The organism is Prosthecobacter sp. GW821-HT29F12 (genome assembly GCF_058803405.1).
The window spans coordinates 230,154-344,980 of sequence record NZ_CM179517.1 but is presented as its reverse complement, the minus strand read 5'-3'; the positions used below and the strand labels follow the sequence as shown (position 1 = coordinate 344,980).

Here is a 114,827-nt window from a genome sequence, read left to right as displayed (position 1 = left end):
TTCTGGCCTTCTGGGATGGTCTGCTCGCCGAGGGCACTGACGCCGTTGGGCTTCCAGATCATGAGCACGCGAATAGGGGCCTTGAAGCCTTCCTTGCGCTTGGAGACGACCTTGAGTTCGAGAATGCCATTGTTAACCAGCGGCACGACGGGCTTGACGATTTCGAGGGAGTAAGGAGCCTCCTCCACGACGGCGACGGGCAGACGGTCTTCGATCTGGGTGTAGTAGACGACGTTGCCATTGCGCACGATGTCGAACTCCTGGCGCAGCTTGCCACGTGTCTTGGTGTTCGGATCGACGGCGTTGAGGGTGATGGGGACGACCTGATGACCGAGGGGTGCATCCGCAGTGGCTTCAAAGAGCAACGGCACGCTGCTGAGGTCTTTTGGGGCCATTTCGGTGAGAAGTTTCACGCCTTGTGGCATGTTCTGGACGTCAAACTTGAAGTCGCCACTGACGTTGTTGCGGCTGACGTTGACAAGCGTGGCATAGCGCCCGCCTTTGGGAACCGCGATGAACTGGCGGTAGTTGTTGTCGTTCACCGAGTACTGAGGAGAGGCAAAGAAGACCTCAGGCTCTGCGGCGATGAGTTCAAGGCGATAGACGTAGTTGGCACCGCCGCGTTCGAGATGATCGGCCACGCGCACGAAGTAGTCACCGTCAGCAGGAATGGCGACCTTGAACTTGCTGTCGAGACGGCGGCGGCCACCACCGTCGTCGTTACCGCTGATGGAGCCGCCTTTGGCGTTGTAGATGTTCACCACGCTGTCGAGCGGGGAGCCGAGGCTCTGGGCAAAGGCCTGCACTTCCAGCGTCATGCCTTTCTTGAGCGGCACTTTGAAGAAATCGATGTCACCGGGTTTTTCGATGATGCCATTGAGAGCAATCGGGGAACCGGGGGCGACCGTGGCTTTTGCCTGCTCGTCGTTGGGCTCGGCTTCGAGCACGTTGTCATAATTGACCAGACGGAACGGATTGCCGGAAGGAGCTGGCTCCTGGGACTTCGAGAAGAGCATGTAGTCAGGGTCGATATCAGCTGGCAGCTGGACCTCTTCTTCAAAGGAACTGTCACGCTCGATGAAGCGCACCTTCTCCTTGGAGCCGATCTTGCCACCGGCGGGATACACGACATCCGGACGGCGGAAACTGCCGACGCTCAGACGGTAGTAGGAGTTGCCACCACCGCGGTAGGAGGATTCGCGGATCATGACGGTGTAGTCGCCATCTTCTTCAGCCACATAGGAGCAGTAGCCGTCCTGACGGTGGAGGATGGTATCGTCAGAGATCACCTTTTCGAAGCGGTCCTTGTCAATGATGGCCAGGAAGGGGTCAAACACGGTGTAGCCGAGGCGGAGGCCGTCCACTTCCACGGAGAGGCGCTGGCCTTTCTTGAGGCTGACGCGGTAGTAGTCAACGTCCTCGTTTTGCACGACGCCCTCGATCGTTTGATTCAGCTGGATGACCTGCGGAGATTCGAAATCGCTGTTGGGCTCCTTCTCATCCACGTTCGGGAAGATGCCCACGAAGAACTGGCGGGCATGCGACATGCCGGACTTCGTGCGGATGCGCATGAGGTGATTACCCGGCGGCACATCCGGAGCGATGCCGATGGTGAGCTGCACCTTGTTGGGCTCCACCTTGTCCACGCTTTTTTGGGTGAAGCCGGGGGAGAAGAAGATCATGCTCTCAAAGTCTGCCAGCTGGGTCCCCGTGACGGTAAGCTTGACCTCCGTGCCACGCTGTCCGCCGTTTGGCGCCGTCGTGTTGAAGGTAGGGTACGCCGCAAAGGCACTGGTGGCGCAGGCTGCGGTGATGAGGATCAAATGACGGATGGTGGACATGACAATGAGGTAGGGGTCGATAGGCATACGCCCCAGAAAAGGCGAAAATTACGAATTGCGTGAAGTTCCTGCGGACATTTGGCGCACCAGATGCAGGCAATAAAGGAGCGGCAGAGCCCCAAAAAGGCCAAAAGAACAGTCCACCAGCCGCCAGTAGAGAGGGATGCAGCGCACCGCGCCACAGATCAGTGCCAGGGGAGCAACTGCGGCACAGGCAAAGAGGCCCACCTTCAGCACCCAGGCATTGGGCAGCGGATCGCGCCAGGGCCCGGCGATAAAAAAGACCGCGATCATGATGTGGCCGAACGCCAGCCAGTCCGTGCCGTAGGCGACGAAAGGAAACTGCGCCTGAGTGACCTCCAGCCCATGCCAGACATAACCGATCCAGAAAGACAGCCCGCCATGACTGGCGTACTCGGCGTGATGCTGGATGCCGAGCCAGGAGGCCATCAGCCGCAGTTCATGCAGCAGGGGGAAGGCCGTGAGTCCGCTCAGGATCAGACCGATGATGAAGAGGCCCAGAACTAGATGGTAGCGTCGCAGCAACGCAGCCTTGCTCATGTCTCAGTCCTCCACCGGCAGCCAGCGTGCGCCATCCACGACCACGTAGCCGTCCGCGCCTTCGTTGGAAATCGTGATGGAGGTGTCGTTGCCACACTCGTATTCACCGAGGTCGATCCAGAACAGGCCTTCGCCTGCTTTGGGAGACTTGAGGTCGATCTTCATTTTCTTCACGCCACCTGCGTACTGGACTTCCACAGGAGCATTGCTGGCGCGGTTGCTGTTGGGCGGGGAGGCCAGCATGAGGCGATATTTGCCGGGCTTGGTGAGCTTGGGTTCAAAGCGCAGGCTGCATTTGCCGTCCTTGGTGTTGCCATCGTGGCTGTAGCCGTCGCCGATGAAAGCCTTGGCGGCGCCGCTTTCTTTCCACTCGCCCGTCACCTTGGCATCGGTGTCATCCATGACGATGCCTTTGAGGGATTTCGGATCGATGCCGCGCAGGGTGGTGGGGCCGTCGAAATGCAGGATCTGGCCGTCTTTGAGAATCTGCGTCTTGAGCTTTTCATATGGCACATTCTGCACCGGGATGCCGTCGTCGATGGCGAGTACGGCGGCGGTGGCCGCGCTCTGGCCGAGGATCATGAACACCGGCTCCATGCGGATGCTGCCGTAGGCGATGTGGCTGGCGGACATGGCAACGGGGACGAGGAGGTTACTCCCCTGCCCTTTCTTTGGGACCAAGGAACCGTAGGCGATCTCATAGGGGCCTTTGGTGCTCACGCCGATGTCGCCTTCGTTTTGCACATTGCCTTCAGGCGTGATGTAGCGCTGGATGTTGTGGGAATCGATGCCGTAGCTGCCCATGCCAACGCTGTCCGGAGTTGGGCGCTTTTTGAGCAGTTCGTTTTCCGTCATCACATAGCTGCCGATCATGCGGCGAGCTTCGCGGATGTAGAGCTGGTGGCTCCAGTTGCCGTTGTCGGTGAATTCATCCTTCGGCAGGCCCCAGGTCTGCAGCTCTTCCTGAACCTTCTTGGGCACGCGGGGGTCGTTGGCCACGAACCACAGCAAGCCCTGCTGATACTGGCGGTGCTCGGCGATGATCTCGCGGCGCTTTTCATAGCTGCCTTCAGGGTAGTCGTAATTGTAGCCGATGTTGTCGAAGCTGAAGGGCCCGTGGTTGTTCGTGTCGGTCTTGTGGTTTGGAATGGGATCGAACTTTTCGAAGAACTCGCCCCAGCCTGCATTCAGCACGCGCAGCAGGATTTCGTACTGACTAGCATCATAGCCTTCCGGCTTGGGAAAAGGGATGCGGTTGCTCGGATCATTCGTGTAGCAGGAGCGAAAGCAGTAGGCCTGCACGCGCTTGTCGCCTGCACCATATTCACCTGGAGGCGCTGTGCTCACGCGTGGTAGAACGCCGCTTTTGGGATCTCCCGGCACCTTGTAGGCGCTGATCGGTTCCTTCACCGCGCCGAAGTGGTGGCGGTGATGAAGTACGCCAACCTGAATGCCATTCCACTTCTCGTCATAAACGGAAGTCGCCTCACGGCCCACGTGGTAGTCCACGCCGGCGGCGGCCATCAGATCGCCTTCGTAGGTCGCGTCGATGAACATTTTGCCAGCGTAGGTCTTGCCGCTCAGGGTGGTGATGGAGGTGATTTTATCGCCGTCCTTTTTCACGCCCTTGGCACGGTCCAGCCACTCGTCGCGCACCACTTCGAGACCGAACTCCTTGACGTAATCTTCAAAGATCTGCTCCGCCACATGGGGCTCGAAGATCCACATGGTGCGATTTTCGCCATCCACGGCAGGCGTGCCCTGGCCTTTGCCGCCGTATTCGGATTTTTTCTGCTGCACCCAGGCGGAGTCCTTGTCGTAGTGCTGCCAGACGCGATGATAAAAGTCGCGGGAGAGACCGCCGATGACAGCCTTGTTGCCGGTGTCGGTGAAACCGAGGCCGCCGCTGCTCAAGCCGCCGAGGTGCTTGTCAGGCGAGACGACGATCACGCTCTTGCCCATCTTCTTGGCCTGCACAGCGGCGATGATGGCGGAGCAGGTGCCGCCGTAGATGACGATGTCATGATCGGCTGCATGAAGAGCCTGACTGGAAAGCAGGAGGGAGGCTAGAAGGGTGCGCAATTGCATGGCTTGAAGTTGGGGTTGGCTGAGCCGGTGCAATTCCATCGCCGCATGAAAGGAATCGGCAAACAGAATGTTTAAACGCCATGTTCCGGCCCACCTGTCTCGCCCTTCTTTTTGCAGCTTCAGCTTCAGCGCAAAACCTTATGCCTCAAACGCATGTGCTGCGACAGGAAGGCCGCCAGTCTGATTTTCCCTCCATGTGCGTGGATGCGGGCGGGACACCTCATGTGGCGTTCATTCAATGGGACGGCACGCAAGATACGCTGCATGTGGCAAAGCTTAGTGATGGAGCATTGAGCGATGTTTTGACCGTGGGACAGCCGGGCATCATTCACCAGCCAGCGCTCGCGACGGATGGCAGCGGTGCGCTGCATGTGGTGTGGTCGCAGGTGAACGACAAGGATGTCATGGAGCTCCGCTCGGCGATCCTTCGTGATGGCAAAGTCCAGGGGGAGATAACGACGCTGGCGAGTTCGCCAAACGGCGGCAATGCCTTCGCGAAATCGGCGACGGATGCCTCGGGCCATGTGTGGGTGGTGTGGCAGAGCATGCGCGGTACGCTGGGGGATATCTTCTGCCGCGTGTATGACACGAAGAAAAACGCGTGGTCGCAGGAGGTTCAGGTGACGATGGATCCGGGCGGCGACTGGGAGCCTTGCGTAGCGTTTGATGGCAAGGGCGGTGCGTGGATCTGCCATGACTCCTCACGCGGCAATGAATTCAACATCTACGCCACGCATGTGGATGCCGAACTCAAGGTAGGTGAAACGAAGCAACTCATCGCCACGAGCCGCTACGAGGGCCGGGTGAATGCGATCGCTTCCAAGGACGGCAAAGGCGTCTGGCTGGCCTGCGAACGTGGCAACGAGCAGTGGGGCCTGGACATGCGTGCGCATGGTGGTCAGGTGGGGCTGAACGGGCGGCGCGACCTGGTCGTCGCCTACTGGGATCTTGCCAGCGGCAAGGTGGAGGAACTGCCCGGACCCGACGGTCTGCTGGCCGCACTGCCCGGCCCCAAAACTCCTGCCGGAGCCAATGCGCCGCGCGCGAACAATCCGAAGGCCAAGGCCAAAGCGGAGCAACGGGCCAAAGCCCAGGCGGCCCAGGCGAAGGCCAAGGGCAAGCCTGCACCGAATGAGATCGGTGCGGTGAATTTGCCGCACCTCATGCTGGATGCGGCTGGTCGGCCATGGCTCACGGTGCGCTACTTCAAGAACTACTGCTGGCAGATCGCGCTGACACGCCATGACGTGGCGAAGAAGCAGTGGGCGCAGCCATATTTGATCCCGGAGAGTGTTTACACCCAGGACCGCCAGACCACGCATGCGCTGGGCAAGGACGGCAGCCTGTGGATGGCGTGGTCCACTGATCTGCGAACTTCCAAACTGCAACTGACCACAGGTGTGCATCTGGCCAAGATCGCCACGGAGGTGGAGGTGCCGCTGGTTACGGCACCACCGGTCAAACCGCGTGAGCCTTTTGCCGCCTACATCCATCCCACCACGCCTGAGCGTGACCTCAGCGAGCGCCACACCTGGACGCACAAGGGCGTGACGTACAAGCTCTACTGGGGCGACTACCACCGGCACACGGACATCTCGAACTGCGTCACCGCGAATGACGGCTGTGTGCTGGAGCAGTACCGCTATGCGTGGGACATGGGCAAACTGGACACCCTGGGCCTCAGCGACCACACGGACATCGCGAAAATCTACCACCCCTATGAGTGGTGGCTGAACCAGAAGATGACAGAAATCTTTTACGCGCCCGGCTTTTTCATGAGCATGTATGCCTACGAGCGCGAGCAGAAGTGGCCGCTGGGGCACCGCAATGTGATCTTCGCCCAACGCGGCGGGCCCATTGTGTACATCCAGCGCAAAAACTATCTGGAATCCCCCTGGCAGAAGGAGTTTCCGGTAAAAGCTGAGGGCACGCCCGAACTGCACCCCACCGAATTGTGGGATGTTCTGGCGCGCTATGGCAAACCGGTCACTGCCATCAGCCATACGGGTGCCACGAGCATGGGCACGGACTGGGATCAGATACCGCCGGTGGATCACCGCATTGAAAACGTGATCGAGATTTATCAGGGGGCCCGGGTCAGCTATGAGGGCCTGAATGTGCCGCAGCCCACGGTCGGCATGCTTGTGGGACAGCCCTACAATCATGCTTCCACCGTGGTCGGCACACCTGTGGTCGGCGAGCCGATCCGCAGCTTCACGGAGAAGAACAACGGCGTGTATCAACACGCGCTCGAACTCGGCCACAAGCTCGGCGTTTGGGCGGACAGCGACCACATCTCCACCCACACCAGCTACGGCGGCGTGTATGTGAAGGACTTCACACGTGAAGGCATCCTGGAGGGCATCAACGCCCGGCGAACCATCGCCGCCACGGACAAGATTTTCGTGGAGTTCTCCTGCAACGATCACCTGCTGGGCACTGAGATCGCGCTCAGTGGCAAGCCGGTGTTGAAATTCAGCATCGACGGCACCGCCGAGATCTCGCGCGTCACGATTGTGCGCAATGAGCAGAATTATCAGCAGTGGGAGCCCAAGGCAAAAAGCTTTGAGCAGACCTTCACCGATGAAGCACCTATCGCCGGCGAGAACCGATACTACCTGCGAGTTGAACAGAAAGATGGCAACATGGCCTGGTCTTCACCTGTGTGGGTGCAGGTGAAGTAGGCTGCCAGCTTCACTGCCAGCCGCCGCCGAGAGCCTTCAGCATGGCCACGCTGGCCATGAGACGCTGGCCTTCCACCTGGGCGGCGAGCAGCTTGGCATTGAGCACCGTGCGGTTGGCATCCACGACTTCAAAGTAGCTGGCGAGACCTTTCTGGTAGCGCAGTTCGGCCAGACGCTGTGTCTCCTGCGCGGCGGCGATGGCGGCATCCAGCGCCTGCCCCTGCTTGGAGTAGGCTCTCGCATCGATCAGGCTGTCCTCGACTTCCTGCAGGGCCACCAGAATGCTCTGGCGGTAGTTGGCCAGAGTCTCGTCGTAAGACGCCTTGCTGGCTTTCAAATTCGCCCGCAGTTTTCCGCCTTGGAAAATCGGCAGTGTCATGCTGGGACCAATGGTCAGGATGCGGCTGCGCTGATCGTAGAAATGCGCGGCACCTATACTTTCCAGACCACCGCTGCCGACGATGCTGAAGGCCGGGTAGAACGAGGCCGTGGAAACTCCCACCTGGGCATTTGCTTCGCGCATTTTCTGCTCTGCCGCGCGGATGTCAGGACGACGCTGCAGGAGTGAGGAAGGCAGCCCGCCGGGCACTTTCGGCGGCCTTGGCAGGCTGGTGGCCTTGGCGATGTGGAAGTTCGAGGGAATCTCCCCGCAGATGACCGCGAGAGCGTTTTCGGCATTGCCACGCTGGCGCTCCAGTGCGGCCAGATCATTGCGGGCGAGCTCCAGCTCCGTCCGGGCGCGGGCCACGTCCATTTCGTTGGCCAGGCCACCTTTGAAGCGTGATTCCTGAAGCTTCAGCGCTTCTTCGCGCCAAGTCTGCGTGCCAATCACGACCTGCATCTGACGATCCAGCGAATGAGTCAGGAAGTATAACCGCGCCACTTCTGCGGCGAGGGTCAGGCGCCTGGCGGAGAGGGTCTCCATGGCGGCAAACTGGGAGGCTTTGGAGCCTTCCACCCCGCGACGCACACGGCCCCAGAGGTCAAATTCCCAGCCCAGTTCGAGCAGGTTTTGAAACCGACGGCGTTGCGTCTTGGGCAGCGAGACCCCGGGGGGGAGGTTGGCACCGAAGGAGCTTTGCGAAAGGCGCTCATAATTCATCCCATTTTTCATGTCGAGCTGGGGGAACCAGTCCGCCTGCTGGACGCCGACGAGCGCGCGAGCGGTTTCGACACGTGCCAGGGCGCTGCGCAGCTCCTGATTATTCTCCATTGCGCGTTCTTCCAGCCGGTTCAGCTCAGAGGAGCCAAACAGCTTCCACCATTCACCGGGGACAGGAATGTCCGCCGTGCTGGCCGTGCCGCCATTCTTCCACTTGGAGGGCATCAGCACATCCGGCAGTTTGAAGTTTGGCCCGACGCTGCAGGAAGCACACGTCAATGTGGTCGTGAGGCAGAGAATTCGAAAGTGGTTCATGCGCGCCTATTCATGGGGTGAAACGTTCTTAGTGCAACCATCAAGACAGAGGTTCGTCCCCCTGCTATTGAGGCAGACAGCCTGCCACTTTCTGCCGCCAGCTGGCGAGGACATCGTTTGCCACCTCGTGCGCCTCCTCAGCGCTGACGTGCTCGGTGACGGAATGTGCGACAGGCAGCCAGGATGGCGTGGAGACTTCGCCGATGTGATCGTGCTTTTCGGCACGCAGAAAGGCGCGCAGCTGCACTGTGAGCAGGTTTGTGCTGCGATCATGGCTGGCGACCGCCTCAACACAGACTTCAAACGGAACTCCTTCCATTTCAAGGATGCGGATGACTTGAGTGGTATCGAGCAGTGAGTGAATCATGGATTGAGGTTCCTGAGCAATGCCGGGGTGTCGCTGCGTTGTTTGCGCTTATTTTTGCGAAGGTTTACGCGCCAAGCCCCCGTTATGACGCAGCCATGCGTTTTCTTCTTTGCTGCCTAGCCCTGACCACCCTCGCCACAGCTGCTGACAAGCCGCTGAACATCCTCTTTCTCTTTGCCGATGACTGGGGCCGCTATGCGAGCATCTACGCAGAGCATGAGAAGTTTCCTTCGCCCAACCAGGTGGTGAAGACGCCGAACATTGACCGCATTGCCCGCGAGGGCGCACTGTTTCGCCGGGCGTATGTGAACGCCCCGAGCTGCACGCCCTGCCGGAGCTCCCTGCTGTCAGGCCGTTATTTCTTCAACTGCGGACGTGCCGCCATCCTGAACGGTGCAGTATGGGACCCGGCGATCCCGAGCTACCCGCTGCAGCTCAAAGATCAAGGCTACCACCTCGGAAAGTCCTTCAAGGTCTGGAGTCCCGGTGAACCTGCAGACGCGCCTTATGGCGGCCAGCAGTTTGCATATCAGAAGTCCGGTGGGCGCTGCAACCAGTTCTCCCAGAACGTGGAGAAGCTCATGAAAGAGGGTGTCGCTGTGGAAGCGGCGAAGCAGCAGATCTACGACGAGGTGCGGGGTAATTTCGACAGCTTCCTGGCCGCCCGCCCCAAAGGCGCCCCCTTCGCCTTCTGGCATGGCCCAACCAACGTGCATCGCAAGTGGGTCAAGGGCAGCGGGCAGGCGCAGTGGGGCATCAATCCGGATGACCTGAAGGGCAAGCTGCCCAAGCACCTGCCCGATGTGCCGGAATTCCGCGAAGACTTCGGCAGCTACCTTGGGGAAATCCAGGCCTTCGATGCCCAGGTGGGCGTGATCATCAAGAGGCTGGAAGAGGCGGGCGAGTATGACAACACCGTGATCGTCATCAGCGGCGACCATGGCGCCCCGGGTTTCCCCGGTGGCAAATGCAACCTCTATGACTTTGGCGTGAATGTGACGCTGGCGATCCGCTGGCCGGGGCAGCCGGGCGGACGCTACATCGAGGACTTCGTGAACCTTATGGACCTGGCACCCACGTTCATGGAGATCGGTGGGGCCAAGATTCCTGAAGGGGTGAATGGCAAGAGCCTCGTGAGCTTGATGAAGTCCGGCAAATCCGGCCAGATCGAAAAGGAGCGCGACTACGTCATCACCGGTCGTGAGCGCCACGTGAGCATCGCCCGTGAAGGCAACCTCCCCTACCCACAGCGTGCGCTGCGCAAGGACGGCTTCCTTTACATCCACAACTTCAAGCCTGAGCGCATGCCCATGGGGGACTACAAATCGCTGACCGACAGCTTTACCCCCTCACAGGATGCGCTGGAGAATGACACTTATGCCGCTTTTCCTGACATGGATTCCTCTCCCGCCAAGGCCTGGTTGATCGAGCATCGCAACGACTCGCAATACAAGTGGTATTTTGACTATGCCTTTGCCAAACGCCCCGAAGAGGAACTGTATGACCTCAGCAAAGATCCTGACTCCACGATCAATGTGGCCAAAGAATCTGCGTATGCGGACGTGAGAGCCAAGATGGCGGCAGAGTTGCAGGAGAAACTGAAGGCCGTAGGTGATCCGCGAGTGACGATGGATCCCGTGCCGTTCGAGAACCCGCCGTTCACCTTGGATACGAAATCGGACAAACCCGGCAAGGGGAAGAAGGGTAAAGGGAAGGCGAAGGCGGAGTGAGCACTGCGCCACGCCCGCTTTCCTTGTTTCCCGCGCTCCCTAGAGACTTTTTATGGAAACGAAGCGTGCGGACGTCCTCGCAGTCGGGCGTTTTTGATGGAGGATGCGCCATGAATCTCTACGAGGTCATTTTCTATGGTTCGTATGGCAAGCCAGACGACTCTGACACGATTTACCTCGTGTCAGCACCCGATTATAAGTCAGCTGTTGAGGCGGTCTGGTGCAACGCATCATCGAGCAATCATGGCGGCGAGGGATTCCCGTTGGCTGACGTTGTTCACGAGATTGGTGTCGATTCATCACGTCACGCAGAAGCCGTTGGCACTCGGATCATACGTGGCCCATATATCCAGTGCGCTTACAACTATGGCTGGAAGTCGTGGAGCCGAAAGATTGATGGTTCTGAAAAAACAAACGAGTGGGAGGAGTCATCAGATGTTGGTGACTAACAAGGCGCCGAGCCAACTCGGATGGGAGCCACCAAAAAATTGCCAGACTTTTTGTAGAACCTCGCGATTCAAACGATTGACTTCCAATCGTTAGCAGTCACTCGCTGAGACTAACACGGGAGCGGCGGCACCTTTCCAGAGTGAGCTGTAGCTCGGGACAACATTCTTCACTCCCCCTGCTCCTCCCAGAACTTCCGCAGTTCGCGCAGTTGCTTCTTGTCGGGCTTGGCGACGACTTCGTGCGCACGAGGCTGGATGAGTTCGCGTTCGCGGCGGAGTTCGCTTGCGCGTTGAATCCACTCGATGGGGGTGAGGTTTTCGCAAAACTCGGGGACTTTGGGCGGACCGAGGCGCTGGGGGGAGAAGGCGATGACACGCAGGCGCAGGCGGAGATCGCCGCGCACCACTTCGAGGATGTCGGTCGGTTTGAGATCGCGGGAGGCTTTCACGGGCTGGCCATCGATGGTGACGTTGCCGCGGGCGCAGGCCTGGGTGGCGAGGGTGCGTGTTTTGAAAACGCGCACGTGGTGCAGCCATTTGTCGGCACGCTGGCTCATGCCGCAGTCTGATAGGTTCGTTCACCAAAGATGGCGCTGCCGACGCGGACGATGGTGGCGCCTTCTTCGATGGCGATTTCGAAGTCATGGCTCATGCCCATGCTGAGGCGCGGGAGGGGTGCGCCGCCGCGTTGTTCGAGTTCGTCGCGGAGTTCGCGCAGGTGCGTGAAGTAGGGGCGGCTTTTGGCAGGGTCGGCATCGAATGGCGGGATGCACATGAGGCCCTGGATTTCGAGGCGCTTGAGGGAATACAATGCTTCGAGGCTGGTGCGGAGCTGCTCGGCGCTAAAGCCGTGCTTGCTGCTTTCGGCGGCCAGATTGACCTCGATGTAAACCTGGGGGAAGAGGCCGAGTTCTCCAGCGATGCGGTCCACATCCCGTGCGAGATCGAGCGAGCCGATGCTGTGGATGGCCTTCACATGCGGGAGGACTTTGCGGACCTTGTTGGACTGGAGATGGCCGATGAGATGCCAGTGCAGGTTTGCGGGAAGCTGCGGGGCTTTGGCGAGGATTTCCTGCACTTTGTTTTCACCGAAGAGAAGCTGACCGGCATCCACGGCTTCGCGGATGGCTTCGACGGGGAAAGTTTTGGAAACGGCGAGCAGATCGATCGAAGCGGGATCACGGCCGCAACGCTGGGCGGCGGCGGTGATGCGGTAGCGGATGGCTTGCAGGCGGTCGGAGAGGGCGTTCATAACTTGGCAAAGAGAAACGGAAGATGGGCAGGCCGCGCAACGTATTTTCGCGCTCCACCTATTCATTCCACATGCAATCACGCCGCCATTTCATCCGTCAGTCCGCCGCCACGCTGTTCGCCGCCCCCTGGGTCACCACCGGAATGCGTGCCGCTTCTCCGAACGGCAAGCTGCGCCATGCGGCCTTCGGCGCCTCGGGCATGAGCATGGCGGACATGAGCGCGATGTCCAACCACCCGATGTGGGAACTGACGGCGGTGTGTGATGTGGACACCCGCAACTTTGCCAAAGCGCAGGAAAAATGGCCGAACATCAAGGTGTACCAGGACTGGCGTGAACTGCTGGAAAAGGAATCTGCCAACATCGACAGCGTGAACGTTTCCACGCCTGACCACATGCACGGCAGCATCGGCCTGGCCGCCATCGCAAAAGGAAAGCATGTGTATGGCCAGAAGCCGCTGGCGCACAACCTGTGGGAGTGCCGCCAGATGGTGGAGCGTGCACGTGACAAGGGCGTGATGACGCAGATGGGCATTCAGATATCCTCGGCGTTCACGGAACGCCATGCGGTGGCGCTGATTCAGATGGGGGCCATCGGCAAGGTGAAGGAAGCCCACACGTTTTCGAACAAGAAGTGGGGCGACCTCGAAGTGCGTCCGACGAAGAGCGACCCGATCCCTGCGGGCTTCGACTGGGACAAGTGGCTCGGTGTTGCCGCTGAGCGCAGCTACATTGAAAAATACGACCACCCAAGCAACTGGCGCAAACGCCGCGACTTCGGCACTGGCACGCTCGGAGACATGGGCTGCCACATGTTCAGCGGCTGGTTCCGCTCGCTGGATCTCGCCGCTCCGATCTCGGTGAAGTCCAGCGGCCCCGTCCCCAACAAGGACAACTGGGCCATCAATGCTGTCGTGGAATACACCTTCAAAGGCACGAAGTACACCGCTGGCGACACCGTGAAGGTGACCTGGACTGATGGTGATGCGCGTCCGCCGGCAGAAGTCATGGCCTTGGTGGGTGATGTGGCCAAATTCCCCGGCCAGGGCACCATTTACCTGGGCACCGAGGGCGTGCTGCTTTCCCCGCACGGCTCCACACCGCTGCTGTACCCACGCGAGAAATTTGCCAAATTCGGTGCCTATCCCAAGCTCGAACCCCGTGACCACTGGGCTGATTTCATCGACTGCTGTCTGAAGGGAGACAAGAAGCCCTCCGCCAATTTTGATTACGCAGGACCGCTGACGGAGGCGGTGCTTCTTGGCTGCCTTGCGAGCGCCTTCCCGAATGAAAACCTCATCTGGGATGCGCCTGCGCTCAAGATTCCAAACAGCGCCGCTGCCGACAAGATGGTGCGCCGCGACTACCGCAAGGGCTGGGAGATCGTGTGAGGAGGCGCGACCTTTTTACCTTCAGATCTCAAAGTAGCGAACCGCTTCGTATGATGGGTGTGGAGTAAGCCCGCCCGTCTACGAGCGTACCGCAAGCGTCATGGCGTACGAAAGCCCTCGAAGTCGGGCGGTTTGGTGGAGGTGTCTGCTGGGTGTCGGAATATTCTCGACACCAAACACGCCCAACCTACGGCCGGAGTGCCGCGCCTGCGGTTTAATCCTCGTCGTCGTCATCACGGGGGCCGTTCACGGAGCGCTTCTTCTTCACGGCGGAGATGTTGCGGTGAACCCAGACGCTCTGGACCATGCCCATGAGGAAGAGCGTCACCACGACAAAGGTACCACCGTAGCTGATGAAGGGCATGGGCAGACCGATGACGGGCAGCATGACGAGATTCATCCCCGCATTCTGGAAGGTGTGCACAAAGAACATGGCCACCACGCCCACGACGATGAGCCGCCCGAGCTGATCGCGGGCACAAAAGGCCACGAAGACACTTTGCAGCAGCAGCAGCGCCATGCCTGAAAGCAGCAGCACCGAACCGCGGAAGCCAAACTCCTCCGCGATGACGCCAAAGATGAAGTCATTGATGGATTCGTGCGGGAAGAAAGTGCGGTGAATGGAGGCCTGATCGGGAACCTTCTTGGATTCAGGCCCCTTGCCTTCAAGGCCACCCGTCGAAACCGCGATCTGCAGGTGCTTAGCCACCCATCCTTCGTTTTGCAGGTCCACCTTGTCGAGCTGGTTGGTGGCCATATACCAGGTGGAGTTGATACGAGCCTGCTGGTAGGGCTTGAGTGCAAAGACATACACCAGCGGCACCACGCTGGCGACACCGAGCAGCATGGTGATCATGTAACGAAAGGGGATGCTGCCAACGAGCATCATTGACAGAAACACCGGGCCCCAGACGAGACCGGAGCCCAAGTCCTCCTTGATCACCATCATGGCGGGAATGCCGGCCACCATCCCTGCCGCCATGATGCGCAGCCATGGACGGCGAAAGACCGGTATCATGCGCGGCAGTTCACCAAAAATGACGCCCAGAATCAGGATGCCGGACATGATGGCAAACTGGGAGGGCTGCACCATCATGCCGCCTACTTTAATCCAAGCTTTGTTTCCACCGATCTCCACCCCGAAGGCCAGCACCGCCACCAGACCACCGATACCAGCGAGATACATCGGCACACAAGCCCAGCGCACCCACTTGTAGTCCAGCAGCGAGGCGGCAAAGAAAAACGGCAGACCGATCATCACCCAGCGGATCTGATCCCGCCACTTGAGCGCCAGATCCGCCTCGTCCTTGTAGGCCGAGGCATTGAAGATGGCGTACACGCCGAAGACGATGAGAGCGGCGATGTTGAGCACCAGCAGCCAGTTCATGCCGAGGAACTTTTTGAAAAGAGGAGTCATGGGATCAGAACAAGAAAAGATTGGGACGAGTGGACACCACTCGCGCTAAATGAGCACGGGCACGGCTTCGAGCAGCTTCTGGGTGTAGTCGTGACGCGGGTTCTCGCAGATCTCGTCCGCGTTCCCCTGCTCGACGATCTTGCCGTGATGCATGACGACGATGTGATCGCTCATGTGACGGACGACCGCGAGATCGTGCGCGATGAAGAGCAGCGTGAGGTCAAGCTCCGCCTGGATGTCCTTGAGCAGATTGAGAATCTGGGCCTGCACGCTGACATCCAGGGCGCTGACGGGCTCGTCACAAATAAGGAAGCGGGGCTTCACGGCTAATGCGCGCGCGATGCCGATGCGCTGGCGCTGACCGCCGCTGAATTCATGCGGGTAACGCTGCAATGCATCCTCGGGCAGTCCGACTTTTTTGAGCAGCCCGGCTGAGACCTCACGGCGCTGATCACGAGAGAGTTCCTTGAAGTGAATCTGCAGCGGCTCACCGAGAATGGACTCGACGGTCATGCGCGGATTGAGCGAGCCGATGGGGTCCTGAAACACCATCTGCATTTCTTTGCGCAAGGGGCGGAACTCGTTCTCCGTCATCGGCAGCACTTCCATGCCTCGATAGTTCACGCTGCCCGAGGTGACGGGGGTGAGCTTGAGCAGGGCACGGGCCACAGTGGACTTGCCGCTGCCGCTTTCACCCACCAGACCAACGGTGCTGCCTTCCTCCACTTCAAAGCTAACCTTGTCCACGGCCTTGATGACATCCGTGGTACGGCCAAACCAGCCCCCGCGCACGGGGAAGTGAATTTTGAGGTCTTGAACGCGGAGCAGTTGCATGGTGGAAACCGAGATTTTAGCACAGCTGGTAAAACGCGCTAAAGTTTCATTGCGTGAAAGCTTGAAAGTGTCAGCATTCCTTCCCTGATGAACGAACGCTATGAATTGCTAGCTCCCATCGCCGAAGGAGGCCTGGGGGCTGTTTTCAGAGCACGGGACCCCCAGCGCGGCTGCGAGGTGGCGATCAAACGTATTCTGGCCGACAAGGTGGGTGGCTGCGGTACGGCGGTGGACGCCCTGATCCGCGAGGCCCGGAAGCAGTCGAAGGTGCAACACCCGAACGTCGTGGCCGTTTACGATTTCGGCGTGGATTCCGAAGGTGGGTTCATCGTGATGGAGCTGGCCCAAGGCGAGACTTTGGAGGACGTGATCCTGCGTGGCGCTTTGAAGGCAAAGGATTTTGACCCCCTGGTGCGCCAGACACTGGACGGGATGAGTGCCGTGCATGCGATGGGCATACTGCATCTGGACCTGAAGCCCGGAAACCTGATGATCCACCGGCTGCCGGACGGTGGCCTGCAGGTGAAAATCCTCGATTTCGGGCTGGCGAAAAGCACCCCGCGGGTGGGTGAGCCGGCCCTGAAAGCCTGCGAAGGGCTGCTCGGATCCATTCATTTCATGGCTCCGGAGCAATTTGAGCGCGCCCCCGTGGACGTCCGCACAGACATCTACGCGCTGGGCTGCATTTACTACTATGCGCTGACGCAGAGGCATCCCTTCGACGGCGAGACCAAGCCGCAGGTGATGGCGGCACATTTGCACCCCCGAACACCGCCACTGGGCACACTGCGGCCCGACCTGCCCTCCCGTACCGTGAAGTGGGTCGAATGGCTCATCAACCGCGTCCCCGCCAACCGGCCGGCCTCCGTCACCGCAGCGCTGCGGGTGTATGAGGAAGTCACCAAGTCGGGTGCATAATTCCCTGCCCCTCCTGACAAGCCGGTGGGCCATCCCGGAAGGAATCACGCCAAAGACGAAAGCCTCTTGCCATCGCACGACGTGCCGCCATCATGACGAAACCTGTTTCTTGTTCCCCATGTCGCGTGTCCTCACTGCCCTTCTTTTTGCCGCCGCCAGCTTCCTGCTCTGCTCCTGTGGCATGATCAAGAAGATCATTCCCCCGATGCCCAAGCTGCCAAAGATTGGCATGCCCAGCCTGCCGAGCCGAAACACGGTGGCCAAGCTCGTCCCGGGCATGTCTGAGACGGACAAGGTAAATTCTGAAGATCCGGATGTTCCGTTCAATTCGCGCGGCACCCTGGGCTTCGGCCACACCGTGCGGCTCGAAATTTATGAAGGCACCCGTAGCCCGGACCGCATCTACCGTGGCATTGAGATGATCAACACCGAAGGGCTGCTCCCACTCGGCAAGGTGGGCAGTGCGCGGGTCGGAGGCCTGACTCTGCCGAAGGCGGCGGAGGCCATCGCCACGGTGTTCCGGCTGGCCGGACGGAACACCCGGGAGATCACGGTGCAAATCATCTCCGTGGAAAACACCCCCGTCCTCTTCCTCAACGGCGATGTGATGGAGCCCGAGTTTATTCCGGTCTTCAAAGACATGAGCGTGAGACAGGCCGTCACCGTCACCGGTGGTCGCAAGCCCGGCTCCACCTCCCGCGGCTTCTACATTTCACGTCACGGCCAGCGTCACTTCTTCACCTCCCAGGAAGCAGCGGATAAAAACTGGCAGCCGCAGGCTGGTGACATCATCACACTTTCTCCCGACATCTGATTTTCGCATCATGCTCGAATACACCGGCAGTGGTCCTGCCACTGCACAAAGCCCCCTGAGTTCTCTTTTTCAAACCGCCGCCATCCTCCGTATCGGGACCGGATTGCTGCTCATGACACGCTACGGCCTCAATGCCGTGCAAAACGCCTACCATTTCTTCTTTCAGGAGAAGCCCTGGGCCTGGGTTCCTGCGTTTCACGAGGCGGGCATGCCCTACGCCCATCTGCTGGCCCCGGTCGTCGCCCTCCTCATCGTCGCCGTGGCCTTGAGCTGGATCATCGGCTTTTTAACCCGGCTGTTTGCCTTCATCTTTCTGCCGGTGGTCATCACGACGCTGGTGGTGCTGCACAACACCGACTCCCCACGAGTGGAGGCTGCGTGGCTCTACCTGATCATCACCGTGACGCTGCTCCTGTTCGGATCAGGCACCGTTTCCGTGGACCAACTCTTCCGCCTCGGACAGAGCGGGCCAAAAAAACGCCGCTGATGGCCCGCATCGTCCGCAGTTCCGACGCTGCCACCGTGACTCCCGCTGTGGAGCGCGTCCTGGCCATCGACCCGGCACTGCGGAAAACCGGCTGGGCGGTGGTGGAATGCGCCGCCGGGCAATTGCGCGCGATTGAATGGGGCGTCATTCACAACAAACCAGCCCTGCTTCCCTCCGGCTGCCTCGTCGCCATCCGTGCCGGATTACTCGAAGTCATCGCCCGGCATTCACCGACGGTGTGCGCCATTGAGTCCACCATCTTTGTGCAGAGCTACAAGACGGCCATCGTGCTGGGCACCGCACGCGGAGCCTGCCTCATAGCCGCAGCCGAGCATGGCCTGCCGATCTACGAATATGCCCCGCGAGAAATCAAACAGGCCGCCGTGGGGCGCGGCGCCGCGCAGAAAGACCAGGTGGCCTTCATGATCCGCGCCCAGCTGCGCCTGCGTGAAACGCCGGAGGCCGATGCCGCCGACGCACTCGCTGCGGCCATCACCCATTTTCAAAACAGTGCCGCCGCCCGCGCGACGGAACGTGAAGCGCGGCGGGTGTGAGGGGAACGGGACGCGCGCTACTTTTTCTTCTTGGTCAGCGGCTTTTTGGCCGAAGTCTTCTTCGCTGCGGTCTTTTTGGCTGACGTTTTCTTTGCAGGCGCTGTGGCGTTCTTCGCTTCGGCGAGCTTCAGCCTCTTCTTTTTGATATCTTGCTCAGCCTTCTCCATCCTCTTCAGCAGCTTCGGCCACTGCTTTTCCTCCACGATGAAGCCGACACAGCGGTCAGTGCCGCAGCGGCAGGGATGCTCGTCCCAGGTGTCCACGTCAAAGCCGTAGTTGTAGGTCAGCTCCTCGCCGGCCTTGATCTCGCGCAGGGAGTAGATCCAGATGCGGCCGCGGATGATGTAGGCCTCGCAGTTGGGGGCGCAGGAGTGATTGATGTAGCGGGCGGGATTTTTCCCTTTGGCCCCATCAATGTCGTAGCGCTGGTTCAGCGTGAACACATAGACGGCGGCACCGCCGGTCTTCTTGGATTTCTCGACCAGCGCCTCACCACGGCGGGAGGACTCCGCCTTGGTGATTTTTTCACCGATGTATTCGATGATCGGCACATCGTTGGGAATGTCACAACGGGCAAAAATGCCGCGGTTATGGATGGAGGAGGAGCGAACGGTCCAGTAGCGTTTCGTGGGAGCTTGGGGCATGAGGGCAGGCGATCAACGGAAAATAGGAGCGCATGAAGTGTGCCGGGTGCCTGCAATGTCAAGGGACGAGGCCGAATGTTTCCCAGAGGCGCCAGATGAGTGAGCTCCACTTTCCGGTTGCTGCCGGGGTGCGGTGGGGCTTATTGCGCGCCCTTCAACCGACCTGACTTCCCATGCTCGAATTTTTCCGCCGCCACCGTGGTGCCTTCCTCATCACCCTGACGATCTCCATCATCATCTCCATGTTTTACTATGGAGTTTCCCAAACGACCGCGAACCATGAGAAGAAGATGCTCGTCACCGACGTGGCTCTCACGGTGTTTGGCAAGGACTACACCGTGGCTGACGTCCAGCGTGCGCAGCGCTCCGTGCAGTTCACCCAGTATTACCTGCAGGCCGATGAGCTGTCCTCGATCCTGAGCATCATCCCCTCCTCGGGCGGTCTGGACGCTTTTGCCAATTTCTTTGTGGCACGTCACATGATGGAAGAACTCGGCATCCGCCCCAGCAATGCAGAGGCTCGTGCCGCACTGGACAAACTCCCCGCCCTGCAAAACAACGGCAAGCTCGACGTCTCCCGTGGCCAGATGCTGGAACAACTCGCCTCCTCCATGGGTTTCGACAGCGAGGCCCTGCTGGACATCATGAAGGACATCGTCGGCCTGCGGAAGCTGCAGGAACTGGTGACCAAGAGCTACACCGCCTCCCCTCTGGCCGCTGAAAAGCAGTATGCCAGCAGCTATCAGACCTTCAAAGGCTCCAAGATCACCTTTGAAACCGAGACCTTCAAAAAGGCCGCCACCGTGACCGATGACGAGATCAAGAAGTATTACGACGAGAAGAAAGAGGAATACAAGACCGTGGAAAAACGCGCGGTGAGCTACGTCTTCTTCGAAAACGCCAAGGACCTCGAAAAGAAGCCGCTGGAAGAGCGCCAGAAAGCGCAGAACGCCATCGTGCAGCGCGTGAATGCCTTCAATGATCTCACCGTGAAGGGACACAAGAGCTTTGCCGATGCGGCCAAGGAGACGAAGGAAAAAGTCGAAACCGTCCCCGCTTTTGCCCAAGGCAACCCTCCCGACGCACTCAAGTCCGAAAGCGATGTGGTCGAACAGATCTTCGCCCGCCCCAAGGATTCGAAAGCTCCTGCGGAAGCCGTCGAAGGCATCAAGGGCTGGTATGTGTTTGACGTGACCCAGATAGAAGAGCCCAAGCAGCAGACGCTGGCCGAGGTGACTGGCAAAATCAAAGAAGTGCTGCTGGGACAGAAGGCGGATGAAGCCCGCACCAAGGCTGTGAATGAAGCGCGTCTGGCTTTGAGCGAAGGCTTGAAGGCGGGCAAGAAGATCGATGAACTGGTGAAGGCGCAGAAACTCACCCTTGAGCCCCTGCCGGACATCGACATTGCCAACCCACCGCAGGAAGTCCCCAACAGCTTCTACATCGCCCAGGAGGCCGCGAGTACCGCTGTCGGCAGCATTTCTCACGCCGTGGATGTGGACAACGGCAAAGCCACCGTGCTCGTCTACGTCAGCGCCAAGGAACTGCGCAAGCGCCCTGACGCCGCCGAACTGCGCAAGAGCCAGGTGGAATCACTTTCTGATCAGGAGCGCCGGAGCCTCTTCCAGGCCTGGTTCAAGAAACAGCACGAAGCCGCCCACATCTCCTACGCCAAGCTGGGCTGAGGCACCTCCTACCGACGCGCATGAGCCACACGCCATCCAGCGTCGAAGAACTTTACGATGAAGCCAGCGGGCACGTCGCCCTTGGCGAGCTGCCGGAGGCGATCGCCCTGTACCGGCGCTGCGTCGCACTGGAGCCGGACCATTTTGAGAGCTGGCACGCCCTAGGCATGGCGCTGCTGCGCAACGGTGAGGTGAAGGAAGCCATCGGTGCCGGACTCATGGCCACGACCCTCCAGCCCAACGACCTGCTGGCCTGGACTGCTCTCTCGCAGATGTATGTGACCAACAAGCAGATCGCGGAAGCGGAGGACGCGAAGGGCAAGGCGCGCATCCTTTCTCTGGGCGGCAAGGTGGTGAAGTAGTTTTCTGCAGGCCGATGGGAGCCGCGCTTTCCACTCGCGCAGGGCAGGCACGCATGCTAAACCGCGCGCATGTCCTCCCCACTTTTCAATCTCTCTGGCAAAGCAGCACTCGTCACCGGCGGCAGCAAAGGTCTTGGCAAAGCCATGGCCCGTGGCTTCGCCGAAGCCGGTGCGGATGTCTTCATCTCCAGCCGCAATGCCGAGGAACTCACCGCCGCTGCCGCTGAAATCGGCGCGGGATTGAACGTCAAAGTCGAATGGATGGTGGCCGACATGGCTGACCGCGCAGCCGTGAAGGCACTGGCCGTGGAAGCGGAAAAACGCCTCGGCAAGATCGACATCCTCGTCAACAACGCCGGCATCAACAACCCGCAGGCCATCGACGAAATCACCGACGAAGTGTGGGACCGCAATGTCGAAGTGGATCTCACCGCCGTGATGTCCCTCACCCGCGCTGTGGTACCCGGCATGAAAGCGCGCAAGTGGGGCCGCATCATCCACATTTCCAGCGTGCTCGGCGTTGGCGGTCGTTTGAAGCGCAATGTCTACTGCGCCTGCAAGGCGGCGCTCATCGGCCTCGCCCGCGCCAGCGCGCTCGATCTCGGTCCCTATGGCATCACCGTGAACTGCCTCTGCCCCGGCCCCTTCCTCACCGACATGCCCGGAAAGCTGCTCAATGACGAGGAGAAGCAATACTTCGCCGACCGCACCGCCGTGAAGCGCTGGGCGGCTCCACGTGAACTCGCCGGCCCGGCCTTGATGCTGGCCAGCGAAGCCGGAAGCTACATCACCGGCCAGGGCATCGTGGTAGACGGTGGGGCTGCGGTGAACGTGCTTTAAGACGGCAGCCTTTTTACTTCGATGGCGTGGGCGCTGCTTTGGCAGCGTCCTTCTCCGCCTTGCCAAAGAACATCAGGTGCTGCCAGGGCAGGCCGTCATACTCGCGCACGAGTTTGAAGCCATTGGCGTTCATCTCCTTGTTGATCTGCGCCTTGGTCATTTTGTGCTCGGGTTTGATCGGCACGCTGTCATCTTCGGCGCGGAATTCCACCAGCACGAGCTGCCCGTCGGGCTTTAGGGCGGCACGCATGCCGGCGAGCATTTGGACGGGGTGGGAGAATTCGTGGTACACATCCACCAGCAGGATCATGTCGCAGGTGTTCGGCGGCAGCTTGGGATCGTGGTAGAGGCTGTTGATGGGGGCGATGTTTTTCAGGCCCTTGCTCTCGATGTTCTGCTTGAGCATCTCGATCATCTCGGGCTGCACGTCCACGGCATAGACCTTCCCCTTCTCGCCGACCATTTCGGCCAGCGGCAGGGTGTGGTAGCCATTGCCACAGCCCATGTCACACACCACCATGCCGGGCTTCACGTGCAGTTGCTCGCGCATCTGGGAGGGGCCTTCCTCCGCCTCCCGGACGCGGCGCATCAGCCACTCGGCGCCCTTCCAGTGCATGGTTCGCGCAATCACGCGGCCCTGGTATTCCGTCAGCGGTGGCGGCACCTCCTGGGCGGACAGGTTGAATGCTGAAAGAAGGATCAGGGTGAAGAACAGGCGCATGGTGAAAGCAATGAACGGTGGAAATCGTGCAAATGTAGCGAAATGCACTCCTAAAGCTTTTCCAGACTCGCACTGGAAATACCGGGGCGACTACGTATCCTCTCCGCACCATGACTCGTCGTTTCATCGCCCGCCTGCTGCTGCCCGTGCTCGGAGCCGCTGGCATTGCTGTGCTCAACGCCCAAGATGCAGCTCCGGCGTCACCGGAACGCACGCCGGAGAAGAACCCCATCCCGGAGGATGTGGTGGGTGATGAGCATGTGCGTGAGGAATACGGGGTGAACCAGTTCACCACGCCCTCCATCCGCAAGCTCTTCGACATGCTCAACAACGTCGGCAAGCTGCGCTTTGACGACCTGAAGCGCCCCTTCACCGACAAAACACCCGCCGACCGTGTCATCGTGGCCATGGGCCTGGGCACCCTGATCGCCGACGGCTTCCTCATCGTTCAATGCGAGCGCGTGGAAGAAATGGAGGCCGTGGGCCGCGCCATGATCAAATACGGCAAGGCTTTGGGCGCGGGCAACCGCATGAACAAGCACACCGGCAGCCTGTTTGAATACAGCCTCAAGGGCAACTGGAAGGACCTGCGTGTGGAACTGGCCAAAACCCAGGCCGACGTGGAGGCGGAGATGGTCATGCTGCGGGATGTGGACATCGCGCATCTCATCAGCCTCGGCGGCTGGCTGCGTGCGCTGGAGATCGCCACCAAGAGCATCAGCGACAACTACGCGGAGGAAAAGACCCGCCAGCTCACGCGCCGGGACATCGCCGAGTATTACATGATGAGCCTCGACAGCCTGCACCCGAGCATCATGAAAAACCCTGCGCTGCAGGAGCTCCGCAAAGGCCTGGAGTCCATGCTTCCGCTGCTGGATGTGCCGGAAGGCAAGGCCCTGCCTCTGGAAGAAGTGAAGACGCTGCACAAAAAAGCCTCCACACTCTGCCACATCATCACCGACAAGATGAACGGCTGAAGCCGTTCCCGTTACGTATCCCTTTCTCATGGCCAATCTCACTCCACAGCAGCGTCAACTCGTCGAACAATGGGCCGCTGAAGGTGCCAATCTCAATCAGATCCAGGACCGCCTCCGCAGCGAATGCGACACCACCCTGACGTACATGGAGACGCGCCTGCTCATCATGGAGCTGGGTGTCAAAATCCAGGACAAGCCACGTGAAGTCCCACCCGAGGAAAAGCCTGCCCCACCGCCGCCTGAACCCGCAGCGGATGGCGCGGCAGCCGTGGCTGACGAAGCTCCTGCGGGGGGGGCCTTGAAGGTAAGCGTGGATGAAGTCCCGCCTCCCGGCGCGGTCATCAGCGGCAGGGCCACCTTCAGCGATGGCGTCACCGTGCAGTGGTTCATGGATGAGCAGGGCCGCTTTGGCATGCGAGGCCCCGCCCCCGGCTACCAGCCACCCGCCGCTGACATCCCCGCCTTCCAGGCCGAACTCGACAACATCCTCCAACTCCGCGGCTTCTGACCCGCCCTGACTGCCTGACGCTCCCATGCTTCTCATCATCGACAACTACGACTCCTTCACCTACAACCTCGTCCAATACTTCGGCGAGATGGGAGCCGTCATGGAAATCCGCCGCAACGACCAGGTGACACTGGACGAGATCGAGAAGCTCAAGCCCGACCACATCTGCATCTCTCCCGGCCCCTGCACGCCGAAGGAAGCCGGCATCAGCTGCGCGGTGATCGAGCGTTTTGGCAAATCCACCCCACTCCTCGGCGTCTGCCTGGGGCATCAGGCCATCGGCCACGTCTTCGGCGGCGATGTCGTCCGCGCCGGACGCCTCATGCACGGCAAGACCTCCTTGATCAATCACAAGGGTGAATCCGTCTTCAAAGGCCTGCCGCAGCCCTTTGAAGCCACGCGCTATCATTCCCTCCTCGTCAAACGCGACACCCTGCCCGACTGCCTCGCCATCACCGCCACCTGCAGCGATGACGAGTCCGAGATCATGGGCCTGCGCCACAAGGAGCTTCCCATCCACGGCGTGCAGTTTCATCCTGAGTCCATCCTCACGCAGGAAGGCAAGAAGCTGCTGAAGAACTTTTTGGAGATGTGATCGCGCCAGATCGGCGCCCTGCGATTTAACGCTCTGAATTTGAGCCCCCTGGAAGAGGGGGTCAACGCTGATACCTGTTGTCTCGTGTCATTGGGACAAACCCACATCATTGCTCAACCAATAAAAGTCTTGCCTGCATCCCAAGTTTTTGATTCCCTGCTCCCCATATGGCGACAAACCATCTCCTAAAAGCCTTGGGAAAACACCCAGTGACCTCGTAGGTGATGCTACATCATGAAGATCAAGTTCGTTTCTGATAGTTCCATCATTGCACCCCCATGAAAAAACTCATCGCTCTGGCACTCATTTTCATCACCAACGCCCACTTTTTGAGCGCCACAGACGCCGACGGCTTCACCGAGCACATAGGGATGCTCATGGAGCGAGGAGGATCACCCAGAAAACTCAAAGGCAAAGATACCGCCACCACCAAGGCGACCTTCAAACCTCCGGTTGAGATCATCATCGAAGCCAAAACCGACTCGACCAATCTCCGCATGAGCTATGCGGCGAGCGAAGTGATCTTTAATTGGGAGGGAGGTCGCACCATGCTTCGTGTCGGTGGAGGCCCGGCAGACGGCCAGCATAAAGCAGGCGCGGGACTCATCCCTACCAACAAGTACGTGACCATCCGCTGGGTCGTCACGGCCCAAAAACAATCCATCTATGTGGATGACAAACTCCGGTATGAGCACACGGGGGATTACTCCAAGATCGACAACTCAGTTTGCGTCTTCCCCTCCCATGGTTCCGAAGTCACCGTCAAAACGATCAAGGTGAAGCAGCTCTCCAAGTAGCTGCTTGAGTTTTTTGGGGAGATGTGATCCTGGGTAGAGGCGTGAAACCATGAACGACGCAGAGCATCTCCGCCGCTTCGAGGATTACTCCCTGCCGCTGGAGCAATGGAACCACCGCGCCCACCTGAAGGTGGCGTACCTCTATCTGAGCCAGTTCTCCTTCGCCGAGGCTCTGGAGCGTCTGCGCACCGGCATCCAAGCCTACAATGCGGCTCACGGCATCCAGGACACGCCCACTGGCGGCTATCATGAGACGATGACGCAGGTCTGGCTGCAGCTCGTTTACACCGCGCTGCGCCAGTTTGGCCGTGCAGACACTGCGGATGAGTTCTTCGACGCTCAGACACAGCTCTGCGACAAACGCACCCCGCTGCTGTTCTACTCGCGCGACCTCCTCATGTCCGCTGAGGCCAAGCGCTCCTTCGTTGAGCCGGATCTCGCGCCGCTGCCCAGGCCACCAGCCCCCGCTTCACCTGCCCCGGCAAACGTCCCTGCCAGCAGTTCCGTCCCCGCATCACCACCCAGACCACCAGTGGTCTCCACCGCCATCCGCCTGCTTTGGTGGTCCCTGGCCTTAACGATTCCACACCTCTGGATCGCCTGGCCGGAAATACGTTCAAAGGCACACCTCGAATTCGGCTTTCTCATCCTCTTTGTGGCGGTCATTTTGAATGTCTGGTTGATCACGATGATCGATGAAGGTTACCACTGGGTGCGAGTCACCTTCCTGGTTCTTATTGTCATCTGTCTTCCTGGCGGACTGATGAATGTGATCGAATGCTTCGGCGATTCCTTCATATCAGGGATGCTTAACCTGGTACAGACAGCCCTGCATGTGACAGGAGTGGCCCTGCTGTTTACTGCCGGTTCACGTCCATGGTTCCGTCCACCAACGTCCCGCGAAATCACGTTATAGCGGTTCGCAAAACTCATTTCCGTTTAGCAGGCTGCTTCTTGCTCGAGGATCATGGGCTTCGACGGCGGCTGGCTGAGGACGGCCAGCCCTACCAGCGGCGGACATGCGAGAGCCCAGCGCGATGCAGGGCGGAATGTCCTCAAGCCGCCGCCGAGCGTCCCCACGCCCGCTTTCCGGAAATCATTTTTGGAAACGCTCCAGCTACATGAATGCCACGCAGCGCGGCACACCGCCATCCGCTGGCTCCCCGTCCGCACAAAGCACCTGACAAACCCGCAGACGGCTGGATGCTCCCGCATGAACATCGCAACCACCACCCAGTTCCTCTTGTGGTGTGCCGTCATCAACTACGGCATCCTCATGGTGTGGTTCATTGCATTCATCCTGGGACACGATGCAATGCATCGCCTTCACTCCCGCTGGTTTCGCATTTCGGTGGAGCAGTTTGACGGTGCCCACTACATCGCCATGGCGATCTACAAGATCGGCATCCTTCTGCTCAACCTGGTGCCTTATCTCGCGCTGCGAATGATGATCTGAGGGGAAAAGAAACTGTTTGTTCGAAGTAATCGAGGAGTCGCGTGCAAATCGAACAGGGACCGTTATCTCCTTTCACGATGAATCGAGCCCACCTCACCGCCATTCTCATTGCAGTCGCCCTTTTCAATTTACCGAGAGATAGCAGGGCAGCGGATCCTGTCCGGGTTGCATGTGTGGGCGACAGCATCACCGAAGGCGTCGGCACTCAGAATCCAAAGCAAGACAGCTATCCAGCCAAGTTGCAGGAGGTTCTCGGCTCGGGCTGGAACGTCCAAAACTTCGGCGTGGGTGGCCGCACGATGCTGAGAAAAGCGGACCCGTTCGATCATCACCCGGCACTCGATTCTAATCCAAACATCGTCATCATTGCTCTAGGCACCAACGACGCCAAGGCAGCCATCTGGTCCGGCTATAAAAACGAGTTTGTCGGCGACTACGTGGCCATGATCAAAGAGTTCCAGGCACTGCCCAGCCACCCCAAGGTCTACGCCTGCCTGCCACCGCCCGCTTTTCCTGGCAACTGGGGTATCACCGAGGACGTCATCCGCGACGAAGTCATTCCGGCCATCAAACAAGCCGCGCAAATGGCCGGCATCGGGTTGATTGATCTGCACACGCCACTGCTGGAAAACAAGCCTTGGTTTCCTGACACCGTGCACCCGAACGGAGAAGGAGCCAAACGCATCGCTGAGCTCGTGGGCGCGGCTATCAAGACGCGGTAATGGGTGCCTGCGTCGTTGGTGGCCAAGAAAGGGGAGAGAGATCATGCGTTCCCTTCTCAAGGCACTGAGCAGGAAACCAATGATTTAACACCGCAAACATTGACCCCTGAAAAATTCTGTGTCGTTTGAATTTATATCTGTCAGCAAAAAGCGATGAACGCCCTCGAGCTTGAAGCACTTATCAATGAACGTCGTGATAGTGGAGGAGTCATCCTGCGCATTTTCAACGATCACACCCCGTCGGATTTAGACATCTCGCAGCAATGCAAGCTCCTTGCGCAGAAGTGCGGATTTGAGACATCGGGGAGACATCTCGAAATCGATCACTCAAAGGCGGAGAGAATTCTCGTGTCGTTCATGCATCGAGAAATGGCGTATGACTGCCGTTGCATTCCGCTCCAAGAAGCGCAGCAATTAGCCCAGCAGTTCCTTGAAATTTTTCCTCCTGCAGAAACACATTTTTTCACCAATGCCAGCTTTAAGGAAAGGATCGATCCAGATAGCGGCTACCCGTTGTTGAAAATAAGTTCATGGAATTCCATCACGGACGCCACGTTTGAAACCGGCGTGATTGCAATCTCCCCCGCAATACAGGGGATCTTTTGGTTCGAAGATGAAGATTGAAATCAATCCGCGCGTCAATGGCTGGATGACCAAACCATTGACGCGCTGTTTCCTTATTTAGGACACCAGCGGCAGCAGCTTGCCGAGAAGATCGCTGATCTTCACGCGCTCCTGCTCGCCGCTGTCGCGGTGGCGCAGGGTCACGGTGTCGAGGAGTTCGGGGCCTTTTTCGCCGAGGGAGTCGAAGTCGATCGTCACGCCGAAGGGGGTACCGACTTCGTCCTGACGGGCGTAGCGGCGGCCGATGGCAGCGGTTTCGTCGTAGAAGCAGTTCATGTGCTTCTTGAGCAGTGCATAGACCTCCCGCGCCTTGGCGACGAGTTCGGGCTTGTTCTTGAGCAGCGGGAAGACGCCGACCTTGATCGGCGCTACACGTGGATGCAGGCGTAGGATGGTGCGAGTCTCTACTTTGCCATTCACATCGGCCTTTTCTTCCTCAACGAATGCCTTGGCGAGAACGGCAAGTGCCATGCGGTCAAGACCGGCAGAAGGTTCGATGACATGCGGGACGTAGTTCCCTTTGAAAAGGCGGTCGAACCATGCACGCACATCGGCTTCTGGCATTGGCTCGCCCTTGGTCTTGGAAGCTTCGGCGGCTAGGCGTTTCTGAATAAGGGCCTCCTTCTGCTCGTTGGTGAGTTTCGCGGCTGCAGCCTTAAGTTCATCGTCGAAAATTTCCAATGACTTGGTGCTGTGCTTCTGGTGCTGCGACAAATCGAAGTCGCCACGGGCGGCGATGCCTTCGAGTTCTTCGGTGCCGAAGGGGAACTCGCAGAGGATGTCCACGCAGGCGCGTGCATAGTGGGCCAGGTCTGCTGGCGTCTGCCAGTAGTATTCCAGAACGTCGCCGAGGCCGATGCCTTCGTAGAACTTGGTGCGCTGATCGACCCAGTAACGGTGCCACATCTGCCAGCCCCAGTTGGGCTTTGGCTCGCTGAGGTCCGCGCCTTCGCTCCAGGCGGCAACTTCGCCGCAGATGATCTCGACGGCTTCATCGGGCTTGATGAAGAACTCGAGCTCCATCTGCTCAAACTCGCGGCTGCGGAAGGTGAAATTCTTCGGTGTGACTTCGTTGCGGAAGGCCTTGCCGATCTGGCCGATGCCGAAGGGCACCTTCACGCGGCTGGAGTCGAAGACGTTCTTGAACTGCGCGAAGATGGCCTGCGCGGTTTCGGGGCGCAGGTAGGTCACGTCAGCCTCGGTCGCTGTTGGGCCGAGGTAGGTCTTGAGCATGAGGTTGAAAGGACGCGCCTCGCCGAGAGCACCGCCGGTTTCCGGGTGGAAATCAACGCTGCCGTTCACGGCGTCGATCTTCTCCTCATTGAGCAGTTCGATCTCCTCGGGCTTGCCTGCGGATTCACCGGCGTTCTGCGCGATCAGGGCGCGGATGCGTTTGCGGAAGCTTTCGATGTGCTCGCCATTCTTCAGCAGAGCGGACACCGTGCGGTCCCAGCGCCAGCCCGTGGGGGAAGTGGCGCCGCTGTATTTCATGACCACGCCGTCCTGCGGCTCCACATGGTCCGCACGCACGCGCTTGTTCGTCAGCGAACACTCGCGCATGAGGTCGGCAAAGGTGTCCACGTGACCGCTGGCCTTCCAGATGGCCGGATTCATGAGGATGCTGGCGTCGAGGCCGAGCACGTCTTCGCGCTCGCGGGTCATGGTGTTCCACCAGGCGCTGCGCAGATTGCGCTTCAGTTCGGCACCCAGCGGGCCGTAGTCCCACACGCCGCCGCAGCCGCCGTAGATTTCGCTGCTTTGATAGATGAAGCCGCGGCGCTTGCAGAGGGAAACGATCTTCTCCATTTGCGCGATAGAGTTCTTGGCGTCGGTAGACATGGTAGGTGGGACGATTGAGGGGTATGAGGTGTGCCGAATGACTGGATTGCCACCGGCGAGGGGGGCGCGAAAGGAGCACCAGCGGGGCTGTGGTGCAACGCATTTCAGCCCCACAGCTCCCCTGCTTTCAGCCATTCTTTCACCAAGTCCCGGAACGCCAGCACCGCCGGATCATCACCTTCCTTGGCCCACACCATCACCAGCGGGATGGTCTGCTGCGGCTTGAGGGGGATCAGGGCGAGGCTCTTGTTCGCCGTGCTTTCCGGCACGATGCCGATGCCAGCCCCCGCTTCGACGTATTGCAAGACCGTGCCGATCAGACTCGGCGTGTGCTTCACGCGAGGGGCGAAACCCGCTTCCTCAAAGGAGGCATGGATGGCATCATGGGAGCCCGCCCCCTCTCTCCGCGCCAAGAGAATGAGCGGCTCGCCAGCGAGTTTCTTCCAATTCAGCGAAGTCAGCTTCGCCCAGGGATGATCGAGCGGCACGGCGGCGCAGAATTTCTCCTCCCGCAGCAGCAGCGTCTGCAAACCGAGAGCATCATGCGCAAACACGGGTCGGGTCAAACCAACTGACAAGCGGCCCTTTGAAACCATTTCCCACACACGCTCCGGGGTGCGCTCCTCCAGAATCACCGTCACACGCGGGAAGCGCTTTCCATATTCTTTGAGCAGCCGCGCCAGAAACGGACGCGTGGGCGGACCGATGTAGCCGAGCCGCAGCTCGCCCTCCTCCCCCTTGGCAGTGCGGCGCACGCGGCGCAGGGCATCGTCCAAGCGTTCAAGAATCAAACCCGTCTCATGCAGCAGCACGGTACCGGCAGGAGTCAGCCGCGGCGAACGCCGCTCACGCTCGATCAACTGCGCGCCCAATTCCCGTTCCATCTCCTGAACCGCGCGGCTTAATGCAGGCTGGGCGATGCGGAGCCGACGTGCGGCGCGTGAGAAGCTCAGCTCCTCGGCCACGGCTTGAAAATATCGCAGATGACGCAGTTCCATAATCGGTGCTAGTTATACCGTATCGGCATCAAACACATAGCGAAAGTCTATTTTCGTTACCGGCTCACCTGCGACATATATCGTGGATATTCATGAATAACGTCTCCCTTGCCGTCCAGTTTTTCCTTCAAATTGCCGTCATCCTGCTCGCCTGCCGTGTCGTGGGGGCCATCGCCGCGCGCTTCGGCCAGCCGCAGGTCGTGGCGGAGATGATCACCGGCGTGCTGCTCGGTCCTTCCCTGTTTGGCATGCTGGCTCCTGAATGGCAGCAGTGGCTCTTCCCCTGGGACAAGACGCAAAAGCTCCGTGACACCTCCTGCTATCTTTTTCCAGCGTCGCAGCTCGGGCTGGCGCTCTACATGTTCATCGTCGGCATGGAGTTCCGCGTGGACATCGTCGCCAAGCGCTTGAAAAGCAGTGTCGCTGTCTCGGTTGCCGGAATGGTCACGCCGTTTCTTCTTGGTGCCGGGCTTGCCTGGATTCTCTTCCATCATACCGAGCTGTTCCCAAAAAAGACCTCGATCATGGAGGCCATGCTCTTTTTGGGTGCCTCCATGTGCATCACGGCATTCCCGATGCTGGCCCGCATCATTCACTTCAAAGGACTCGCCGGCACCACCATGGGAACCGTCGCCATCGGGGCGGGTGCCATCGATGATGCCACGGCCTGGATTCTTCTCGCCGTCGTGCTCGCGAGTTTTGACAACAACATCGGTCACGCCCTCTACAACATCGGCGGTGCCATCGGATTCGTGAGCGTCGCGCTGCTCATCATCCGGCCATTGCTCGCGAAATTCTCCACACTGCTGATCAAAGACGAAAAGCTCACGGATGCCGGACTGGTCATTGGCATCGCCATGATGTCCCTGGGTGCGTGGTTCACCGATATGATCGGTCTTCACGCGGTGTTCGGCGCTTTCATCATGGGCGCAGCCATGCCGCGCGGCCTCATGGTGCGCGATCTGTGCGCCCGCATTCAACCGCTGGCCGTGGCGCTGCTGCTGCCGCTGTTCTTCACCTATTCCGGCCTGAACACAAAGATCGGCCTGCTCAACACCTGGTACCTCTGGGGCATGTGCGCCGCAGTGCTCGTGGCAGCGGTGATGGGCAAATGGCTCGCCTGCACCTTGGCAGCCCGCGCCACCGGCATCTCCGCACGCGAATCGATGGGCATCGGCATCCTCATGAACGCGCGTGGATTGATGGAGCTGATCATCATCAACATCGGCCTGCAACGCGGCATCATTTCGGAAGGCTTGTTCGCCACGCTCGTCATCATGGCCGTGGTCACGACGCTCATGGCGTCACCGATTTTTGAACGCCTCGTGGGTTCCGGCACTTACAAGCCGGAACCGGATGGAGATGCGCAACTCAGCATGTAGGAAAATTCGGCCGCACAGCGAAGTTGTCCAGTTGCGGCGCAACTGCGCTGCTTTAGCGGATAGCAACGTTGCGATGGATTTTTAAATCGACGATGAGATCAAGCCGCCAGCGGCTCGCCATAGGGCAGGTCTTCCGGCAGAGGGACAAACTCGCGGATCTGGCTCCAGAGCACGCTGAAGTCCTTGTTCACGTCTCCAGACAAACAGTCGGTGATGGCACCGCCCGCATCTGGGAAACGCTTGATGACTTCGCGGAAGGAGAAGTCAGGATTGTAGAAAGCATAGACGAGCTTGCGCATGTTCTCCACGCCCTGACGGATCGTCGCGCCATAGGCGGTGAAGCGTTCGGGAGAGAGATCCCCTTCGAGAATACCCTGATGAATGGTCTCACCAGAGAGCACGCCACATTTCAGCGCCAGCATCACGCCGCTGCTGAAGACGGGATCAAGAAACGCAAAGGCATCACCCACCAGCAGCAGCCCGGGTCCGGCGCAGTGCCTGGCATGGTGCGAGTACTCGCTGGTGAGTCGATACTCGCCATTCGAGGTGCCGGTGCCGAGATGCTCTTTGATCCACAGGTTCTCTTCAACCTCACGATTGAAAATTTCCTTCGGATCCTTTACACCCCCGCGTGTGAGATATTTGCCTTCGGCCACCACACCCACGCTGACCATGTCATCGTGCTGCGGGATGTGCCAGAACCAGCCCTTGTCGGGAATGTAGGCGACCATCGTCTGACCTTCGTCGATACCGGGCTCACGCCGCGATCCCTTGTAGTAGGTCCACACCGCCACCTTGTTGAGATAGGGGTCGCGCATACGCCAGTTGTTGCGTGTCGCGCTGAAGGCTTCCTTGCCTGTGCAGTCGAGCGTGATCTTGGCGCGGTATTCGGTGATGTTGCCATCCTTGTCCTTCGCACGTGCGCCCACGACGCGGCCATCCTCTTTGATCAGTTCCTGCACCGTCGTCTCCTCCTTCACCTCTGCACCCTTCTCACGCGCATGGTCCAGCAGCATCTGGTCAAATTCGGAGCGCAGCACCTGCCAGGTCTGCGCCACGCTCTCGCGATCGTAGCGATTGAAGAAATAGAACGGCTGCGATGCCTTGCCGTTCGGCTGCACAAAGGCCACGCTGTATTTCTTCACGAAGTGCGACTTCTTCATCTTCGGGATCAGCCCGAGACGCTCCAGCGGCCCGTAGGTGAAGGGGATCAACGATTCGCCAATGTGATAGCGCGGAAACTTCTCGCGCTCCAAGATGAGCACCTTGTGTCCGTATTCAGCCAGGATGGCCGCTGCACTGGAACCTGCAGGTCCGGCACCGATGATGAGCGCGTCGTAGTTCATGAGAGTGGGTAGGCAGGAGGTCAGCCACCGATGGATACCCGGATACACGGCATAACGAAAATCCCATTTCGCTATCGTTTTGATGCCGCATCGGCATGGCACTTCAGAAGCCCGCCAACCATAACGCACCAGCATGAAAGCCATACCGAAAGTCTATTTTCGTTGCCGGAGTGTCTGCGGCAGAAATAAAGCTCATGCGCCTCCCTCTACTCTTCCTCAGTCTTTGCGCCTTCCCTGCTTTGGGCGAAGGCATCGCCGAACAACTCAAGTGGAACTTCCAAGCGCGCACCCGGGGCGAGACACGCAACAACACGTACGACTTCGACTCCAGCCACAACGCGGTGACTGATGACACCTACCTGCTGGCCCGCGTGCGACTGGGCGTCGAGTGGCAGCCGGATGAGTTTGTCAAAATCGCCGTGCAGGGGCAGGACGTGCGCGAGGCTTTTTCCAAGCGCGCCAATGTGCCGCTGCAAAACGGCGCGGAGGGCGATGACAGCTTTGACCTGCGACTGGCCAGCATCGAACTGGGCGATCCCGCTCACCTCAGCTTCAAAGCCGGCCGTCAGGTGCTCAGCTATGGCGATGAACGTCTCGTGGGCCCGCTGGAGTGGCAGAACTTCAGCCGCACTTTTGATGCGGTGAAGCTGCACTACCAGACGCCCACCTGGTGGCTCGATGCCTTCACCTCCAGCGTCGTTCGCATCCGCCGCTCGCAGTTCAATCAATCCGACTGGCTCAATGATGCAGCCACGCGCAATCAGTTCTTCAGCGGCCTCTACTTCAGCAGTCAGTTCCTGCCGTTTCAGACCACGGATCTCTACGCCTTTCATTTGCACGAGGAAAACCCCACCGGCATCTCCAACTTCGTCACCTTCGGCACGCGGCACAAAGGAGACCCCACCAAGTTGAGAGGCTGGGATTACACCATTGAGCTCGTGGGCCAAACAGGTCAGTTGAATGGCCAGCCTCTCAGTGCCTACGCCTACCATCTGGAGGGCGGCTACAACTGGCTCAAGCATTCATGGAAGCCACGCCTCGCCCTCGAATACAGCGCGGGCAGCGGCGACAGCGATCCCAGCGACGGCCGCGTGCACACCTTCCAGAATCTCTTTCCCACGAATCATCCGCCCTATGGCTTCATGGACACCTTCTCATGGCAGAACATGCAGAACGTCGTCCTGCGCCTCGCCGCGCAGCCGCACTCGAAGGTGAAGACCACGCTCGATTTCCACTCGTTCTGGCTCACCTCCACGGGGGATGCCTGGTACCGCGCCAACGGCACCACCCGCGTCCGCGCCATCAATCCGAACGCCAGCAGTCACGCAGGCTGCGAGCTCGACTTCACCATCAACACCAAGCTCACGCCGCATCTCGACATGCTGATCGGCTACTCGCACTTCTTCGCGGGCGCTTACCTCGCGGCCACCGGGCCGAGTGATGATGCTGACTTCGCCTACTGGATGATGACGCTGAACTATTGAGGCCTCACGGAAGGCGCTGATGAGGCAATTTTTTCGTGTATTTCGTGGGTTTCGTGGGCCACACCATGAGTGTCCATGTCCAACCCAGCCACGCTTCCCATCTTTGAACTCCGCCAGACCTTCACCGCCGCCCTGCTGGATCCGGCGCTGCCGAATCTGCTGATCAAAGCGCCCACGGGCTCCGGCAAATCCACGCAGATCCCGCAGTTCGTTCTCGACTCCGGCCTGCTGGCCGAGGGCAAACGCTGCATCGTGCTGCAGCCACGCCGCATCGCTGCACGCATGCTGGCCCAGCGCGTCGCGCGTGAGCGCAATGCACGCCTCGGTGGCGAGGTGGGCTATCAGGTGCGGTTTGAAAACATCACCAGCAAGGAGACGCGACTGAGCTATGTGACGGAGGGCGTGATGCTGCGGCAGATGCTGGAAGATCCGCAGCTCGAGCGCGTGGGCTGCATCTGCATCGATGAATTCCATGAGCGACATCTGGATGGCGATCTCGTGCTCGCCTTTGCGCGGCAGTTGCAGCGCACGCGGCGGCCTGATTTGAAGATCATCGTCATGTCCGCAACGCTGGTGCCGGGACCTCTGGTGGATTTCATGCAGCCATCCAAGCTGCTCGAATCCGAAGGCCGCACCTTCCCTGTGGAAGTGCGCTATCAGGCCCCCTTGCAGCTCAAGACCGGCTACCCGGAACCAATCTGGGACCAAGCCGCACGCGCCTGCGAAGACCTCGCGCTTTCGCCGGGATTCTCCGGCGACATGCTTGTCTTCATGCCGGGAGGTCATGAAATCCGCAAGACCATCGCCGCGATCCAGGGCCGCAGCTTTGCGCGTGGCCGCCGGGTGGTGCCACTGCATGGCGAGCTGACACCGCAGGATCAGGACGCCGCCGTCACGCCCGGCGAGCAGCCGAAGATCATCGTCAGCACAAACGTGGCGGAAACATCCCTCACCATCGAAGGTGTACGCGCCGTGGTGGATGGCGGTCTGGCACGCACGGCCTCATATGATCCGCGCCGTGGCATCAACACCCTCACCGTGCAGAAAATCAGCCGCGCCTCGGCGGAGCAGCGTGCCGGACGCGCAGGCCGCCTCGGTCCCGGCATCGCCGTGCGTTTGTGGACGCAGCGTGATCACCTGCTGCGTCCTGAAAGCGAGCTGCCCGAAGTCCAGCGTCTTGATTTGAGCGAAGCCTTGCTGGCACTGCGGGTCCTTTCGCGCGAGCCGTTTGATTGGTTTGAAGCGCCGTCACCCGCCTCGATTTCGCGTGCAGAGAATCTGCTGCACGATCTCGGCGCGCTCGATCACGAAGGCCGCATCACTGCGCTGGGCCGTCAGATGAGCCGCTTCCCTTTGCACCCACGCTTTGCGCGCATGCTGCTCGCCGCTGCCCAGTTTGGCTGTTTGCGCGAGGCCACGCTTTGCGCCGCCGCGGCGCAGGGGCGTGACATTTTGCTCGTCGGCAAAAATAACGCCTCGCACAAAAACGAGGACCTGTGGGAGCACGACGACGTGACGGAATTCCAGGCCATCCTCCGCGCCTTTGCCCGCGCTGAGGCGATGAACTTCAACCCCGATGAATGCGCCCGCTACGGCATCCACGCCAATGCCTCCCGCGAGGCCGCTCGCAGCGCCGATCAATTCCTCCAGCTCGCCAAACGCTCCGGTCTGCCGATCAACGACGAAGTCGCAGATCCCACCGCATTAGCAAAGATGCTGCTCGCAGCCTTCAGCGATCACCTTGGCGTGGAGACCAGCACCGGCAGCCGCATCTACCGGCTGGCGGGTGGTTATAGCGGACACCTCGGCAAAGACGCGCACATCCGCCCGCCGCGCCTCATCGTCGCCGCCGAGATCGTGGAGGTCCAGGGCAAGGCGCTCACCGTGCAGCTCAACAACTGCACCCGCATTGAAGAGGAGTGGCTGCGCGAGCTCTTCCCCGAAGACTTCACCACCGCTTCCCGCGCCGCTTACGACGCCGTAAACCGCCGCGTGATGAATCTCGAAGAAGTCCGCTTCCGCAGCCTCGTGCTTAGCAGCCGCGAGCGCGGCGAGCCCGATGAATCCACCGCCGCCAGCCTGCTCGCCGCCGAAGTCATCGCCGGACGCCTCCAACTCACCAACTGGAACGACAAGGTCGAGCAATGGATCACCCGGGTGAACTGCCTCTCCAAATGGATGCCCGATCTCGAAATCCCCGCCATCGGCGAGGAGGACCGCCACCTCATTATTGAGCAAGTCTGCACCGGCTGCATCGCCTACCGTCAGCTCAAGGACAAAGACATCTTCCCTGCCCTGCACCAATGGCTCAGCCACGCGCAGCGCGAGATGCTCGACAAATACGCCCCCGAACGCTACCCCCTCAAAAACGGCAAGACCGCCCGCATCGTCTACGACGAAAAACAGCCGCCCAGCGTCAGCGCCGTGCTCCAGCACATGTACGACGTGAACGAAAACCCCAAAGTGGCCGCAGGCCGCATCAGCGTTACCGTGCATCTTCTTTCACCCGCACAGCGCCCCATCCAGACCACCGGAGATATTGGAAGGTTTTGGCGCGAGGGATACCCGGCAGTGAAGGCGCAGTTGCGCGGAAGGTATCCGAAGCATGAGTGGCGGTGAGGGGCGTTGGGTGGCAATCAACGTCTTGACATTAAATTGATGGAGCTGGACAATTGCATGCATGACCAAGACACAGATCCAAGTACCTGAGGAGTTGTTTCGTGAACTCCGCAGTTTCGCCAAGCAACGCGAGTGGTCCCTGGCGGAAACCTTCCGTCGCGCTGCCGAGTTGTTGCTGCAAGTCTATCCCGAGCCACCCGAGCAGCAGACCACAGCCTGGGCCCCTCCGACTTCCGGCAAAGTCGGTTGGAAAGGCCTGAGCGCAGCCCAGCTTCGCGACGCCACCTTTGCTGACGCCGATCCACGACTGGCCAGATCACCTAAAACGCGCCATGCTCTCGATTGATACCAACCTCCTGCTTTACGCCTACAGCGAGGCGGCCCCCGAGCACGACCGGGCTCTTGCATTCATCACCTCCATGTCGGCAAGTGAAAGCGTAGCCCTGAGTGAGTTTGTTCTTACCGAGTTCTACCTTCTACTGCGCAATCCGACTGTGTTAAAGAAGCCTCTCAACGCGCCTGATGCTGTGCGTGTCATCCAGAGTTACCGTCAGCATCCTCGCTGGAAGATCCTCGGCTTTCCGCCCACCAGCCGCGAGGTGCACGCCGATCTCTGGCATCAAGTTGCAACACCTGGCACCGCCCGTCGCCGCATCTACGACACACGTACCGCCCTCTGCTTACGTGCGTTCGGCGTCACTGAATTCGCCACGGCCAATGTAAAGGACTTCGAGTGCTTTGGATTTCAGAAAGTGTGGAATCCACTGACATAAACCTGGCCCATCGCCGCAGCGCATCACTGCTATCACGGCAGGATCAAAACCCGTGCCCCTTTGCTCACCCAATCGTGAACCTGGAGCAGGTCGGCCTTTCGCAAACTCAGGCAGCCCCAAGTGAGGTGGTGATTACCGTCGGGCCAGTCACTGATCCAGCCATGAATGCCTATGCCACCGCCCAGTGTTGTATCGGTCGGAGCTAATGAGCCATGCTGCGCCGCCGCAGTAATACGATCGTGCTCTTTCCTGGTGATGCGGTTTTCAATCAATGCGGTTCGAGCGTCGAAGGAGTTCGGATAGTTCAACCTCAACCATGCAGCGCCGAGGTAAGCACCGTATTCACCATCGAATGGTCCCCTTGCCTTCTGCGTGATCCGGTATTCGCCCACCGGCGTGCGGTTGTCGCCGTCAGTTGTTTTTCGCTGCCTGCCGTCCTGTCCTAGAGCGATGGGCAGCGTGTGTTTGATTTGTCCTTTCTCGCAAAGAGAAATTTGGTAGGCGTGCTTCGCCGCGATGAGAATGCGCTCCTCCTTAGCCGGAACCAGCAGACGTCTGTGGCTGCGGATGAAAGTGGAGACGCTCATGGGCCAGGTGGCCGCTTCGGCGTAAAGGAGATGTCGCAGTGTACGGAGAGCTGTGCGTGGCCGCCATCTGCACCGGCAGCTATCTGAGCGATGCGCTGACGGCGCTTCACCACGTCGCCGGGTTTGAGAGTGCAGCCATGGATGCCTGCATAGCCGACCAGCGCGTGCTGGGGCTGTCCGTTGTCGAGAAAGCGATGCTCCAGCCAGACCTCACCGTCTTTCACGTCACTGACAGTACCGGCTGCCAATGCGTAAACGGGTTGATTTGCAGCCGTGTCACCACCGCCACTGCCATTCCATGTTTCGTGCGCCTCAAGTCCCAGCGCATCGATTACGGACTCGCTCACGCTCCATTTCTTGTGCCACCGTTTGGTGGCCAGATCTTTGTAGCCCGCCGATGCACCCGCTCCGCCAACGGGAAAATCGAAGCCGTCTGCAAGGTCTGGAGCGAGGATTGAACTGAGATCTTGAGCCGACAGTGTGCAGGCCAAGAAGAGACACGGCAGAATGCGCAGGCTCATGCGTAACGCGGGTCGCAGTGGGAATTCAATGTCGGCAGAAGCATGCGCCGTTTTAATGAAAACGACAGTCTTCAGCAAGAGCGAACACTCGACAGCCAATCGCAAAAATTCATCTCCCTCCGGCTGATCAGCTGCACCACTTCACTCCCCGATGCAATACAGCGTCTTCGCCGACCGCAGAAACAACTGCCCATTGCTTATCGCGGGCGTGGCGCTGTGGTCGGAGGTGTCGCTTTCGATTTTGTTGCGGGAGATGACTTCGAACTTGGGACCGAGTTTGATGACAAGGACTTCGCCGCGACGGCTGACGTGGTAGAGGTGGCCGTTGGCGGCGACGGGGGAGGCGTAGTCGCCACTACCCATGCCACCACCACCGCGACGTCCGCCGCCTCCTCCACCAAAGCCCTGATTGCCGCCTTGAGGTGGAGCGGCTGCGGTGGCAGCGCCGCTGGGCTCAATGCGTTCGCTGTAGACCTCAGCACCCGTTTTGGCATCGCGACAGGTGGCGATGGAGCCGCTGATCCAGTAGAGACGATTTTCCCAGAGGATGGGTGTGGCGATGCGGGAACCGTTGGAGCCGGTCCAGAGGGTGTGTGTGGCGCTGACGTCGCCTTTGCCGCCGGCTTTGATGGCGACGGAGCCGCCGCCGCGCTCGCTCATGGCGAAGACGGCGCTGCCATCGGTCACGACGCTGTTGCAGACGGAGTCGCTTTGCAGGCCGGTGGCATACCAGCGCAGTTTGCCAGTGTCAGGATTGAAGCCCCAGACCTCGCTGGGCACAGCGATGGCGAGATCGGCGCGGCCTTCGACTTCAACAACGATGGGAGTACCCCAGGTGCCGGCAAAGCCTTCGGAGGGAGCTTTCCACAGTTGTTTGCCGGTGGTTTTATCGAAGCCAAACAGCGCCTGGCTTTCGACAAGCGCGGGAACGACCAAGACATCGCCATGCAGAATCGGGCTGGAAGCAGAGCCCCAGCCACGGCGGTCATCCCAATCACCCACATCAGCCTGCCAGAGTGCCTTTCCTTCGAGATCAAAGGCGTGCACACCGGACTTGCCGAAGAAGGCGAAGACGCTTTTCCCATCCGAGACAGGCGTGTGGCTGGCGTAGCCATTCTGGGCAAACATGCCGCCGTAGCGCTCCTCCGGCTGCTTGGCGGGCACGGAGCGATCCCAGAGGATTTTGCCGGTGGTGCGATCCACGCAGATGAGGTGGCGCTTCAGCGCGGTGATGTCTCCCGTGCCCTGCTGCCCATCCGTGGCGTAGCCGCTCCAGCAGGTGACGAAGATACGGTCTCCCACGACGATGGGGCTGGAAGAACCCGGACCAGGCAAAGCGGTCTGCCACTTGAGATTTTTCGTGGCGCTCCATTCCACCGGCACCGGTTTGTCATCCGGCGCGATGCCGCTGCCGTTGGGACCGCGAAAACGCAGCCAGTCGGAGGCGCTGGCGGCGAGAGACGAAGACAGCAGTACCAGCAAAAAAAGGCGCGTGATCATGAGCGCATCCAACCCAGCGATACGGCGGCGGTTGCGCAATGAATGCGCTTCATCGGCGGAAACCGATCCAGCTCAGACAGTGACCGGCGCAGTCACCAGCTTCCTGGCCTGCTCCACCCAGCGCTCACGGTAAATGCGGTCTTTGAAAGCGAGGCGGGCGGAGAACTCTTTGACTTGATCTTCATCCCAAGCGGCGATCTGCGCGTGGGTGTAGATGCCGATATCGTGAAGACGCTGCGCGAGCACCAGTGAGATGCCTTCAATCTCGGTGAGGTTGTCCACGTTTTCAGGCTGGGTCTTGTAAATGAGGCCGAGCTTGGGATCGAGTTCGGAATCGGACTGGGGTTCGAGCTTCAGTTCGAGCTGAGGTGCCACTTCCAGTTCAGGCAGGGCAGGCAGCAGGAGTTCGGTCAATGAGGGGAGGGTGTCAGCAAGCACCAGACCTCCAGGTGCGGCAGACGCATCCACACCGTTTTCAGCCCCTTCGCTGGCATGCGGGGCCGAAATGATGGCGGCGAGGGGCGATGCGTGTGGCGCAGGCTGCGGCAGCTCGGAAGCGGAAGATGTGATGCTCGTTGGGGCGGATTCGGCGGGCGGCGGCTCCGTCGGCACTGCGGGTGCCGGTTCTGGCGTCAGGACACTCTCCGGAGCGGTGACTTCCACGGGCGACGGGTCTGGCTGAGTGGCAGCGGGAGGCGGAGGAACGTCGCGGGTGATGACCGTTTCTTGCGTGACGGCCGGCGCACTTTCGGCGGCAGGCGTGCCCTCTTTTTTGGGCATTTGAATGGTCTCGGTGGCCATGGCGACAGCAGGACCGGAAAGGATGGAATGATCGCCCACTTTGCGTTTCAAACTGGCAATTTCATCCTTCAGGGAAGATGCCTCGCCGAGCAGCAGACGCGTCTGGCGCTTGTAGCGGCCCCAGGTCGCATAGCCAAACAGCATGCCGATGACGAAGAAGATGAACCCCAGCACACAGACAAAGGCACCGCTGTGCATGAGCATGTAAAACAGCGGCTCGGAAGAAAGGGATTCAAAGTCGAATTTCATAGGCGGCTATTTGATAAGGAGTTCGACACAACGCGGGCTGGCAGGGGCCGCAGGCGAACCGGCGGGCACGGGATCAAACACCACGGCATGAATGTCCGTGGTGGGTGCGCCCTGCTCAACGAGGAAGGACAGCACAGCTTCAGCGCGGGCTTTGCTGATGTCTTTTTCGGCCTTCTCGGGTCCGGCGGGATCTGGATGTGCGCCGATGACCAGCCCCAGACTCGGACCTGCGGCGAGCAAGGTGGACGCGAGGGTGGCGAGCTTGGTCTGCTCCTGTGGCGGAATTTGCGCCGAGCCGGGATCAAACATGATCACACAGTCCCGCAAGACCTCGCGCAGTGAGTCTAGGGTATCGGGGGGGAGTTTGGACTGAATCTGATACCCGGGAAAATGATACAAGGAGGGCACCAGCGTGAACTGCGCATCCACTTTGGCAGCGCCGGTGACGGGCCGTAACAACGCCAGCCAGACACTCTCAAGCTGCCGAGTCGCCATCCCGGTGAGGTGCGGGATGCCATCGCTCTTGATGTCGAAGGTGCGCGGTGGAGGCAGGGAGAAAAAACTGTTCACAAAGGCCGTGAGCAGTTGCGGTTTGGCAAAGGCGGCGGGCAGCACATGCGGGCTGGCCTGGAGTGCTGTGGGGTCCACCACCCGCGCACCAGCCACCTCCGCGAGCGCGGCCACCAGCTCCTCCTTCAATTCGGTGTCTGGCAGCAGTCCGCTGAGCACGATGGCATCGCCTTTGGCCCTGATGTGCAGTTCTGCAGGCACGCGCAGGGTGTCGATGATCGGCTTGAGCAGCGGGCTGCTGGCCGTGAACGGCGGCCGCAGGCCCTCCGGCCAGTTCACTTCGGGGGAGGTGTGCAGATCATCGGCATTGATGACAAGATCGGGTCGCAGATCGGCGAGGAGGCGGCGCACATTGCCCGTTTCGCCCCCTTCAGGAAACCAGCCACTGAGGCGGAGGGTGCCCTGGTCCAATCTGGCGCTGAGACTGGCCTTCACGTGAATATTCTCCGCACCGGGCTTCAAACGCAGCGGCACGAGTCTGCGGATGGCCACCAGCGCCCGCTCACGGGCGGACGGGTCCGGTGCCTCGCCGCTGACAGCAATGTCGAAAAAGCGCACGTCCACGACGGGATCCCGCACCCCGGCGGCCTTCAGGCGCGCCACGGCCTCCTGGGTAAGCGGGGGGAGATTGTCACTGCAAAACAGCCATGCATGCACCCCCGTCGCCACGGGAAGGAGGATGAGCATGAAAAAGCAAAGACTGAGGCGCATGAAAGAGTGTGCGGAGTGGCAATTGACACAACGGAGGTGGAACCGATAATCCGCGTCCCCGCTGGCTGCTGTACCGTTAAAGTCCACCGCCTGCGAGGCAAGGACTAACTATTACACCTTATCTAACCAAATACACGCTCATGTCAGTCGTCATCGCCGGAACCGTCGCCCTCGACAATGTCAAAACCCCGCAGGATTCGCAGGAAAACCTGCTCGGAGGTTCCGCCAGCTACGCGGCCCTGGCCGCCAGCATCTTCTGCCAGCCGATCCATTTGGTGGGCGTGATTGGTCATGATTTCCCCAAACCGCATCTCGACATGCTGGCATCCCACGGCATCACGCTGGAAGGCCTGGAGCGCAGCGATGGTGAATCCTTCACCTGGACCGGCGAATACCACGAGGACATGAACAGCCGCACCACGCACAAGGTGGGCCTCAACGTGCTGGAGCAGTGGCAGCCCAATCTGCCCGCCGCCGCCAAAGCCGCCAAGGTGGCCGTGGCCGCGAACATGAGCCCTGACAACCAGATGCAGATGCTGGACCAGATTCAGGCCGACTTCGTCACCGCCGACACGATGGACCTGTGGATCAGCATCGCCAATGAGCGCCTGCATGAAGTGCTCAAGCGCATCGACCTCCTCGTCATCAATGACGGCGAGGCCAAGGAATTCGCCGGCACCACCAACCTCGTGGAAGCCGGGCGCAAGCTGCAGGCTAAGGGCCCGCGCTTTGTCATCGTCAAGCGCGGCGAGCACGGCAGCTTCCTCTTTGGAGAGAAGCCCGAGGAATTCTTCGCCTGCTCCGCCTACCCCCTGCACAGCGTGTTTGACCCGACCGGCGCCGGTGACTCCTTCCTCGGTGGTTTGTCCGGCTGGCTCGCCGCCAACGGCAAGACCAAGCCGACCTTCGAAGACCTGAAGACCGCCGTCGTCCACGGCAGCGTCACCGCCAGCTACACCTGCGAAGCTTTCAGCACGCACAAGCTGCAGACGGTCACGAAGGCGGACATCGCAGCACGCATTGCCGAACTGCGCACCTTCACGAGCTTCGCCTGAGGCTGAGTTGACGATTGTTTGCCCAACCATCGTCAACAACCGTAAACCACCGTCAACCTCCCCTCCCTTCCCCATGTGGACTTCGATCAAAACTTTCAAAGACATCAAGCTGGAGAAAACCAGCGATGGCATCGCCAAGATCACCATCAACCGTCCGAAGGTGCGCAATGCCTTCCGGCCGCTGACGGTGAAGGAAATGCTGGAAGCGTTTGAAATCGTGCATGAGGACCGGAGCGTGGGCGTGATCATCCTCTGCGGCGAAGGCCCCCTGGCCTTCTGCTCCGGTGGCGACCAGAAGGTGCGCGGAGATGCCGGCTACATCGGCGACGACGGCGTGCCTCGGCTGAACATCCTCGATGTGCAGCGGAAGATCCGCACCCTGCCCAAGCCCGTGGTGGCCATGGTGGCCGGTTACGCCATCGGCGGCGGCCACGTTCTCCACATCGTGTGTGACCTGACCATCGCCGCAGACAATGCGCGTTTTGGCCAGACCGGCCCGAAAGTGGGCAGCTTTGACGGCGGCCTCGGCTCCAGCTACCTCGCCCGCATTGTCGGCCAGAAGAAGGCGCGTGAAATCTGGTATCTCTGCCGCCAGTACGACGCCAAACAGGCCCTGGAAATGGGCCTGGTGAACACGGTCGTCCCGCTGGACCAACTGGAAGAAGAGACGCTCAAATGGTGCCGTGAGATGCTCCAGCACTCCCCGCTGGCCCTGCGCTGCCTCAAATCCGCCCTCAATGCGGACTGCGACGGCCAGATGGGCCTGCTGGATCTCGCAGGAAACGCCACGCTTCTCTATTACATGAGCGAAGAGGCGAAAGAGGGCAAAAACGCCTATGTGGAGAAGCGGAAGCCTGATTTTTCCAAATTTCCGCGTGTTCCTTGAAAGTTAGGGAAAGATTCGAACTTAAAAGTCAAGGATGCCTTTGTGGTTGCCACATCTGGTGGAGTTTGTATGATCGCCTTCCGTTCGTTGACACACTCTCCCCGACATGGCCAAACGTACCACTACCAAACCAGCAGCCCCCGCCGCCCCTTCGTCCTCAGCCTACGACCTCAAACAGATCCGCGAAATCGTCGGACTCATGGCTGAGAACAACCTGACCTATTTCCACAGCGAGCAAAAAGGCGCCAAACTTGAACTCCGCCGTGGTTCTGATCTGGAGGCCGTCAAAGAACTGCTCCAGAGCATGCCTGTCTCCTCCGGTTCACACGTCTCCTATGCCTCCGCCCCGGCTCCAGCCGCTGCAGCCCCCGCGCCAGCCGCTGCCGCCTCCAGCTCACCGGCTCCGGCCGCCGCTTCCGAAGCCATGGGACCGACCATCAACTCCCCGATGGTGGGCACCTTCTACCGCAGCGCCGCTCCGGGAGAAAAGCCCATCGCCAACGTCGGCGACAGCGTGGGTGAAAACAGCAATGTCTGCATCATTGAGGCCATGAAGGTCATGAATGAAATCAAGGCTGACACCCGTGGCACCATTGTCCGCGTCCTCGTGGAAGACGGCAAGCCCGTCCAGTATGGCCAGCCCCTGTTCGAGTTGAAAGCCTGATTGTCCACCCTGCCCCTGTCTTGACGTCCAGGCCCGCAAATTCGGGCCTGCAGACGGTCCAGCCAAGCAGACTTCCACTACCTTCTGATCACTCATGTTCAAAAAAGTCCTCGTTGCCAATCGTGGTGAAATCGCTCTCCGCGTCATTCGTGCCTGTAAAGAACTCGACGTCAAAACCGTCGCTGTTTATTCCGAAGCCGATGTCGATTCGATGCACGTTCACCTGGCCGATGAAGCCATCTGCATTGGCCCTGGTCCTAGCTCCGAGAGCTACCTGAAAATGAGCCGCATCATCAGCGCGGCGGAGATTGCCAACGTGGACGCCATCCACCCCGGCTACGGCTTCCTCTCTGAGAAGGCTGAATTCGCCGAAGTCTGCGCTCAGTGCAAAATCAAGTTCATCGGCCCCTCCGCCCGCGTCATCAGCATGATGGGTGACAAGAACGTGGCGCGTGAAACGGCCCTGAAGGCAGGCATGCCGATCACGCCCGGCTCTGACGGCATCATTCACACAGAAGAGGAGGCCCTCGAATGGGCCCGCAAGATCGGCTACCCCGTCATGGTCAAGGCCAGCGCCGGTGGCGGCGGCCGCGGCATGCGCCCGGTGCTCAATGAAGCCACTCTGCGGTCCAGCTTCCAGGCCGCTTCCTTGGAAGCCATGAAGTGCTTCGGTGACGGCTCCATGTACATGGAAAAGCTCGTCGAAAAGCCCCACCACATCGAGTTCCAGGTCGTGGCCGATTCCCATGGCAACGTCGTTCACCTCGGTGAGCGCGACTGCTCCATGCAGCGCCGCAATCAGAAGATCATCGAAGAGTGCCCTTCCCCAAAAATTTCCCCCGAAATGCGCAAGCGCATGGGTGAAGCTACGGTGAAGCTCTGCAAGGAGATCGGTTACGAGAACTGCGGCACCATCGAGTTCCTCGTCGATAACAAGTGCGAGAACTTCTACTTCATGGAGATGAACACCCGCATCCAGGTGGAGCATCCCATCACGGAAGAAGTGTATGGCTGTGACCTCATCAAGGAGCAGATCCGCATCGCCGCCGGCCTGCCGCTGAGCGAGCACGTGGTGGACGCCCAGCCTCGTGGCCATGCCATTGAGTGCCGCATCAATGCCGAGGATCCTGCCCGCAACTTCGCCCCCAGCCCCGGCAAGATCAATCTCTGGTACACCTCCGGTGGCCGCGGCGTCCGTGTGGACACCCACGTCTATTCCGGCTATTCCGTGCCGCCGTATTATGATTCGATGATCGCCAAGCTCATCGTTACCGGTGCCACGCGTGAGATCGCCATCCGCCGCATGCGCCGTGCACTTGGAGAATTCACGGTCGAAGGCATCAAGACCACGATCCCGCTGCAAAGCCAGATCATGACCACCTCCGACTTCCAGAACGGCCAGTACGACATCACCTGGGTGGAGAACTTCCTCCGCCAGGAAGGTCTGTAAGACTAGACTGGTCTTCGACGCGGGGGCAAGTCCCCCGCGTAAATCAACGCAACTACCGGATCAGGCCCCAGTTCCTTCCCAGCGGGAAGTAGCAGAACAAACCGGGGCCGACGAGATTGCGCTCTGGCACGGAGCCCCAGTATCGGCTGTCGGAACTGTTGTAGCTGTTGTCTCCCATGGCCCAGTATTCGCGGGAATTGTCACGGTTGCTCAATTCGCGCACGGTGCCGTCTGAAAGGAAGCCGAAGTTGCCATAGCCTTTGTACAGGCCCTCCATGGCGCCCACGCGCTTCATGCCAAACTCCTCAGCGGGTTTGCCGTTCACCCACAGTACGGGTGATTTGACTTCAAGCCGGTCTCCCGGCACCCCCACGAGACGCTTGATGTAATGCTGCGAGCCCTCTTCAACGCTCACCCGCATGTAAGGGCTGCGAATGTTCTTCGTGGTGAAGACGAACACCTCGCCACGAGTGGGGCGGCGGAAGTTGTAGGCGAATTTGTTCACCAGCACGTGGTCCCCGGTGTCCAGAGTGCCGCGCGCCAGCAACTGTCCTTCGGTGACATAGGTCCCGCCTGATTCCCCGAGCTTTTGTTCCACCCGCGCATCCGGGGTGATGTTCTGACCGTCTGCGCGGACAGGAAGATTCAGGTAACGCTGCATGCCCAGATTAAAGCCATCCGGGTCGGTGGCGAGCTGGCGCATGGGCGCCCAGATCCACTGCGTGCCGCCATCTTCAAAATGCAGACGGCAATGCGCGAAAAAGCCGAGGTAGCTGTGCTCCGTGAGAGGAGGCCCGTCTTTACGCAGGAAACCCGAACGAGTGGCCAGGACATTGTAGTAGCTGCGACCAGCCACCCAGTCCTTGCACCGCACAAAAAGATTCGGCGTCACATCCTGGTCGGTATGATTCGCGACCAGACCATAAAGAGTCGGCTGCATGGAGCCAGTGGGAATCTTGAACGGCTGCGCGATGTAGCTGCGGATACCCAGCGCGATGACGATGGCGACAAAGAACACCTCCACATTTTCGCCGATGTCCGAATGCTCCACGTGTGGCAGCGCTTTTTCACAGGCCTTGTTGATCTCATCGTTCAAGGCGCTGATGCGCGCCTTGTCCTTGGCGCGCATGGCGTCCTCCAAATTGCTGCGCAAAACCGTGATCTCCTCCAGCTTGGCCGGCGGCAGGATGTCGCGCTTGTAATTGATGAAGCGCGTCACGCCCTTGTGCAGGAGCTTGGCATGCTTGAGGTAGCGGGGGGTGAGGAAAAACATGGGGGCGGGTACGGATACTAAGAAGCGGCGGGCAATGCTCAAGTGCTGTGATCGACCCAAACCGGAATTGATTCATCTCCGGGGCTCCACCACCAGCACGTCTCGCAGCACCTCGGCAGCCAAGGCATTGTCTGAACAAACGAGGCTGGCGGTGGTGCTGGATGCCTCGCGACGCAGGATGTGCATGGAACGCAGGTCCAGGCCGGCATCCCTCAACCGCAGGGCGACGGCGGCCAGGGCCCCCGGCTTGTCCTCCAGCCTCACCAGCAAGGTGTCCTGAGTGATGACGCGGAAACCATGATCGCTGAGCGCGCGCAGGGCCTCGTCATAGCGGTCCACGCTGAGCACTACAATGCCGTGGTCCGCCACGCTCTCGACATCGATCTCCTCGATGTTGATGCCTCGTTCGGCCAGGCAGGTGGTGAGTCTGGCAGCGATGCCGAGCTCATTGGGTACAAGGACGGTGAGCTGTTTCATGGCGACGGGTTCTGTTTCTCGGGTTGCAGTGCAGCGGCGAAATCTGCGACAAAATCGTCAATGATGGCACGGGTCACATGCGGCATGACGATCAGGTGGCCGATATTTTTGCGTGGTGCGATGATCCACTTCTCCATCATGGAAGGCGGCGGTTTGGGAAACACGACGGTGACGGAATTCGGGTGCCGCCAGGAGTCGATGCCTTGGGCGCACAATTGCTGCACGGCATATTCGGCATTCCCCAGACAGGCTTGTACCATATTCCGCAATCCGGCGTCTCCCAGCGTGCGCAGACGGTGCCAGAGCAGCAGTGGAGAAAACGCGCTGCGGGAGCCAGCGATGGTCGTGTCCAGCGCACCGATGTATTCGATCGAGCGGGCGATGCGATCCACGTGGGCCTTGCGGGCGATCACCACGCCACAGGGCACTGGAGAGCCGAGCATCTTGTGGCCGCTGATGGAAATGCTGTCCGCGCCATCGGCGAAGTTCCATGGCTGCGGGTTGTCCACAAAGGGCAGAATCATCCCGCTGAGCGCCGCATCCGCATGGATGTAAGCATTGGGGATGGCGAGATCATCCAGGATGGCCCGGATCTTTGCCAGATCATCCACCGCGCCTTTCATCGTGGTGCCGATGTTGGCGAAAAGGATGGGCGGCACATCTCGGTGAATGCGCAGGGTTTCACGCAGGTCGGCGTAGTCCATCTGGCCGTCCGGCTGGCTTTTGATCATGATGTTCCGCGTGTGCTGAAGGCGCAGGACCTTGGCCACGCTGTAGTGCGTGTCCTCACTGAAGTAGCAGATGCCATCTGGAAACAGCTCACGCGCCACATACAGGCCGTACATGTTCCCCTCCGTGCCGCCGCTGGTCACGTAGCCCCACCACTCATCCGCAGGCGCCCGGGTGAAGCGGGCGAAGTCCGTCAGCACCTCGCGCTCAAATTCCATCGTGTTAAGACGGTAGTTCGTACTGTGGAAGGGATCCCCCACGTTATTGATGCTGAATTGAAGAAAGCGGAACAGCTCCGAGTAATCAAATGCCTGGTTTGTCGGATATCCGACATTGCGGGCGCTGCACGCCCGCAGCCGCTCGTAAAGCTCATCGAGCCGCTGCTGGTCTGCGGGACTGAGGTTGGTGGGAGTCACAGCAAAAGAATTGTCTCAGATTTCCCGCCGCGATGCAAGCCTTCCAAGTCCAATACGGAAGCTCAAGGCGGAGCCGTCACCTTCAGATGCATGAAGCGGTGTCCGGCGCTGCCGGCGGGCAGCGTCGCCTTTACTTGCTGCACGCTGCCGTTGTCGGACAGGATGGCTTCGCTGACTCCCGTGCTCTGCCAGTCATTGGCCAGTGTATCGCTCCACTCCACGGTGAAGACGGCACCGGCATTCAGCGCCGTCACGCTGCGGGTGTAGGTGAACTCAAGGTTCGCACCATTGCGCACCGCGCCGGCAGGCGGAGGGCTGGCGGTGGTCGGGTTGAGATTGCAGGCCCATTCCATGAGATTGGGCAGCCCGTCCTTGTCAAAGTCGAAGCTGTCCGCCGCGTTTCCGATGTTGGTGGTGATGCCGAAGTACTGCTGCCGCCAGTTCTCGACGGCACCCAGCCCCGTTCCGCTCAGGTAAATATCAAACGGGTTCCTCGCACCGCTCACATTGCTGCTGATGCGAAGGCCCCCGCTCTTGATGCCACCGGCACCGGGTGTGAAGGTCACTGTAAAAGTCACGCTGCTGCCGCCGACGGGGACAGTCGTGCCACTCAGAGCGCTGGCGACAAAATCGCTGCCACTGCTGGTGATGGTCAGGCCGGTGAGATCCGCCAGGCCTGTGTTGGTAATGGTGAAGGTCTTTGCGCTGCTGCCGCCGAGCGTCACGCTGCCGAAATCCACCGCGCCTGTCCCATCCTTGAGGACGCTGGCTTGAGTGATGACGATGTCGGGCTGTGGAAATTCATCTGAACCTATGCTGGGCGTGGCTGTATTTCGCAGTTCGCCATCATAGTCATCCGTGACTCCGGAAACAGGAATGCCGGTGGTATTGACCAAGGGATCGCCGCCGGGGACGAGGTGCAGGTCGCCATGGGCGGCATCCACAAACATGGCCGAGGTGAAGCTGCCGCTGCCGGCGATGCCGCCCTGCGAGTTTTGATCTGCGCCGTAACTCTGCCAGGTGGCAAAGCTCATGGGCTGGCTGTTGAGGGCCATGAAATTGGCCGCAGTTGTCCCGGTGCCGGCATAGATGTTGTTGCTGATGGCGGCGTAAATATTAGGCTTGAGGTTGAGGCTGCCAGCGAGTCCGGAACGGAGATTCAGGAAGATGTTGTTCCGGAGGATGCCTGCGTACATGCCCAGGCATGAAGCCGCCCACGAACTGCGCGTACCGCTTTCGCCGCCACCGATGACGACGCTGTTGCAGTAACAGTAGGCAAAGAAAGTATTGCCAATGGTGCCGGTCGTGTCGCAATAAAGTCCAAACAGGCTCACGCTGGTCGGCGAGGCAGGCATGAGCGTGATCTGGTTATTCACCACATTGAGCATCCCCACGGTGCTGCTGAGTACGTAGATGCCATGGATGGATGTCGTGGCCGAGTTCACCGTGAGAGCGGTGATGCGGTTGCGTATGATCGTGGCACCCGTGAGGCCGGTCAAACTGATGCCTTTGCTCTGAGCTGACGTGGTCAGCAGATCGTGGATGAAGTTGCCAGTGATGGTGTAAGTGCCACCGCCCAGGATGGAAATGCCAGCGTTATTGCTGGTCGCCGAGTTCACTTCGTGAATCTCGTTGCTGGAGATCGTCCAAGCGCCGTTCCCCGACGAGGAAAAGCGGATGCCCTGCAGGTTGAAATTGAACAGGTCATTGTTCGAAAGGGTGTTGCCTGAGTTGGCAGCGGCGGAGCTGCCGGAGGAGCCAATCAGCGTATTCGGCACACCAGTGGCAGTGCTCAGGTCGCGCACCTGGCAGCCGGTGATGATGTTGTTGTCATTGCCCGTGACCGTGCCAGCGCCGAAACTGATGACGCCGAGCGTGGTGCTGGTGCTGGCACCTTCCACGACGCAATTGCGCACGGTGTTGCTGCTGGCGTCATTGATAAAAAGCAGCGTGCTGGCCGAGGTGCCGACACTCAGGTTGCTAAAGGTCAGGTAGCGCCCGCTGCCCCCGAAACTTCCATCGATTGTCATGCCATCGGCTCCGTTGAGCTTGATGAGCGCTGCGTTCACATTGCCTGAGATGGTCCGCATCGTCGCGCTGTCTGGCTGCAGGGTCAGGGTGTAGCCACCTGCGCCTTCTTCCAGCCATGGGTTCAAAGCCATACTGCCGTCCTCGGTGACGTCACTCGTCAGTTTGACGATGAGATTGCCGGTGAGCACGCCGCCATTGATCGCGGCAAAGAGTCCGCCTGCACCGCTGAGGCTGGAATAATCGCCGCCACTGCCCACGGTCTTCGTACCGCCGAGGGCGGGAACGATGCTGAAAGAATTCACTCCAGCGCCGGGTTTGGCACTGAGGTTTTGGACCGCAGGATTTGCCGAGGCAGCTGCTGCCGCTGGGCCGGAGCCGAGGTTGTTCGCAGTGTCTTGCGCCACGACGAAATACTGCACCGTATCACCTGCTGTGACGCCGCCCCCCGTGATGAGGGAATAATCGATGCTGAAGCTGAAGGGACTGGTGCTGTTGGTGGCTGTGACGTACTTCCAGCCATTGCCGCTGGCGTCGTTGGCCACTCCAAAGACATCCGCATCCGTGCTTTTTTTGAAGTAGAGGCGCGGAGCGTTCGCGCCGCCAGACACAGCACCGCTGTTGTCCTGAATGGTGGCCCAGGCGTTGAGAACACGGTTGGCGGAGGAAGCGCTGCTGAGCAGTGGATAGCTGACGGAGGGCGCGTAGATATCGCCGCTCGATGACGTGAAGGTTCCGGCGTCCGCGCCAATATCAGCGGGTGTAAGCGTGCTGCGTGTCTGCCCATCGAAATCATCGGTGGCGCTGACAGAGGCTTGGGTCAGGGCATCGGTGAGCAGTACGCCGCCCCCTTCCGCTGGATTGCTGGCCTGCAAGTGCAGATTCACCGAAGCGGCATCGCCGGTAGGATTGATGAAGAGCGGGTCCACCATGGCACTGGTGACATCCTGCCCGGTCGCGGACTGCCATAGGGCGAGGGTGGCGCTGTCAGCGCCGTTGAACTGGCCGAGAACGCCACCCGCACCCGTGGCGAGGAAGATGTTGCCGTCTGCCTTCAGGCCGGTGGAATTGGCGACCGTGCCACCGTAGCGGACGGCGTAGTGCCCGCCTGTGCCGCCGCTGTTGCTGCGTGCATTGACGAAGATGTTGTTCTGATAGACGCGGGCATTAGTCACGCCAGTGGCGCCATCAAAAGCAAAGGTGCTGGCAGTGCCGGAGGTCTGGGTACCGCCGGCATAGACCGAGTTGTGGTAAAAGTTTCGGCCCGCAGTCGTGCCATTGTCATAGATGCCGCGCACGACGGATGCTCCTGCCGTTGCGGCCCCGCTCGAATCAAGGCCGACGCGCACCCAATTGTTCTGCGCGGTGAAAGCTCCATCAAAGAAAGACATCCCATTCAACTGCGATGATGCATTCGTCGATGAGACCGCGAGGCTGTGCACCAGATTCCGTGAGATCATGCCGCCGTTAGCGTTGCCGTCGTAGTAAATTCCGGTCACACACACTGCCGCCGAAGCCGCCGTGTTCGCCAGCGAATGCACGACATTTTGCGATACAATTTGTCCTAGAGTGCCAGTGTCAATCATGATGCCGCACACTGACTGCAAGGTGGTGGTGTCGGTGCTCTGGCTTGTCGTGGAAAAGTTGCACACCACATTCCCGGTGATGGTATTGGCTCCAGAGTAGGTTTGGACGCCGATCGTATATCCTGCACCAATGGAGTTGTTGTTGAGACCGGCCACGGTGTTGTCCGCGATGACTGCACCGTCAGTGGAACACAAGATGCCGGTGACGTGCTGCCCGTAAGTGGAAGAAGTGGCGGCGCTGAGGCTGCCCGCCGTGGTGAGGCTGCCCACGACGTTGTTACGGATGGTTGGCGTGCCGTTGAGGGCATAGATGCCAACGAGCGAGGTGCCCACATTGCTGGCGGTGCTGTTCACCGTCATGGAGCCAATGGTGTTGTTGCAGATGCTGACTGTGTACGACTCGTAGGCGGCAATGCCGAAACTGGTGCCACCACTTCCCGAGGTGGTGATGGATACTGACCCCGTACCGGCACCGCTGCCGATAGTGTTTCCGACGACAGTGCCAACGTTCACGGAACCTCCCAGCACATAAATTCCGCACCACACGCCGGGGTGAGAGATCGAGGAATAGGAACTGGTCCAGACGAAATTCTGGATGGTGTTTCCCTGCACGTTGCTCGGCGTGCTGGTGCCGACTAACGTCCGAATGCCCTGAAACTGATACGCAGCCGTAGTGCCGCTCGTGGCCCACGGCGTGCCGCCGGCGTTAGGCGCACTGCCGCCGATAAAGTTGCCACTTATGACAAAATTATTGCCTGACGCATCGTTATTGTCGTCGTTAAGGTAGGGGCTGAAGTCGTTGAGGTAGATGGCCCGGACATTGGCCCCTACGGCCGCACGGCTGGCGGTCTGGTAGAAGCTGTTGCCGGTGAGGGTCCAGCCAGTATTTCCGATCTCGATCCGCACACCTGCTGCATCCACGGCGGTGGCAGCATAGAAATTGAAGACGTTGCAGTTGGAGACGGTGTTGCCACTGTTGCTCTTTGCCGTGGTGTTATTGGAGCCGAGCGCATAGAGGCCGTTGGTGGGAGTGGTCGCACCATCGCCGATGTCGCAATGGTCAAGGGTATTGCTGTCGTTGCCATTCACACCTGTGGTGGTGCTGAAGAGGACCGTCCCACTGGTGGCGCTGGTGTTCACGCCGCGGAGCGTGATGTATTGGATGACGTTGCCGCTGGCCTCATTGATGAAGCGCAGAGCCACGCCGGATGTGCTGGTGTTGGCGATGGTAAGTTGTTTCGCCGTCCCCACACCACCGGCCCGTCCGTCAATCGTCACAAACTGCGCGCCATTCAGATCCACCGTGGCCGCCGTGGTATCCGCGCTGGAGATGGAGAGCGCTGCAGCGCCGGCCTGCGGACGAAGGGTCAGCGTGTTTGTGGCGGTGGTGCCGAGATTGGTGAAGACAAGCGGGAAGGTCTCACCCGTGCTCACGTAGCTGGCCTGCAACTCCAGCACCATCGGCCCTGAAAGCCCGTTGGTTTGAATGGCGCTGAGAGCCTCACCGATGCTGGCATAATCTCCCCCAGGTCCAACGGCATAAGTGCCAGAGAGCATACCTGCCTGCACAGGCAGTACAAACAGCAGGGCATAAATCCATATGAAGAGCCTGGTCATGACATCATTTGAATCTTAAAAAGACGCCACCGACACCATCAGAAAAAGACGCGCCTGACACTGGATCGGGTGGATACAGATGTTTAACGATGCGATCGTCTAATCACAAGCAGATACTGCCAACCAAGCATTACACCTATTCAATATCGCAAATATATTTAGTCCCGCATGCTTGGGAACCAAATCAGTTCGTCTTCAAGACTTCAATGAACGCCTCCTGCGGGATGTTCACCCTGCCGATGGCTTTCATCTTCTTCTTACCTTCCTTCTGCTTGTCGAGCAGCTTGCGCTTACGGGAAATGTCACCGCCATAGCACTTGGCGGTCACGTCCTTGCGCATGGCGCTGATGCTCTCACGGGCAATGATCTTGCCACCGATGGCGGCCTGAATGGCGACGACGAAGAGCTGCTGAGGAATGACTTCCTTGAGCTTGGCGCAGAGCTGGCGGCCACGGCTTTCGGCCTTGCTGCGGTGAACGATGCAGGAAAAAGCGTCCACGGGCTCGCTGGCGATGAGAATGTCCATCTTGACGAGTTCTGCCGGCTGGGTGCCCGCGTGTTCATACTCCATGCTGCCGTAACCACGGGTCATGGACTTGAGCTTGTCGTTGAAGTCCACGAGGATTTCGTTCAGTGGCAGCACGGTGTGCAGAAGCACGCGGCGGTCGTCGAGGGTTTCGGTGTTGTTCACCACGCCGCGCTTGTCCATGACGAGCTGCATGATGTCTCCAATGTTCTCGTTCGGGATCATGATGTTCACCTTCACGATAGGCTCACGGATCTCGTCGATCTCCGCCTGCGGCGGCAGGAAGGTGGGATTGTCCACCTTGAGTTCGGTGCCGTCGGTCTTCCTCACATCATAAATGACGGACGGATAGGTGGAGATGACATCCATGTCGAACTCACGGCGCAGACGCTCCTGGACGATCTCCATGTGCAGCAGGCCGAGGAAGCCGCAGCGGAAGCCGAAGCCGAGAGCAGCGGAGCTTTCCGCCATGAAGGTGAAGGCGGCGTCATTGATCTGGAGCTTGCCAACGGCGAGCTTCAACGCCTCGAAGTCGTCGGTGCTGACGGGATAGATGCCGCTGAAGACGAGGGGGTGGATCTCCTTGAAGCCGGGCAAGGGTTCAGGGGCGGGTTTGCGGCTCTCGGTGAGCGTGTCGCCGATCTTCACGTCAGCGGTCGTTTTGACGTTGGCGATGATGTAGCCGACATCGCCAGCCTCCAGCTTTTCACAACTTGTCATTTTGGGCCGGAAGATGCCGAGATCCTTGATTTCGGAGTCGTTGCCTGAGGCCATCAGGCGCACCTTTTGACCACGCGTGATGGTGCCGGACATGACGCGGACATAACTGACAACCCCGCGATAGGGATCGAAGATCGAATCGAACACTGAAGCCCGCAGGTAGCCGTCGCCTGGATCTGTCGGCGGCGGGATAAAGGCGACGATGGCCTCCAAAATGTCCTCAATGCCAATGCCCATCTTCGCACTGGCAGGCACGGCCTCGTCGGAAGAGAGCTGCAGGATGTCCTCAAGCTGGCGCTTCACCTTTTCGACGTCGGCGCTCGGAAGGTCGATTTTATTGATGATGGGGACGACATGCAGGTTCTGCTGCAGGGCCAGGTTCAAATTCGCGACGGTCTGCGCTTCGACGCCCTGCGAAGCATCCACCAGCAGCAATGCGCCTTCACAGGCAGCGAGCGAACGGCTGACCTCGTAGCTGAAATCGACGTGCCCGGGGGTGTCGAGCAGGTTGAGCTTGTACATCTGCCCGTCCTTGGCCTTGTAGTTCATGCACACCGGGTGCGCCTTGATGGTGATGCCGCGTTCGCGCTCCAAGTCCATCGAATCAAGCAACTGATCCTGCTGCTGCCGGACGGTGATGGTTTGCGTGAACTCCAGCAGACGATCAGAGAGCGTGGTCTTCCCATGGTCGATATGGGCGATGATGGAGAAATTGCGGGTGCGGGAGATGGACATTCAGTTGGCTTGGCGGGGGGCGGAGTATCTAATGCAGCGGCGGGAAGAAAGCAATTCCGATGCTTGATGCCATTGACCTGCCGCCGGATACTGGCGCCCATGAAACCGGAGCTTTTGAGCGAATCCGCCGTCCAGCAGCAGTTGACCTCCCACCCCGGCTGGCAGGTGGAAGGCGCGGAACTGGTGAAAGAGTTCCGTTTCAAAAGCTACCTGACCGGCATCGAATTTGTCCGGCGAGTCGCGATGTTGGCCGAGGAGATGAATCACCATCCAGACCTGCTGGTCGGCTGGCGCAAAGTCACCGTGCGACTGAGCACCCACAGCGCAGGGGGATTGACCGCGCTGGATTTCGCACTGGCCGGTCAGATCTCAGCAGTCGAAACCGCCGCCTCAAACCTCACCTGAGGCAGGTTCACTGCGCCACGGCAGCAGTGTCGCGATTGACCCTGCGACCGGAAGGGTCCACCACCTCCACGGTGACGAAGATGATGACGTTCTTGGTGTCCGTCTGCTTGGTGGTGCTCTTGAAGAGCCTTCCCACAAAAGGAAGATCCCCCAAAATGGGAACCTTGTCTTCCACCAGGGTGCGGTTATCAATCTTGACTCCACCCAGCACCACCGTTGCGCCATCGTACACCTTCACAGCCGTGGTCACTTTCTGCACTTTGAAGACCGGCTGCAGGATTTTGTTGGGAGTGATCAATTCATCAGGCGCGCTGAGAGGAACGTAGCCGGTGCTGCCATTTGTCAGTGTGAAGGGGAGGACGCTGAGACTTGCAGGCACATAAATCGGCGAGCCGTAATTCACAAAGCCTTCGAAAACGGTCATTTGTGGCGCGATCGTGAGCTCCACAGTACGACCATCTTCTGAAATCACGGGTTCGACCTCCACCAACACGCCCGTTTTTCTCATTTCAAAGGCGGTGGGTGTTGTCGGCGTGGCGATCATCTGCTGCTGAGCAGCTCCGACTCGAATACGCCCACCACCCTGCGGCAGTCTGGGCGGATCAAACTCCGTCGGGTAAATGAACTCCTGCGTCACCTCCGCGATCGCTTTGAGACCACTCTTAGTTGTCACGCTGGGGGAGGCATTGACATCAATTCCCTTTTTCTGTGAAAGTGCGCGCAGCACTGATTGAAACTGAGGATTGGTAAACACTCCAGCAACTGACAGGACACCAGGTGCCACGTTCTTTGTCCCCGTGGTAGAACCCGTCTGAAGCAGGTTATCAAGGGAATTAGCAGTCGCCGCAAAGTCACCCGATCGGAGACCCGAGGTGAGGGGCCCGCCACCGTAGGGGAAAGGTGCATTGGTGCCAGAAGGCACCGGGCCGGCAAAAGCTCCAGAAACTGGAATCGCAGGAAACACCTGCTGAGGCCCCACAGTAAGAGGAGGGACGACGTAGGGAGTATTGAATGGGTAGTTGCCTGCAGTGGTGGGTGTTCCATTTCCTGAACTGCCACCGCCAACGAAAACATTATTATTGAGTCCGGCACCGCCCATGAGCCAGTCAAAACCCAGCTCTTCCAGGTTCTTCTGGTTCACTTCCAGCATTCGCACATGAATCACGGCCATCTTCGGCGTGGCCTTCGTTGATTGCTCGACGATCATTTCAACCGTCTCCATGTTGCCGATCGTGTTACGAACGGTCAGCGTGTTGTTCGCTGCGCTGTAGTTGGCGCTCGTTCCGTCCGGGAAAGTCACGCCGCGTGCTTCGAGAAACTCCTTGGCCCCCAGGCGGCGGATGGTCAGCCCCCCGCCAGCCGGAGCCTGCTTGGCAAATGGATCCGTCGGCGGAGCGGCAGCAGCGTCACCCCCGGGAGAGTTCTGAATAAAATCAGGCGGCACCCGGAAGGAGCGCGTGACGATCGCATTGTTGCGCTCGCTGATGGATACAAAGGTCACCGCATGCTCATCCACTTTGTAAGCAACTCCGCACATCTCGCTCACATAGCGCAGCAGCTCCTCCATGGGCACATTGAGAAGATTCAGGCTGACCTGCTTGTCGCGGGCCTCAGGCGGCACACTGAGAACAAAACTGATCCCCCTGCCCTCGGGATCCAGGTCGCGACTGCGAACTCGCAGCAGCTCCACCACCTCAGCCAGCGTGGCCCCGTCAAACTCCACCTTGGGAAAGGTGATGGTGCGCAGCTTTTGTGTGATTTTGTCACTCCCGCTCAGTTGGTTGACGAGGGACGCTGCACCGGCCCCAAACAGTGAGCTGCGATCCACGTCGGTCAGCGGCACCGGGTCTTCCCATGACCGGGTGACCTCCCCCAGCATTTTGGCACGATGCTGATCATAAGCGCTCTTATAATACTTCTGCTTTTGCCGCTCCACGCTTTCCATGCCACGGCGTGCGGCACTGTTGGTGGGATCAATCCTCAACACGTCCTGAAAAGTCGAGATGGCCTTGTCCAGATCACCGATCTGAAGGAACGAATTGGCCTTGATCAGCAGCGTCTGCACCGCCCCCACGTTGTCCACGTGCTTGGCGGTCAGCGAGGGAGGAAAGCGGTCTGGATCTGCGAGGCGTTTCTTGAGCGACAGCACCCGCTCGTCTTTCGGCGCCACATCGGGCGCGAGGAGCCGGTCCAGCACTTTGCCCGCAGCGGCAAGATCACCTTTGGCCGCGTATTCCTGGGCCATCAGGCAGCCTGCCACCACGTAGCCGTTGCGTGCGGCCTGTCGTGACTCCTGGGCGAGGGGGACATTGGGCAGTGCCTTGTAGGTTTCCTCAAACAAGGTCAGCGCTTCAGCCGCCTTTTGCTGATCGATCAACTGGTACCCACGCTCGATTTCAGAATTCAGCGTGTTGATTTGAGTGGCTCGGCGACGGGTTTCGGCCTGGGCCATGGCCGAAACTGACTGCGCACTGGCTGTCATGACCGCATTTCCACCCAGAATGAGCATCAGGCACGCAGCAGCGCCGCGAGCGATCAGGCGGCTTGGCAACACGGATTCAGGATGTTTCGGGAAAGGCTGCAGGAGCATCAAAGTTGGGGAAAATCGAATTTATAACAGGACTCCGTCTTTCGCCCAAGCATTTTCTGCCATGAATCTCAGCCCGCAGTTGCCCTCACGCCGCATCTTGCTCTGATGACTCCCCCATCCCCAATCATCCATGGCCAAAGCACCTATCAAAGTCGCAGTCACCGGCGCCGCCGGTCAAATCGGTTACGCCCTCCTTTTCCGCATCGCCTCCGGTGCCATGTTTGGCCCGGATCAGCCGGTGATCCTCCAGCTCATCGAAGCCCCCTTTGAAAAGCCTCTGGCCGCCCTCGCTGGCGTCGCCATGGAGCTTGATGACTGCGCCTTCCCGCTGCTGAAAGGCATCGTGCAGACCTCCGACCCCGCCGTGGGCTTCAAAGACGCCAACTGGATCTTGCTCGTGGGTGCCAAGCCCCGTGGCCCAGGCATGGAGCGCGCCGATCTGCTCAAGGACAACGGCAAAATCTTCATCGAGCAGGGCAAAATCATCGACGCGGTGGCCGCTGATGACGCCCGCGTGGCCGTCGTTGGCAATCCGGCCAACACGAACTGCATGATCGCCGCCTCCCAGGCCAAGCGCCTCACGCCGGACCGTTTCACCGCCATGGTGCGCCTGGACCAGAACCGCGCCCAGACCCAGCTCGCCCAGAAGGCCGGCGTGGATCTCACCGAAGTGAAGGACATCTTCATCTACGGCAACCACAGCCCCACGATGTTCCCGTCCTTCGCCCACGCCACCATCGGTGGCAAAGCCGCCGCCGACGTCATCAATGACAAGGCCTGGCTCGAAGGTCCCTTCCTGGAAACCGTGGGCAAGCGTGGTGCTGCCATCATCGCCGCCCGTGGCGCCTCCTCCGCTGCCTCCGCCGCGAACGCCCTTGTCGATCACGTCCGCTCCCTCGTCACCCCCGGTGCGATCCATTCCATCGCGGTGAAGAGCAACGGCCTCTACGGCTTCGATCCAGAAGTCTGGGCCGGCATGCCCGTGCGCACCACCACCCCGGGTGCCTACGAGGTCATCACCAGCTACGAAATGGACGACTTCGCCAAAGCCAAGATCGCCGCCACCAACAAGGAACTCGTCGATGAGCGCTCCTTTGTGGCAGAGATGCTGTAATTGAGATTCCTCAAGCTTGAAGCGGCACCTTCGCGGGTGCCGCTTTTTTGTGCCTGCGTGAAGAATCCCCCTCCCTGCCGACGTTAAGGCAGCATGTTTACTTCCCGCCGCGACTTCCTCCAGACCACAGGCTGTGGCTTCGGCTACCTCGCGTGGCAGGCCATGGCGCAGAGTCAGGCGGCACTGGCCAATCCGCTTGCTCTCAAAAAGCCGCACCATCAGCCGAAGGCCAAGCGCGTCATTTTCCTCTTCATGCAGGGCGGCGTGAGCCACGTGGACTCGTACGACTACAAGCCCCGTCTCTTTAAAGACGACGGCAAGATCATCGACGTGGCGGACTCCCGCGCCATCGCCAAGACGGGCAAAGGTGCGCTCCAGCGGGTAATGAAACCGCTGTGGGACTTCAAGCAGCACGGCGAAACCGGCCGCTGGGCCTCCAATCTTTTCCCGAACATCAACCAGCATGTGGATGACCTGTGCTTCCTGCATGGGATGCACACGGAGGGCGTCGCGCACGGCCCGGCCACGCTCTTCATGCACACCGGCACCACCAGCAACATCCGCCCGAGCATGGGCTCCTGGGTGATGTACGGTCTCGGCGCGGAAAACGAAAACCTGCCCGGCTTCATGACCATCAGCCCGAGCCTTGGCAACGGTGGCCCGCGCAATTACGGCAATGCCTTCCTGCCCGCTGTTTTCCAAGGCACGCCCGTCGGCCGCTCCGGCCAGCCCGCGAAGGAATCCAGCATCAAAAACATCACCAACGCCATCTGGACGCCCGAACAGCAGCGCAAGCAATTCGGACTGCTCAGTGCGCTGAATGCCGAGCAAGCGGCCCACGCCATGCCCGGAGACACGGACATCGATGCGGTCATCCGCAGCTACGAGCTCGCCTGGCGCATGCAGAACAATGCCCCTGGCGCCATGGACATCAGCGGTGAATCGGAAGCCACGCTCAAGCTTTACGGCATCAACGAGAAGCCCACGGACAACTACGGCCGCCAGTGCCTCATGGCCCGCCGCATGGCCGAGCAGGGCGTGCGCTACATTCAGGTCAATTACGGCGACAACTCGAACAATCCCGCCTGGGATCAGCACTCCAACCTGCCCAAGCACGGCGACCACGCCGCCGCCGTGGACAAACCCATCGCCGGACTGCTCTACGATCTCAAACAGCGCGGCCTGCTCGAAGACACCATCGTCTGGTGGGGCGGTGAATTTGGCCGCACCCCCTACGCCGAGAAAAACGGAACCGGGCGCGACCACAACCCGCTCGGTTTCACCGTCTGGGTCGCCGGCGGCGGTTTCAAATCCGGCTTCGCCCACGGTGTCACGGATGACATCGGACACATGGCCGTGGAGGACAAAGTCCACATGCACGACTTGCATGCCACCATCCTCCACCAGCTGGGCCTTGATCACGAAAAACTCACCTTCCGACACGCCGGCCGCGACTTCCGCCTCACGGATGTGCACGGGCATGTGGTGAAGGAAGTGATCGCGTAAGCGACTGGCTCTGATAAAACGGCGGCCGAGGCCCGTGTATCTTGCATGGGCATTCGCCACATGTTTTCTGCCTGCCTGCTCATGCTCCTATGCAGCATGAGTGCCACCAGTGCGGAAGACACCCGGCTTCGCTTCAACCGGGACATCCGCCCGATCCTTTCCAACAAGTGCTTCCGCTGCCACGGCTTTGATGAAAAGGGCCGCAAGGGCGATCTGCGCCTGGATAGGCGCGAAGATGCTGTTGCTTCCCGTGATGGAAAATCGGCCATCGTACCCGGCAAACCGCAGGAGAGCGCACTGCTGCAGCGCATCACCACTTCTGACAGCGACGATGTCATGCCGCCGCCGGATTCGAAACTCTCGCTCAGCGATGAGGAGAAGAACGCGCTTCGACGCTGGATTGCGGAAGGAGCCGAATACGAGGCGCACTGGTCTTTGATCCCACCCGCAAGCGCAGCGTTGCCGGAGGTTAAACAAGCGAACTGGCCGCGCAATGAAATCGACCGCTTCATTCTCGAGCGCCTTGAGAAGGAAGGCATGAGGCCAAGCCCGGAGGCCTCCCACGAAACTCTGCTGCGACGGGTCAGTTTTGATCTCACCGGACTGCCGCCCACGCTGCAGGAGATGGATGCAGCTCCAAGTGCGGAAGCCTATGAGCGCGCCGTAGATCGCCTGCTTGCCTCCAAACACTTCGGTGAGCGCATGGCGGTGGAGTGGCTGGATGCGGCGCGCTATGCGGACACGAACGGCTACTTTGGCGACAAGACGCGCAGCCTGTGGCCGTGGCGAGACTGGGTGATCGACGCCTACAATCGCAACCTGCCGTTTGATCAATTCACCATTGAGCAGCTAGCGGGAGATTTGATTCCCCATGCCACCACTGCTCAGCGCATCGCCACCGGCTTTAATCGCAACCACATGGCCAACAATGAGAGCGGCATCATTGATGAGGAATACCGGGTGGAATACGTGGCGGATCGTCTGGAAACCACGGGCACCACCTGGCTGGGGCTCACGATCGGCTGCGCCCGCTGCCACGATCACAAGTACGACCCCATCACGCAGCGTGAGTTTTACCAGCTCTTTGCCTTCTTCAACAACGTGCCCGAGTCCGGGCTGATCAAAGCTGACAACCCACCACCTGTGCTCAGCGTGCCCTCAGCACAGCAAGAGCAGGAACTCAAACGCCTCACTGCAGCCACCCTGCAGGCGGAGCGAGAGTTTCAGCCCTTCACTGCGGCTTTGCGGCAGCAGATCACCGACTGGGAAAAAACAGCGGCGACTTCCCTGCCCTCATCTCCCACCACGCGCCTCGCTGCGCACTTCTCTTTCGATGGCCAGATCAATGCCAGGCACTTCGGCACCAGCGATGTGTTTCAAGACGGCATCCTTGGGCAATCGGCCAAGTATGATGCGACGCAGCATGCGGAGTGGACGGGAGCTTTCGACACTGACGCCGCATGGACGGTCGGCCTCTGGCTCATGGCAGACACATCGCTGAGCGGTGTCTTTTCCAAGATCGAACCCGAAGGCAGACGACGGGGCTTTGAGGTGATCTGGCAGAAGGGGCGCTTTCAGATCAATCTGGTCAGCAAGTGGGGAACGGATGCCATCGAGCTCGTCACGCAGGAACCCGCCTCTTCCAAAAAATGGCATCATCTGGTAGTCAGCTATGACGGCACCCGCCGCGCTGAGGGCGTGCGCGTCGTCATCGACGGCCTGCCTGCGACGACGAAAACCATGAATGACACGCTGCAAGGCTCCACCGCCACCAGCGAGCCCCTGCGGATAGGCAGGCGAGATGCGAACCTCGGATTCTATGGCCAGCTCGATGAACTGCGCCTGCTGCAACGCCCCGTGACTGCGCAAGAGGCGGAGTCATGGTTTTGGAGCGAGCGCCTGCGCGGGATCGCCGCGACACCAGCGGCGAAGCGGAGCACCGCAGACACGACGCTGCTGCAGGACTGGTTTGTGGAGCATCATGCGAATCCGCAAACGCTCGCTGCACACAAGCGAGTGCGCGAAGCCAAAGCCGCTGAAGCCCGCCTGCGCGAAAGCATCCCCACCACGCTGGTGATGCAGGAGATGCCCAGCCCGCGCAAAACGCATCTGCTCACACGCGGGCAGTATGATCATGCTGCTGAAGAGGTGCGGCCCGGGATTCCTGCGTCGTTGTCCACGTGGCCGGCAGACGCGCCGTCCAATCGCCTGGGTTTTGCCAAGTGGCTTGTCTCGAAGGAGAATCCGCTGACGGCGCGTGTCGCGGTCAATCGCCTCTGGATGCAATGCTTTGGTGAAGGGCTCGTGCGCACCGTGAACGATTTCGGCTCTCAAGGCGAAGCGCCCAGCCATCCGGAGCTGCTCGACTGGCTGGCGGTGCGCTTTATGCAGAGCGGCTGGGATGTGAAGGCGATGCTCAAGCTGATGGTGATGAGCGCGACGTATCGGCAAAGCTCGCAGTATTCCGCACGTGATCCCTCCAATCGTTTGCTGGCACGCGGCCCGTCTTTTCGACTGAGCGCCGAGATGGTGCGGGATCAGGCGCTGGCGGTGTCCGGCTTGCTGGTGCCGAAGATCGGCGGCCCCAGCGTGAAGCCTTACCAGCCACCCGGATTGTGGGAAGCTGTCTCCTACAATGGCGAAGAAACCTATGTGAACGACACGGACGCGGGACTGTGGCGACGCAGTCTCTACACGTTTTGGAAACGCCAGTCGCCGCCCCCTGCCCTGCTCACCTTTGACAGTCCCACGCGAGAAAAATGCGCGGTGCGCCGTGCGCGCACCAACACGCCGCTGCAGTCGCTCGTGCTGCTCAATGACGAGACTTACATCGAGGCGGCACGCGTCCTCGCTGCGTGGGTGCTGGCACAAGAAGGCTCTGAATCTGAAAAGCTCGCGCTCGCATTCCGACGCGTGACATCCCGTGCAGCAGATCCTGCAGAACTCCAGCACCTGACCGGCTTGCTGGGCAGGCAGCGCGCACGATTTACTGCCGACCGCGAAGCAGCAGTGAAGCTCATCGCCGCTGGCGCATCCGCCCATGGCAAAGATCTCAATCCCGTCGAACTGGCCGCGTGGACGCTCACGCTGCACGCGTTGTTCAACCTCGACGAAACCATCACCCGCCGATGAATCCCGCTTTGACCCGCCGACAGCTTTTTGGTCGAGCCTCCGCAGGCATCGGCACCGCAGCGCTGGCATCGCTGCTGGGCGAGGGTCAGGGCTTCGCCGCGCCGCACTTTGCACCGAAGGCCAAGCGTGTGATCTACCTCTTCATGCACGGCGGGCCTTCACAGCTCGATCTGTTTGATCACAAGCCTGGCTTGAAAAAAATACACGGCCAGGAGTTCCCTGCTTCCGTGCTGGGAGATCAGCGCCTCACCGGCATGACCAGCGGGCAGAAGAGCAAGCCGATCACTGCTTCGCTCTTCAACTTTCAGCAGCACGGCCAGTCCGGCGCGTGGATGAGCGAGCTGCTGCCCAATCTCGGCCGCGTGGCGGATGAGATATGCATCATCCGCTCCATGAACACGGAGGCGATCAATCATGATCCCGGCGTGACGCTGCTGCAGACGGGGCATCAGCAGCCGGGACGCCCCAGCTTTGGTGCCTGGGCCAGCTATGGGCTCGGCAGTGAGAATGCGAGCCTGCCTGCCTTCGTGGTGCTCATTTCACGCGGCAGTGCGGCACGTCCGGCGGACCCGTTGTATGCGCGGCTGTGGGGCTCCGGCTTCCTGCCTTCAAATCATCAAGGCGTAAGCTTCCGCAGCAGCGGCGATCCCGTTTTGTATCTCTCCAATCCACCAGGCATCAGCGCGGCCTCGCGGCGCGATGAGCTCGATGTCATCCAGGCGCTGAACCGCAGGCAGTTCACGCAGCAGCTCGATCCCGAGATCGAGACGCGCATCACGCAGTATGAAATGGCCTACCGCATGCAGACCAGCGTGCCGGATTTGATCAGCCTGAAGGACGAAAGCGCGGCCACGTTTGAATCTTATGGTCCGCAGTCACGCGTGCCGGGCAGCTTTGCCGCGAACTGCCTCCTCGCGCGCCGCATGGCGGAGAGCGGCGTGCGCTTCATCCAGCTCTACCATCGCGGCTGGGACCAGCACTACAATCTGCCCAGCGATCTGCGCCTCCAATGCGGCGACATCGACCAGCCTTGCGCCGCGCTGATCAGCGATCTGAAACAGCGCGGCCTGCTCGATGACACGCTCATCGTCTGGGGCGGTGAGTTTGGCCGCACCACCTACTCACAGGGAAAACTGGAACCCACCAACCATGGGCGCGATCATCATGGCCGCTGCTTCACCATGTGGTTGGCAGGCGGAGGCGTGAAGCCCGGCCTGCAGTTCGGCGAGACGGATGACTTTTGCTTCAACGTGGCCCGCGATCCCATGCATGTGCACGACCTCAATGCGACGCTGCTGCACCTGCTGGGTATTGATCACGAGCGGCTCACCTACCGCGCTGAAGGCCGCGACTTCCGCCTCACCGACGTGCATGGGCACGTGGTGAAGCAGATGATCGCATAGAGCATTTGAAATAATTATAGGCTCTTAACCTTGCGCGGAAAGGAAGCGGATCCCCTCTCCCCATCGATGACACAGCAATGCCCAAAATGTCCAAAATGTCCTGTGGGGAGAGGTTAGGGTGAGGGGGCACCCCATGCTGGAGATGGCGGGCCGTCGCCCCCTCACCCCGGCCCTCTCCCCGAAGAGAAATATGCTTTGCCTTCGTGTGTCAGGGGCGGGGAGAGGGAGAGCTGCTCCCTCCCTATGGAGATCAGCGCAGGTAGTAGTCTTTGACGCGCTGAAAATCTTCTTCAGGCAGTGCCTCCGCGCGGCCATCATTGCGAATGACCACGCGTGTCTGCTTGCCGCCGGAGCCTTTGGTCACCTCAGGGGCGGCCAGCACGATGGTGATCCCCGGAGACTGGGGCGTCAAAGTGCTGTCATAGAGCCAGGGCTTGGGTTCAGCCCCCGGCCCGGAGGCCACGGTCAGCAGTTCTGGTTTGGTGAGTGCGCCCGAGTCGATCAACTCCTGCAGCTTCTCCGGGTATTTGCCGCCGTTGCCTGCGGCATGTGTTTTCAGGGCGATGAGCACCTGGCGGCCATTGCTGAGCGTTTTCACCTGGGCGCCGCGCTGCTGCATGGTGGTAAACACCGGAACGGCCAGGGACGAGAGCACCGCCAGGGTGGTGATGCTGGAAAATGACCCGGGGTTCATCGTGGGGATGCTGCTGTTGCTAACGCTCAAGATGCCATCCGGCTGATTGGCGAAGAAAAATGCCTGCGGATAGCGGGCATGGCTTGAGATCATGTTGATGAGAGACATCGCCATTTCGCTGCCGGCCTTGTCCTTGCCAGTGGCTTTTGCAACGGAGGCTGCGCCCTCGGCCTTGATGCCATCGAACACGGCCGTCATCAGACGCTTGGAGAGAAACAGGCAGCCGTTGCCTTCCGCAGGCATGCCCTTCCACACACGGGCAAAATCTGGCTGGCTGCTGAGCTTTCCATCCGTCTCCATCAAGGCGTCATAGTAGCCCGGACGTGTCGCGATGATCAGGCGGTCGCCAGCCGCATCCAGTTGAAAGGCCGGCTGAAAATCCATCGGCGGCGGCCCCATCGGCCCGCGAAAACGGCCCACCAGGACACCATGGATTTCCTGCACTTCCACGGGCGAGCCCGGCGACTGCAGCATGGGCAGCACCTGCGCTTTCAGCACGTCTTTGATCCAGCCGAGCTTGTCGATCACGATGGCGGCGTTCACCCCCGGCAGGCTCACGCGGGCTCCCGGCGCGGACAGGCTCTGCTCCGGCATCATCGTGGCAAAGAGAGCCACACGCACGGAGAGCTTTTCCGCCATCTCGCGGTAGGACATGCCCAGCGCCGGCTGTGGTGCGCTGGCCATCGCCTCCAGCATGGCCCGCTGCTCCTTCGGGGCGGATTCCAGAATCACCGGCCAGGCCTCCGCCACGAGATCCTTCAAATGCAGCGGAAACTCCAGCGCGAGATCCGTGTCCTGCGGGGCGAGGGCGGGCGTCAGCAAAGGCTCCGCCGGTCCTCCGGTCAAGGTGAGGAAACCTTTCCGCCCTTCGGGAGTGTAGGCAAAGCTGCGGTGGTGGTTCATGCCCTCGGTCACCTTGCGCGAGCTCGTCCCGCCGGCCTTGATCGAGTCCAGCCCGGTCATGTTCATCATCTTCTTGAAAGAGAAGTTCGGCGGCAGCTTGGCCTTTTCCCCTTCGGGCATGTTCTTGAAGATCTCCTCAAAAAAGGCCCCCAGAAGCCCCATCACATTTTCCTCCTCGGCATACGTGAAGGAAGCGCCACCCACATCCAGCTTGGAAGCGACGGCTTGGAAATGCGGCGAGCTCCCTTCCGTGACAAGAGTCACGCCCGGGCTTGTCGCCACAGCCACAGGAGCAGCGCTTTTGTTACACTGGGCAAGCCCCAGCACGGCAAGAATGGGAAGGATTCGGAGGTGCATGCGGCAGGAGAATGGCAAGTGCATCAGCAGAATCAATTCCATAACTGAGGCAAAAATATACTGATCCCAAACCATCAAAGCACTGATGATGGAAACTCATCGCTCATACAGGCAGCGCGGCGTTCAGGCGTAGGTTGGGTGTGTTTGGCGTCGATGGTGTTTCATGCGCCATCACCTCCTTCGCCAAACCGCCCGACTGCGAGGACTCTCCTACGCCATGGTGTTTTCAGCACGCTCACAGACGGGCGGGCTTTCGCCACAACCGTCCTACAGCACCATGTGTCGCACTACTTCTTGGCCAGCGACTCCAGGTAATCGAGCAGGCAGGCGAATTCATGGACGGTGAAGTTCGTCATCAACCCGGGCGGCATGATGGAAATGGGCAGCTTCTGGCGGCTCTTGATGTTCTTCACGGCAAAGGTGAATTCCTGCGAGGCGACGTTGCGGAGCTTCACGTTATCAGCGGACTCCAGGGTGATGAAGCCCATCTGCTGCGTGCCGTCGTTCATCGTGATGACTTCGCTGGCAAAACCCTGCGCGATGGTCTTGTTCGGATCGAGGATGTTCTGGGCGAGATCGGGGCGCTTGTAGGTCTGCGCGATGTTTCCAAGATAGGGACCTTTCTGCGCCTCGGATTCCTTCGTCGTGTGGCAGGCGATGCAGGTGGCCTTGGTGAAAATCTGCTCGCCGATGGAGACATCGCCCTTGGCTTTGATCACGGCAGCCAGAGCTTCCTCGGGCTTGAGGGTGCCGACCTTGGGCGTCTTGTCCTCGCCCTTGGCCACGAGCTTGAGGCTCTTCACGGCGTTCTGAGCGGCCTTGGAAACGCTCACATCGGAGTCGGTCGTCGCGGCCAGGATTTTTTCGTCCACGCTGTGGCTCTTGGTCTTCACCGCAGCATTGATGATCTGCAGGCGGCGCTTGGCATCCGCCCATCCAGCATCCAGGGCCTTCTGCGACATCTCACGTGCTTCAGGGCTGCCGGTCTTGCGTGCGGCGAGGCTGAGCAGCGCGGCTTCCGCCCAGGCGGCGGTTGGCGTGCCGATCTTGGTGGCTTCGGTTTCGAAGGCCTGATGCACGTTCTCCAGCTTGGGCGCACTGAGGAAGGCTGTCCTGCCAGTGTCCTGCTCTTTGCCGGAGCCCTGCTGGGCATCCAGCGTGACGAGCGCATTCAGCGCCGCCGTCCAGGCCTCGGCACTGTCGGTCTTGGCGATGGCTGTCAGCGTGTTCGCCAGAGTCGCCGCCGCGCTCTGTGGATCGAGTTCCTTGCTGTTAGCCGCAGTGATCAGCAGCGGAATGCCATCCGCAGGAATCGTCTCCGCCGTGGCAAGCTGCGCCACCGCATCCGGGATCACCTTCGCATCCTGCTTCGCCAGCACGAGGATGCGCTCAAGGGCATCGCTCGACTGGATGCGGTTGCGGTTCATTTCTTTGACGAGGAAAGCCGCCTCTCCCGGCGAAGCCTTGGCCAGCGCGTCCTTCAAAGCCGCCGCGATCTTCGGAGTCTCGCTCCATGCTTCCGGCTGGTAGTAGGGCCCGCGTGTGTCTGGGCGCGTGCCCCAGGAATCGCCCTTCCATTCGCCTTCATGGAAATGCAGGCGGCAGAGAGCGGCGAGGATGCCACGGCGCAGCGCAGGATCGGTGGCTTTGGCGAGGCGCTCGATGAGGCCGGTGACGACTTCGGGCTGGTGCATCATGGCGAGGGCGTGCAAACATGCGCTCGCCGTCACAACGTCTATTTTGGGGGCGTCGCTTTTGACCTCCAGGTCTAGCACCGCAAAGCAATGCGCAGAGGCTTTGGCTATGCCAAGTGCCCGTATGACGGAATGACGCGCCACCGGATCTATGCTCGTATTCAGATATTGAGCCACGTAAGCCGCTTTTTGGGCAGGCGTTCCAACTTCGTCGTTCAGTTGCTTTAGTATCAAAGCTTCCTGCAGCACCATGCGTGAGTCTGCATAAACGCTGCCTTCCTTGCCGTTGGCAATACTCAACGCTGCCGTGGTCCGGTCATTGGGGCCGAACCTGGGCCAAGCACGATGCGCAGCCAGCACCACTTTCCATTCTTCCGAACTCCGCGGATACTGGAGACTGACGTTGTAGTCCGCCTGCTTCTTCGCACCCAAGGCCAGAGCGTAAATGCCCGACACGCGCGAAACGGCATTTACGTCTTTGTGACGGATTAACTGCGTGAGCGCTACTGCCTCCCTCTGCACTGCCCCGCGTTTCACCAGCTCCCGCTGCGCATCCATGCGCCTGCGATGACTCCCAGACTCCAGCGCCTTCACCAGCTCCGCATCACTCGCCTTCGCGAAATCCGGCAGCGGCTCGGGCTTGAATCCCTTCGGGCGCACCTGCACGATGTAGCCCACATCGGGCCCTTCCCAGTTAAACGTTGCGCCTTTCCAACTGGCGCAATAGACGCGGCTGTTGCCATCGACGTCGGCGTCGGTGGGGCGGGTCATTTGGATGAAGGGCTGGGGCTTTTCGGTTTCCTCAAAGGTCGCGCCTTTGGGTTTCACCTGGTGGTGCCACAGAGCACCGGTGCCCCAGTCGCAGGTGAAGGGAGCGTTGTTCCATTTGCCGAAGCCGGGTTCGTCGATGTAAACGGCTCCGCAACCGCTGCCGCCGCCGTAGTCAGCGAGGGGCTGGATGCACTCGTCGTTGAAGTTTTTGTAGAGGCGCGGGTAGCCGTGGTCGTCGAGGCCGGTGAAGTGGTGGAAGCGCACGTTCCAGCCGCCGCCGTCGTTGGTGTTGTCGCGGGCGAAGATGTCCATCAGCGGACTGATCGCGACTTCGAGGATGTTGCGCGTGCCGGTGCTGTAGATTTCCAAACCGGTGCCGTCCGGGCGCACGCGGATGACGCCGCCGCCGCGATGCTGCAGGTGCTTCCCATCCGTGCCTTCGGCGTCCATGAAACCGAAGTCGCCACCGGCGATGTAAAGCCAGCCGTCGATGCCGAGGCTGAGGCCGTTGGTGGTGTGGTCGGCAGGACGGTCCTTGTAACCAAAGGCGATGTTCTTCACGAGCACCTTCTCCTCATCGGCCACGCCGTCGCCGTCTTTGTCGATGTAGGCACTGAGGTGCGGCGGATGCACGAGGTAAAGGCGGTCTTTGTCCCAGACGAGGCCGCGCGGTGCGTCCACGTCTTTGACGAATTCCTTCACTTCATCGGCACGACCATCGCCATCATGATCCTTCAGGCGCAGGATGCGGCCACGGTGCGGATTGCGGCCCAGCGAGCCGTTGCCATCGCTGCTCACATACAGCGTGCCATCGGGCGCGGCGGCGATGAAGACAGGGTAGTTCGCCGACTGCGGCGGCGCGAAGAGCGAGACCTCAAAGCCTTCCTGCACCTTCACATCCTTCAAGATGGCGGCCTCCTGCTCGGGCGTGAGCTTCACGATCTTCGGTGCCACGTTGCCCTGGTCCTTCAGAGGATCGCTGGCTTTGTCGTATTCCTTCTTCTGCGCCTCGCTGAGCTTGGGGGCGACGGCTTTGATGTTGGGGCCCTGGAGCCGCACCTCACGGATGCTCGCCCAGCCGCCGCTCGTTTTGGCCAGCGCGTGGATCTTCACAAAGCGGATGCCTTCCACCTTGGCGAAGTCGTTCGAGTAGGGCGCGTTCTTCGTGTTGGCACTGCCATCGACGAGCGTGGTCCACGCTTTGCCATCGGTGCTGCCTTCGACTTTGAACTGATACACACCACCGTTTTCCCAGGTGGTCTGGATGCCAGTGAGCGTCTGCGGTTTTTCCAGCTCAAGCTGGAGCCACTGCGGGTAGCTGGCGTTGTTGGCGCACCAGCGGGTGTTCTCATCGCCATCCACGGCTTTCCAGGCGTAGTTGCCCTTGCCGGTCTCTTCGCTGCTGGCGCTGGCTTTCACCGGCAGGCCGTCTTTCGGCAGCACAGGCGGCTTCGGTGCCTCGACGGGCTTGGCAGGCACAAAGGTGATCTTGTTCTGTCCCTTGAACGGCGTGAGGTAATCCGGCGTGAGTTTGTCCATGGCCCACAGCAGGCCGCGTGTCACGAGGTCCAGGTAGCGCGCATCCGCCACGGTGTCGTTGTTGTGGCCGATGGTGGTGCTGAAGCTGCGTGCGCCCACTTTCTCGTTCGTCCATGCCACCACGTAATCCACGTCCTTGCCTTTGACGACCTGCTTGCCCATGGCGAGCGGATGGCCGTCGAAGATGTTCACGTTGTTGTAGAGCTCCTCTTTGATGGTGGTCCAGTCCGCGAGGGGCTTGGTGATCGGGTGCTCCTTGTCCACAAACGTGATGGCGATCGGCTCCTGCGGGCCGTGCGAGGCGGACTGGATGCCGAGGTGCTTGAACCACACATCGGTGCCGGTGCGGAAGCTGTGCATGGCGCAGTGCAGATGCACGGCGGGGATGGTCTGGTGCACGTCCAGGATGCGCTTCACCAGCGCCATGTCCTTCACGCCGGCGGCGCATTCGTCATGGATGATGATGTCGTAGCCCTTGGCCCAGTCGGGATTGTCATACAGCGGCAGCGGCGGGGTGACGGACTTGTCATCCGTCCACACCACATCCACCTGCACATTCGCCCGCGCCTGGATGCCCTGGCTCAGAATGAGGTGCTGCTTGGCATAGTCATGGCAGCAACCACCGGCCACGAGGAGGGCTTTGAGCGGCTTGGTTTCGGCATGGCCAAGAATGGCCGTCGAGAGGAGGAGCAGGAGTGCTAAGGGACGCATGGGGGAAGGGAGAAAGCAATAGCCGCACAAAAAGCGGGGTTTCTATCAGAAAAGTATTGGAAGTAAAGTAGTCCAGTTGCGCCGCAACTGGTCTGGGAAAACTCCAGTTGCGGCGCAACTGGGCTACTTCCCAAACCGCGCCTTGATCAAATGGCTGCCGAGGATCCAGACCTTGTGCAGCTTGCTGAGGCGGGCGCGCTTGGAGAAGACCGGATAGCGCTCGCGCTTGAGCTTTTCGAGGATGCGCGAGTAGATCGCAGCCATGATCTCGGAGGCGACCATGTTTTTGCGGTCTTCCGGCGGCAGCGCCTTCTCGGCGGCTTCGTAGTAGCTGCGCGCACGGGCATACTGGAAGTCCATCATCTTGATGAAGCGCTCGCTGGGGCGGGCGTCCAGAATTTCACTTTCCAGCACGCCGAACTTCCGCAGCTCGGCCTGGGGGATGTAGATGCGGCCGGTGTCCCGCGCATCCTGGCCCACGTCACGGATGATGTTCGTGAACTGCAGCGCGTAGCCCAGATTGATGGCGTAATCCTTGGTGGCGGGGTTTTGATGCCCGAAGATTTGGATGCTCACCAGCCCGACCACGCTGGCGACTTTGTAGCAGTAGCCCAGCAGTTCTTCAAAAGTCTCGTAGCGGGTCTTGGTGATGTCGCTGGCCACGCCGTCGATGATCTCGCACAGCCAGGCGCGCGGGAAGCTGTATTTCTCAGGCAGCAGGAGCATCTCATCCAGCACGGGGTGCCCCGGCGGCTGGCCCTGCTCCACGCAGTGCTTCCAGTGGTTGAGCTCCTTTTCCTTGTCCGCTTCGCTGACATTCGGGTCGTCGGCGATGTCATCCACCACACGGCAGAAGGCGTAAAACGCGATCATGTCGCGGCGGCGCTCCTTGGGCAGGCAGGCGAGCGCGAAAGCGAGGTTCGACTTCGCCCGCCGCACGATCTGTTCTGGAGAAAGCGTGCCGCTGGTCATGCGGAAGGGGAACGTGAAAAGCCAAAGCGCAGCATGAGAAGTAGGGCCGTTAGCAATAGCCAGCAATCGAGCATGGCAAGCACCAAAGCACTTAGGGGTTGCTCGATCATGCGCCAAAATGGCGATCCGGCACACCCGGCACGCCCCATTTCCACCGTGTAGAGCACGAGAACGAAGATGAAAAGGGAGGTGATGGCGAGCATGACCAAAGGCACCGCAGCACGCCACAAAATGCGCAGGGCAGCGGCTCCCTGATGCCAAAACGGGCCGGAAACCGCCGCCACAGCGACCGGCAGAGCCGCAAAGAGGAGGAGAAGCTCGATCCACCACCACGCGCCAATGCTCTGCGGCGTGTTCATCTGCCACCAGCGCCAGCTCATCCACAGCAGATTAAATCCCGCGAGAAACGCCACGCCCTGCCAGCGCGCAAAGGCATGCTCCAGCGCAGCGGCGGCATCGCCCCCGGCTTCCGTATTCTGCGGCTTTTCCCAGGCCATGACAAAGCGCACCAGCCACACCTGTACACCGGCAGCAGCCAGGGCGGTAAAAATGTAACGCAGCCCCAGCTTCAGCGTTTCCACGCCCTCAGCCAGCATGTGCCGTACGCTGGATACCTCCAGGCCCAGCCAGGCAAACGCCAGCAGCGTTACAATGAGCAGGCCGAACTTCTGCTCAGGCCCGGGCCTGCGCTCACCGTAGCGGTAGGGCCAGCGCCAGATGCGGATCGTCAGAAACACGAGCACCAGCGGCACCACGCAGGCCAGCGGCCACGGCGGCATGAGCGCATGCGGCAGCACAGCCAAATGTGCCAGCGCATCACGCGCCAGCGGCAGGATGATTTCCCGCCAGTCGGTGAGCTGGGACAAGGAATAGGGCGCATGTGCTGTCTCGCCAAAAACCCCGGCCAGCAGCAGGGCCCCGGCGGTAATGAGAATCAATGCCGGACGCAGCCGCAGGCAGTCCCAGGCATCCGACAAATGCCTGCGCAGCGGATGCCAGCGCAGATGCAGCACCAGCCCGGCGGCAAAGCCGAGGAGAGCGAGCGCTGTCGTTTGCCAGTGGTTCAGATTCAAAGTTAACGATCAATTCGCGAAAACATCTCGACATGCCAGTGCGTATTCGCTTCTCTCCCTTTCGCCATGAAATCACCCGCCGCCCTCCTGCTCGCCTGCCTGTCCTTCTCTTCTGCTGCTCTCGCCGAAAACTGGCCGAGCTGGCGCGGGCCGAATCAGGACGGCTCCTCGGGTGAGACCGGCCTGCCGGCGAAGTTCAGCCCCACCGAAGGCGTGCGCTGGGCTGCCGATGTGCCGGGCCTCTCCGCCTCCGTCCCCGTCATTTGGGGCGACAATATCTTCATCACCGCTCCCATTGATGCGGAGAAAAAGCTCGTGGGTCTCTGCTACGACAAGCAGACCGGCCGCGAAAAATGGCGCACCACCATCAGCGAAGGCTCGGAGATCCAGTGGGATGACAAGAGCAACCTCGCCAGCCCTTCCGCCGTGACGGACGGTGACCGCGTTTACTTCCTCTTCGCCAATGCCATCGCCGCCGCATGCGATTTCGAAGGCAAGATCGTCTGGAAGCGCGACTTCAAGGAAACGCACGGCGCCTTCGCCACGCAGTGGACCTACGGCAGCAGCCCCGCGCTGGACGGCGGCAAGCTCTACATCCAGGTGCTGCAGCGCAACGAGGCCTTCAAGTTTCAGGACAAGTTTGAAAAAGGCACCGCAGGCAAGGACATGCGCAGCTACATCCTCGCCATCGATCCCGCCACCGGGAAGGACATCTGGAAGCACATCCGCCCCAGCCTCGCCAACACGGAATCGCTGGAGGCTTTCAGCAGCCCCATTTTCGCCACGCACAAAGGCAAGCGCCTCATGCTCATCTCCGGTGGTGACACCCTGACCATCCACGACGCCGCCACCGGCAAGGAGCTCTCCCGCCTCGCCACCTGGAACCCGCCGGGCGAAGGCTACAACAAGTTCTTCCGCCTCGTCCCCTCCCCTGTCACTGGCGACGGCATGGCCATCGTCTGTGCTCCCAAGAACTCCCCCATCTTCGCCATGCCGCTGGATTCCAAAGGAGAGACCAAACCCGTGTGGCAGACCGAGCCCAAAGGCGTGACCAGCGACGTGCCCACCCCCGCCTTCTACAAAGGCAAATTCTACGTCCTCGACGGCGGCAAGAAGACCCTGAGCTGCCTGGAGCCCAAGACCGGCAAGGTCGTGTGGACCGGCGAACTCGGTGGCAAGACCAAGTTTGAAAGCAGCCCCACCGTGGTGGATGACAAAGTGTACTGCATCAACTTCTGGGGCGAAGTCTATGTGGCCAAGGCGAACACGGACTCCTTTGAACTTCTCTCCATGAATGAAATGGGCAACGGCACCAAGCCCAACGGCAACGCCGCCAGCGTGCGCGCCAGCGTCGCCGTGAGCGATGGCTGCCTCTTCATCCGCTCGCAGGACAAGCTGTACTGCATCGGCAAGAAGGTGGTCGCAGCGCCTTGAGTACGACAGACATTGCCTCACTGCGTTCGCCCTGCGGGCAGCCTACGGCTGGCTATCTTCGCTGCGCTACGGTTCCTGTCTGTCGGCCAGCGCGCTCGCCAAACCCAATAAAGTCCGCCCAATCAGAGTGTTAATCACGCCATGATCAAACACCTGCTTGCAGTCCTGTTCTGCCTCTCAAGCTCGCTGGCCTTCTCGGCTGATGTGCTTGATCCGATGAAGGCCATCGAACAATTTGGAGCCATCACCATCGGGGATGGCTCCTCATTTTTCAGCTTCGCCAAGGATGGATCATTCAACTCTGGTCCATTAGGCCAAAGCGGGCGTACCATGAAAGGTTACTGGTCCAAGGATGAAGACGGAAGGTTCGTCGTCACCGCAAAGTTCGGATGGATAAACGGGCTCAGTCTTGACGAACAATACCGCCGGATTGTCTTTCGCATCTCGCACGTGTCTAAAAACGCCAAAAAGGGCATAACCTCTCCCTGGACGGCTGAACCTGATTTTGACAGCTACTTTCTGATTGAGGAGATGACCACCATTCCAAAGCCGGAAAAGCCGATCCCAGAGTGAGGCGAGACTCCGGCCTGGCGTGTGTTTCGAAAATCTGTTTTGCACACCCGCTGTTGGCGCTGAGAATTCCAACGAACATGAAAAAGCGTTCAGCGCGGTTCGACGCCATCCTCTCCATCCTGTTACTGCTCGGTCTGGCGGTGCTCTTTTATACCATGCGGTACGGTCCGCTCCCCTTCACCCAACAAATACGAAACCTGAAGGCGGCTGAGCTGCACGTCCCCGCTTTGCAAGCCCGGCTCAATCAGGATGCCCGCTACGCTGGATTGAAAGCGGGGATCTGGCCCGGTGAGGGCGGATGTCTGTCCGTTCATGGGGTCTTGAACTCCGAAGCAGAGCTTCCTGATCTGAAAAAGCTCGTCATGGCGAATAAGCCTCCGGTAGGCGTTATCTATCACCTCGAACTGCCGACCGGAGAACACTTTGGCGGGTGGCAGCCTTTGAAATGAAGACGTTTGTTCGAATCATCATCGCCCTGGCTGCGGTCCTCGTGCTCATATCCGTGACGGCGGGCATCTGCGTGGTGTACTTTATCCAGCCCACGGATCTAAGGTCAGACTGGCAGAAGCCGGCGGAACAGCACATGGCCAGTCACCTGCATGATTTGCAGCGTGATCGTGATGCCCTTTTGTTGAAATACTACATGTCCAAACCCAACACGACGGTCAAGCCTGCATCCCTGCCAGCGTCCCTTCGAGTTCCCGGTCTGATCTATGCGCTGATGCAGCGAGACCACATCACGCTCATCCTGTATCATTCTCCGGACACGGACTCAGGCTTTCGCATCTGGAAATCGGGCATGCCCGCAGATTTTGCCGATCAGGCCACGTCCATTCCCTTCGTCACACGGTTCGCCTACTGTGACGACTATCCCGCCTCCCCCGGCAACAGGCTGGAATGACCTCAGGCGGGAGCCACCCCGCCGTCCGCCGCCTTGGTCCAGGATCAGGATCAAATCGTGATCCTATTGGGATCACGATCCTATCAGGATCACAGGATCAGTACCTATATATAGGTACTGATCCTGTGATCCTGACACCAGAGGGTACACCAATGGGTAAAGAAACAAAACCCCTCCGGGTGTTTTCGACTCCGCTGGAAGCATCATGTAGCATGGAGTGGTATGAGGGCGCAGGTTTCCCCCACGCGTCGCCGGTCTGGTGTCAGGCTCAGCCTGGGATCAAAGCAGGCTCATGAGCCTGTGATCCTGCCGCCAGGATCACGGGCGAAGAAGGTGCCAAATGGTGCCATTGGGCTCTGATCCGGGTTTGGTATCATGGTATCAAACCCTATATATAGGGTTTGATACCATGATACCAAACCACCCCCAGACAGGATCTCCAATGGGTTCAAAAGATCTTTCCAGCCCGCAGCCCCTCGTACTTCCTCTTGGCAGACAGGATTGACGCCCACCGCCCGTAGATAAGGCTTCCTCTTTATGCTTTCCCGCGCCCTCGCCCTTCTCGTCACCGCCGCTTCCTTTGCCCACGCAGCCCCTGCGGAGCACGTCATCCTCATCAGCATTGATGGCTGGGCGCATCAGTACTTTGATGATCCGAAGTGCCACATGCCCGCCGTGAAGGCGCTGGCGGCCAAGGGCGTGCGGGCCAAGCGCATGGAGTGCTCCTTCCCCACCGTGACGTGGACGAACCACACCACGCTGGTCACCGGTGTGCATCCGGGAAAGCATGGCGTGCTGGCCAATGAGTACTTCGACCGTGCCACGCGGAAGAAGGTGCCGCTGATTCCTGACCCTATCTTCAACAAGGACGAGATCGTCAAAACACCCACCATCTACGACGCGGCCAAGGCGGCCGGTTTGACCACCGCCGGGGTGATCTGGCCTGCCTCACGCGGGGCGAAGACGCTGGACTGGACCGTACCGGATGTGTTTGATCAAGCGCTCTTCGAGAAATACGGCACGCCATCCCTGCTGGAGGAAGCGCGGGCCGCCGGCATCCCCATCGAGAAGCAGAACGAGTGGTGCAAGCTGGGCAACCCCGGCAAGGCGCCGCGCGACTACATGTACTCGCAGCTGGCCCAGCACATCATCAAAAAGCACAAGCCGAACTTCCTCGCGCTTCACCTGGTGAGCCTCGATTCCTTTGAGCATGCGCATGGCCGTCAGGTCTCGGAGGCCTACTGGGCGGCGAATGATTCGGACAACCGTGTGGCGGACATCGTGCGTGCCACGGAAGAGGCGGGCATCCGCGACAAGACGGCCTTCGTCATCACCACCGATCACGGCTTCGTCACCTACACCAAATCCATCAATGCCAACGCCGCGCTGCGGAAGGATGGCTTCGTCAAAGCCGTGCTGGGCAAGAGCCTCGCGCCCGATTCCCAAGTCTTCGCCATGGCCGAAGGCGGAGCGTGCTTCGTGTATGTGCTGGATGATGCCAATCGTGAAGGCATTTTGAAACAGATCACGCCAACGCTCGCGAAGCTGGAAGGCGTGGAGGGCGTGGTCGAGGCGAAGGATTTCGATGCCAAGCTGCACCACCTCACCGCCGCCAAAGATGGCCGCGAACCCGACCTCGTGCTGCTGGCCGCTGACGGCTACACCTTCACCGATTCGCTTGCTGACACCAACGTCATCATTCCGAACGATCCGCCGAAAGGCGCCCACGGTCACTTCCAACTCGACCCCAATCTCTACGGCGGCTTTGTCATCAGCGGCGCCGGTGTGAAGCAGGGCGTGGAGCTCGATGAGATGAAGAACATCGATGTGACGCCCACGATGGCCAAGCTCCTCGGCATCCCCTTCCCTGGCGCGGATGGCAAAGTGCTGGAGGAAGCGCTGGCGAAGTAATCGAGTGAGATCATGGACAAGATCCGCGCCTCCGGGCTGTAGGTCGGTCGTGTTTGGCGCGCAAGTCATTCGCAACCACACAAAAGGACCTCCGCCAAACCGCCCGACTGCGAGCGTTCCCACACGCCTTGGGGCTTGCGTTGCGCCATGGCGTCCTACCATGAGCTAAGGGGACGTTCGCACGCCAGGGTGTTTTTCACCACGCTGATGGACGGGCGGGCTTCGCCACGACCGCCCTACCTTCCTCCGTTTCCTACAGCATGCCCGGCGTGTAGCGGGGGCGATCATCCACACCTGCACCGATCTGCTGGCGCATGCGGGTGTCATCCAGGGCGCGGTCCACGCAGTCCTGCAGGGCGCGGGAGGTCAGCTCACGGAGGACGGGCACGGGCGAGCCGCTGCCGGGGCGGAAAGCGTTGCTCTGGCGCTCGCCTTCATAGACGTGGGTGAAAAGCACGCGGCCCGAGGTGGCTTCCACGACGTTCACGCGGATGCGTGCATAGCCATAGGGATGCACCAAAAGCTGCGAGCGCAGGTCCTGAATCTCCCCGGTGAGGATAAAGCGGCCCTTCACATCCGTGGCCAGCATGCCGCGTGACTCCAGCGCGTAGCCAAAGGCGTTGCGCACCACATCGCTGACGGGCAGGCGGGTCTGGATGGTATCGACCGACGGGCCGATGGGCAAGCGCACATGCCCGAGCGTCTGGGCCTGCTCACCGCGCTTGTCCTTGAACTCACCCACGGCAAAGTCCGGTGTGCCCCGCAGCATCCGGCCGTTCTGGGGGATGTAGTCCAGGCTGATGACCGAGGAATTTCCACACGAAGAGAGGTTGAGGCAGGCAGCGAATCCGAGAATGACTGAAAAGCACCGAAAGTTCATGGAGGCCATCATTAGAACACCTTCGACGCGAATCAATGTGGTAGATTCACCCAATGCGGGCCCGCAGGCAAAAAAACAACCCTGCCGGAACTCGGAGCTCAGGAAAAAAACCCCCAAAACCTGAATCCAATTAACCCGGCAGGGTTGATTTAATGAATATATTCGGAAACAGCTTCGCCATGCAATACCAAAAAGTTTTCCATCGAAAAAAGGCACTCCTTATCACGCTGCTGGGCATCGGCATTTCCGCCCTGTTCCCTTCAGAGTCTCACGCACAGCTGGGTCGCGGGGTTCGCCAGGTGATCGTTTCCCAGGCAGCCACCTGGAATTCAAACACCGCCACGATGCAGTGCTACCAGCGCGCCTCCGCCGGAGCGCCGTGGCAGGCCGTCTTTGAGAAGCCCGTGCCGGTTTTGCTGGGCAGAAAGGGACTGGCCTGGGGCCGTGGCGTCTTCAATGCCCCACGGAACGGCATTCCCGCCAAGGTGGAAAAGGACTGGCGGGCGCCCGCAGGTGTGTTTCAGCTGGGATCACTGTTTGGCTATGCCCCCACCCCGCCCGGCGGTGCCCGCTGGCCGTATATCCAGGTCGGCCCCTGGGACGCCTACGTCGATGACTCGACCCTGCCGCAGTATTATAACCGCCATATCCGCATTGATCCCCGCGAAGGCATCCCGCCGTGGTTTGAGAAACAAAAAATGCGACTGGGAGACGCCGCCTACAAGTGGATGCTCGAAATCCGCCACAATCAGCAGCCCTCCGCCCCGGGCTATGGCAGCGCCATTTTCTTCCACGTACGCCGTGGACCCGACAAGCCCAGCGCCGGCTGCACCACCATGGCCGAGGGCGACCTGACCCGCCTCCTGCGCTGGATCGATCCCACCGCTTCACCGCATTACGTCCTGCTGCCAAAAGCGGACTACGCGGCGCTGCGTGGGGCATGGGGGCTGCCGTAGGTTGTTCGCGAAGCAAAGCAGCCCTGTTGCGCCGCAACTGGAGTGCTTTCCGGAACCAGTTGCGGCGCAACTGGGCTACTTTTACCGCCCAGTGCTCTTGATCGCCTTCTTGAGCCACTCGCCTTCTTCTTTCCAGGGTGAGGCGTTGCGCAGCTCAGCCATAGTCATCGGCAGGCGGGCGCTCCAGTTGCTGTCGGCGGCGATGCCAGGGACGTTGAAGCGGTCTTCGAGGCCATAGAGATCCGTGAGCATGAAGGCGGCGTAGCGCGCGTTGCTGGTGAGCAGGGCCTCCAGCAGGGCGTGACGGATGTGGGCATCGTATTCCGGCCAGCCTTCGGAGGAGAAGCGCAGGCCGGCAAACTCTGCGAGGTCGCCCAGCTCCTTGTCACCCAGGGCGCGCTCGGATTCAAAGGCGCTGCTGGCATCACGGCGGCGGTGCTCCCAGTGCGTCCGCATCGGCTCATGATCGTGCGTGGCGTAGGTGGTGAAGGCGCAGTTGTCATAGGTGCTGCCCATGACAACACGGCCCTGCTCGTCGTGCTCCCACTGGCAGACTTTGAAGCCGGGAATGTCGAGGCTGAGCAGGTGCGGGCGCACGTAGTCAGGCACGGTGCCCAGGTCTTCGGCCACCACCTCGGCTTTGCCAGCAGCGGCGTCGAGGATCATGCGCAGGTACTTGTCACCATTGGCGAGATTGGCGGCCTTGTGCTCGGGCGTGTCGTCGTCGTTTTCGATGAAGTGCGGCAGCCGCCCGCCGGTGAGGACCTTGGCCGCTTCATCACTGAGAAAGCAGAACTCCGCATTGCGCGTGGGACGCCACGGGAAGCTGTAGATGCGGTAGAAGCCCAGCACGTGATCAATGCGGAAGATGTCAAAAACCTCGGTCAGCTTCTGCGTGCGCTGCCGCCACCACTGGAAGCCGCCCTGCTCCATGACATCCCAGCGATAAAGCGGAATGCCCCAGTTCTGGCCCCAGTGCTGCACGAAGTAGTCGTCCTTGAAATAGGTCTCCGGCGGAGCGCCCCCGCACCATTCGAGATCAAACTGCTCCGGCTTGAAAAACACATCGGCACTGCACCAGGAGATGCCAAAGGGGATGTCTCCCATGAGCTTCACGCCCTTCCCGTTCGCATAGGCGCGGAGTTCCCCCCACTGGCTGAAGCAGAGCCACTGCACGTAGGCATGGAAGAGGATGCGATCGTCGATCTCATCCCCCTGCGCATCACGCCAGGCGCGGGCCTTGCCAGCGGTGTTCAGCTCCTCGGGCCAGTTCGTCCAGTCTTCATGCCCATGCTCCTCCATCAGGACTTTGAAGAGGCAGAAATCATCCAGCCAGGAGGCCTCCTTTTCGCAAAACGCCTCAAACAACGCCATGCGCCCGGGCTGGGATTCGATCTGGCTGAAGGCACGGCGCAGCAGCGTGTTTTTCAGGCGGCGCACCTTGGGGTAGTTCACGGAGCCATGCCGCAGAAGATCCACCCGCAGGATGCCGGTGATGGTGCTGTAGAATTTCTCATCCAGCTCAGGCACCACCCCCGGGGAGAGATCCAGCGTGAGGTAGTCCAGCGCGACGGAGCTGATGGCATTGTAGGGGCTGCTGTCGCTGCCGGTGGCATTGATGGGCAGAAATTGCACAAAGCCGATCCCCTCATCCGCGGACCAGTCGATGAGCTGCCGCACACCGCTGATGTCGCCAATGCCGAGATCCTCAGGTGTGCGCAGCGCGAAAACGGGGATCAAAATACCGGCACGGCGTGGCTGTAGGGTGGGCATGAGGGAAAGATGGTTACCGGAATACGGATTGGCAATTGTTTGTGGTTGTCTGCTGCGATTTGGGTAACATCGCAAGCGTATAGAGCATGATGCGTTCCCGATTCCTGACGATGCTGCTGTTTTTGGCAATCTCCGCCGCCCCGGCAGCGGAGACGAAGGAGCCACGCGTCATCGATTTCAAAGGGCCGCCGCATTCCTACCTCGAATGGAAGCCGAAGGACCGCTTTGCCGAGCTGCAGGAGAAGGCGCAGAAGGGGGAGGTGAAACTGGATACCACGAGTGACAAGGCCTTCCTCGCCAGCCTGCTGGCGGCGCTGAACATCCCGGTCAGCTCGCAGATCATGGTGTTTTCCGCGAGCTCGCTGCAAAGTGAGATCATCAATCCGCGCAACCCACGCGCCCTATACTTCAATGAGGACACCTACCTCGGCTGGGTGCCCGGCGGGCTGGTGGAGATCATCGCCGCAGACCCGGAGATGGGCCCCATGTTCTACGTCTTCGACCGCCTGCGCCCCGGCGGCCCGGTGCCGAATGTGACGCGCTCCACCAAGTGCATGAACTGCCATGCTGGCAATGCCACGCGGCGACTGCCAGGATTGATCGCGGAGTCGCTGCTCGTCTCGCGGGCGGGATCCAGCCTGGAGACTTATCGCCGGGATGTGCAGGGGCATCAGATCCCGCTGGAAGATCGGTTCGGCGGCTGGCATCTCACCGGCCAGCACAACATCGCCAACAACAAGGCGAACGTCATGGGCATCCCGAACAACGGGAAAAACGAGATCACCTCCGTGAATCCCGGGCAGTTCTCCGACCTCAGCCTGCACCTGCTGCCCACGAGCGACATCCTGCCGAACCTCACGAACGAGCACCAGATGGGCTTCGAAAACCGGCTGGTCTATGCCATCTACACCGTGCGCCAGCTCAAGAGCGAGGGCAAAGGCATGCTGGGCGCTGCAGCCAAGGCTGAGATCGAGGAACGCGCCCAGGAACTCGCGCGCTACATCACCTTTGCCGATGAAGCCAAGTTTCCCGCCAAAGGCATGGTGGGAGATCCCGCCTACGTGCAGGATTTCCTGCGCGACCGCAAGGTGTCGAAGACCGGCCTGTCACTCAAGGATCTCGATCTGAAGACCCGCATGTTCAAACACCGCTGCAGCTACATGCTCTACACAGACACCTGGAAAGCCGCGCCCAAGGAACTCAAGGAGCGCGTCTACTACCACATGGCCCTCTACCTGCGCGAGCAACCCGATGCCCAGCATGCGCACATCCCGCCTGCCGAACGCGTGGCCATCCGCAGCATCCTCAAGGACACGATGACGGATTTGCCGAGCTGGTGGCGCTAACAACGCTAACCGACGCAGGCTTCATTTGGTGCGGGGGTAAGCCTGCTCAAACTTATGCTTAAATTGCTCGTTTTGCTCGCGCACCGCTTGTTCGATCAGGAGCGCACCTTTTGCCTCCTCCATCTGAAGTGCTGGGTCAGGCTTTATTGAAGGGCGTGAAGGGGTAACTTGAGTGGCCAGATGCGCGCCAAAAATCAGCAATCCGCCGCCAACGATGGCAAATCCCGCAGTGACGAGTTTACGTGGATTCCACCATCTGAGCAGGCGAAACATCGCCACCTGAACCCAGCGGTGCTTCCAGGCATTCGTCCAGGCATCTGCAGGCACGACGCTCTGCACCAGCGGGATCCCGCCCCACCCGTGCCCCTGCAGGACCACGGCATAGAGCGCATGCGCCGCAGCATCGGCCTTCCAGTCACATGCTGCTTCAGGATGCTCCAGCCGCTGCACCCAAAACGAACGAAAATCCGGTGGCAGATCACGCAAGGCCATGCCTCGGGCGATGCTGATTTCGAGGCTGGTGAACTTGCCTGCATCGTTTTCGGCATGCGGCAGACGCTTCAATTTGCGCATGATCGACTGGGCGAGGAAAGGCTGGTGCATGGCCACCAGACCAGCCGCATGGAAGAACACATCGGCGGTGCGCGCTGACCAGGCATCGACCTCGCATTCGTCGAGTTTTTGCACCAGGGTCGTGAGGTGGGCCTGGCTGCCCGCCTGCTCCAGCGCCTTGATGGCTCTGTTAACAAAGCCGGTGCGCCCTCCTTTCAGCAGGTGCGTCAAGATCGCCACCGGAGCGGTCATGCCAAACAGGCCCGCATCCGCGCCAAAGGCATCGCTGATGATGCACTCCACAGCATCAGGTGGGATGCCGAACTCAATCACGTCAACCGCCAGCGCCCTGAGCGCCATGGTTATGATGTCGAAATAACGCCGCGGATTCTCCAGCGCGCGATCCAGCGTTACGATCGAGTAGGACCATTCACGCGGCCAGTCGCGCGCAGGCCGCTGCAGCTTGCGCTGGTGCTGCTCCTGAGGGGGCGTCTGATCAAGCTTGTGCGGGAGGAAGGGAACGTCCCCAGCAGCCCAGGAAGAGGGCAGCGGCGATGGCGGCGCAGCGGCGGGGGCAGAAGGAGCAGAGGGAGGCTCTAAAACCGCAGGAGTTTCCTCTTCAGGCTCCCACTCCTCCGCGTCATCTGGCGGCCCGTCCTCCTCGCTGAGCGCACGAAATTGCAGCCATTCGAGGGCCTGCTCATAGGCCGAGCGAAGCCGCTGAAATCCTTCCGGGTCTTGATCGGGGCGATGAACCTTGAGCAGCCTGGCATACGCGCTGCGCACCTGCTTTTCATCCGCAGTGTCAGGTCGCAGGCCCAGAATGCTCCATGGGTCAGCCATCGTTCTCGCGGAAAAAGGGTGCCATGAATGTGTCCAGATCCTGAGCTGTAGCGGCGATGCGCTCACGCTCCTGGCTGATGAGAGCTGCTTCAAAGGCTTCGAGGAAACCTTCCAGCGAGCGCCTCATCTCGCCTGAGAGATCAGCATACAGGCGGTTCGCACGCTCGAGGCGCGCACGGTTCTCCGGCCGGTCTGCCGGGTTTGTCTTCAAAGGCTGCAGTTTGCGCAGTGCAGCGGCAATCTGCTCAGCGCTCAGAGTGCCGGGTCTCTGTTCAAAAACCTTCGTCACCTTTTTGCCGGTTTCCTTGATGGTGATATCGACTTCGAGGAGGCCGTTCATGTCATAGGTGAAGCGTACATCCACCTGCCCTGGATATTTCTGACCGGGTCGGGCGCGCAGGCCCTGGATGTGCAGCATGCCAATTTTCCGGTTGTCTTTGACCAGCCGGCTCTCGCCTTGATACACCTGGATGGCCAGCTCATCCTGCTCAGGGGAGAGCGTGCTGAACAACTCGCTGCGGCTGCACGGCACCATCGTGTTGCGCTCGATGATGGGGGAAAAGAAGCCATGCTCACGATGGCCGCGCACCAGTTCCTTGGTGGTTTCAATGCCCAGGGTGTGGGGGCACACATCCGTGAGCACCAAGTCTTTGACGGCGGAATCTCCGGCCACCAGCGCCTGCTGCACGGCGGCCCCGAGCGCCACGACACGATCAGGATCCAGCGTCCGTGAGGGCTCCATGCCCAGCAGGTCCCGCAGATCCTCAAAAACCACCGGCATGCGGCTGGCCCCGCCGACCAGCAAAACGGCGTCGATCTGTTTGGGCGTGAGCCCGGCATCACGCATCGTCCTACGCACTACGGGCCGCAGGCGTGCCGTGATCTCCGCCGTGGCTGAGATGAAATCATCCCGCGTGATGGGCGCCTCCTTGCCATGGAGCGTAACAGTAGTGCTGGCCTGCTTGGACAGCTCGCGCTTGAGCATTTCCACCCGCTCACGCCAGCGCCGGGAATCTGCTGCGGGAGGGTTCCAGTTAAACTCGCGCTCGATCCATTGGGCAAAGGCATCGGTGTAATCCTCTCCTCCCAGACGGCTCTCCCCCGAGGATGCCTTGACCTCCACCACACCCTCAAACGATTCGAGCAGCGTGACATCAAACGTGCCGCCACCCAGGTCAAAGACCAGCAGGGTGTTGAGTTCGTCCGTCGCGCGGTAGCCGTAGGCCAGCGCGGCAGACGTTGGCTCATTGAGCAGGCGCAGCACCTTGAGTCCAGCAATGGCCGCCGCGTCCACCGTGGCCTGGCGCTGCAAATCATGGAAATAAGCCGGCACGGTGATCACAGCCGAATCGACCGGGGTCTTTAGCTGCACTTCAGCGATGCGTTTCAATTCGCGCAGCACCAGCGCGGAGCATTCCACGGGCGACCATTTCCGCCCGCCAAACTCATACGTCGTGTCGGTGCCCATGTCCCGCTTGAAGCAAGCCTGCCCCGCATTTGGAGCGGTCACCAGCCGGTCCTTGGCGGCGCGCCCCACCAGCAGGGTGCCATCTTCTGCGACAGCGACGACGGAAGGAATCAAATCCTCGCCCAGCTCATTTTTCAATGTCACCGGCTGGCCATCACGCATGACGGCAACCAGGCTGTTGGTGGTGCCAAGGTCGATACCGATCATCGCAGAGAAGGAGGTTCGGTTTTCCTACCGGCTCAGCTCCAGCATGCGCAGAATCGGTTTCTCCGCACGCTGGCGCAGGTCCTCCGGCATCTCCACCTGCGGCGTCAGATCGCGCAGGCAGTCGTGCAGTTTTTGCAGCGTGTTCAGCTTCATGTAGCGGCAGTCGGCGCAGGCGCAGTGGCCGGTGGGGCCGGGGATGAATTTCTTGCCGGGCACTTCGCGCTCCAGGCGGTGCAGCATGCCGCTTTCGGTGACGATGATGAAAGCACTCGCGGGGCTGTTGCGGCAATAGCCCACCATTTTCTCCGTGCTGCACACTTCATCCGCCAGAATGCGGACGGCGTAGGTGCATTCGGGATGAGCCACAACCTTCGCATCCGGGTATTCGTCTTTGATCTGCTGGATGCTGTCCCGCGTGAACTCCACATGCACGTAGCAGGCGCCCTTCCACAGGTCCATTTTGCGGCCCGTGCGCTCCATCACCCATGAGCCGAGGTTTTGATCCGGCACAAAGAGGATGGGGCGGTCCTTTGGAGCTGCTTCCACGATTTTGTCAGCATTGCCGCTGGTGCAGATGCAGTCGCTCAGGGCCTTCACGTGGCCGCTGCAGTTGATGTAGGCGATCACGTAGTAGTTCTTGGCGGCGTTCGCTTTCAGGAAGGCTTCAAGCTGCGGCCCCGGGCAGCTCTGCTCCAGCGAGCAGCCAGCATTGGCATCTGGCAGCACCACGATCTTGCCGGGGTTCACGATCTTGGCCGTTTCCGCCATGAAGTGCACGCCGCAGAAGACGATGACATCCGCCTCGGTCTCCTTCGCCTTGTAGGCCAGGCCGAGGGAATCCCCCACAAAGTCAGCGATCTCCTGGATGGCCTTGTCCTGGTAATTGTGCGCCAGGATCACGGCATTGCGTTCTTTTTTGAGACGGAGAATTTCTTCGGTAAGGCTGGGGGCGGTGGTGGCGACCATGGAAATGTGTGGAAGGAGAGCGTAAAACGGAGCGGAACGAGGTCAAGAGAGCTTCGCGCACGCTCGTCCTCGTTCTCGTGCTCCTACTCGTCCTCGATCATGGTACGCCCGCTGGGTTCTGCGGGATCGAGAAACCGAAAATGGCCAAGTGGGCGTGCCCATTCGTCATTCGTCATTCGTCATTCGTCATTCGTCATTCGTCATTCGTCATTCGTCATTCGTCATTCGTCATTCGTCATTCGTCATTCGACATTCCACCTTCATCATTCCACAGTTCCCCGTGACCCAAAAACAGCCTCACCCCCTTCTCGATCTCGCACTCACCGTCATCCTGCCTTCCATCGCCCTGGAAAAACTCAGCGCGCCGGATCGGCTGGGCCCGCTGTGGGCGCTGATCGTGGCGCTGCTGCTGCCGCTGGGCTTTGGCATCTGGTGCTTCATGCAGAAGCGCGGGCTGAACTTCTTCTCCGTGCTCGGCCTGATCGCCGTCATCATCACCGGGGTGCTGGGACTGTGGAATCTGAACGCCGTGTGGTTTGCCGCCAAGGAGGCCATGTTCCCCATCTTCCTCGGCATCGCCTTCCCGCTGAGCCACCGCTGGGGCAAGCCGCTGATCAATGAGATGCTGCTCAATCCGCAGGTCATCAACCAGCCCGCCCTGCACCAGGCGCTCGACACCCCGGAGAAGCACCACAGCTTCGCCCTGCTGCTCAAAAAAGCCTCCTGGGGCATGGCCGGAACGATGGTCCTCTCCTCCATCTCCAATTTTGCCCTCGCCATCTACCTGCTGGGAGACAAAGCCCCCGGCAGCGAGGAATACACCAAGGCCATCGGCCGCCTGAACTGGAGCGGCTTCCTTGTCATCGGCATCCCCCTCATGGGCGTGACTTTCGGCCTGCTGCTCTGGCTGCTGCGTTCCATCACCCGGCTCACCGGTTTGGAGCGGGACGATTTGATGAATCAGGGCACCACGGTGCGCAAGCAGGTGAACAACAGTTGATTTCCTTGCCAAAAACCGTTTGCCCAATCCTCCGAGGCCGTTTATAGACTTCGCCCCCGGACTCGCGCGATTAGCTCAGTGGTAGAGCATTACCTTGACATGGTAGGGGTCACAGGTTCGAACCCTGTATCGCGCACCATCTTCGATTGAAGGTTTAAGTCCAAAATCCCTCGGCCTCACGAGCTGATAAACTCAAGCCGCAGAACGCGAGGTTCGAACGCCAGCGGGCTTGGCATTACGCAACGGAACAAAACGAATTTCGACGCGACGATGGAATGCTGCGGCAATGCGGTTGAGCATCGCCAGTGAATGCCCCTCGTAATCAGCGTCTTCCAAGCGGCAGATGACGGAAGCGGTGGTTCCCACCAGTTTCGCAAAAGCTCGCTGAGAAAGGCCCGCCTGAACGCGCAGATCATGGATTTTGCGTGCGACGGCATCATCGGCGCGAATCTGCTCCAGTTCGGCCATTCTTTCCGGCTTGCCCGCCACTAGACGGCGATGCAGAATTTCAACGGCATCGCTGGTTGGTTTGTTTTTTTTCTTGGTCATCTTCATCTCTCCTCAAATGTGTGTGCTTTGGGGTTTATCTCGAAATTCTTCCGCCGCTCGATGGCTCGCGCTATTTCCACGGGTGGCACCCGGTCTTCCTTCACGATCCCGTGCGAAACCACCGCCGCAACGTTCCCATGAAAGAAATAGAGAATGCGATAATGGATGCCTTGCAGGCTCGATCTCAGCTCATAAATCTTGTCTCTCAGCAAATCGGCTTCAGGTCGGCGTAGTTCATGCCCTTCCTTTTTGAGTCGTTCAAGTTTGGCGAGGCATTTCAATTGCGCCTTGGCGGGAATACCATCCAGCCACTCCAGCGTGGGGACAGTTCCATCCTTCTCCTGATAAAAGACGACTTTGGTTTGTGGCACAGAATTCCCTTTTCATATTGTTACCAAATTTGCGAACACCTGTCAATGAATGACTGTGTAGTGTACATCCCCCTCACCCCAGCGGAATCTGCGGCACCGTAATCACAAACTCCGCCCCCTGCCCCGCGTCACTTGTCACTGCCACGGTGCCATTATGCGCCTCCACAATGGCCTTCACCAAACTCAGCCCCAGGCCGAGGCCGCGCTGGGTGCGGCTTTTATCTCCACGGTAGAGGCGTTCCCAGATGTGCGGCTGATCGGTGGCGGGGATGCCCATGCCGGTGTCGCGAATGGCAACCGTGACGGTGTTCTCAGCGGCGCGGCAGGCCAGATGCACTTGCCCCCCCTCAGGCGTGTACTTGAGCGCGTTGTCCAGCAAATTGGCGAAGGCCTGGCTCAGACGCGTGGGGTCCACGGAGGCCTGACAGTCGGGCGCGAAGTCGGTGGTGATGGCGATGTGCTTTTCCTCGCTGATGAGGTCGTACATCTCGATCACCTGCTGCAGCAGCGCGGGGATGGACGTCAGCTCGCGGTGCAGTTTCATCATGCCGGCCTCGGCTTCGCTGATGTCCATCAGCGCCTTGAGCATGGTGAGCACGCGGTCGGATTCCTCCACGCAATCGGCCAGCGCCTCGCGCGCGACGGGATCGGGCGTGGTCTGCACGGCGGCCTCCGCAGTACCGCGCAAGCGGGTCAGCGGTGTGCGCAGGTCATGCGCCACATTGTCCAGCGCATGACGCATGCCTTGAATGAGCGACTGGTTCTTGTCGAGCAGGCGGTTGAACTCGGTGGCCAGTTCCTCCAGCTCGGCCTGACTGGCGTAAGCGGTCACGCGGGCGGAGAAGTCGCCGGTGTCTGAAATGGTGCGCGCCGTGGCCACAACTTCGCGCACCGGCTGAGTGGCGCGATGCGCAAAGTAGGCGCCGCCAAGAACGGCGAGCAGCAGCGTGGGCGTCATCACCAGCAGGAAGTTGCGGCGAAAGGGCTGCAGCACCGTCTCGCGGCTGTTGGTGCTACGACCCACCTGCAGGATGGAGCCGTCATACAAACGGGCGGTGGCGACGGTGAGATCCCGCTCGTCATCTTTCGGAATGCGCAGCCAGTCGGCGCGCTCGGTTTCGTTCTGCGTTTGCAATGACGCCGCATCCGCCTGCAGCCAGTCGTTGGGCACATTCACAAACAGCACGCTGCCAAGATTGCCGGTGACACGAACAAAGAAGGACTTCGACTTGCTTTCATCCGTGCTGTTGAGTTTCACCAGATTGCGCAGCGCAGACAGGCCGCCGCTGGAATACACCGCGGCGCACTCCTTCAGCCGCGCGTCGATGACCTCGCGGTCCTTCCGCTCCAAAGCAGAGGCCAGCAGCACATAGAGCAGTCCAAAAAGAACGAAGGCACTCAGGGTGAAAATCACCGCGTAGCCGAGCGTCAGCCGCACGGCGAAGCTGCGCCCCCAGTGCTTAAACAGGTTTGAGGACATAGCCGACTCCGCGAATGGTTTGAATGAGTTTCACCTCGAAGTCCTTGTCCAGCTTCGCACGCAGACGGTGCACCAGCACGTCCACCACATTGGTCTGCGGATCGAAGCTGTAGTCCCAGACATGCTCCAGAATCATCGTCTTGGTGACCACCCGGCCCGGCGTGCGCATCAGCAGCTCCAGCAGGGCAAACTCACGGCTTTGCAGCTCGATGCTGCGGCCTTCACGCCTCACTTCACGCGACAGCAAATCAAGGGTGACCCCCGCGGCGCTGAGTGTCGTCGGCTCAACCACATGCGTGGCACGGCGGATGAGCGCCTGCACGCGGGCCAGCAGCTCGGAAAAAGCGAAGGGCTTCGTCAGGTAGTCATCACCTCCGGCCTGCAGCCCCTTCACGCGATCATCCACCGTGGCCTTGGCACTGAGGATGACCACCGGCGTATTGACCTTCTCCTTGCGAAGCTGCCGCAGCAGCGAGAGGCCATCAAGCTTGGGCAGCATGAGATCCAGCACGATGCAGTCGTAGGTCACCGTGCAGGCCAGATCCAGCCCCTGCTCGCCATCGGCGGCAGCATCCACTCCGAAGCCGTTTTGCTTCAGTCCGTTCACGATGAACGAGGCGATCTTGCTGTCATCTTCGATCACTAAAATGCGCATGGCTGGCGGGGTGTCCATATGGGTAGCTGCGCTGAGAAGCGTTGTCCAATGTAGGCAAAGGTAGTTCGGGCAATCCTGCCCGATAACGGAGAGCGCTCGCAGCCGGCAGGATGGCCCGTGCTGCCGCCCCCAGAAGAAAAAACCCGCCCCAGCACTTGCGCACCAGGGCGGGCTTCCTCGATTCCACACACATTAGCCGGCCTTGCTTTCATCCACGACGATGAAGCGGGTGCCTGCTCGGCTCCAGACCTTCACCAGCGTGACTTTGGTCGCAGGCTTTTCGCACAGGGCGGTGGCCTGCTCGGCGTTCTTCACGGGCTGGCGATTGATCTCAAGGATCACATCGCCCTGACGGAGGCCAGCATCATAGGCCACGGAATCTTCCTCCACGGAGGCAACCACGGCGCCTTTGATGTGGGAGGGAATCTTGAGCTGCTCACGCGTGGCCTGGTCGAGGTCAGCGACACCGACACCATGCAGGGCGTCATCCGCATTGCCTGCGGCAGGAGTGGCGTCCGCCAGCTTGTCGCCGGGCAGTTCCTTGACGGTCACGGTGAGAGTCACGGTCTTGCCATCGCGCAGCACATTCATGGGCACAGCGGCACCGGGGGTGGTGGAGCCCACCTGCAGCTTCAGATGACGGCTGTCGGTGACGGATTTGCCATTGAAGTCGGTGATCACGTCGCCGCTCTTCACACCGGCTTTTTCGGCAGGGCTGTCAGGCGAGACACCGGACACCAGCGCACCTTTGGCAGAGTCCATCTTGAACTGCTGCGCGAGCTGCGGAGTGAGATCCTGGATGTTCACGCCCAGGAAGCCACGCTCCACGCGGCCTGTGTTGACGAGGCTTTCCATCACCCAGCGGGCCAGATTGGTAGGCACTGCAAAGCCGACACCTTGATTGCCACCGCTGCGGCTCAGGATGGCCGTGTTCATGCCGATCAGGCGGCCTTCCACGTCCACCAACGCACCACCGGAGTTGCCGGGATTGATCGCTGCATCCGTCTGGATGAAGTCCTCATAGTCGAGGCCCAGAGTGGCGCGGCCTTTGGCACTGACGATGCCGCTGGTCACCGTCTGGCCGATGCCAAACGGATGCCCTACGGCAAGCACCATGTCACCGACCTCGATCTTGTCGCTGTCAGCAAAAGCCATGGCGGGCAGGTCTTTGGCCTCCACCTTGACCACGGCCACATCCGTCTTCGGATCGCGGCCGATCACCTTGCCGTTGAACTCGCGTCCGTCGGTCAGGCTGACTTTGATCGTGCTGGCGTTTTCGACCACGTGGTTGTTGGTGAGGATGTAGCCGTCCTTGGTCACGATGATGCCGGAGCCCACGCCCTGTTCTTTGGGCATGTGCCGCTGCTGCGGACCGCGCTGCTGCTGGAATTCCTCAGGCATCTGGAAGCCCGGGCCGAAGAAGCGGCGCAGGTCGAAGCCTTCGGGCATTTGCATCTGGCTGACCTTGGCCTCGCTCGAGACCGAGATCTTCACCACGCTGGGTGCCACGGCTTTCACAATGGGCGCAAAGCTCGGGAAGCCCCGGGCTGCGGTGGACAGCGGTGCATCGCTGACCTGAATGCGAAGCGGCTCCGCCTTGGTGCCCGCCCCGTCTTTCGCAGACGTGAAGGCCACCAGCGAAGCGCTCAGGACGCACACAGAACCGAGTACGGCCGTGCGCTTCCAGATCGACTGGTTGGAGGATGAAGTTTTCATAGGAGTTTCAATGGGGTTCATGGATTTGTGTTAGGTGGATCGATTTCCACCGCAATGAAAGCACCCCACGCATGCCCTTTGTGTTACCGGAGCATTACAAGCGTGTAAGGTTTGTGGGGGCCACAAAAGCAGAAATGCTTTGGCTTGTCAGATCCCCCTCTATACTTTGACCTAATATTCTCCCCTGCTTTTCTGGTGCGTATAAACTTTCCATTTCGCCGCTTTTTTGCAAATGTGCGCGCACCGCTTCTGCGGCGCTTTCGGGTCCAAAGTTCTTCTTGGTATTGGCATACGCGAAAGCTTGCCACTAGCATTAAATTCCGCATCAACCGTGGGGCGTTCAGGACCAAGTCCAGAGTCTTTGAGATGAAGAAGCAAAGCGGTGTCTTTCGCGAAATTTTAATCAAAGTTATCTTTAAGATCGCAGTGGCAATTCTGGTCGTCCTAATTTTGTTCTCGGTTGAACGTGCATTCCCGCAATTACCCGATCTCGTCGGCTGGTCGGTAAAGCCGGAGGCGGAGTATGGCTTTTTTGCGACTCTGGCGCAGGTTGCAGCGACGATGCTTGGTCTCTATTTCACTGCGGTCAGTCTCGTTGCGAGCACATCCTACGCACGCGCACCTGGCAATCTACGGGCGATGATCATAGAAGAGCAGGTTGGTAATTTCTACTTCTCGTTCTTAGCAAATTTTGCAGCCACAGCAGTGGTAATGCTCGCAGCAGTTTCACTCGGAGTCCCAATCGGATCTGTAAATATCATCTGGCTTTCTTTTCTCGGACTTTTCGCTGTATTCAGCTTCGTTCTTCTCGGTCTGCGGACATTTTCGTTTTTCGACCCAACCGCTTTAGTGCGGCACCTCAATCCCCGACTTGCTCGCGTGATGTTGGAAGTAACACCGGGAGGATACAAATGGCTCGACCCGTCATTTCAGAGCCACCAACAACGCGAAGCTGATCGCGCTATTGAAGCTTATTCGAACCTTATCGTGATCGCCGGGCAATCAGAAAATCTAAATGCTCGGACGTTGGTCGAACTAGCAGAAGGTCTGTTTGCTGTCTTGAATCACTACGCTTGGATCAAATGCCGCATACCAACTAAAAGCCTGTGGTTCCGCAGACACCCTAAACATAAACAATGGCTACTCGCTTCTTCTCACGAATTGGAAATGGCTCGCAAGACCGATACTGCTCTTCAACCAGAAATGGTGCCAGACCTAAATTGGTTCGAAACTGACGTAAAGCAGGCACTAATCAAAATCATTTCCCGGCTCTGTTCGCGAGCCGACCTCACGGGTTTGATTACCGTACTGAATGCAGAACAGAAATATGCCAGGAATGCAGCCTCTCTCGGCTGCTCTGAGGAGGCTCTCATACTCTTAAATGCAGTGGGAGAGGAGCTCGACAATTCTTTCGCGAAAGCCACTTTCGATAGTACTTCTGACGATTCCTTGGAGCAAAGCTTAAACCGACTTGCAGCGATGGACCTGCACGCCTTGGGAATAATGAACGTCCTTCTTGGCACCTCTCATGCACTTGAGAATACAAGCTGCGCAACATTCAAACAGCAGACCAGCCAGTTTGAATGGCACAAACCGGGAGCAATATACAATACCAAAAATCTACCCCGAGAGGTTTTGAAGCAATGCGAAGAAATGCAGGTCCGGCTTTTGTTCGAACGGGAGGTCGAAGGAAACATTGTTACACCTAACTGGCTACAATGTGAATTCGCCGCGCTCGGTTATACAAGGTATCTAGCTGAAATACTTAACCGCATTCTAGTTAAATTTGAAGACCGTTTTGGTGCAACAGTTGAACAGCGCATCAATGCTGGAGATTTCATAGGCGCAACCTCCCTTATCCATCGTGGTTTAGAAGCGACAAATAAACTGGACTCACATCTACCGCGCTTCCACGCTTATTGGGATGATCTCCTTGAACAAAACCGCAGCCGGGATTGGGAGTGGCCGGCAATCGATTGGGACGACCTTGGCAAACGAAGGATCGCTTTACGTGACCGGCAGATAAAACACCTCATAGATTGCATCGACACATTAATGGATTTGCCCGGGAAACAGCATGTTCCTGACCTTTTTGGCCAGACATACTCCATCCTTGCCGACAGTTGTTTTGATGCACTCATTCGAGACGACGAGACGATTTTCGCCACCATTTTCCCGGCGTATTTCGCAATGGCTTTTCAAGCGCATCAGAAAGTGCGAAGCGCGTTGGGCAAAATTACAAAGAACAACATCATTGCGACACTGGGCCCATTGACGGATCTGCTGGCCATCTCGGGATTCGCCGAATTATATTCGGCTTTTACCACGAAAAACTTTAGCTCCGTCAGCCGAGCAATTTGGAATGCCTACTTCAACGATCAAAAAGACGATGTCTCTCGAAAGGGGGTAATTGCTTTCTTGAGCATGACCAAAGAACCCCTTTGGGGAACTTCATCCCGCGACATGCTGCGATTCCGATGGCGAAGAGCCACATGTGATCTCTTGGAGAAACAAGGCATTGCCGTGGATGATTTTGGTATAACTTCATATCAAAAGAAACATGTACGTCATCCAAGCCCACTCGTTCGAGTTTTCGCTTCTCGTGGAGATCTGCTGAACGATCCAGAAGATATTTTCTTTGCCGTGTATTTATTTATGCGGCCAGAAGCATCAGGGCTCAAAATTCCGAATATGATAAAGTCTTATCAACAAGCACTCAATCGCGAGACATCAGGCAAGGAGGATGAGGATGAGGATGAGGATGAGACGTAGCGAAACAAACTCCATTCGCGAGCAAAGCTCGATCTTTTACTTCTCACCCGGCCGAGGTGGGATGCGCAGATCTTTCATGGAGCTTTATACCAAGATGTTTCTCGAAGATGTAGCACTGAGACTGGTGCCAAATGCTATATCTGATAACGATTCAAAAATTAAAGCTTTTATATTTCCCGAAAATTCCAACCTGGAATCACAGCTATGTTCCGCTTTAAATGCATCCAGAGAACAACACTATTACCGAGGCCTCGGCAGAACTGTAAGTAAATTTTTAGGCCTGCTGATGAGCGAACTCTGTTTCACCGATCAAGCGGTGTTTGAGATCGCTTACCTTAGACCCACTTCTGACGCACCTAGGGACAATTTTGAACTTGTTCATCTTAATTCCCAGCAAATTTTCCGTCGGTGGAATCGTTGGTATCAATCTGTTCCGGCCGAACTAGCTCGGGAGCACAACGTTGCTGAACAAATTGCACTCCCTTCTGAAAATTTAGTGAGTTTCACCCTTCCCAGTCATCTTAAAAAAGCTATAGATAGGGCAATCACAGCGTTGAGTACTGTCAGCGATCATGGCTGGCATGATCTTGCAATGAGAGCGCATAGCGAACAATTGCCTTATGAGTTTTCGATACACCACCGTTCCATGAGCCTCGCGCTCGCTGAAGCCACGAAGCAGATCGGGTGGACGGCTCGCGGGTCGTTTACCGATAGCGTTACCAACTACTACTCTCTTCGGCAAAACCTTCGGTTTAAGCTCTTTTTATTGGAAGTCCGCGAGTCATTACTCGATCAACTCAACACCGTTTTGGAACGCGTTGGCAAAAATCTGGGGTGGTCATCTCGCATCTACATCGGGGGGCTGCCGAGCCGATATGATCTGGAGAAGGCATTGGCTCAACTCACATCAGGGGAGAAACCCTTCATTGAGATTATGAATGCTTTTGAAACTCTTTAGCCCACGCTTTCTCACTCAAGGACAACAAGAATACTCATCATCATGCTAGCAGCAATCTGACCCAGCTGAGTCACCTCACGCCAAAATCTCACTCACCACCCGTGCCTGCGGATTCTCCACGAGCACCTGCTCCGTGCCGTTGCGGCGGTAGCTGAGTTGCTTGGCGTCGAGACCGAAGAGGTGGAGGAGGGTGGCGTGGTAGTCGTAGTGATTGACGATGTCCTTCACGGCGTGGTGGCCGAAGTCGTCGGTGGCGCCGTGGATGTGGCCGGCCTTGAAGCCGCCACCGGCGACCCACATGCTGAAGCCGTAGGTGTTGTGGTCGCGACCCACGGTGCTGCGATCCTTGGAGCCGGAGCGGTTTTGAATGACGGGCAGTCGGCCCATCTCGCCACCCCAGTGGACGATGGTGGTATCCAGCAAGCCGCGCTGCTTCAAATCGATAACGAGCGCGGCGGCTCCTTGATCCACATACTGGCAGGCGGCAGGGAGCGCAGTGCGGATGTTTTGATGATTGTCCCAGGTCTGGTTCCCGGTGAAGAGAGAGACGCAGCGCACGCCGCGCTCAACGAGGCGGCGGGCGATGAGGCAGCGTGTGCCGAACTCGGCGGCAGCGGGATTGTCGAGACCGTAGAGCTTCTTGGTGGCGGCGCTTTCCTGGTCGATGTCCAGCGCCTCCTTTGCTGCCGTCTGCATGCGGGCGGCGAGTTCAAAGCTCTGGATGCGCGCTTCCAGATCGGCCTCGCCGGGGCGGGCTTCGAGGTGCTCCTTGTTCAGGCGCTGCACGAAATTGAGGTAACGGGCCTGCGCATCCCCCTTGAGGCTGAGGGGCGCGTCGAGATTGGGAATGCGCGGTTCTTTGGGACGAATGACGGTGCCCTGATACAGCGAAGGCAGCCAGCCGTTGCTCCAGTTGTCCACGCCGAGCACGGGCAGGCCCCGCGGATCGGTGAGGGCCACATACGCGGGCAGATCCTGATTTTCTGAGCCAAGGCCATACGTGAGCCAGCTCCCCAGCGTGGGGCGGCCACCGGTGACCTGGCCATTGAGCAGGGCGTAGATGGACTGGCCGTGATTGTTCACGCCCGTGTGCATCGAACGGATGAGCGTGACGTCATCGACGATGTTGGAAAAGTGCGGCAGCAACTCGCTGACATCCATTCCCGACTGGCCGTACTGCTTGAACTTCCACGGGCTGCCCATGCACTCGCGGCTGGCACCAGCGGCGTCGTCGTACTTCACTTCGCCGGGGAAATCCTTGCCGTCGTACTTGGTGAGTTCGGGCTTGGGATCAAACAGATCCATGTGGCTCGGCCCGCCCTGCATGAACATGGAGATCATGGCCTTGGCCTGCCCAAAACCGTGCGGCATCTTGGGCTTCAAATCGAAATGCTTCGGCCCGAGTTGCTCCGGACTGGCAAGCAGGTTCTGGTCCCTCAGCAACGTGGCCAAAGCGATACCGCCGATGCCGTAGGCGGAGCGGTGAAGAATGGAGCGGCGTGAGAGCATGATCTAACTACGCAGCGACTGTGGCGATTCTTCCCGCTATCCCTTCACCACACTCCGCAGCGTCCCCTGCGCCAGCCGTGTCACGATCTCATCCCCCGGCTTCACCTCAGCAGCATCCTTGAGCACCTTCCCCGCCGCATTCGTGGCGAAGGAAAAGCCACGCGCCAGCACGGCCTGCGGGCCGATGTGTTTGAGAAGTTCCGCACGTGACTGCAGCCGGTCGGCCAAGCGGTCCAGCCGATGCTGAAGGCCCTGCTGCAGGCGGCGCGCGCTCGTCTCGGCACGGTGCACGGCCTCGGTGAGCTGCACGCGGGGATGATGTGCGGCGAGAATATGCTGCTTCTGCGTGAGGTCATCGGTCCAGGATTGCAACTTCTCGCGCAGCGTTTCACGGAGGCGCGCTTCGTGGTCGTCGATGCTCTGCTCCGCCTGCTGCAGCAAACGGTCCGGCGCATGCAGCAGCGGGCCTTTGGCGGTGAGCTCGATCACGTGCTGATGATGCTCCAGCAGCGTGCCAACGCGGGCTTTCAGCGTGCGGGCGATGCTGTCAAAATGCCGCTGCAGCTCGGTGCTGTCCGGCGCGAGGAGTTCCGCCGCCGCGCTGGGCGTGGGCGCACGCAGATCCGCCACGAAGTCGGCGATGGTGAAATCAATTTCATGCCCGACGGCGGAGATGACGGGAATGGGACAATCGGCGATGGCACGGGCGAGCACCTCCTCATTGAAGCACCACAGATCCTCCAAACTGCCGCCGCCACGGCCCACGACGATGGTGTCCGGCACGGGGAGGCCGAAGTTTTCGGCATCGCCCAAAACCTTGAGCGCCCGCACGAGCTCCATCTCGGCCCCCTGCCCTTGCACGCGCACAGGAAAGACGAGCACTCGCACCCATGGCGCGCGCCGGGTGAGGATGTTCAGCATGTCCTGGATGGCCGCACCCGTCGGCGAAGTGACCAGCGCCACGATGCGCGGAAAGCGCGGGATGGCGCGCTTGCCTTCGGCATCAAAGAGACCCTCGGCATGCAGCTTGCGCTTCAGGGCCTCGAACCGCTCCTGCAGCGAGCCTTTGCCCTTCGCCTGCACCTGTTTGACGACCATCTGGTACTGCCCGCGCGGCTCATACACGCTGATCTCCCCATGCACCTGCATGAGGGCACCGTCTTGAATGCGCGCACTGCTGCGTGCCGCAGCCCCGCGAAACATCACGCAGCTCAGTTGCGCCCCGGCGTCCTTGAGCGTGAAGTACTGATGCCCGGAGGATTGCAGGCGGTGGTTGCTGATCTCACCCTCCACCCACACGCTGCCGATGCGGCTTTGCAACACGTCGCGGATTTCGCGCGTGAGCTGGGTCACAGAGAGGACATCAGGGTCTTCGGGCATGGCAGCGTCCATTGACCGAAAAGCGGGCAAAGTCCAGCCGCAGCTCAGAACACCAGGTGCCAAAGCCAGCCAACCATCCCGGAGGCCACCGACCACCAGCAGCGCGCCACTTCCATGAAACCCAGCCCGGGAGCGGGTGAGGAGGCGAGAAACAGCGCGATCAGCAGGAAGGCATTGATGAGAAAGATCAGCATCATGGAGAAGAACTCGCCATTGCGCTTGAGGTCCCCCTGCTCGGCGATCACCGTTTTGACCGTGTAGGTGGCGTGAAAGCACCACGTCAGCCCGACCAGCGCGTAAAGGAAGCGCGAGGGTTTCAAATGCACGGTCCATTTCAAGAGGTGGACGTCATGCGCCTGCTGCATGTCCAGCGCCAGCCCCACCAGGCCAAACACCAGCATGATGATCAGCGTGTAAAAGGGGATCAAATAGGGAGCCAGCGTGATCCAGGTGTTGGACTTGTCCGTCTCCACGTAGCCGCCCTCGGCGCTGACTTTCCAGTCAAAGATGCGCCCGCCAAACATCCGCGCCGTCATGAGGTGGCTGAGTTCATGGCCAAAGACATACGCCGTCACCGGCCTCACCCCGGCCAGGTAGGCCACGGCCCAGACGATGCCGCCAAAGGTGAAAAAGATGAACTCCTCGGACTTCAGGAAGTCCATACGGGACACCGCGCGCCAGAGCATCATGATCAGCGTGATGGCCGTCACCAAACAGGCCGGAGCGAGCACGGCACCACCAATCCAGCGCTTCAAAAGCAGCAGGTAGTGATCCCGCTGCACATCGCGCCGGTTGTTGATCCCGGCGGGGCGATTGCGGGTCTCATGGAGATGTCTGCGCAGGTTCGCGGTGGACATGGGAATGATGAGTTGCTTAACATTTGTTAAACATCTTCACAATTTAAATGTGAATATGTGAATAATAATGTGCCGTTCTTTTCACAATTTCCAATAAACGACAGTGCCGATTAGAACGAAAAAACCGATCCCAATCGCCGCCCATGAGTCCGGATCGGGCTTGTAAAAGCCCAAGCTGAGCAGCCGGACAGCCCAAGATCCGAGATCGCCCAGGCGTGCCCCCAAAAAGCTCTCCGTGAAGCGGGTCACTTGCGGAAAATGAAGTACACCGCCCCGCACATGCAGAGGGCCGCCCAGAGGTAATCCCACTTGAGGGACTCCTTCATGTAAAACACCACAAAGGGTACGAATACCATCAGCGTGATCACCTCCTGCATGATCTTGAGCTGCGGCAGAGTCAGCGCCGTGCTGCCGATGCGATTGGCAGGCACCTGAAGCATGTATTCAAAAAACGCGATGCCCCAGCTGATGAAGGCAGCGATGAACCAGGGCTTGGCCTTCAAATCCCGCAGATGCGCATACCAGGCAAAAGTCATGAAAATATTCGACCCCACCAGGAGTCCCACCGCTTTGATCACAGGCCAGTTCATGCGTGCATGAGAGCATAGGAATGACGGTTGCCAAGCGCGGGAGGTTAGGCCTCCGGCCTGACTACGGCCTGGGGCGTCTCGCCTCAGTTCTGATCTGAATCAAAGGCGGGACGCCTCGATCCATTGACAGGCCAGAGGCCTATCCTCCATCCATGCCATCACGCCCCGCCCGCCAGCGCCGAACCACGCACGAGCAGATCCAGGAAGCGCTCCTCAAAGGCCTCGTCACTCGTCACCTGCATGAAATCCACACTGTGGCTGGCGCATTCACTGGCGAGGTTGCCCACGAAGGCGTCAAAAGTTTCCACATAGCGCTGCACATCGCGCTTGGTCAGCCAGAAGCGGCGGCGCTCGCCAGTTTCGACCTCGGTCAGCTCCAGCTCGCCTTCGATCTCCGGCAGTCGCTCCTCGGGGTGGACGATCTGCAGGAAGTGGTTCTCCCCCGGCCATGCCGCCACGCGGGCCACCGCCTCCGTGGCGCTGCCGATTTCGCGGCCAAAGAAGTCGCTGATGATGAAGATGATGCCGTAGCGCTGCTTGCTGGGGCGGAATTCCTCAAAGCAGCGCTTCATGTCGGTGAGGCCGTCAAACTTCAGCTTCAGCACCGCCTGGATCACTTTTTCAATGTTCCCCTGCCCTCGCAGAGGCGGCAGTTCCTGATGTACGCCGCTGCTCATCGAGTACAAGCTCACGCGCTGCTGGGCGCTCAGCGCCAGATAGGCCAGCGCCACCGCGAAGCGCAGCGCCTGCCGCCGCTTCTCCGGAAACGGCTGCGCCATGGAGGTGCTGGTGTCCAGCATGATGTGCAGGTTCAGCTCCTGCGTTTCTTCGTAGAGACGCACAAAGAGCTTATCAAGCCGCGCATACAAACGCCAGTCGATGGCGCGATAGTCCTCACGCGGCGTGTAGTGGCGGTAGTCCTTGAACTCCCGCGTGAAGCCCGTGGCAGAGGTCGATTGCGAACCCCTCCGCATCAACTGCCGCCGCTTGCGCAGGCGCAGCGCCAGCACACGCAGCCGGTCCAAAAAGGAGGCATCAAACAAGTCTTCGCGGTCGAGGGTGTCGGGCATTCGAGGGATCAGATCGGGCAATCTTAACGAGAAGTGTGCTCCACGCTCGCGATTGCTGCAAAGATACTCAACGGAATCAACAGGACAAAAATACGCAGCAACCACAGCAGATTGTCATCATGATGATAATGGGAAAACTGTAGCGGAAGATTCTGAAGCGGCCTCCGCGCAGCACATCCTCCTCGATCTGCCGGAGGCTCATGCCTTCCGCCCCAGACATCGGGCGTCCTTTGTCGAGCAATGGCTGGCTGAGGTAGTGATTGATGTCTGCTTGAGTCCAGTCATTGGCCGTCGCGGGCGCTGATGAGGAGGTGTTCATGAGAAATATAGCAGCAATCTTGAAGCAGATTTTTTCAGTCATGACAAGAATATCCCTTGCACTGTCTAAGATTATTTTGGAAAGCAGATACCCGCATGAAAATCCGCTCCCTGCACCGCCCGGCGGGCTTCACCAGCCTGGGCTTCCTCGGTTACATGGCCATCCTGGCCTTGCTGATCATCGGCGGCCAAGGGGTCTATGTGGCGCTGAAGAATCCAGAACCGCTGGAGATCACGGTGGCCGACTACCTTGCCAAGAAGCCGAACGCGGAATGGATGACGCTGAAGGACGCGCAAATCAGTCTGGTGGAGGCGGCCTATAAGGCACGGCTGGGAAGAGTCGCTGAAGTTTTTATTCCCATACGGCCCATTGGAGAATCCCGGGATGCACCAGTTCACATCCTCCTGTCCACGGAGGATCAAGCCGTCGCAGCCGCCTTGAAGAATCTGAGCCAGTCCAGCACCACGATAAAAAGGAAAGTCGCTGCCGCTTCACAGCAGGCGGACAAACTGTTCATGCGGCAGAACATCACCGGCCTGACCCGCTACGGCATCCTCTACGACCTTTTCATGCGGGCCCGACTGGCCAAGCTGAACATGAATCTCGCGGAGGATTTTGTGATTTTGAATGACGGTGAGTCCCCCAACTTCACGGTGAATGTCTGCATGGTGGGCGCTGGTCTGCTGATCTGGTTTCTCATGCTGTGCAGCGCGATGAGTGACGCCCTCTGGCGCTGGCGCAGGCGGCGGGCGTTCTACCGCCAACAAAGATCGCAGCAGTGACAACCTGCCTTCCTCACGCCGCCTGCTGCGCCGGTGTCTTCACCTGATCGAGCAGCTTGGTGATGATGTCGTCCACCTTCACCTGACCGGCTTCGCCTTCGAAGTTCAGGATGATGCGGTGGCGCAGTGAGACGTGGGCGATGGCGCGAATATCGTCAGTGGAAACAGCGGTGGCGCCTTGGATGGCAGCCCAGACGCGGGCTCCGCGAATGAGGGCCTGCAGACCACGCGGACTGGCTCCGTAGGAAACGTAACGCTTCACTTCAGGCAGCGCATCGGGTTGCTCGGGATGGCTGCTCAAAATGAGCCGCGATGCGTAATGAGCCACAGGATCGGCCACGGGAATCTTGGAAAGCATCTGCTGCAGCTCGATGAGCTTCGGCCCATCGGTCATCGTCGCGAGCTTTGGCTCGGTGAAGCCGGTGGTGCGGCGGGAGATTTCGACGAGCGAATCGAGATCTGGAAACGGCACCTTGATCTTGAACATGAAACGGTCGAGCTGCGCTTCGGGCAGCGGGTAGGTGCCTTCCATCTCCATGGGGTTTTGCGTGGCCAGCACCAGGAAAGGCTCCGGCACCAGATGGCGCTCGCCGCCGGTGGTCACACAGCGCTCCTGCATCACTTCGAGGAGAGCGGCCTGGGTCTTGGGCGTGGCACGGTTGATTTCATCCACCAGCAGCAGGTTCTTGAAAACCGGGCCTTTTTCATAGCGCAGGGTGCGGCGGCCTTTCTCGTCTTCACCGACGATGTGCGTGCCCAGAATGTCCGCCGGCATCAGGTCGGGCGTGCACTGCACACGACCGGGCTCCAAGCCGACCACCTGCGAGAGCGTGCGCACGAGGTAGGTTTTGCCGAGACCGGGAACGCCTTCCAGCAGCACATGCCCGCCCGAGAAGATGGCGACCAGCACATCGCTGAGGAGTTCATCGTAGCCGACGATGGCTTTTTGCATCTCGGCCTTGAGGCTGGTGAACAGGGTGCGGAAGTCTGCGTGGTCAGGCATGGGTCGATTCTCGCCAGCGGCCCGGATTGCGCAAGGGTGGTTCACGCGAAGGGCGAAAAGATTGGCGTGCAGCCAAGTCGGTCGATTCAGACAAGATTAACAAGATGAACAGAATGAGACAGGATTAAGGCGCTGTGATTCGAGATCGCGTCCTCAAACCCGTGTCGTTTAGCCGGTGCAGCGGATTGGATTAATCCTGAAATTCTGAAATCCCGTTAATCCTGTCCAAAATTCGACCAAGTCCCCCCAATGCTGCCGTGCCCGACTTTTGGCGTTCTTCGGATCAATCCATCTGCACCAAAATCTCGCGCGGCTTGGCACCTTCACCGGGGCCGATGATGCCGCGGTCTTCGAGGATGTCGATCATGCGGGCGGCTTTGCCGTAGCCGAGGCGCAGACGGCGCTGCAGCAGGCTGGTGCTGGCTTTCTTTTCCTGGCGGATGACTTCCAGGCACTTCTCCAAGCATTCCTGCTCGTCGGAGCTGACGCCATCTTCACCCATATCATCTTCGTCGCCAAACTCGCCGCTTTCGTCATCGACTTTGACATCGAAGACCGGCTTGCCCTGCGCGACGCAATGCTGCACCAGCGCGTGAATTTCATCATCGGTAACGAGCGCACCCTGGCTGCGGATCGGCTGCGCACCGCCGGGCGGCACGTAGAGCATGTCCCCTTTGCCCACGAGATTTTCCGCACCTTTGCGGTCGAGAATGACGCGGCTGTCCAGCGCGGAGGACACCTGGAACGCGATACGCGTCGGGATGTTCGCCTTGATGACGCCGGTGATGACGTCCGCACGCGGAGTCTGCGTGGCGACGATGAGATGAATGCCGGCCGCACGCGCCATCTGCGTGATGCGGGCGATGGCCACTTCGATGTCCGCAGGTGCGGTCTGCATCAAATCTGCCAGCTCATCCACGATGACGACGATGTAGGGCATCGTGTCAGGAATGATCACCTCCTGCTTGCGCGGAGGGGGTGCCTGGGAATCACCCAGCCAGGTCCCGCTGGCATCGCGAAGATCGTTGTTCTCGTTATCTCCGTCCACGGTGCCGACTTCAGCGGTCTTCGGTGCTTCGTTTTCCTGCGCAGCCTCCTCGGCGAAAGCAGCGGAGACACGGGCGTCATCCACTCCGGCCTTGGTCTTCGCCTTGGCAGAAACGGTGGCTGCAGGCGCTGCCGCGGCGGCAGCGGCATTGCGCGCGGCACGGGCGGCGTCTGCCTCGGCCTTGCGTTTGATATTGCGGTTATTGAAGGCTTCGAAGTTACGGCAGCCTTCCTGCGCAAAAATCTGGTAGCGGTTCTCCATCTCCTTGACCACCCAGCGCAGGGCCAGCAGCGCCTTCTTGGGATCCGTCACCACCGGCAGCGCCAGATGGGGCAGCTCCTCGTAGTTCTGCATTTCCACGACCTTGGGGTCGATCATGATGAAGCGCAGCTCATCCGGCGCAAAGCGGCAGATCAAGCTGGTAATGATGCTGTTGATGCACACGCTCTTACCACTGCCCGTGGCACCCGCGACGAGCAGATGCGGCATCGCGGCGAGATCGCCGATGATTGTCTTGCCATACACGTCCTTGCCGAGTGCGACAGGCAGCTTGGACTTGCCGTTGACGAATACATCGTCCTCCAGCAGCTCACGCAGCGGCACGATGGTCTTCTCCGAGTTTGCCAGCTCGATGCCCACGGTGTCTTTGCCGGGAATCGGCGCGAGGATGTTGATCCGCTCGGCGCGTGTCGCGCGGGCGATGTCCGCATCCAGATTCGCGATGCGGCTCACGCGCAGACCATCGACTGGGCGCACTTCGTAGCGGGTGATGGCAGGGCCACGGGTGATGTCCCCCGGCTCCACGCTGATGCCGAAACTCGCCAGCGCTTTGACGATGGTGGCCTGGATGCCGAGCAACTCGCTCTTGTCCGTCGGCGCACGGTGCGTCTCTTCCGGCCATTTGAGCAGCTCCATGGAGGGCAGCTTGTAGTCCTTGAACAGCTTGGTGAGATTTCCCAGCGAGCCATGCGGCGCCTGCTCCATCTTCTGCGCACGCTTCTGTTCCCACACCTCGGCCAGCTTCGGCTTGTCGCTGCGGTCTTCATGCGCACGAGAAACGGAGGAGTCGATGATCTTTGGCGGTGGCGGATCAAATTTGAGCGGCAGCTCCATGTTGGTGGCCGCAGCCGCAGGGGTGTCCCCGCGCAGCTCGGTGCCCTTGTCCTTCTTCTTCCGCCGGAGGCCTTCCGGAACGGGAGTTACGGTTCCAGGAATGGTGTTCGCCGCTTCTTCGGCCAGCTTTTCCTGGATCAGGCGCTGCGCCTCACGCTCAGCCTTCCAGCGGGTCAGTTCCAAACGAATGTTTTGGATCACCGTCAGCGGATGCTGGCCGGTCACAAGGAAGAGTCCGCCCATGTAAACGGTGCCGAGAACCAAGGTGGCCCCCACTTTGCCGAGCAGATGCTTCAGGAAGGTGCCGCCGATGACATAGCCCAGCCCGCCCGAACCGCCCAATGGGGTGAAATGATCCCGCTCACTCAGCAGGCTCTGCACTTCCAGCAGTGCGGCACCACTGATGATCATGACAGCCACGCCCAGCCAGGCGGCGCGGGTGATCTTCATCTTGGAGTGCAGTTTGCACACGCCAAACCACGTCATGCTGAAGGGCAGCAGATAGGCTGAAAAGCCCATGAGCCAGAGCATATGCCCCGCCACCAGCGCGCCAATGCGGCCGACAAAATTATGCGTCGTGTCGCCGGAGGATTCCGACAGCGCGAGGAAGGACCAGGACGGCATGTCGCGCGGATCATACGAGATCAGCGCCAGCAGCAGCATGGCCGCCAGCATCAGCAACAGGATGCCGAAGGCGTCATTCCATGGGCTTTCCTTCTCGTCCGTAGATCGGGCGCGAGGGGGGCGGGAGGCAGCAGCGGCACGACTCATGACAACAATCTGGTAATTGTGGCAGACGAAATTATTTAAGGCTACCGAAATATTTACCTTGCCTCACTTTTGTGAATCGGCTTCGATCCAACCCCGGGATGCTGCTTGACCGCAAAAAATCCCGCGAACATCTTTGTCCGCTGTTACGTCACACCACAATCATGAAAAACACCCTCGCCCTCACCCTTGCCGCAGTGCTTGCCCTCGGCGTCTCCGTCACCTCCACCACCAGCGCCCAGGACGCCGGCAAAGTGGACTTCGAAAAGCAAATCCTCCCCATCCTGAAGGAGAGCTGCTTCAAGTGCCATGAGAAGGAGCATGAAGACAATGGCAAGATCAAGAAGCCCAAAGGCGGTCTTCGCCTCGACAGCGCTGCAGCCATCATCAAAGGCGGCAAAGAATACCCGGATGAAAACGTCGTGGCCGGCAAGCCTGACGCCAGCTGGCTGGTGAAGACCATGGCCCTCCCTGACACCGACGACATGGCCATGCCTCCTGAAGGCAAAGGCGATCGTGTCACCCCGGCCAACATCGACCTCATCAAGAAGTGGATCACCGAAGGTGCCAGCTTCGGAGCTTGGAAAGGCGTTGAGTAAATTTTAGTCACCACATCTCACCACGAAGGGCGGAGCCTAGGCTCCGCCTTTCTTTTTCCCATTCATGAACACACCTTTTCGTTTCACCACCTGCCGGGCCGGATCTGAAGCCACGCTCAAGCGAGACATCGCCAGCCACTTCGTCGGTGAACTCACGCCTGCATTCATGAAGCCGCAGTTCATCACTTGGAAGGTGAAGCATCCAGGCTTCAGCCCGCCCAAGAACCTGAGCCACTTTGCGCGCGTCAGCGGCATCTCCCTCGGCCTTTGCAAAACGCTGGCCGAACTGGTCGAGCACGCCCGCAGCCTCGGCAGCAAGCCCCTGCGCCTGCACGTCTTCCCGCGCATCACGGCGGAGGACGGCGTGGAAGCCGCCACCTGGCAGCGCATCGACGCACTCACCGCTGAAATCACCGCCGCACTCGAACAGGCGGGTGTCGCGCTTGAAACCAGCCCGACCTTCGCGCATGGCGATCTGATTCTCGATGTCATCGTCGGCGAGACTCCTGAAGAACCCCTTTTCCTCGGCTGCCACGAGCACCAGCCCGGCATGCACTCACATCCCGGTGGCCTGCCCCGCATCGCCCTGCCAGAAGACGTACCCTCACGTGCCTGGCTCAAGCTCGAACAAGCGCTCGCCTGGCGTGGCTGGGATCAGCTTGATCTGAGCGGGCAGACCGCTCTCGATCTCGGTTGTGCTCCCGGTGGCGCCACCTATGCGCTGATCCAGCGCGGCATGAACGTCCTCGGCATCGATACCGGTGAAATGGACCCGCGCGTGCTCGATCTGGCCAAGGCCAAGGGCGTCCGGTTCGACCACTGGCGCACCGCCGCAGGCCGGCTCAATCTCACCGCCCTGCCGCGCGAAGTGGCCCTGCTGCTGTGCGACATCAATCTGGCCCCGCCGCTGGTCATTCCCGAGATTCAACGCATTCAGGACGCGGTGCAGGCACGGCGGCTGATCCTCACGATCAAGCTCAACACCCCTGCCCTCGAAGACCGCGCCCACGAGTTCATCGACACCATCCGCGACTTCGCCCCCGCCCCCGTGTTTGCCACGCAGCTTGCTGGCAACCGCCGGGAGATTTGCGTCTGCGCGGGTTAAGCGCGGAGCGGCACCACCTTGCGGTCCAGATCATGCGTGGCGTGAATACGGCGCACCGTGCCGCTGCGTGAGCGCATCAAAATGGAGTGCGTTTCCACGCGGTGACCCACGAGCCGGCAACCGGGCAGCAAGGGGCTGTCGCTGATGCCCGTGGCGCAAAACAAAGCGCTCTCTCCCACAATGAGTTCATGCACGCGGAAGACCTGGTCCATCTCAGCGGCAGGCGTATAGGCAGCGACCTCGGCGCGGTGGGCTTCATCGTGAAACCACATGCGCAGCTGCATGTCGCCACCAAGACATTTCAGTGCGGCGGCGGCCAGAATGCCTTCGGGAGAGCCGCCCATGCCCACGTAAAGATCGCAGTTGGACTCCGGCATCGAAGGCGCGACCGCCGCAGCGATGTCGCCATCCGTCACCATTCTCAAGGCAGCGCCTGAGCGGCGGATCTGCTCGACAATGTCATGATGGCGTGGGCGATCCATGGTGGAAACGACGAGGTCGCGTTCACGCTTGCCCAAGGCCTGGGCCACAAAGCTGATGACCTCCTGCAATGGCATATCGAGGAAGCAGCGGTCTCCCCTGCCCTCCAGCGCCTTCTTCACCGCCGGCCCGTAGGCGATCTTGTGGCTGTAGAAGCTCGGAATGCTTTTCATGGCGCACGGTGCACCGTCAGGAATCTGCGCCGCCGCGATGACGGAGATGCTGTTCGGCAAACCTTTGGCGATGTTGCTGGTGCCGTCGATGGGATCGAGAGCGATGTTGAATCGCGGCGTGCCATCGCGCCAGGTGCCCAGGTGTTCCCCCACGAAAATGCCGGGCGCATTGTCTTTAATGCCTTCGCCGATTACGACCTCGCCACGGATGTCGAGGATGTCGAAGACGCCATAGATCGCGCTGCATGCCGCACCATCGGCTAGCTCTTTTTCGCCACGGCCAAGCCAGTGAATGGCCTGCAGGGCCGCGTTTTCCGTGGCACGCACGAATTCAAATTCGAGGACACGTTCTAAATCGTGAGCACTGCGCAGCGGTGGAAGTGACGTGGACATGGCTCAACCATGTTGAATGACGAATGACAGAATGACGAACGAAAGAATCACAACTTTTTTGCCCTTTCCATCAGCAAGCTTGGTGGAACCGCCTGCCAGCGCCACTCGCGTTTGATTCGCGGGCATTCGCGCATCGCTTTGGATCCCGCCTACTTCTGGCAGGTCGGACAAAAGAACGTCGAGCGCTGCCCCTGCACGATGCGTTTGATGGGCGTCTTGCAGACGCGGCACGGCTCGCCCGCACGATCATACACGCGCAGCGTCAGCTTGAAGTAGCCGGGCTCGCCGCTCTCGTTCAAAAAGTCCCGCAGCGTGGTGCCGCCCATTTCGATGGAAGCCGCCAGCACCTCGCGGATGGCTTTCACAAGTTTCCCAAGCTTCGGCTTCGTCACTTTCCCCGCAGCCTGCCGGGGATTGATGCCCGCCATGAACAAGGCCTCGCTGGCGTAGATGTTGCCCACGCCGACCACGACATGCGCATCCATGATGACCTGCTTGATCGCAGCCGTCTTGCCCTTGCAGGCCGCCTGCAAATGCTCTGCCGTGAACTCATCCCCCAGTGGTTCAGGACCGAGGTCTTTGAGCAGCGGATGCTGCATGGGATCACCCTCAATCCAGAGCGCCGCGCCGAAGCGACGCGGATCGTGCAGGCGCAGTTGCTTGCCGCCCTCCAGCGTGATGGCCAGATGGTCATGCTTCTTGAAGGGCGTTTCCGCCGGCAGCACCCGCAGATTTCCCGACATGCCCAAATGCAGCAGCAGCGTGCCTTTGGCAGTGCCAAACAGCAGGTACTTCGCCCGGCGCGTGCCCGTCTCAATCCGGCAGCCTTCCAGCTCATGAATCGTGTCCGGAATCGGCCAGCGCAGCCGCTGATCCCTCACGATCACTTCCCGAACCCGCTTGCCGATCACGTACGGCGACACCCCGCGCAGAGCCGTTTCGACTTCGGGGAGTTCAGGCATGGCCTATTTGCTTTCCAGCGCCTGCTCCAGCGCACGCCATGCCAGCATCGCGCACTTCACACGCTGCGGAAACTTTTGCACGCCTTCGAGGAGGATGAGTTCGCCAAGGGCGTCTTCGTTGGCAGGGGCACCGTCGCCCATGACGACGCGGCGGAAGTCTTCACGCACGGCGGCGGCTTCGTCCTTGGACTTGCCCTTGATCTTCTGGGTCATCATCGAGGCGC

The 114,827-nt window shown here is 59.9% G+C and carries 96 protein-coding genes and 1 tRNA gene (2 of these 97 cut by a window edge); 47 read left to right on the top strand and 50 right to left on the bottom strand.

Annotation, left to right across the window (positions count from 1 at the left end; genetic code table 11):
• The 3 genes in view from AC3RLQ_RS01350 to AC3RLQ_RS01340 are tightly spaced (at most 21 nt apart) and all read right to left on the bottom strand, a layout consistent with a single transcriptional unit that may run on beyond the window.
• A protein-coding gene (locus AC3RLQ_RS01350; RefSeq protein WP_493033607.1) for a PPC domain-containing protein crosses the window boundary here: on the bottom strand, positions 1-1,868 show its 5' portion. Its footprint begins 607 nt before the window's first position; 1,868 of the gene's 2,475 nt are visible here — the first part of the coding sequence; the start codon lies at positions 1,866-1,868; its stop codon lies off the left edge, out of view.
• A 21-nt stretch (positions 1,869-1,889) separates the two neighbouring features.
• Entirely contained in the window at positions 1,890-2,402 is a 513-nt protein-coding gene (locus AC3RLQ_RS01345) for a hypothetical protein (protein ID WP_422320566.1), read from the bottom strand.
• A gap of 3 nt (positions 2,403-2,405) precedes the next feature.
• On the bottom strand, positions 2,406-4,490 hold the full coding sequence (locus tag AC3RLQ_RS01340) for an FAD-dependent oxidoreductase (RefSeq protein ID WP_493033604.1): 2,085 nt from the start codon (positions 4,488-4,490) through the stop codon (positions 2,406-2,408).
• Positions 4,491-4,630: 140 nt separating this feature from the next.
• Between AC3RLQ_RS01340 and AC3RLQ_RS01335 the strand changes: the two genes are divergently transcribed.
• Positions 4,631-7,174, top strand: coding sequence for a hypothetical protein (locus AC3RLQ_RS01335; RefSeq protein WP_493033603.1), 2,544 nt, complete (start codon positions 4,631-4,633; stop codon positions 7,172-7,174).
• 10 nt (positions 7,175-7,184) lie between these two features.
• Here AC3RLQ_RS01335 and AC3RLQ_RS01330 read toward each other — a convergent pair whose 3' ends face one another.
• Together AC3RLQ_RS01330 and AC3RLQ_RS01325 are read right to left on the bottom strand one after the other, a co-directional pair.
• The gene (locus AC3RLQ_RS01330; protein WP_493033601.1) at positions 7,185-8,591 is read right to left on the bottom strand and encodes an efflux transporter outer membrane subunit; all 1,407 of its coding nucleotides are present in this window, start codon (positions 8,589-8,591) and stop codon (positions 7,185-7,187) included.
• Positions 8,592-8,655: 64 nt separating this feature from the next.
• Positions 8,656-8,958 (bottom strand): hypothetical protein, encoded by a 303-nt coding sequence (locus AC3RLQ_RS01325; protein WP_493033599.1) that lies wholly within the window; start codon positions 8,956-8,958, stop codon positions 8,656-8,658.
• Positions 8,959-9,053: 95 nt separating this feature from the next.
• On the opposite strand from AC3RLQ_RS01325, the gene AC3RLQ_RS01320 reads away from it, so the two are divergent.
• On the top strand, positions 9,054-10,688 hold the full coding sequence (locus AC3RLQ_RS01320) for a sulfatase family protein (RefSeq protein ID WP_493033597.1): 1,635 nt from the start codon (positions 9,054-9,056) through the stop codon (positions 10,686-10,688).
• A gap of 110 nt (positions 10,689-10,798) precedes the next feature.
• Positions 10,799-11,137 carry a hypothetical protein gene (locus AC3RLQ_RS01315; protein WP_493033595.1) on the top strand — a complete coding sequence of 113 codons (339 nt, stop codon included), beginning with the start codon at positions 10,799-10,801 and terminating at the stop codon, positions 11,135-11,137.
• Between the two features lie 167 nt (positions 11,138-11,304).
• On the opposite strand, the gene AC3RLQ_RS01310 is transcribed toward AC3RLQ_RS01315, so the two are convergent.
• Both AC3RLQ_RS01310 and AC3RLQ_RS01305 read right to left on the bottom strand, forming a co-directional pair.
• Positions 11,305-11,694, bottom strand: a complete 390-nt coding sequence (locus AC3RLQ_RS01310) for an RNA-binding S4 domain-containing protein (protein WP_422318603.1) — start codon at positions 11,692-11,694, stop codon at positions 11,305-11,307.
• The gene (locus AC3RLQ_RS01305) at positions 11,691-12,389 is read right to left on the bottom strand and encodes a YggS family pyridoxal phosphate-dependent enzyme (RefSeq protein WP_493033593.1); all 699 of its coding nucleotides are present in this window, start codon (positions 12,387-12,389) and stop codon (positions 11,691-11,693) included. The genes AC3RLQ_RS01310 and AC3RLQ_RS01305 overlap by 4 nt, the downstream gene beginning before the upstream one ends.
• 71 nt (positions 12,390-12,460) lie before the next feature.
• On the opposite strand from AC3RLQ_RS01305, the gene AC3RLQ_RS01300 reads away from it, so the two are divergent.
• Positions 12,461-13,780 carry a Gfo/Idh/MocA family protein gene (locus tag AC3RLQ_RS01300; protein WP_493033591.1) on the top strand — a complete coding sequence of 440 codons (1,320 nt, stop codon included), beginning with the start codon at positions 12,461-12,463 and terminating at the stop codon, positions 13,778-13,780.
• A 214-nt stretch (positions 13,781-13,994) separates the two neighbouring features.
• On the opposite strand, the gene AC3RLQ_RS01295 is transcribed toward AC3RLQ_RS01300, so the two are convergent.
• Together AC3RLQ_RS01295 and AC3RLQ_RS01290 are read right to left on the bottom strand one after the other, a co-directional pair.
• Positions 13,995-15,197 carry an FtsW/RodA/SpoVE family cell cycle protein gene (locus AC3RLQ_RS01295; RefSeq protein ID WP_493033589.1) on the bottom strand — a complete coding sequence of 401 codons (1,203 nt, stop codon included), beginning with the start codon at positions 15,195-15,197 and terminating at the stop codon, positions 13,995-13,997.
• A gap of 45 nt (positions 15,198-15,242) precedes the next feature.
• Complete coding sequence (locus AC3RLQ_RS01290) at positions 15,243-16,031, bottom strand: ABC transporter ATP-binding protein (protein WP_397379358.1); 789 nt, start codon at positions 16,029-16,031, stop codon at positions 15,243-15,245.
• An 87-nt stretch (positions 16,032-16,118) separates the two neighbouring features.
• Here AC3RLQ_RS01290 and AC3RLQ_RS01285 point away from each other — a divergent pair, with 87 nt between their 5' ends.
• The 4 genes from AC3RLQ_RS01285 to ruvC all read left to right on the top strand — a co-directional run bounded on the left by AC3RLQ_RS01285 (position 16,119) and on the right by ruvC (position 18,804).
• Entirely contained in the window at positions 16,119-16,949 is an 831-nt protein-coding gene (locus AC3RLQ_RS01285) for a serine/threonine-protein kinase (RefSeq protein WP_493033586.1), read from the top strand.
• A gap of 118 nt (positions 16,950-17,067) precedes the next feature.
• Entirely contained in the window at positions 17,068-17,763 is a 696-nt protein-coding gene (locus AC3RLQ_RS01280) for a hypothetical protein (RefSeq protein WP_493033584.1), read from the top strand.
• A gap of 10 nt (positions 17,764-17,773) precedes the next feature.
• On the top strand, positions 17,774-18,250 hold the full coding sequence (locus tag AC3RLQ_RS01275; protein WP_422317419.1) for a DoxX family protein: 477 nt from the start codon (positions 17,774-17,776) through the stop codon (positions 18,248-18,250).
• The gene (gene ruvC, locus AC3RLQ_RS01270) at positions 18,250-18,804 is read left to right on the top strand and encodes a crossover junction endodeoxyribonuclease RuvC (RefSeq protein ID WP_493033582.1); all 555 of its coding nucleotides are present in this window, start codon (positions 18,250-18,252) and stop codon (positions 18,802-18,804) included. Before AC3RLQ_RS01275 ends, ruvC begins: the two co-directional genes overlap by 1 nt.
• A gap of 17 nt (positions 18,805-18,821) precedes the next feature.
• Here the strand turns inward: ruvC and AC3RLQ_RS01265 are convergent, their stop codons facing one another.
• Complete coding sequence (locus tag AC3RLQ_RS01265) at positions 18,822-19,448, bottom strand: SET domain-containing protein (protein WP_493033580.1); 627 nt, start codon at positions 19,446-19,448, stop codon at positions 18,822-18,824.
• Positions 19,449-19,621: 173 nt separating this feature from the next.
• Here AC3RLQ_RS01265 and AC3RLQ_RS01260 point away from each other — a divergent pair, with 173 nt between their 5' ends.
• The 3 genes from AC3RLQ_RS01260 (at position 19,622) to AC3RLQ_RS01250 (ending at position 22,335) form a co-directional block, all read left to right on the top strand.
• Positions 19,622-21,133: a peptidyl-prolyl cis-trans isomerase gene (locus AC3RLQ_RS01260; protein WP_493033578.1), complete on the top strand. Its 1,512-nt coding sequence runs from the start codon at positions 19,622-19,624 to the stop codon at positions 21,131-21,133.
• A gap of 20 nt (positions 21,134-21,153) precedes the next feature.
• The gene (locus AC3RLQ_RS01255) at positions 21,154-21,495 is read left to right on the top strand and encodes a tetratricopeptide repeat protein (protein ID WP_422315359.1); all 342 of its coding nucleotides are present in this window, start codon (positions 21,154-21,156) and stop codon (positions 21,493-21,495) included.
• Between the two features lie 69 nt (positions 21,496-21,564).
• Complete coding sequence (locus tag AC3RLQ_RS01250) at positions 21,565-22,335, top strand: SDR family NAD(P)-dependent oxidoreductase (protein WP_493033576.1); 771 nt, start codon at positions 21,565-21,567, stop codon at positions 22,333-22,335.
• 13 nt (positions 22,336-22,348) lie between these two features.
• Here AC3RLQ_RS01250 and AC3RLQ_RS01245 read toward each other — a convergent pair whose 3' ends face one another.
• Complete coding sequence (locus AC3RLQ_RS01245; protein ID WP_493033574.1) at positions 22,349-23,056, bottom strand: class I SAM-dependent methyltransferase; 708 nt, start codon at positions 23,054-23,056, stop codon at positions 22,349-22,351.
• Between the two features lie 110 nt (positions 23,057-23,166).
• On the opposite strand from AC3RLQ_RS01245, the gene AC3RLQ_RS01240 reads away from it, so the two are divergent.
• The 8 genes from AC3RLQ_RS01240 (at position 23,167) to AC3RLQ_RS01205 (ending at position 28,735) form a co-directional block, all read left to right on the top strand.
• The gene (locus AC3RLQ_RS01240) at positions 23,167-24,033 is read left to right on the top strand and encodes a hypothetical protein (RefSeq protein ID WP_493033572.1); all 867 of its coding nucleotides are present in this window, start codon (positions 23,167-23,169) and stop codon (positions 24,031-24,033) included.
• A gap of 28 nt (positions 24,034-24,061) precedes the next feature.
• A complete protein-coding gene (locus AC3RLQ_RS01235) occupies positions 24,062-24,541 on the top strand; it encodes a hypothetical protein (protein ID WP_493033570.1) in 480 nt (159 codons plus the stop codon).
• 25 nt (positions 24,542-24,566) lie between these two features.
• Positions 24,567-25,136: an anthranilate synthase component II gene (locus tag AC3RLQ_RS01230; RefSeq protein WP_493033565.1), complete on the top strand. Its 570-nt coding sequence runs from the start codon at positions 24,567-24,569 to the stop codon at positions 25,134-25,136.
• 278 nt (positions 25,137-25,414) lie between these two features.
• The gene (locus AC3RLQ_RS01225) at positions 25,415-25,933 is read left to right on the top strand and encodes a hypothetical protein (RefSeq protein ID WP_493033558.1); all 519 of its coding nucleotides are present in this window, start codon (positions 25,415-25,417) and stop codon (positions 25,931-25,933) included.
• Positions 25,934-25,982: 49 nt separating this feature from the next.
• Positions 25,983-26,849, top strand: a complete 867-nt coding sequence (locus AC3RLQ_RS01220; protein ID WP_493033556.1) for a hypothetical protein — start codon at positions 25,983-25,985, stop codon at positions 26,847-26,849.
• 297 nt (positions 26,850-27,146) lie between these two features.
• Positions 27,147-27,389: a DUF6868 family protein gene (locus AC3RLQ_RS01215; protein WP_493033554.1), complete on the top strand. Its 243-nt coding sequence runs from the start codon at positions 27,147-27,149 to the stop codon at positions 27,387-27,389.
• A 41-nt stretch (positions 27,390-27,430) separates the two neighbouring features.
• Positions 27,431-28,111, top strand: coding sequence for a GDSL-type esterase/lipase family protein (locus AC3RLQ_RS01210; protein ID WP_493033552.1), 681 nt, complete (start codon positions 27,431-27,433; stop codon positions 28,109-28,111).
• Between the two features lie 153 nt (positions 28,112-28,264).
• Positions 28,265-28,735, top strand: a complete 471-nt coding sequence (locus tag AC3RLQ_RS01205; RefSeq protein WP_493033550.1) for a hypothetical protein — start codon at positions 28,265-28,267, stop codon at positions 28,733-28,735.
• Between the two features lie 57 nt (positions 28,736-28,792).
• Here the strand turns inward: AC3RLQ_RS01205 and AC3RLQ_RS01200 are convergent, their stop codons facing one another.
• Positions 28,793-30,574, bottom strand: a complete 1,782-nt coding sequence (locus tag AC3RLQ_RS01200) for a glycine--tRNA ligase (RefSeq protein WP_493033548.1) — start codon at positions 30,572-30,574, stop codon at positions 28,793-28,795.
• A 104-nt stretch (positions 30,575-30,678) separates the two neighbouring features.
• Positions 30,679-31,572 carry a LysR family transcriptional regulator gene (locus tag AC3RLQ_RS01195; RefSeq protein ID WP_493033546.1) on the bottom strand — a complete coding sequence of 298 codons (894 nt, stop codon included), beginning with the start codon at positions 31,570-31,572 and terminating at the stop codon, positions 30,679-30,681.
• Between the two features lie 92 nt (positions 31,573-31,664).
• Between AC3RLQ_RS01195 and AC3RLQ_RS01190 the strand changes: the two genes are divergently transcribed.
• Positions 31,665-32,954, top strand: coding sequence for a cation:proton antiporter (locus tag AC3RLQ_RS01190; protein WP_493033544.1), 1,290 nt, complete (start codon positions 31,665-31,667; stop codon positions 32,952-32,954).
• 98 nt (positions 32,955-33,052) lie between these two features.
• Here AC3RLQ_RS01190 and AC3RLQ_RS01185 read toward each other — a convergent pair whose 3' ends face one another.
• Entirely contained in the window at positions 33,053-34,300 is a 1,248-nt protein-coding gene (locus tag AC3RLQ_RS01185) for an NAD(P)/FAD-dependent oxidoreductase (protein ID WP_493033542.1), read from the bottom strand.
• Positions 34,301-34,494: 194 nt separating this feature from the next.
• Here AC3RLQ_RS01185 and AC3RLQ_RS01180 point away from each other — a divergent pair, with 194 nt between their 5' ends.
• The 4 genes from AC3RLQ_RS01180 (at position 34,495) to AC3RLQ_RS01165 (ending at position 39,176) form a co-directional block, all read left to right on the top strand.
• Positions 34,495-35,784, top strand: a complete 1,290-nt coding sequence (locus tag AC3RLQ_RS01180; RefSeq protein ID WP_493033540.1) for an alginate export family protein — start codon at positions 34,495-34,497, stop codon at positions 35,782-35,784.
• A gap of 75 nt (positions 35,785-35,859) precedes the next feature.
• Entirely contained in the window at positions 35,860-38,403 is a 2,544-nt protein-coding gene (hrpB, locus tag AC3RLQ_RS01175) for an ATP-dependent helicase HrpB (protein ID WP_493033538.1), read from the top strand.
• A gap of 61 nt (positions 38,404-38,464) precedes the next feature.
• On the top strand, positions 38,465-38,749 hold the full coding sequence (locus AC3RLQ_RS01170; protein WP_487685613.1) for a hypothetical protein: 285 nt from the start codon (positions 38,465-38,467) through the stop codon (positions 38,747-38,749).
• Positions 38,736-39,176 (top strand): TA system VapC family ribonuclease toxin, encoded by a 441-nt coding sequence (locus AC3RLQ_RS01165; RefSeq protein ID WP_487685616.1) that lies wholly within the window; start codon positions 38,736-38,738, stop codon positions 39,174-39,176. Before AC3RLQ_RS01170 ends, AC3RLQ_RS01165 begins: the two co-directional genes overlap by 14 nt.
• Positions 39,177-39,208: 32 nt before the next feature.
• Here AC3RLQ_RS01165 and AC3RLQ_RS01160 read toward each other — a convergent pair whose 3' ends face one another.
• The 5 genes from AC3RLQ_RS01160 to AC3RLQ_RS01140 form a co-directional block, all read right to left on the bottom strand.
• On the bottom strand, positions 39,209-39,763 hold the full coding sequence (locus tag AC3RLQ_RS01160) for a L,D-transpeptidase (RefSeq protein WP_493033536.1): 555 nt from the start codon (positions 39,761-39,763) through the stop codon (positions 39,209-39,211).
• On the bottom strand, positions 39,760-40,284 hold the full coding sequence (locus AC3RLQ_RS01155; protein ID WP_493033534.1) for a hypothetical protein: 525 nt from the start codon (positions 40,282-40,284) through the stop codon (positions 39,760-39,762). Before AC3RLQ_RS01155 ends, AC3RLQ_RS01160 begins: the two co-directional genes overlap by 4 nt.
• Positions 40,285-40,425: 141 nt before the next feature.
• Positions 40,426-41,784, bottom strand: coding sequence for an outer membrane protein assembly factor BamB family protein (locus AC3RLQ_RS01150; protein WP_493033532.1), 1,359 nt, complete (start codon positions 41,782-41,784; stop codon positions 40,426-40,428).
• Between the two features lie 72 nt (positions 41,785-41,856).
• The gene (locus AC3RLQ_RS01145) at positions 41,857-42,834 is read right to left on the bottom strand and encodes a helix-hairpin-helix domain-containing protein (protein WP_493033530.1); all 978 of its coding nucleotides are present in this window, start codon (positions 42,832-42,834) and stop codon (positions 41,857-41,859) included.
• A 6-nt stretch (positions 42,835-42,840) separates the two neighbouring features.
• Complete coding sequence (locus AC3RLQ_RS01140; protein WP_493033529.1) at positions 42,841-44,091, bottom strand: OmpA family protein; 1,251 nt, start codon at positions 44,089-44,091, stop codon at positions 42,841-42,843.
• A 164-nt stretch (positions 44,092-44,255) separates the two neighbouring features.
• Between AC3RLQ_RS01140 and AC3RLQ_RS01135 the strand changes: the two genes are divergently transcribed.
• The 4 genes from AC3RLQ_RS01135 to accC all read left to right on the top strand — a co-directional run bounded on the left by AC3RLQ_RS01135 (position 44,256) and on the right by accC (position 48,170).
• On the top strand, positions 44,256-45,170 hold the full coding sequence (locus AC3RLQ_RS01135; RefSeq protein ID WP_461528096.1) for a PfkB family carbohydrate kinase: 915 nt from the start codon (positions 44,256-44,258) through the stop codon (positions 45,168-45,170).
• 73 nt (positions 45,171-45,243) lie between these two features.
• Positions 45,244-46,056: a 1,4-dihydroxy-2-naphthoyl-CoA synthase gene (gene menB, locus AC3RLQ_RS01130; protein ID WP_422318109.1), complete on the top strand. Its 813-nt coding sequence runs from the start codon at positions 45,244-45,246 to the stop codon at positions 46,054-46,056.
• A gap of 106 nt (positions 46,057-46,162) precedes the next feature.
• On the top strand, positions 46,163-46,720 hold the full coding sequence (gene accB / locus AC3RLQ_RS01125) for an acetyl-CoA carboxylase biotin carboxyl carrier protein (protein WP_493033528.1): 558 nt from the start codon (positions 46,163-46,165) through the stop codon (positions 46,718-46,720).
• 94 nt (positions 46,721-46,814) lie between these two features.
• On the top strand, positions 46,815-48,170 hold the full coding sequence (accC, locus tag AC3RLQ_RS01120) for an acetyl-CoA carboxylase biotin carboxylase subunit (protein WP_422320607.1): 1,356 nt from the start codon (positions 46,815-46,817) through the stop codon (positions 48,168-48,170).
• A 52-nt stretch (positions 48,171-48,222) separates the two neighbouring features.
• Here the strand turns inward: accC and lepB are convergent, their stop codons facing one another.
• The 5 genes from lepB to lepA all read right to left on the bottom strand — a co-directional run bounded on the left by lepB (position 48,223) and on the right by lepA (position 58,277).
• Positions 48,223-49,443 (bottom strand): signal peptidase I, encoded by a 1,221-nt coding sequence (gene lepB, locus AC3RLQ_RS01115; protein ID WP_493033527.1) that lies wholly within the window; start codon positions 49,441-49,443, stop codon positions 48,223-48,225.
• A gap of 72 nt (positions 49,444-49,515) precedes the next feature.
• Positions 49,516-49,920 carry an ACT domain-containing protein gene (locus tag AC3RLQ_RS01110; RefSeq protein WP_493033526.1) on the bottom strand — a complete coding sequence of 135 codons (405 nt, stop codon included), beginning with the start codon at positions 49,918-49,920 and terminating at the stop codon, positions 49,516-49,518.
• Positions 49,917-51,065, bottom strand: a complete 1,149-nt coding sequence (locus AC3RLQ_RS01105) for a histidine decarboxylase (protein WP_493033525.1) — start codon at positions 51,063-51,065, stop codon at positions 49,917-49,919. The genes AC3RLQ_RS01110 and AC3RLQ_RS01105 overlap by 4 nt, the downstream gene beginning before the upstream one ends.
• Positions 51,066-51,127: 62 nt before the next feature.
• Positions 51,128-56,296 (bottom strand): beta strand repeat-containing protein, encoded by a 5,169-nt coding sequence (locus AC3RLQ_RS01100; protein WP_493033524.1) that lies wholly within the window; start codon positions 56,294-56,296, stop codon positions 51,128-51,130.
• 184 nt (positions 56,297-56,480) lie between these two features.
• Positions 56,481-58,277, bottom strand: a complete 1,797-nt coding sequence (gene lepA, locus AC3RLQ_RS01095) for a translation elongation factor 4 (protein ID WP_493033523.1) — start codon at positions 58,275-58,277, stop codon at positions 56,481-56,483.
• 99 nt (positions 58,278-58,376) lie between these two features.
• Here lepA and AC3RLQ_RS01090 point away from each other — a divergent pair, with 99 nt between their 5' ends.
• A complete protein-coding gene (locus AC3RLQ_RS01090; RefSeq protein ID WP_493033522.1) occupies positions 58,377-58,682 on the top strand; it encodes a 4a-hydroxytetrahydrobiopterin dehydratase in 306 nt (101 codons plus the stop codon).
• 7 nt (positions 58,683-58,689) lie between these two features.
• Here AC3RLQ_RS01090 and AC3RLQ_RS01085 read toward each other — a convergent pair whose 3' ends face one another.
• Positions 58,690-61,236, bottom strand: a complete 2,547-nt coding sequence (locus tag AC3RLQ_RS01085; protein ID WP_493033521.1) for an Amuc_1098 family type IV pilus outer membrane protein — start codon at positions 61,234-61,236, stop codon at positions 58,690-58,692.
• Positions 61,237-61,402: 166 nt separating this feature from the next.
• Here AC3RLQ_RS01085 and AC3RLQ_RS01080 point away from each other — a divergent pair, with 166 nt between their 5' ends.
• The 4 genes from AC3RLQ_RS01080 to AC3RLQ_RS01065 all read left to right on the top strand — a co-directional run bounded on the left by AC3RLQ_RS01080 (position 61,403) and on the right by AC3RLQ_RS01065 (position 68,427).
• Positions 61,403-62,386 (top strand): malate dehydrogenase, encoded by a 984-nt coding sequence (locus AC3RLQ_RS01080; RefSeq protein WP_422320731.1) that lies wholly within the window; start codon positions 61,403-61,405, stop codon positions 62,384-62,386.
• Between the two features lie 93 nt (positions 62,387-62,479).
• Entirely contained in the window at positions 62,480-63,892 is a 1,413-nt protein-coding gene (locus tag AC3RLQ_RS01075; protein WP_493033520.1) for a DUF1501 domain-containing protein, read from the top strand.
• 96 nt (positions 63,893-63,988) lie between these two features.
• Positions 63,989-67,024: a DUF1553 domain-containing protein gene (locus AC3RLQ_RS01070; protein WP_493033519.1), complete on the top strand. Its 3,036-nt coding sequence runs from the start codon at positions 63,989-63,991 to the stop codon at positions 67,022-67,024.
• Entirely contained in the window at positions 67,021-68,427 is a 1,407-nt protein-coding gene (locus AC3RLQ_RS01065) for a DUF1501 domain-containing protein (protein WP_493033518.1), read from the top strand. Before AC3RLQ_RS01070 ends, AC3RLQ_RS01065 begins: the two co-directional genes overlap by 4 nt.
• A 250-nt stretch (positions 68,428-68,677) precedes the next feature.
• Here AC3RLQ_RS01065 and AC3RLQ_RS01060 read toward each other — a convergent pair whose 3' ends face one another.
• The 4 genes from AC3RLQ_RS01060 to AC3RLQ_RS01045 all read right to left on the bottom strand — a co-directional run bounded on the left by AC3RLQ_RS01060 (position 68,678) and on the right by AC3RLQ_RS01045 (position 77,141).
• On the bottom strand, positions 68,678-70,381 hold the full coding sequence (locus AC3RLQ_RS01060; protein WP_493033516.1) for a hypothetical protein: 1,704 nt from the start codon (positions 70,379-70,381) through the stop codon (positions 68,678-68,680).
• A 287-nt stretch (positions 70,382-70,668) separates the two neighbouring features.
• Positions 70,669-75,096 carry a DUF7133 domain-containing protein gene (locus AC3RLQ_RS01055; protein ID WP_493033515.1) on the bottom strand — a complete coding sequence of 1,476 codons (4,428 nt, stop codon included), beginning with the start codon at positions 75,094-75,096 and terminating at the stop codon, positions 70,669-70,671.
• Positions 75,097-75,219: 123 nt separating this feature from the next.
• Complete coding sequence (locus AC3RLQ_RS01050; protein WP_493033514.1) at positions 75,220-76,068, bottom strand: phytoene/squalene synthase family protein; 849 nt, start codon at positions 76,066-76,068, stop codon at positions 75,220-75,222.
• Positions 76,065-77,141: a hypothetical protein gene (locus tag AC3RLQ_RS01045; RefSeq protein WP_493033513.1), complete on the bottom strand. Its 1,077-nt coding sequence runs from the start codon at positions 77,139-77,141 to the stop codon at positions 76,065-76,067. Before AC3RLQ_RS01045 ends, AC3RLQ_RS01050 begins: the two co-directional genes overlap by 4 nt.
• A gap of 66 nt (positions 77,142-77,207) precedes the next feature.
• On the opposite strand from AC3RLQ_RS01045, the gene AC3RLQ_RS01040 reads away from it, so the two are divergent.
• From AC3RLQ_RS01040 to AC3RLQ_RS01020, 5 genes are all read left to right on the top strand, one after another.
• On the top strand, positions 77,208-78,575 hold the full coding sequence (locus tag AC3RLQ_RS01040) for an outer membrane protein assembly factor BamB family protein (protein ID WP_493033512.1): 1,368 nt from the start codon (positions 77,208-77,210) through the stop codon (positions 78,573-78,575).
• 141 nt (positions 78,576-78,716) lie between these two features.
• Positions 78,717-79,148, top strand: coding sequence for a hypothetical protein (locus AC3RLQ_RS01035; RefSeq protein ID WP_493033511.1), 432 nt, complete (start codon positions 78,717-78,719; stop codon positions 79,146-79,148).
• A gap of 77 nt (positions 79,149-79,225) precedes the next feature.
• Positions 79,226-79,597, top strand: coding sequence for a hypothetical protein (locus AC3RLQ_RS01030; RefSeq protein ID WP_493033510.1), 372 nt, complete (start codon positions 79,226-79,228; stop codon positions 79,595-79,597).
• Positions 79,594-80,049: a hypothetical protein gene (locus AC3RLQ_RS01025; protein ID WP_493033509.1), complete on the top strand. Its 456-nt coding sequence runs from the start codon at positions 79,594-79,596 to the stop codon at positions 80,047-80,049. Before AC3RLQ_RS01030 ends, AC3RLQ_RS01025 begins: the two co-directional genes overlap by 4 nt.
• Positions 80,050-80,586: 537 nt before the next feature.
• Complete coding sequence (locus tag AC3RLQ_RS01020) at positions 80,587-81,960, top strand: alkaline phosphatase family protein (RefSeq protein ID WP_493033508.1); 1,374 nt, start codon at positions 80,587-80,589, stop codon at positions 81,958-81,960.
• A gap of 253 nt (positions 81,961-82,213) precedes the next feature.
• On the opposite strand, the gene AC3RLQ_RS01015 is transcribed toward AC3RLQ_RS01020, so the two are convergent.
• The gene (locus tag AC3RLQ_RS01015) at positions 82,214-82,840 is read right to left on the bottom strand and encodes a hypothetical protein (protein ID WP_493033507.1); all 627 of its coding nucleotides are present in this window, start codon (positions 82,838-82,840) and stop codon (positions 82,214-82,216) included.
• A gap of 179 nt (positions 82,841-83,019) precedes the next feature.
• On the opposite strand from AC3RLQ_RS01015, the gene AC3RLQ_RS01010 reads away from it, so the two are divergent.
• On the top strand, positions 83,020-83,796 hold the full coding sequence (locus AC3RLQ_RS01010; RefSeq protein WP_493033506.1) for a L,D-transpeptidase family protein: 777 nt from the start codon (positions 83,020-83,022) through the stop codon (positions 83,794-83,796).
• 81 nt (positions 83,797-83,877) lie between these two features.
• On the opposite strand, the gene AC3RLQ_RS01005 is transcribed toward AC3RLQ_RS01010, so the two are convergent.
• On the bottom strand, positions 83,878-85,569 hold the full coding sequence (locus tag AC3RLQ_RS01005; RefSeq protein ID WP_493033505.1) for a 4-alpha-glucanotransferase: 1,692 nt from the start codon (positions 85,567-85,569) through the stop codon (positions 83,878-83,880).
• Positions 85,570-85,655: 86 nt separating this feature from the next.
• Here AC3RLQ_RS01005 and AC3RLQ_RS01000 point away from each other — a divergent pair, with 86 nt between their 5' ends.
• Positions 85,656-86,915 carry a hypothetical protein gene (locus tag AC3RLQ_RS01000; RefSeq protein ID WP_493033504.1) on the top strand — a complete coding sequence of 420 codons (1,260 nt, stop codon included), beginning with the start codon at positions 85,656-85,658 and terminating at the stop codon, positions 86,913-86,915.
• Positions 86,916-86,936: 21 nt separating this feature from the next.
• On the opposite strand, the gene AC3RLQ_RS00995 is transcribed toward AC3RLQ_RS01000, so the two are convergent.
• The 3 genes from AC3RLQ_RS00995 to nadA are packed head-to-tail and all read right to left on the bottom strand — an operon-like array spanning position 86,937 to position 90,951.
• Entirely contained in the window at positions 86,937-88,310 is a 1,374-nt protein-coding gene (locus AC3RLQ_RS00995) for a J domain-containing protein (protein ID WP_493033493.1), read from the bottom strand.
• Complete coding sequence (locus tag AC3RLQ_RS00990; RefSeq protein ID WP_493033483.1) at positions 88,303-89,985, bottom strand: Hsp70 family protein; 1,683 nt, start codon at positions 89,983-89,985, stop codon at positions 88,303-88,305. The genes AC3RLQ_RS00995 and AC3RLQ_RS00990 overlap by 8 nt, the downstream gene beginning before the upstream one ends.
• Positions 89,986-90,009: 24 nt before the next feature.
• Positions 90,010-90,951 carry a quinolinate synthase NadA gene (gene nadA, locus AC3RLQ_RS00985; RefSeq protein ID WP_493033481.1) on the bottom strand — a complete coding sequence of 314 codons (942 nt, stop codon included), beginning with the start codon at positions 90,949-90,951 and terminating at the stop codon, positions 90,010-90,012.
• A gap of 154 nt (positions 90,952-91,105) precedes the next feature.
• Here nadA and AC3RLQ_RS00980 point away from each other — a divergent pair, with 154 nt between their 5' ends.
• Both AC3RLQ_RS00980 and AC3RLQ_RS00975 read left to right on the top strand, forming a co-directional pair.
• Positions 91,106-91,951: a VC0807 family protein gene (locus AC3RLQ_RS00980; RefSeq protein ID WP_493033479.1), complete on the top strand. Its 846-nt coding sequence runs from the start codon at positions 91,106-91,108 to the stop codon at positions 91,949-91,951.
• 64 nt (positions 91,952-92,015) lie between these two features.
• Positions 92,016-92,090, top strand: a tRNA-Val gene (locus AC3RLQ_RS00975).
• Between the two features lie 53 nt (positions 92,091-92,143).
• On the opposite strand, the gene AC3RLQ_RS00970 is transcribed toward AC3RLQ_RS00975, so the two are convergent.
• The 5 genes from AC3RLQ_RS00970 to AC3RLQ_RS00950 form a co-directional block, all read right to left on the bottom strand.
• Positions 92,144-92,500, bottom strand: coding sequence for a helix-turn-helix domain-containing protein (locus AC3RLQ_RS00970; RefSeq protein WP_493033477.1), 357 nt, complete (start codon positions 92,498-92,500; stop codon positions 92,144-92,146).
• Between the two features lie 2 nt (positions 92,501-92,502).
• Complete coding sequence (locus AC3RLQ_RS00965; protein ID WP_493033475.1) at positions 92,503-92,871, bottom strand: type II toxin-antitoxin system RelE/ParE family toxin; 369 nt, start codon at positions 92,869-92,871, stop codon at positions 92,503-92,505.
• Positions 92,872-92,944: 73 nt separating this feature from the next.
• A complete protein-coding gene (locus AC3RLQ_RS00960) occupies positions 92,945-94,351 on the bottom strand; it encodes a sensor histidine kinase (RefSeq protein WP_493033473.1) in 1,407 nt (468 codons plus the stop codon).
• On the bottom strand, positions 94,332-95,006 hold the full coding sequence (locus tag AC3RLQ_RS00955; protein WP_422315716.1) for a response regulator transcription factor: 675 nt from the start codon (positions 95,004-95,006) through the stop codon (positions 94,332-94,334). The genes AC3RLQ_RS00960 and AC3RLQ_RS00955 overlap by 20 nt, the downstream gene beginning before the upstream one ends.
• A 192-nt stretch (positions 95,007-95,198) precedes the next feature.
• Complete coding sequence (locus AC3RLQ_RS00950; RefSeq protein WP_493033471.1) at positions 95,199-96,722, bottom strand: DegQ family serine endoprotease; 1,524 nt, start codon at positions 96,720-96,722, stop codon at positions 95,199-95,201.
• A gap of 366 nt (positions 96,723-97,088) precedes the next feature.
• On the opposite strand from AC3RLQ_RS00950, the gene AC3RLQ_RS00945 reads away from it, so the two are divergent.
• A complete protein-coding gene (locus AC3RLQ_RS00945) occupies positions 97,089-99,494 on the top strand; it encodes a hypothetical protein (RefSeq protein WP_493033469.1) in 2,406 nt (801 codons plus the stop codon).
• 76 nt (positions 99,495-99,570) lie between these two features.
• The gene (locus tag AC3RLQ_RS00940) at positions 99,571-100,452 is read left to right on the top strand and encodes a hypothetical protein (protein ID WP_493033467.1); all 882 of its coding nucleotides are present in this window, start codon (positions 99,571-99,573) and stop codon (positions 100,450-100,452) included.
• A gap of 75 nt (positions 100,453-100,527) precedes the next feature.
• On the opposite strand, the gene AC3RLQ_RS00935 is transcribed toward AC3RLQ_RS00940, so the two are convergent.
• From AC3RLQ_RS00935 to AC3RLQ_RS00910, 6 genes are all read right to left on the bottom strand, one after another.
• Positions 100,528-101,961, bottom strand: a complete 1,434-nt coding sequence (locus AC3RLQ_RS00935) for a DUF1501 domain-containing protein (RefSeq protein ID WP_493033465.1) — start codon at positions 101,959-101,961, stop codon at positions 100,528-100,530.
• Between the two features lie 36 nt (positions 101,962-101,997).
• Positions 101,998-103,341: an exodeoxyribonuclease VII large subunit gene (gene xseA, locus AC3RLQ_RS00930; RefSeq protein WP_493033463.1), complete on the bottom strand. Its 1,344-nt coding sequence runs from the start codon at positions 103,339-103,341 to the stop codon at positions 101,998-102,000.
• A gap of 44 nt (positions 103,342-103,385) precedes the next feature.
• Positions 103,386-104,198 (bottom strand): hypothetical protein, encoded by an 813-nt coding sequence (locus AC3RLQ_RS00925; protein WP_493033461.1) that lies wholly within the window; start codon positions 104,196-104,198, stop codon positions 103,386-103,388.
• A gap of 245 nt (positions 104,199-104,443) precedes the next feature.
• Complete coding sequence (locus tag AC3RLQ_RS00920; RefSeq protein WP_487685739.1) at positions 104,444-104,788, bottom strand: DMT family protein; 345 nt, start codon at positions 104,786-104,788, stop codon at positions 104,444-104,446.
• 158 nt (positions 104,789-104,946) lie between these two features.
• Positions 104,947-105,858, bottom strand: a complete 912-nt coding sequence (locus AC3RLQ_RS00915) for a DUF58 domain-containing protein (protein WP_493033459.1) — start codon at positions 105,856-105,858, stop codon at positions 104,947-104,949.
• Between the two features lie 76 nt (positions 105,859-105,934).
• Positions 105,935-106,219, bottom strand: a complete 285-nt coding sequence (locus AC3RLQ_RS00910) for a hypothetical protein (RefSeq protein WP_493033457.1) — start codon at positions 106,217-106,219, stop codon at positions 105,935-105,937.
• Positions 106,220-106,272: 53 nt separating this feature from the next.
• Here AC3RLQ_RS00910 and AC3RLQ_RS00905 point away from each other — a divergent pair, with 53 nt between their 5' ends.
• Entirely contained in the window at positions 106,273-106,959 is a 687-nt protein-coding gene (locus AC3RLQ_RS00905; protein ID WP_493033455.1) for a hypothetical protein, read from the top strand.
• 13 nt (positions 106,960-106,972) lie between these two features.
• Here AC3RLQ_RS00905 and AC3RLQ_RS00900 read toward each other — a convergent pair whose 3' ends face one another.
• Together AC3RLQ_RS00900 and AC3RLQ_RS00895 are read right to left on the bottom strand one after the other, a co-directional pair.
• Positions 106,973-107,962: an AAA family ATPase gene (locus AC3RLQ_RS00900; RefSeq protein WP_422315699.1), complete on the bottom strand. Its 990-nt coding sequence runs from the start codon at positions 107,960-107,962 to the stop codon at positions 106,973-106,975.
• A gap of 283 nt (positions 107,963-108,245) precedes the next feature.
• Positions 108,246-110,894 carry a DNA translocase FtsK gene (locus AC3RLQ_RS00895; RefSeq protein WP_493033453.1) on the bottom strand — a complete coding sequence of 883 codons (2,649 nt, stop codon included), beginning with the start codon at positions 110,892-110,894 and terminating at the stop codon, positions 108,246-108,248.
• Positions 110,895-111,055: 161 nt separating this feature from the next.
• Between AC3RLQ_RS00895 and AC3RLQ_RS00890 the strand changes: the two genes are divergently transcribed.
• Both AC3RLQ_RS00890 and AC3RLQ_RS00885 read left to right on the top strand, forming a co-directional pair.
• On the top strand, positions 111,056-111,490 hold the full coding sequence (locus tag AC3RLQ_RS00890; RefSeq protein ID WP_422319974.1) for a c-type cytochrome domain-containing protein: 435 nt from the start codon (positions 111,056-111,058) through the stop codon (positions 111,488-111,490).
• 64 nt (positions 111,491-111,554) lie between these two features.
• Positions 111,555-112,595 (top strand): SAM-dependent methyltransferase, encoded by a 1,041-nt coding sequence (locus tag AC3RLQ_RS00885; RefSeq protein WP_493033452.1) that lies wholly within the window; start codon positions 111,555-111,557, stop codon positions 112,593-112,595.
• Here AC3RLQ_RS00885 and AC3RLQ_RS00880 read toward each other — a convergent pair.
• From AC3RLQ_RS00880 to sufU, 3 genes are all read right to left on the bottom strand, one after another.
• Positions 112,592-113,641 carry a class II fructose-bisphosphatase family protein gene (locus tag AC3RLQ_RS00880; protein WP_493033451.1) on the bottom strand — a complete coding sequence of 350 codons (1,050 nt, stop codon included), beginning with the start codon at positions 113,639-113,641 and terminating at the stop codon, positions 112,592-112,594. The two genes, AC3RLQ_RS00885 and AC3RLQ_RS00880, sit on opposite strands and share 4 nt — an antisense overlap.
• 149 nt (positions 113,642-113,790) lie before the next feature.
• Positions 113,791-114,603 (bottom strand): bifunctional DNA-formamidopyrimidine glycosylase/DNA-(apurinic or apyrimidinic site) lyase, encoded by an 813-nt coding sequence (gene mutM, locus AC3RLQ_RS00875; protein ID WP_493033450.1) that lies wholly within the window; start codon positions 114,601-114,603, stop codon positions 113,791-113,793.
• Between the two features lie 3 nt (positions 114,604-114,606).
• A protein-coding gene (gene sufU, locus AC3RLQ_RS00870; RefSeq protein ID WP_493033449.1) for a Fe-S cluster assembly sulfur transfer protein SufU crosses the window boundary here: on the bottom strand, positions 114,607-114,827 show its 3' portion. The gene runs 217 nt beyond the window's last position; 221 of the gene's 438 nt are visible here — the last part of the coding sequence; its start codon lies beyond the right edge, outside the window; it ends in the stop codon at positions 114,607-114,609.

Coding starts and splice junctions, on each gene's coding strand:
- AC3RLQ_RS01345 (WP_422320566.1), bottom strand. CDS start 2,402: ATGAGCAAGGCTGCGTTGCTGCGACGCTACCATCTAGTTCTGGGCCTC.
- AC3RLQ_RS01340 (WP_493033604.1), bottom strand. CDS start 4,490: ATGCAATTGCGCACCCTTCTAGCCTCCCTCCTGCTTTCCAGTCAGGCT.
- AC3RLQ_RS01335 (WP_493033603.1), top strand. CDS start 4,631: ATGCCTCAAACGCATGTGCTGCGACAGGAAGGCCGCCAGTCTGATTTT.
- AC3RLQ_RS01330 (WP_493033601.1), bottom strand. CDS start 8,591: ATGAACCACTTTCGAATTCTCTGCCTCACGACCACATTGACGTGTGCT.
- AC3RLQ_RS01325 (WP_493033599.1), bottom strand. CDS start 8,958: ATGATTCACTCACTGCTCGATACCACTCAAGTCATCCGCATCCTTGAA.
- AC3RLQ_RS01320 (WP_493033597.1), top strand. CDS start 9,054: ATGCGTTTTCTTCTTTGCTGCCTAGCCCTGACCACCCTCGCCACAGCT.
- AC3RLQ_RS01315 (WP_493033595.1), top strand. CDS start 10,799: ATGAATCTCTACGAGGTCATTTTCTATGGTTCGTATGGCAAGCCAGAC.
- AC3RLQ_RS01310 (WP_422318603.1), bottom strand. CDS start 11,694: ATGAGCCAGCGTGCCGACAAATGGCTGCACCACGTGCGCGTTTTCAAA.
- AC3RLQ_RS01305 (WP_493033593.1), bottom strand. CDS start 12,389: ATGAACGCCCTCTCCGACCGCCTGCAAGCCATCCGCTACCGCATCACC.
- AC3RLQ_RS01300 (WP_493033591.1), top strand. CDS start 12,461: ATGCAATCACGCCGCCATTTCATCCGTCAGTCCGCCGCCACGCTGTTC.
- AC3RLQ_RS01295 (WP_493033589.1), bottom strand. CDS start 15,197: ATGACTCCTCTTTTCAAAAAGTTCCTCGGCATGAACTGGCTGCTGGTG.
- AC3RLQ_RS01290 (WP_397379358.1), bottom strand. CDS start 16,031: ATGCAACTGCTCCGCGTTCAAGACCTCAAAATTCACTTCCCCGTGCGC.
- AC3RLQ_RS01285 (WP_493033586.1), top strand. CDS start 16,119: ATGAACGAACGCTATGAATTGCTAGCTCCCATCGCCGAAGGAGGCCTG.
- AC3RLQ_RS01280 (WP_493033584.1), top strand. CDS start 17,068: ATGTCGCGTGTCCTCACTGCCCTTCTTTTTGCCGCCGCCAGCTTCCTG.
- AC3RLQ_RS01275 (WP_422317419.1), top strand. CDS start 17,774: ATGCTCGAATACACCGGCAGTGGTCCTGCCACTGCACAAAGCCCCCTG.
- ruvC (WP_493033582.1), top strand. CDS start 18,250: ATGGCCCGCATCGTCCGCAGTTCCGACGCTGCCACCGTGACTCCCGCT.
- AC3RLQ_RS01265 (WP_493033580.1), bottom strand. CDS start 19,448: ATGCCCCAAGCTCCCACGAAACGCTACTGGACCGTTCGCTCCTCCTCC.
- AC3RLQ_RS01260 (WP_493033578.1), top strand. CDS start 19,622: ATGCTCGAATTTTTCCGCCGCCACCGTGGTGCCTTCCTCATCACCCTG.
- AC3RLQ_RS01255 (WP_422315359.1), top strand. CDS start 21,154: ATGAGCCACACGCCATCCAGCGTCGAAGAACTTTACGATGAAGCCAGC.
- AC3RLQ_RS01250 (WP_493033576.1), top strand. CDS start 21,565: ATGTCCTCCCCACTTTTCAATCTCTCTGGCAAAGCAGCACTCGTCACC.
- AC3RLQ_RS01245 (WP_493033574.1), bottom strand. CDS start 23,056: ATGCGCCTGTTCTTCACCCTGATCCTTCTTTCAGCATTCAACCTGTCC.
- AC3RLQ_RS01240 (WP_493033572.1), top strand. CDS start 23,167: ATGACTCGTCGTTTCATCGCCCGCCTGCTGCTGCCCGTGCTCGGAGCC.
- AC3RLQ_RS01235 (WP_493033570.1), top strand. CDS start 24,062: ATGGCCAATCTCACTCCACAGCAGCGTCAACTCGTCGAACAATGGGCC.
- AC3RLQ_RS01230 (WP_493033565.1), top strand. CDS start 24,567: ATGCTTCTCATCATCGACAACTACGACTCCTTCACCTACAACCTCGTC.
- AC3RLQ_RS01225 (WP_493033558.1), top strand. CDS start 25,415: ATGAAAAAACTCATCGCTCTGGCACTCATTTTCATCACCAACGCCCAC.
- AC3RLQ_RS01220 (WP_493033556.1), top strand. CDS start 25,983: ATGAACGACGCAGAGCATCTCCGCCGCTTCGAGGATTACTCCCTGCCG.
- AC3RLQ_RS01215 (WP_493033554.1), top strand. CDS start 27,147: ATGAACATCGCAACCACCACCCAGTTCCTCTTGTGGTGTGCCGTCATC.
- AC3RLQ_RS01205 (WP_493033550.1), top strand. CDS start 28,265: ATGAACGCCCTCGAGCTTGAAGCACTTATCAATGAACGTCGTGATAGT.
- AC3RLQ_RS01200 (WP_493033548.1), bottom strand. CDS start 30,574: ATGTCTACCGACGCCAAGAACTCTATCGCGCAAATGGAGAAGATCGTT.
- AC3RLQ_RS01195 (WP_493033546.1), bottom strand. CDS start 31,572: ATGGAACTGCGTCATCTGCGATATTTTCAAGCCGTGGCCGAGGAGCTG.
- AC3RLQ_RS01190 (WP_493033544.1), top strand. CDS start 31,665: ATGAATAACGTCTCCCTTGCCGTCCAGTTTTTCCTTCAAATTGCCGTC.
- AC3RLQ_RS01185 (WP_493033542.1), bottom strand. CDS start 34,300: ATGAACTACGACGCGCTCATCATCGGTGCCGGACCTGCAGGTTCCAGT.
- AC3RLQ_RS01180 (WP_493033540.1), top strand. CDS start 34,495: ATGCGCCTCCCTCTACTCTTCCTCAGTCTTTGCGCCTTCCCTGCTTTG.
- hrpB (WP_493033538.1), top strand. CDS start 35,860: ATGTCCAACCCAGCCACGCTTCCCATCTTTGAACTCCGCCAGACCTTC.
- AC3RLQ_RS01170 (WP_487685613.1), top strand. CDS start 38,465: ATGACCAAGACACAGATCCAAGTACCTGAGGAGTTGTTTCGTGAACTC.
- AC3RLQ_RS01165 (WP_487685616.1), top strand. CDS start 38,736: ATGCTCTCGATTGATACCAACCTCCTGCTTTACGCCTACAGCGAGGCG.
- AC3RLQ_RS01160 (WP_493033536.1), bottom strand. CDS start 39,763: ATGAGCGTCTCCACTTTCATCCGCAGCCACAGACGTCTGCTGGTTCCG.
- AC3RLQ_RS01155 (WP_493033534.1), bottom strand. CDS start 40,284: ATGAGCCTGCGCATTCTGCCGTGTCTCTTCTTGGCCTGCACACTGTCG.
- AC3RLQ_RS01150 (WP_493033532.1), bottom strand. CDS start 41,784: ATGATCACGCGCCTTTTTTTGCTGGTACTGCTGTCTTCGTCTCTCGCC.
- AC3RLQ_RS01145 (WP_493033530.1), bottom strand. CDS start 42,834: ATGAAATTCGACTTTGAATCCCTTTCTTCCGAGCCGCTGTTTTACATG.
- AC3RLQ_RS01140 (WP_493033529.1), bottom strand. CDS start 44,091: ATGCTCATCCTCCTTCCCGTGGCGACGGGGGTGCATGCATGGCTGTTT.
- AC3RLQ_RS01135 (WP_461528096.1), top strand. CDS start 44,256: ATGTCAGTCGTCATCGCCGGAACCGTCGCCCTCGACAATGTCAAAACC.
- menB (WP_422318109.1), top strand. CDS start 45,244: ATGTGGACTTCGATCAAAACTTTCAAAGACATCAAGCTGGAGAAAACC.
- accB (WP_493033528.1), top strand. CDS start 46,163: ATGGCCAAACGTACCACTACCAAACCAGCAGCCCCCGCCGCCCCTTCG.
- accC (WP_422320607.1), top strand. CDS start 46,815: ATGTTCAAAAAAGTCCTCGTTGCCAATCGTGGTGAAATCGCTCTCCGC.
- lepB (WP_493033527.1), bottom strand. CDS start 49,443: ATGTTTTTCCTCACCCCCCGCTACCTCAAGCATGCCAAGCTCCTGCAC.
- AC3RLQ_RS01110 (WP_493033526.1), bottom strand. CDS start 49,920: ATGAAACAGCTCACCGTCCTTGTACCCAATGAGCTCGGCATCGCTGCC.
- AC3RLQ_RS01100 (WP_493033524.1), bottom strand. CDS start 56,296: ATGACCAGGCTCTTCATATGGATTTATGCCCTGCTGTTTGTACTGCCT.
- lepA (WP_493033523.1), bottom strand. CDS start 58,277: ATGTCCATCTCCCGCACCCGCAATTTCTCCATCATCGCCCATATCGAC.
- AC3RLQ_RS01090 (WP_493033522.1), top strand. CDS start 58,377: ATGAAACCGGAGCTTTTGAGCGAATCCGCCGTCCAGCAGCAGTTGACC.
- AC3RLQ_RS01080 (WP_422320731.1), top strand. CDS start 61,403: ATGGCCAAAGCACCTATCAAAGTCGCAGTCACCGGCGCCGCCGGTCAA.
- AC3RLQ_RS01075 (WP_493033520.1), top strand. CDS start 62,480: ATGTTTACTTCCCGCCGCGACTTCCTCCAGACCACAGGCTGTGGCTTC.
- AC3RLQ_RS01070 (WP_493033519.1), top strand. CDS start 63,989: ATGAGTGCCACCAGTGCGGAAGACACCCGGCTTCGCTTCAACCGGGAC.
- AC3RLQ_RS01065 (WP_493033518.1), top strand. CDS start 67,021: ATGAATCCCGCTTTGACCCGCCGACAGCTTTTTGGTCGAGCCTCCGCA.
- AC3RLQ_RS01060 (WP_493033516.1), bottom strand. CDS start 70,381: ATGCACCTCCGAATCCTTCCCATTCTTGCCGTGCTGGGGCTTGCCCAG.
- AC3RLQ_RS01055 (WP_493033515.1), bottom strand. CDS start 75,096: ATGCGTCCCTTAGCACTCCTGCTCCTCCTCTCGACGGCCATTCTTGGC.
- AC3RLQ_RS01050 (WP_493033514.1), bottom strand. CDS start 76,068: ATGACCAGCGGCACGCTTTCTCCAGAACAGATCGTGCGGCGGGCGAAG.
- AC3RLQ_RS01040 (WP_493033512.1), top strand. CDS start 77,208: ATGAAATCACCCGCCGCCCTCCTGCTCGCCTGCCTGTCCTTCTCTTCT.
- AC3RLQ_RS01035 (WP_493033511.1), top strand. CDS start 78,717: ATGATCAAACACCTGCTTGCAGTCCTGTTCTGCCTCTCAAGCTCGCTG.
- AC3RLQ_RS01030 (WP_493033510.1), top strand. CDS start 79,226: ATGAAAAAGCGTTCAGCGCGGTTCGACGCCATCCTCTCCATCCTGTTA.
- AC3RLQ_RS01025 (WP_493033509.1), top strand. CDS start 79,594: ATGAAGACGTTTGTTCGAATCATCATCGCCCTGGCTGCGGTCCTCGTG.
- AC3RLQ_RS01020 (WP_493033508.1), top strand. CDS start 80,587: ATGCTTTCCCGCGCCCTCGCCCTTCTCGTCACCGCCGCTTCCTTTGCC.
- AC3RLQ_RS01015 (WP_493033507.1), bottom strand. CDS start 82,840: ATGAACTTTCGGTGCTTTTCAGTCATTCTCGGATTCGCTGCCTGCCTC.
- AC3RLQ_RS01010 (WP_493033506.1), top strand. CDS start 83,020: ATGCAATACCAAAAAGTTTTCCATCGAAAAAAGGCACTCCTTATCACG.
- AC3RLQ_RS01005 (WP_493033505.1), bottom strand. CDS start 85,569: ATGCCCACCCTACAGCCACGCCGTGCCGGTATTTTGATCCCCGTTTTC.
- AC3RLQ_RS01000 (WP_493033504.1), top strand. CDS start 85,656: ATGATGCGTTCCCGATTCCTGACGATGCTGCTGTTTTTGGCAATCTCC.
- AC3RLQ_RS00995 (WP_493033493.1), bottom strand. CDS start 88,310: ATGGCTGACCCATGGAGCATTCTGGGCCTGCGACCTGACACTGCGGAT.
- AC3RLQ_RS00990 (WP_493033483.1), bottom strand. CDS start 89,985: ATGATCGGTATCGACCTTGGCACCACCAACAGCCTGGTTGCCGTCATG.
- nadA (WP_493033481.1), bottom strand. CDS start 90,951: ATGGTCGCCACCACCGCCCCCAGCCTTACCGAAGAAATTCTCCGTCTC.
- AC3RLQ_RS00970 (WP_493033477.1), bottom strand. CDS start 92,500: ATGACCAAGAAAAAAAACAAACCAACCAGCGATGCCGTTGAAATTCTG.
- AC3RLQ_RS00960 (WP_493033473.1), bottom strand. CDS start 94,351: ATGTCCTCAAACCTGTTTAAGCACTGGGGGCGCAGCTTCGCCGTGCGG.
- AC3RLQ_RS00955 (WP_422315716.1), bottom strand. CDS start 95,006: ATGCGCATTTTAGTGATCGAAGATGACAGCAAGATCGCCTCGTTCATC.
- AC3RLQ_RS00950 (WP_493033471.1), bottom strand. CDS start 96,722: ATGAAAACTTCATCCTCCAACCAGTCGATCTGGAAGCGCACGGCCGTA.
- AC3RLQ_RS00945 (WP_493033469.1), top strand. CDS start 97,089: ATGAAGAAGCAAAGCGGTGTCTTTCGCGAAATTTTAATCAAAGTTATC.
- AC3RLQ_RS00940 (WP_493033467.1), top strand. CDS start 99,571: ATGGAGCTTTATACCAAGATGTTTCTCGAAGATGTAGCACTGAGACTG.
- AC3RLQ_RS00935 (WP_493033465.1), bottom strand. CDS start 101,961: ATGCTCTCACGCCGCTCCATTCTTCACCGCTCCGCCTACGGCATCGGC.
- xseA (WP_493033463.1), bottom strand. CDS start 103,341: ATGCCCGAAGACCCTGATGTCCTCTCTGTGACCCAGCTCACGCGCGAA.
- AC3RLQ_RS00925 (WP_493033461.1), bottom strand. CDS start 104,198: ATGTCCACCGCGAACCTGCGCAGACATCTCCATGAGACCCGCAATCGC.
- AC3RLQ_RS00920 (WP_487685739.1), bottom strand. CDS start 104,788: ATGAACTGGCCTGTGATCAAAGCGGTGGGACTCCTGGTGGGGTCGAAT.
- AC3RLQ_RS00915 (WP_493033459.1), bottom strand. CDS start 105,858: ATGCCCGACACCCTCGACCGCGAAGACTTGTTTGATGCCTCCTTTTTG.
- AC3RLQ_RS00910 (WP_493033457.1), bottom strand. CDS start 106,219: ATGACTGAAAAAATCTGCTTCAAGATTGCTGCTATATTTCTCATGAAC.
- AC3RLQ_RS00905 (WP_493033455.1), top strand. CDS start 106,273: ATGAAAATCCGCTCCCTGCACCGCCCGGCGGGCTTCACCAGCCTGGGC.
- AC3RLQ_RS00900 (WP_422315699.1), bottom strand. CDS start 107,962: ATGCCTGACCACGCAGACTTCCGCACCCTGTTCACCAGCCTCAAGGCC.
- AC3RLQ_RS00895 (WP_493033453.1), bottom strand. CDS start 110,894: ATGAGTCGTGCCGCTGCTGCCTCCCGCCCCCCTCGCGCCCGATCTACG.
- AC3RLQ_RS00890 (WP_422319974.1), top strand. CDS start 111,056: ATGAAAAACACCCTCGCCCTCACCCTTGCCGCAGTGCTTGCCCTCGGC.
- AC3RLQ_RS00885 (WP_493033452.1), top strand. CDS start 111,555: ATGAACACACCTTTTCGTTTCACCACCTGCCGGGCCGGATCTGAAGCC.
- AC3RLQ_RS00880 (WP_493033451.1), bottom strand. CDS start 113,641: ATGTCCACGTCACTTCCACCGCTGCGCAGTGCTCACGATTTAGAACGT.
- mutM (WP_493033450.1), bottom strand. CDS start 114,603: ATGCCTGAACTCCCCGAAGTCGAAACGGCTCTGCGCGGGGTGTCGCCG.